Origin of the sequence: Actinomadura luteofluorescens (assembly GCF_013409365.1) — a bacterium.
GTDB classification, from domain to species: Bacteria; Actinomycetota; Actinomycetes; order Streptosporangiales; family Streptosporangiaceae; genus Spirillospora; species Spirillospora luteofluorescens.
Window position 1 is genome coordinate 1373786 of record NZ_JACCBA010000001.1, and the last position, 115343, is coordinate 1489128.

102 protein-coding genes, 1 tRNA gene and 1 pseudogene (2 of these 104 running past the window's edge) are annotated in these 115343 nt (G+C 73.1%); 34 read left to right on the forward strand and 70 right to left on the reverse strand.

All coding sequences use genetic code 11. The features are described 5' to 3' along the window. The 4 genes from BJY14_RS06085 to BJY14_RS06100 form a co-directional block, all read right to left on the reverse strand. On the reverse strand, positions 1-389 hold the 5' portion of the coding sequence (locus BJY14_RS06085) for a GNAT family N-acetyltransferase (protein ID WP_179842710.1). It extends 103 nt beyond the left edge of the window; the window shows 389 of its 492 coding nt (coding positions 1-389); its start codon is at positions 387-389; its stop codon lies off the left edge, out of view. A 34-nt stretch (positions 390-423) separates the two neighbouring features. Continuing rightward, on the reverse strand, positions 424-2376 hold the full coding sequence (locus BJY14_RS06090) for an endonuclease/exonuclease/phosphatase family protein (RefSeq protein WP_179842711.1): 1953 nt from the start codon (positions 2374-2376) through the stop codon (positions 424-426). Between the two features lie 216 nt (positions 2377-2592). After that, on the reverse strand, positions 2593-4068 hold the full coding sequence (gene rpsA / locus BJY14_RS06095) for a 30S ribosomal protein S1 (RefSeq protein WP_179842712.1): 1476 nt from the start codon (positions 4066-4068) through the stop codon (positions 2593-2595). Between the two features lie 236 nt (positions 4069-4304). Next, entirely contained in the window at positions 4305-5339 is a 1035-nt protein-coding gene (locus tag BJY14_RS06100) for a polysaccharide deacetylase family protein (protein WP_312879012.1), read from the reverse strand. 601 nt (positions 5340-5940) lie between these two features. Between BJY14_RS06100 and BJY14_RS06105 the strand changes: the two genes are divergently transcribed. From BJY14_RS06105 to BJY14_RS06130, 6 genes are all read left to right on the forward strand, one after another. After that, positions 5941-7008 carry a FecCD family ABC transporter permease gene (locus BJY14_RS06105; RefSeq protein ID WP_179842714.1) on the forward strand — a complete coding sequence of 356 codons (1068 nt, stop codon included), beginning with the start codon at positions 5941-5943 and terminating at the stop codon, positions 7006-7008. Further along, positions 7005-8075 (forward strand): FecCD family ABC transporter permease, encoded by a 1071-nt coding sequence (locus BJY14_RS06110; RefSeq protein WP_179842715.1) that lies wholly within the window; start codon positions 7005-7007, stop codon positions 8073-8075. The genes BJY14_RS06105 and BJY14_RS06110 overlap by 4 nt, the downstream gene beginning before the upstream one ends. After that, positions 8075-8962, forward strand: coding sequence for an ABC transporter ATP-binding protein (locus BJY14_RS06115; protein WP_179842716.1), 888 nt, complete (start codon positions 8075-8077; stop codon positions 8960-8962). Before BJY14_RS06110 ends, BJY14_RS06115 begins: the two co-directional genes overlap by 1 nt. Before the next feature lie 104 nt (positions 8963-9066). Then, a complete protein-coding gene (locus BJY14_RS06120) occupies positions 9067-10092 on the forward strand; it encodes an iron-siderophore ABC transporter substrate-binding protein (RefSeq protein ID WP_376769995.1) in 1026 nt (341 codons plus the stop codon). 4 nt (positions 10093-10096) lie between these two features. Continuing rightward, positions 10097-11881, forward strand: coding sequence for an ABC transporter ATP-binding protein (locus BJY14_RS06125; protein WP_179842718.1), 1785 nt, complete (start codon positions 10097-10099; stop codon positions 11879-11881). Between the two features lie 7 nt (positions 11882-11888). Continuing rightward, complete coding sequence (locus tag BJY14_RS06130; protein ID WP_179842719.1) at positions 11889-13589, forward strand: ABC transporter ATP-binding protein; 1701 nt, start codon at positions 11889-11891, stop codon at positions 13587-13589. A 320-nt stretch (positions 13590-13909) separates the two neighbouring features. Here the strand turns inward: BJY14_RS06130 and polA are convergent, their stop codons facing one another. Next, positions 13910-16600 (reverse strand): DNA polymerase I, encoded by a 2691-nt coding sequence (gene polA / locus BJY14_RS06135; protein WP_179842720.1) that lies wholly within the window; start codon positions 16598-16600, stop codon positions 13910-13912. 78 nt (positions 16601-16678) lie between these two features. Between polA and BJY14_RS06140 the strand changes: the two genes are divergently transcribed. After that, complete coding sequence (locus BJY14_RS06140; RefSeq protein WP_179849198.1) at positions 16679-17095, forward strand: PaaI family thioesterase; 417 nt, start codon at positions 16679-16681, stop codon at positions 17093-17095. 259 nt (positions 17096-17354) lie between these two features. Continuing rightward, positions 17355-17939: a DUF4352 domain-containing protein gene (locus tag BJY14_RS06145; protein ID WP_179842721.1), complete on the forward strand. Its 585-nt coding sequence runs from the start codon at positions 17355-17357 to the stop codon at positions 17937-17939. Positions 17940-18012: 73 nt separating this feature from the next. On the opposite strand, the gene BJY14_RS06150 is transcribed toward BJY14_RS06145, so the two are convergent. The 5 genes from BJY14_RS06150 to BJY14_RS06170 form a co-directional block, all read right to left on the reverse strand. Continuing rightward, a complete protein-coding gene (locus BJY14_RS06150; RefSeq protein ID WP_179842722.1) occupies positions 18013-18846 on the reverse strand; it encodes an ABC transporter ATP-binding protein in 834 nt (277 codons plus the stop codon). Beyond that, positions 18836-19576 carry an ABC transporter ATP-binding protein gene (locus BJY14_RS06155; protein ID WP_179849199.1) on the reverse strand — a complete coding sequence of 247 codons (741 nt, stop codon included), beginning with the start codon at positions 19574-19576 and terminating at the stop codon, positions 18836-18838. The genes BJY14_RS06150 and BJY14_RS06155 overlap by 11 nt, the downstream gene beginning before the upstream one ends. Before the next feature lie 47 nt (positions 19577-19623). Beyond that, positions 19624-20799 carry a branched-chain amino acid ABC transporter permease gene (locus BJY14_RS06160; RefSeq protein WP_179842723.1) on the reverse strand — a complete coding sequence of 392 codons (1176 nt, stop codon included), beginning with the start codon at positions 20797-20799 and terminating at the stop codon, positions 19624-19626. Beyond that, entirely contained in the window at positions 20796-21761 is a 966-nt protein-coding gene (locus tag BJY14_RS06165; protein WP_179842724.1) for a branched-chain amino acid ABC transporter permease, read from the reverse strand. The genes BJY14_RS06160 and BJY14_RS06165 overlap by 4 nt, the downstream gene beginning before the upstream one ends. Before the next feature lie 105 nt (positions 21762-21866). After that, positions 21867-22913 (reverse strand): branched-chain amino acid ABC transporter substrate-binding protein, encoded by a 1047-nt coding sequence (locus tag BJY14_RS06170; RefSeq protein WP_246395818.1) that lies wholly within the window; start codon positions 22911-22913, stop codon positions 21867-21869. Here BJY14_RS06170 and BJY14_RS44945 point away from each other — a divergent pair. Continuing rightward, positions 22912-23088, forward strand: coding sequence for a hypothetical protein (locus BJY14_RS44945; protein WP_246395819.1), 177 nt, complete (start codon positions 22912-22914; stop codon positions 23086-23088). The two genes, BJY14_RS06170 and BJY14_RS44945, sit on opposite strands and share 2 nt — an antisense overlap. Positions 23089-23326: 238 nt before the next feature. Here BJY14_RS44945 and BJY14_RS06175 read toward each other — a convergent pair whose 3' ends face one another. Continuing rightward, positions 23327-23929 carry an ANTAR domain-containing response regulator gene (locus tag BJY14_RS06175; RefSeq protein ID WP_258939052.1) on the reverse strand — a complete coding sequence of 201 codons (603 nt, stop codon included), beginning with the start codon at positions 23927-23929 and terminating at the stop codon, positions 23327-23329. 102 nt (positions 23930-24031) lie between these two features. Here BJY14_RS06175 and BJY14_RS06180 point away from each other — a divergent pair. Together BJY14_RS06180 and BJY14_RS47990 are read left to right on the forward strand one after the other, a co-directional pair. Then, positions 24032-24104, forward strand: a tRNA-Leu gene (locus BJY14_RS06180). Between the two features lie 100 nt (positions 24105-24204). After that, positions 24205-24987: a helix-turn-helix domain-containing protein gene (locus BJY14_RS47990; protein ID WP_179842725.1), complete on the forward strand. Its 783-nt coding sequence runs from the start codon at positions 24205-24207 to the stop codon at positions 24985-24987. Between the two features lie 130 nt (positions 24988-25117). Here BJY14_RS47990 and pyk read toward each other — a convergent pair whose 3' ends face one another. Together pyk and BJY14_RS06195 are read right to left on the reverse strand one after the other, a co-directional pair. Beyond that, entirely contained in the window at positions 25118-26548 is a 1431-nt protein-coding gene (gene pyk, locus BJY14_RS06190; RefSeq protein ID WP_179842726.1) for a pyruvate kinase, read from the reverse strand. 109 nt (positions 26549-26657) lie between these two features. Then, a complete protein-coding gene (locus BJY14_RS06195) occupies positions 26658-27215 on the reverse strand; it encodes a type 1 glutamine amidotransferase domain-containing protein (protein WP_179842727.1) in 558 nt (185 codons plus the stop codon). 66 nt (positions 27216-27281) lie between these two features. Here BJY14_RS06195 and BJY14_RS06200 point away from each other — a divergent pair, with 66 nt between their 5' ends. Next, positions 27282-27965, forward strand: coding sequence for a helix-turn-helix transcriptional regulator (locus BJY14_RS06200; RefSeq protein WP_179842728.1), 684 nt, complete (start codon positions 27282-27284; stop codon positions 27963-27965). Positions 27966-27981: 16 nt separating this feature from the next. On the opposite strand, the gene BJY14_RS06205 is transcribed toward BJY14_RS06200, so the two are convergent. Further along, entirely contained in the window at positions 27982-28842 is an 861-nt protein-coding gene (locus tag BJY14_RS06205; protein WP_179842729.1) for a hypothetical protein, read from the reverse strand. Positions 28843-29072: 230 nt separating this feature from the next. On the opposite strand from BJY14_RS06205, the gene BJY14_RS06210 reads away from it, so the two are divergent. Further along, positions 29073-30500: a pyridoxal phosphate-dependent decarboxylase family protein gene (locus BJY14_RS06210; RefSeq protein ID WP_179842730.1), complete on the forward strand. Its 1428-nt coding sequence runs from the start codon at positions 29073-29075 to the stop codon at positions 30498-30500. A gap of 9 nt (positions 30501-30509) precedes the next feature. On the opposite strand, the gene BJY14_RS06215 is transcribed toward BJY14_RS06210, so the two are convergent. From BJY14_RS06215 to BJY14_RS06305, 19 genes are all read right to left on the reverse strand, one after another. Next, positions 30510-30962 (reverse strand): VOC family protein, encoded by a 453-nt coding sequence (locus tag BJY14_RS06215; RefSeq protein WP_179842731.1) that lies wholly within the window; start codon positions 30960-30962, stop codon positions 30510-30512. Between the two features lie 34 nt (positions 30963-30996). Beyond that, a complete protein-coding gene (locus tag BJY14_RS06220; protein ID WP_218905145.1) occupies positions 30997-31557 on the reverse strand; it encodes a helix-turn-helix transcriptional regulator in 561 nt (186 codons plus the stop codon). A gap of 118 nt (positions 31558-31675) precedes the next feature. Continuing rightward, positions 31676-33139, reverse strand: coding sequence for a glutamate synthase subunit beta (locus tag BJY14_RS06225; RefSeq protein ID WP_179842732.1), 1464 nt, complete (start codon positions 33137-33139; stop codon positions 31676-31678). 18 nt (positions 33140-33157) lie between these two features. Beyond that, positions 33158-37729, reverse strand: a complete 4572-nt coding sequence (gene gltB / locus BJY14_RS06230; protein WP_179842733.1) for a glutamate synthase large subunit — start codon at positions 37727-37729, stop codon at positions 33158-33160. A 343-nt stretch (positions 37730-38072) separates the two neighbouring features. Next, complete coding sequence (locus BJY14_RS06235) at positions 38073-39356, reverse strand: hypothetical protein (protein ID WP_179842734.1); 1284 nt, start codon at positions 39354-39356, stop codon at positions 38073-38075. Positions 39357-39408: 52 nt separating this feature from the next. Continuing rightward, entirely contained in the window at positions 39409-40200 is a 792-nt protein-coding gene (locus tag BJY14_RS06240) for a hypothetical protein (protein WP_179842735.1), read from the reverse strand. A 69-nt stretch (positions 40201-40269) separates the two neighbouring features. Continuing rightward, positions 40270-40995, reverse strand: coding sequence for a VIT1/CCC1 transporter family protein (locus BJY14_RS06245; RefSeq protein WP_312879019.1), 726 nt, complete (start codon positions 40993-40995; stop codon positions 40270-40272). 12 nt (positions 40996-41007) lie between these two features. Beyond that, positions 41008-42339, reverse strand: a complete 1332-nt coding sequence (gene lgt / locus BJY14_RS06250) for a prolipoprotein diacylglyceryl transferase (RefSeq protein ID WP_179842736.1) — start codon at positions 42337-42339, stop codon at positions 41008-41010. A 43-nt stretch (positions 42340-42382) separates the two neighbouring features. Continuing rightward, positions 42383-43231 (reverse strand): DsbA family protein, encoded by an 849-nt coding sequence (locus BJY14_RS06255; protein ID WP_179842737.1) that lies wholly within the window; start codon positions 43229-43231, stop codon positions 42383-42385. Between the two features lie 155 nt (positions 43232-43386). Continuing rightward, positions 43387-44160, reverse strand: coding sequence for a DsbA family protein (locus BJY14_RS06260; protein WP_179842738.1), 774 nt, complete (start codon positions 44158-44160; stop codon positions 43387-43389). Between the two features lie 59 nt (positions 44161-44219). After that, positions 44220-44711, reverse strand: coding sequence for a vitamin K epoxide reductase family protein (locus BJY14_RS06265; protein ID WP_179842739.1), 492 nt, complete (start codon positions 44709-44711; stop codon positions 44220-44222). 172 nt (positions 44712-44883) lie between these two features. Beyond that, on the reverse strand, positions 44884-45696 hold the full coding sequence (gene trpA, locus BJY14_RS06270; RefSeq protein ID WP_179842740.1) for a tryptophan synthase subunit alpha: 813 nt from the start codon (positions 45694-45696) through the stop codon (positions 44884-44886). After that, a complete protein-coding gene (gene trpB / locus BJY14_RS06275) occupies positions 45693-46925 on the reverse strand; it encodes a tryptophan synthase subunit beta (protein WP_179842741.1) in 1233 nt (410 codons plus the stop codon). Before trpB ends, trpA begins: the two co-directional genes overlap by 4 nt. A 129-nt stretch (positions 46926-47054) precedes the next feature. Beyond that, complete coding sequence (gene trpC / locus BJY14_RS06280; protein WP_179842742.1) at positions 47055-47861, reverse strand: indole-3-glycerol phosphate synthase TrpC; 807 nt, start codon at positions 47859-47861, stop codon at positions 47055-47057. A gap of 113 nt (positions 47862-47974) precedes the next feature. After that, entirely contained in the window at positions 47975-48382 is a 408-nt protein-coding gene (locus BJY14_RS06285) for a DUF2752 domain-containing protein (RefSeq protein ID WP_258939033.1), read from the reverse strand. Between the two features lie 10 nt (positions 48383-48392). Further along, positions 48393-49058 carry a response regulator transcription factor gene (locus BJY14_RS06290; RefSeq protein WP_179842744.1) on the reverse strand — a complete coding sequence of 222 codons (666 nt, stop codon included), beginning with the start codon at positions 49056-49058 and terminating at the stop codon, positions 48393-48395. Next, complete coding sequence (locus BJY14_RS06295; protein WP_179842745.1) at positions 49055-49630, reverse strand: Trp biosynthesis-associated membrane protein; 576 nt, start codon at positions 49628-49630, stop codon at positions 49055-49057. The genes BJY14_RS06290 and BJY14_RS06295 overlap by 4 nt, the downstream gene beginning before the upstream one ends. Positions 49631-50169: 539 nt before the next feature. Next, a complete protein-coding gene (locus tag BJY14_RS06300; RefSeq protein ID WP_030144886.1) occupies positions 50170-50376 on the reverse strand; it encodes a cold-shock protein in 207 nt (68 codons plus the stop codon). Between the two features lie 249 nt (positions 50377-50625). Further along, entirely contained in the window at positions 50626-51324 is a 699-nt protein-coding gene (locus tag BJY14_RS06305; protein ID WP_179842746.1) for a TIGR03085 family metal-binding protein, read from the reverse strand. Positions 51325-51375: 51 nt separating this feature from the next. Here BJY14_RS06305 and BJY14_RS06310 point away from each other — a divergent pair, with 51 nt between their 5' ends. The 4 genes from BJY14_RS06310 (at position 51376) to BJY14_RS06325 (ending at position 57003) form a co-directional block, all read left to right on the forward strand. After that, positions 51376-53310: an ABC transporter ATP-binding protein gene (locus BJY14_RS06310; protein ID WP_179842747.1), complete on the forward strand. Its 1935-nt coding sequence runs from the start codon at positions 51376-51378 to the stop codon at positions 53308-53310. Further along, positions 53307-55127 carry an ABC transporter ATP-binding protein gene (locus BJY14_RS06315; RefSeq protein WP_179842748.1) on the forward strand — a complete coding sequence of 607 codons (1821 nt, stop codon included), beginning with the start codon at positions 53307-53309 and terminating at the stop codon, positions 55125-55127. Before BJY14_RS06310 ends, BJY14_RS06315 begins: the two co-directional genes overlap by 4 nt. An 81-nt stretch (positions 55128-55208) precedes the next feature. Continuing rightward, entirely contained in the window at positions 55209-56465 is a 1257-nt protein-coding gene (locus BJY14_RS06320) for a hypothetical protein (protein ID WP_312879023.1), read from the forward strand. A gap of 91 nt (positions 56466-56556) precedes the next feature. Next, positions 56557-57003: a hypothetical protein gene (locus BJY14_RS06325; protein ID WP_246395821.1), complete on the forward strand. Its 447-nt coding sequence runs from the start codon at positions 56557-56559 to the stop codon at positions 57001-57003. 7 nt (positions 57004-57010) lie between these two features. Here the strand turns inward: BJY14_RS06325 and BJY14_RS06330 are convergent, their stop codons facing one another. Next, a complete protein-coding gene (locus tag BJY14_RS06330) occupies positions 57011-57688 on the reverse strand; it encodes a phosphorylase family protein (protein WP_218905149.1) in 678 nt (225 codons plus the stop codon). A 195-nt stretch (positions 57689-57883) separates the two neighbouring features. Here BJY14_RS06330 and BJY14_RS06335 point away from each other — a divergent pair, with 195 nt between their 5' ends. Together BJY14_RS06335 and BJY14_RS06340 are read left to right on the forward strand one after the other, a co-directional pair. Beyond that, positions 57884-58225 (forward strand): hypothetical protein, encoded by a 342-nt coding sequence (locus BJY14_RS06335; protein WP_179842750.1) that lies wholly within the window; start codon positions 57884-57886, stop codon positions 58223-58225. A gap of 19 nt (positions 58226-58244) precedes the next feature. Next, on the forward strand, positions 58245-59423 hold the full coding sequence (locus BJY14_RS06340; protein ID WP_179842751.1) for a winged helix DNA-binding domain-containing protein: 1179 nt from the start codon (positions 58245-58247) through the stop codon (positions 59421-59423). Between the two features lie 42 nt (positions 59424-59465). Here BJY14_RS06340 and BJY14_RS06345 read toward each other — a convergent pair whose 3' ends face one another. Beyond that, complete coding sequence (locus BJY14_RS06345) at positions 59466-60062, reverse strand: hypothetical protein (RefSeq protein WP_179842752.1); 597 nt, start codon at positions 60060-60062, stop codon at positions 59466-59468. A 167-nt stretch (positions 60063-60229) separates the two neighbouring features. Between BJY14_RS06345 and BJY14_RS06350 the strand changes: the two genes are divergently transcribed. The 3 genes from BJY14_RS06350 to BJY14_RS06360 all read left to right on the forward strand — a co-directional run bounded on the left by BJY14_RS06350 (position 60230) and on the right by BJY14_RS06360 (position 64108). Then, positions 60230-61363 carry an acyl-CoA dehydrogenase family protein gene (locus tag BJY14_RS06350; protein WP_218905151.1) on the forward strand — a complete coding sequence of 378 codons (1134 nt, stop codon included), beginning with the start codon at positions 60230-60232 and terminating at the stop codon, positions 61361-61363. Further along, complete coding sequence (locus BJY14_RS06355; RefSeq protein WP_179842754.1) at positions 61363-62316, forward strand: acyl-CoA dehydrogenase family protein; 954 nt, start codon at positions 61363-61365, stop codon at positions 62314-62316. Before BJY14_RS06350 ends, BJY14_RS06355 begins: the two co-directional genes overlap by 1 nt. A 64-nt stretch (positions 62317-62380) precedes the next feature. After that, a complete protein-coding gene (locus BJY14_RS06360; RefSeq protein WP_179842755.1) occupies positions 62381-64108 on the forward strand; it encodes a CocE/NonD family hydrolase in 1728 nt (575 codons plus the stop codon). Between the two features lie 18 nt (positions 64109-64126). On the opposite strand, the gene BJY14_RS06365 is transcribed toward BJY14_RS06360, so the two are convergent. The 9 genes from BJY14_RS06365 to BJY14_RS06405 form a co-directional block, all read right to left on the reverse strand. After that, positions 64127-64975 (reverse strand): ATP-grasp domain-containing protein, encoded by an 849-nt coding sequence (locus BJY14_RS06365; RefSeq protein WP_179842756.1) that lies wholly within the window; start codon positions 64973-64975, stop codon positions 64127-64129. Positions 64976-64991: 16 nt separating this feature from the next. After that, on the reverse strand, positions 64992-65753 hold the full coding sequence (gene hisF / locus BJY14_RS06370; RefSeq protein WP_179842757.1) for an imidazole glycerol phosphate synthase subunit HisF: 762 nt from the start codon (positions 65751-65753) through the stop codon (positions 64992-64994). Then, the gene (gene priA / locus BJY14_RS06375; protein WP_179842758.1) at positions 65750-66469 is read right to left on the reverse strand and encodes a bifunctional 1-(5-phosphoribosyl)-5-((5-phosphoribosylamino)methylideneamino)imidazole-4-carboxamide isomerase/phosphoribosylanthranilate isomerase PriA; all 720 of its coding nucleotides are present in this window, start codon (positions 66467-66469) and stop codon (positions 65750-65752) included. Before priA ends, hisF begins: the two co-directional genes overlap by 4 nt. A gap of 34 nt (positions 66470-66503) precedes the next feature. After that, positions 66504-67139, reverse strand: a complete 636-nt coding sequence (gene hisH / locus BJY14_RS06380; protein WP_376769996.1) for an imidazole glycerol phosphate synthase subunit HisH — start codon at positions 67137-67139, stop codon at positions 66504-66506. Beyond that, a complete protein-coding gene (locus BJY14_RS06385) occupies positions 67136-67306 on the reverse strand; it encodes a CG2302 family histidine operon protein (RefSeq protein WP_179842760.1) in 171 nt (56 codons plus the stop codon). The genes hisH and BJY14_RS06385 overlap by 4 nt, the downstream gene beginning before the upstream one ends. A gap of 2 nt (positions 67307-67308) precedes the next feature. Further along, the gene (hisB, locus tag BJY14_RS06390) at positions 67309-67902 is read right to left on the reverse strand and encodes an imidazoleglycerol-phosphate dehydratase HisB (protein WP_179842761.1); all 594 of its coding nucleotides are present in this window, start codon (positions 67900-67902) and stop codon (positions 67309-67311) included. Further along, positions 67899-69020, reverse strand: coding sequence for a histidinol-phosphate transaminase (locus BJY14_RS06395; protein ID WP_179842762.1), 1122 nt, complete (start codon positions 69018-69020; stop codon positions 67899-67901). The genes hisB and BJY14_RS06395 overlap by 4 nt, the downstream gene beginning before the upstream one ends. After that, positions 69017-70324: a histidinol dehydrogenase gene (hisD, locus tag BJY14_RS06400; RefSeq protein WP_179842763.1), complete on the reverse strand. Its 1308-nt coding sequence runs from the start codon at positions 70322-70324 to the stop codon at positions 69017-69019. The genes BJY14_RS06395 and hisD overlap by 4 nt, the downstream gene beginning before the upstream one ends. A 113-nt stretch (positions 70325-70437) precedes the next feature. Beyond that, on the reverse strand, positions 70438-71250 hold the full coding sequence (locus tag BJY14_RS06405; RefSeq protein ID WP_179842764.1) for a PhzF family protein: 813 nt from the start codon (positions 71248-71250) through the stop codon (positions 70438-70440). Positions 71251-71371: 121 nt separating this feature from the next. On the opposite strand from BJY14_RS06405, the gene BJY14_RS06410 reads away from it, so the two are divergent. Together BJY14_RS06410 and ybaK are read left to right on the forward strand one after the other, a co-directional pair. Further along, complete coding sequence (locus tag BJY14_RS06410; RefSeq protein ID WP_179842765.1) at positions 71372-72034, forward strand: LON peptidase substrate-binding domain-containing protein; 663 nt, start codon at positions 71372-71374, stop codon at positions 72032-72034. Between the two features lie 22 nt (positions 72035-72056). Next, positions 72057-72554 (forward strand): Cys-tRNA(Pro) deacylase, encoded by a 498-nt coding sequence (gene ybaK / locus BJY14_RS06415; protein ID WP_179842766.1) that lies wholly within the window; start codon positions 72057-72059, stop codon positions 72552-72554. Here ybaK and BJY14_RS06420 read toward each other — a convergent pair. Beyond that, complete coding sequence (locus tag BJY14_RS06420) at positions 72438-73040, reverse strand: hypothetical protein (protein ID WP_258939009.1); 603 nt, start codon at positions 73038-73040, stop codon at positions 72438-72440. The genes ybaK and BJY14_RS06420 overlap by 117 nt on opposite strands. Before the next feature lie 128 nt (positions 73041-73168). On the opposite strand from BJY14_RS06420, the gene BJY14_RS06425 reads away from it, so the two are divergent. Next, complete coding sequence (locus tag BJY14_RS06425; RefSeq protein WP_179842767.1) at positions 73169-73864, forward strand: DUF6882 domain-containing protein; 696 nt, start codon at positions 73169-73171, stop codon at positions 73862-73864. A gap of 374 nt (positions 73865-74238) precedes the next feature. Here BJY14_RS06425 and dnaE read toward each other — a convergent pair whose 3' ends face one another. Continuing rightward, entirely contained in the window at positions 74239-77769 is a 3531-nt protein-coding gene (gene dnaE / locus BJY14_RS06430) for a DNA polymerase III subunit alpha (protein WP_179842768.1), read from the reverse strand. 456 nt (positions 77770-78225) lie between these two features. Between dnaE and BJY14_RS06435 the strand changes: the two genes are divergently transcribed. Genes BJY14_RS06435 through BJY14_RS06445 form a run of 3 tightly spaced genes read left to right on the forward strand, consistent with a single transcriptional unit; the run spans position 78226 to position 79654 of the window. Then, positions 78226-78588 carry a chorismate mutase gene (locus BJY14_RS06435; RefSeq protein WP_179842769.1) on the forward strand — a complete coding sequence of 121 codons (363 nt, stop codon included), beginning with the start codon at positions 78226-78228 and terminating at the stop codon, positions 78586-78588. Then, entirely contained in the window at positions 78585-79346 is a 762-nt protein-coding gene (locus BJY14_RS06440) for an AzlC family ABC transporter permease (RefSeq protein ID WP_179842770.1), read from the forward strand. The genes BJY14_RS06435 and BJY14_RS06440 overlap by 4 nt, the downstream gene beginning before the upstream one ends. Continuing rightward, positions 79343-79654, forward strand: coding sequence for a branched-chain amino acid transport AzlD family protein (locus BJY14_RS06445; RefSeq protein WP_179842771.1), 312 nt, complete (start codon positions 79343-79345; stop codon positions 79652-79654). The genes BJY14_RS06440 and BJY14_RS06445 overlap by 4 nt, the downstream gene beginning before the upstream one ends. Positions 79655-79668: 14 nt before the next feature. Here BJY14_RS06445 and BJY14_RS06450 read toward each other — a convergent pair whose 3' ends face one another. From BJY14_RS06450 to BJY14_RS44355, 3 genes are read right to left on the reverse strand one after another with little or no spacing between them, the layout of a single operon-like run. Further along, positions 79669-80601 carry an RluA family pseudouridine synthase gene (locus BJY14_RS06450; protein ID WP_179842772.1) on the reverse strand — a complete coding sequence of 311 codons (933 nt, stop codon included), beginning with the start codon at positions 80599-80601 and terminating at the stop codon, positions 79669-79671. Continuing rightward, on the reverse strand, positions 80601-81257 hold the full coding sequence (lspA, locus tag BJY14_RS06455) for a signal peptidase II (protein WP_312879028.1): 657 nt from the start codon (positions 81255-81257) through the stop codon (positions 80601-80603). Before lspA ends, BJY14_RS06450 begins: the two co-directional genes overlap by 1 nt. A 38-nt stretch (positions 81258-81295) precedes the next feature. Next, a complete protein-coding gene (locus BJY14_RS44355) occupies positions 81296-81676 on the reverse strand; it encodes a TraR/DksA family transcriptional regulator (RefSeq protein WP_218906031.1) in 381 nt (126 codons plus the stop codon). An 899-nt stretch (positions 81677-82575) separates the two neighbouring features. Here BJY14_RS44355 and ileS point away from each other — a divergent pair. Beyond that, positions 82576-85749: an isoleucine--tRNA ligase gene (gene ileS / locus BJY14_RS06465; RefSeq protein WP_179842774.1), complete on the forward strand. Its 3174-nt coding sequence runs from the start codon at positions 82576-82578 to the stop codon at positions 85747-85749. A 135-nt stretch (positions 85750-85884) separates the two neighbouring features. Continuing rightward, positions 85885-86709 (forward strand): DUF1707 SHOCT-like domain-containing protein, encoded by an 825-nt coding sequence (locus tag BJY14_RS06470; RefSeq protein WP_312879029.1) that lies wholly within the window; start codon positions 85885-85887, stop codon positions 86707-86709. Between the two features lie 68 nt (positions 86710-86777). Here BJY14_RS06470 and BJY14_RS06475 read toward each other — a convergent pair whose 3' ends face one another. From BJY14_RS06475 to ftsL, 17 genes are all read right to left on the reverse strand, one after another. After that, on the reverse strand, positions 86778-88169 hold the full coding sequence (locus tag BJY14_RS06475) for a hypothetical protein (protein WP_179842775.1): 1392 nt from the start codon (positions 88167-88169) through the stop codon (positions 86778-86780). A gap of 153 nt (positions 88170-88322) precedes the next feature. Beyond that, positions 88323-89246, reverse strand: coding sequence for a DivIVA domain-containing protein (locus BJY14_RS06480; protein ID WP_179842776.1), 924 nt, complete (start codon positions 89244-89246; stop codon positions 88323-88325). A 57-nt stretch (positions 89247-89303) separates the two neighbouring features. Then, positions 89304-89600 (reverse strand): YggT family protein, encoded by a 297-nt coding sequence (locus BJY14_RS06485; RefSeq protein ID WP_179849209.1) that lies wholly within the window; start codon positions 89598-89600, stop codon positions 89304-89306. 21 nt (positions 89601-89621) lie between these two features. After that, positions 89622-90158, reverse strand: a complete 537-nt coding sequence (locus tag BJY14_RS06490; protein WP_089312294.1) for a cell division protein SepF — start codon at positions 90156-90158, stop codon at positions 89622-89624. A gap of 105 nt (positions 90159-90263) precedes the next feature. After that, positions 90264-91022 carry a YggS family pyridoxal phosphate-dependent enzyme gene (locus BJY14_RS06495; protein ID WP_179842777.1) on the reverse strand — a complete coding sequence of 253 codons (759 nt, stop codon included), beginning with the start codon at positions 91020-91022 and terminating at the stop codon, positions 90264-90266. After that, positions 91019-91747 (reverse strand): peptidoglycan editing factor PgeF, encoded by a 729-nt coding sequence (pgeF, locus tag BJY14_RS06500; protein WP_179842778.1) that lies wholly within the window; start codon positions 91745-91747, stop codon positions 91019-91021. Before pgeF ends, BJY14_RS06495 begins: the two co-directional genes overlap by 4 nt. After that, entirely contained in the window at positions 91744-93180 is a 1437-nt protein-coding gene (gene ftsZ, locus BJY14_RS46395) for a cell division protein FtsZ (protein WP_179842779.1), read from the reverse strand. Before ftsZ ends, pgeF begins: the two co-directional genes overlap by 4 nt. A gap of 331 nt (positions 93181-93511) precedes the next feature. Then, complete coding sequence (locus tag BJY14_RS06510) at positions 93512-94279, reverse strand: cell division protein FtsQ/DivIB (RefSeq protein ID WP_218905156.1); 768 nt, start codon at positions 94277-94279, stop codon at positions 93512-93514. A gap of 133 nt (positions 94280-94412) precedes the next feature. Beyond that, on the reverse strand, positions 94413-95852 hold the full coding sequence (gene murC, locus BJY14_RS06515; protein WP_179842780.1) for a UDP-N-acetylmuramate--L-alanine ligase: 1440 nt from the start codon (positions 95850-95852) through the stop codon (positions 94413-94415). Next, positions 95849-96943: an undecaprenyldiphospho-muramoylpentapeptide beta-N-acetylglucosaminyltransferase gene (gene murG, locus BJY14_RS06520; protein WP_089312300.1), complete on the reverse strand. Its 1095-nt coding sequence runs from the start codon at positions 96941-96943 to the stop codon at positions 95849-95851. Before murG ends, murC begins: the two co-directional genes overlap by 4 nt. A gap of 40 nt (positions 96944-96983) precedes the next feature. After that, positions 96984-98240 (reverse strand): putative lipid II flippase FtsW, encoded by a 1257-nt coding sequence (gene ftsW, locus BJY14_RS06525; RefSeq protein WP_179842781.1) that lies wholly within the window; start codon positions 98238-98240, stop codon positions 96984-96986. A 2-nt stretch (positions 98241-98242) separates the two neighbouring features. Continuing rightward, a complete protein-coding gene (murD, locus tag BJY14_RS06530; RefSeq protein WP_179842782.1) occupies positions 98243-99706 on the reverse strand; it encodes a UDP-N-acetylmuramoyl-L-alanine--D-glutamate ligase in 1464 nt (487 codons plus the stop codon). Then, the gene (mraY, locus tag BJY14_RS06535) at positions 99688-100746 is read right to left on the reverse strand and encodes a phospho-N-acetylmuramoyl-pentapeptide-transferase (RefSeq protein ID WP_179842783.1); all 1059 of its coding nucleotides are present in this window, start codon (positions 100744-100746) and stop codon (positions 99688-99690) included. The genes murD and mraY overlap by 19 nt, the downstream gene beginning before the upstream one ends. After that, entirely contained in the window at positions 100743-102140 is a 1398-nt protein-coding gene (locus BJY14_RS06540) for a UDP-N-acetylmuramoyl-tripeptide--D-alanyl-D-alanine ligase (protein WP_179842784.1), read from the reverse strand. The genes mraY and BJY14_RS06540 overlap by 4 nt, the downstream gene beginning before the upstream one ends. After that, positions 102137-103711 carry a UDP-N-acetylmuramoyl-L-alanyl-D-glutamate--2,6-diaminopimelate ligase gene (locus tag BJY14_RS06545; protein WP_179842785.1) on the reverse strand — a complete coding sequence of 525 codons (1575 nt, stop codon included), beginning with the start codon at positions 103709-103711 and terminating at the stop codon, positions 102137-102139. The genes BJY14_RS06540 and BJY14_RS06545 overlap by 4 nt, the downstream gene beginning before the upstream one ends. Before the next feature lie 81 nt (positions 103712-103792). Then, positions 103793-106102 (reverse strand): penicillin-binding transpeptidase domain-containing protein, encoded by a 2310-nt coding sequence (locus tag BJY14_RS06550; RefSeq protein WP_179842786.1) that lies wholly within the window; start codon positions 106100-106102, stop codon positions 103793-103795. A 34-nt stretch (positions 106103-106136) separates the two neighbouring features. Continuing rightward, positions 106137-106646, reverse strand: a complete 510-nt coding sequence (ftsL, locus tag BJY14_RS47995; RefSeq protein ID WP_512771084.1) for a cell division protein FtsL — start codon at positions 106644-106646, stop codon at positions 106137-106139. Between ftsL and BJY14_RS47680 the strand changes: the two are divergent. Next, positions 106639-106773, forward strand: a pseudogene (locus BJY14_RS47680) (hypothetical protein); the annotation flags it as partial. The gene ftsL and the pseudogene BJY14_RS47680 sit on opposite strands and share 8 nt — an antisense overlap. 220 nt (positions 106774-106993) lie before the next feature. Here the strand turns inward: BJY14_RS47680 and rsmH are convergent. Together rsmH and mraZ are read right to left on the reverse strand one after the other, a co-directional pair. Then, a complete protein-coding gene (gene rsmH, locus BJY14_RS06560; protein WP_179842787.1) occupies positions 106994-108016 on the reverse strand; it encodes a 16S rRNA (cytosine(1402)-N(4))-methyltransferase RsmH in 1023 nt (340 codons plus the stop codon). A gap of 245 nt (positions 108017-108261) precedes the next feature. After that, a complete protein-coding gene (gene mraZ / locus BJY14_RS06565; RefSeq protein ID WP_179842788.1) occupies positions 108262-108693 on the reverse strand; it encodes a division/cell wall cluster transcriptional repressor MraZ in 432 nt (143 codons plus the stop codon). Positions 108694-109067: 374 nt separating this feature from the next. Between mraZ and BJY14_RS06570 the strand changes: the two genes are divergently transcribed. From BJY14_RS06570 to BJY14_RS06580, 3 genes are read left to right on the forward strand one after another with little or no spacing between them, the layout of a single operon-like run. Beyond that, complete coding sequence (locus tag BJY14_RS06570) at positions 109068-110147, forward strand: AAA family ATPase (RefSeq protein WP_312879030.1); 1080 nt, start codon at positions 109068-109070, stop codon at positions 110145-110147. A 3-nt stretch (positions 110148-110150) separates the two neighbouring features. Next, entirely contained in the window at positions 110151-111419 is a 1269-nt protein-coding gene (locus tag BJY14_RS06575) for a DUF58 domain-containing protein (RefSeq protein ID WP_179842789.1), read from the forward strand. Positions 111420-111440: 21 nt separating this feature from the next. Continuing rightward, positions 111441-113978 (forward strand): transglutaminase TgpA family protein, encoded by a 2538-nt coding sequence (locus tag BJY14_RS06580; protein WP_179849212.1) that lies wholly within the window; start codon positions 111441-111443, stop codon positions 113976-113978. 93 nt (positions 113979-114071) lie between these two features. Here the strand turns inward: BJY14_RS06580 and BJY14_RS06585 are convergent, their stop codons facing one another. Further along, the gene (locus BJY14_RS06585) at positions 114072-114464 is read right to left on the reverse strand and encodes an SCO2097 family morphological protein (RefSeq protein ID WP_179842790.1); all 393 of its coding nucleotides are present in this window, start codon (positions 114462-114464) and stop codon (positions 114072-114074) included. A gap of 147 nt (positions 114465-114611) precedes the next feature. Then, positions 114612-115343, reverse strand: the 3' portion of a protein-coding gene (locus BJY14_RS06590; RefSeq protein WP_179842791.1) for a DNA polymerase IV. Its footprint extends 534 nt past the window's final position; only the last 732 of its 1266 coding nucleotides appear in the window; the start codon falls outside the window, past its right edge; it ends in the stop codon at positions 114612-114614.

Consider the following 115343-nt stretch of genomic DNA (forward strand, 5'->3'; position numbering starts at 1 on the left):
AGGCGCAGGTTCGCCTCGCTCAGGTGGCCGGTGAACAGCACGCACGCGTCGACGCGCCCGGCGATCTCGCTCTCCAGCTCCGTCATCAGGCGCCGCCCGATGCCCCGGCCCTGCAGGTCGGGGACGACGACGAGCCGCCCGACCAGGCACGTCCGATCGCTGAACTGGGCGCGGACGGCGCCGACGAGGCGGCCGTCCATGACCGCCTTCAACGCCACGGCGTCGCCGGACAGCACCCTGCGCAGCTGCTCGATCGACTCCACCAGTGGGGGGATGAACGGGTCGCCGTACAGCTGGGCCTCCGACACGTAGGCGGCCCGCTGGACGGTCATCATCTCCCCCGCGTCCCCGGGGGCCGCCCGCTCGATCGCGACCGTCTCGGCGCTCATGCGCACGACCCTAGCGGGCGCCCCCGGCGGCCGCTCACCGCCCGATCCGGACGGTGACCGCGACGGGGTAGTGGTCGGAGGCGTCGGACTCGGGCACGTCGTAGTCGGTGACGAGCACCCCGTCCGACCCGAACACCCAGTCGGTGCTGGTGCCGTCGGACCTGGTCGGGTACTGCTCGCCGCCGATCGCGGTGTTGCGCAGGTCGGTGCCGTCGGTCATCGCGGTCAGCTCCGGGCTGCCCGGGCCCGCGTTGAAGTCGCCGCCGATGATCGTGCGGGGGGCGCCGCCCCAGGCCCGCAGCAGCGCCGCGATCTCCCGGGCCCGCTCGCGGCCCTGGTCGTCGCCGCCCTCCAGGTGCGTCGACCACACGTCCACCGTGGTCCGGCCGACGGCGAGCCGCGCCCACACGTAGCCGCGGATCTGCGACCAGTCGCCCTTCGGCATCCGGCCCGTCCCGGAGCTGCGCACCGGCAGCGACGTCAGGATCGCGTTGCCGAACTGGCCGTCGGCGGCGGGCCCCCAGATCAGCTTCATGCCGAGCCGCCGCGACAGCCACACGGCGACGTCGGTGGTCCCGGACAGCAGCGACCCGCGCCCGGCCTCCTGCAGCAGGACGACCTGCGCGCGCTGCCCCTCGATGACGCGGGCGACGCCCTCGGGGTCGAGGCGCCCGGACTGGTTGACCGCGTCGTGGATGTTGTAGCTGAGCACCCGCACCTGGCCCCCGGCGGGCGCCGCCGGGGCCTCGCCGTCCGGCGCGGCCACGGTGAACACGAGGGTGCCGGCCAGCAGCACCAGCGCGGCGGCGCCGGCGGTGAGGGCCCGCAGCGGGGCGCGGGCGGGCAGCGGGCCGCCGCGCGCCGCGGCGATCGCCGCGAGCGCGCCGAGCGCGATGCCGGCGAGCCCGGGCAGCAGGTTGTTGGGGACCGGCAGCGGCGAGACCGCGCTGACCTGGTACGGGATGAGGATCGCGGCGACGAGCAGGCCGCCGAGCGCGGCGCCGGCGTCCACCCGCCAGACAGGCCCGCCGGTCCCGGCGCGGCGCAGCGGCGCGCGGCACGCCACGGCCAGCAGCCACGCCGACACCACCTGGCCGACGATCACGACGGGGACGACCTCGATGCCGGAGACGGCGTACGTCCCGGCGACGGCGCCAGCGCCGACGCCGAGGAGCGTCCCGCCGAGCACGCACACGCCGCCCGGCACGGCCCGCACCGCGAGCCCGGACGCGAGGAACGCCAGCGCCAGGCCCTGCCCGATGACGATCGCGACGTGCGCGCCGGTCAGCGACTGCCACCCGGACGAGGCGACGAACGCGGGGCTGGCGAGGACGAGGATCTGCAGCGCGAGGAACGGCCCGAACGCCGCGGCGCCGAGCGCGTCCCGCCAGGACACGCCGGGTGCGCTGACGGGCCCGGAGGCCAGCTCGCGGTAGAGCGCGGCGGCGCCGACGCCGACGAACGCCAGGCAGGCCAGCCAGGGGCCGATGCCGTCGCGCCACACCGGGTCCCAGGTGGCGAAGCACATCCGCACGGCGCCGTCGATGGACAGGCCCGCGACGGTGGCGGTGGCGAAGCCGACCCCCGACAGGCCGCGGGCGCCCTCGTACAGCGCCGCGACGGCGATCATGCCGATGGCGGTTCCGGCGAACGCGAGCCAGGTGCGCGGGTCGAGCGCCTGCGCGAGGAGCCGGACGGCGAACAGCCCGCCGACGCCGGCGAGCAGCAGCCCGCGTGGGCCGGCGAAGCGGCGGATCAGGGGGGAGGCGAACCCGGCGAGGTAGACCACGAGCACCGCTCCGGCGGCGGCCGCGGTCCCGGCCTCGTCGGCGAAGTGGTCGAGTTGCGGCAGCGAGAACCGCAGTGTCTGCGCCAGCACCGCGACGGTGACGGCGATCAGCGCGAGTCTGGCGGGGCCCTGCGGGACGATCGGGGGGCCGGCCGCGGCCGGGCCGCCGGTCCTGGTGCCTACGTCTGTGCTGGCCAATTGAACGACTGCTCCCGGGGGACGAGCGGACCTTCGGGACGTGCGGATGCTGCGGAGCGCCGCGGACCGGCGCGTGCCTGCACGGTCATGGTGGCGCAACCGCAGCACGGCCGGAGGCCGATCTCGAAAGATCGTTCTCCGGCCGTGTTCAGGGTCTCACCGGCCGCCGCGCGGGCCGCCGGAGCGGCCGCGCGCGGACGGCGCGTCGGCTGGGCGTCACTGCCCGCCGGAGAGCTTCTCCCGCAGTGCGGCGAGCGCCTCGTCGGTGGCCAGGGCGCCACCGCCGGACTCGCTCTCGCCGCCGCCGGAGTAGGAGGTCTCGCCGCTGCTCGCGGGCTCGGCGCCGGCCTCCGCCTCGGCCTTGCGGGCCTCCTCGATCTGCTTGCGGTGGGCGTCGAAGCGGCCGCGGGCCTCGGCGTACTGCCGCTCCCACGTCTCGCGCTGCTCGTCGAAGCCCTCCAGCCACTCGCCGGTGTCGGCGTCGAAGCCCTCGGGGTACTTGTAGTTGCCCTGGTCGTCGTACTCGGCCGGCATGCCGTACAGGGTCGGGTCGAAGTCCTCTTCCTCGATCCCCGCGGCGCCCTCGTTGGCCTGCTTGAGCGACAGGCTGATCCGGCGCCGGTCGAGGTCGATGTCGATGATCTTCACGAAGATCTCGTCGCCGACCTGGACGACCTGCTCGGGGATCTCCACGTGCCGCTCGGCCAGCTCGGAGATGTGCACCAGGCCCTCGATGCCCTCCTCGACGCGGACGAACGCGCCGAACGGCACCAGCTTGGTGACGCGGCCCGGGACGACCTGCCCGATCTGGTGGGTGCGGGCGAACTGCTGCCACGGGTCTTCCTGGGTCGCCTTGAGCGACAGGGAGACGCGCTCGCGCTCCATGTCGACGTCCAGGACCTCGACCGTGACCTCCTGGCCGACCTCGACGACCTCGGAGGGGTGGTCGATGTGCTTCCAGGACAGCTCGGAGACGTGCACCAGACCGTCGACGCCGCCGAGGTCGACGAACGCGCCGAAGTTGACGATCGAGGACACGACGCCCTTGCGGACCTGGCCCTTCTGCAGGGTGTTGAGGAAGGTCTGGCGGACCTCGCTCTGCGTCTGCTCCAGCCAGGCACGGCGGGACAGGACCACGTTGTTGCGGTTCTTGTCCAGCTCGATGATCTTGGCCTCGAGCTCGCGCCCGACGTAGGGCTGAAGGTCGCGGACCCGGCGCATCTCGACCAGCGACGCCGGCAGGAAGCCGCGCAGCCCGATGTCGAGGATGAGACCGCCCTTGACGACCTCGATGACCGTGCCGGTGACGATGCCGTCCTCGTCCTTGATCTTCTCGATCGTGCCCCAGGCGCGCTCGTACTGGGCGCGCTTCTTGGACAGGATCAGACGCCCCTCCTTGTCCTCCTTCTGGAGGACGAGGGCCTCGACGTGGTCTCCGGTGGAGACGACCTCGTTGGGGTCGACGTCGTGCTTGATGGACAGCTCGCGCGAGGGAATGACGCCCTCGGTCTTGTAGCCGATGTCGAGGAGGACCTCGTCACGATCGACCTTGACGACAGTGCCTTCGACAATGTCGCCGTCGTTGAAGTACTTGATGGTCTCGTCGATCGCGGCGAGGAAGGCTTCCTCGGACCCGATGTCGTTGACCGCTACCTGCGGGGTGGTCGAGGTGGCCTCGGTGCTGCTCGTCATGTGTCGGCTGGCTCCGGTACGGACATGGAAGTCGTGATGGGCATTGCGCGGAGGGCCGTTATCCGCCCTGCCGAAGACCGGAAGGGAACGCGGGCAACCGCGTAAGTGAACCGAACCGATGTCGCCGACCTGACCGAGCGCGAGCCTGCTCCGTCCGAAGCGCGCGCAGGCCCACAGCGCAGCGATCAGGATATGGGACCGAACTCCCGGGGTCAATCCGCCACCGGCGCCCGGCCTCAGTACGTCCGCGCGAAACCCCTGTACTGCTTGGCGAGCCGGTCCTCGGCCGCCTTGGGAAACGTCACCGTGTTCGGGTCCCCGTCCGATGTGTACCGCTCGCCGGGGTTCTTGTCGAGGTACTCGAGCCACGCCGTGGAGCAGTACTTGGTGCAGTCGTTCTCCTTGATCTTGCCTTCGGAGCGCACCCGGTCGATGTTCCACCGGTCGAAGTCGGCGTCGAACGGCGAGATCGACGGCCGCCACCCGGCCAGGAAGATCCCCTGGAAGGCGTACCGGCCGTCCTGCTTCTCGGCCCAGGCCTTCTTCTTCGGGACGGCCCCGAACGGGTACGCGAACGTGGTCGCGTGCGCCCCGGTGAGCCGGACGATCCGGTCCTCCATGTCGCCGATCTCCTTGTGCACGCCCTTCTCGGACATGCCCGACAGGCTCGGGTGGGACACGGTGTGGTTGCCGAGCTCGAACCCGTGCTGCTGGAGCCACCTCAGCCCTGCGGCGGCCTGCGTGTCGTCCATCCCGAACAGCTCCTTGTTCAGGTAGAACGTCGCGACCGGCCGGAACCCCGGGTTCTCCCGCGCGACCTGCTCGATGACCGCCACCGCCGTGTCGGGCGCCGGGTTGCCCTGCGGGTCCAGCCCGAAGTGCCCGGGCGTGCTGTCGTCGAACGTCAGCACCACGGGATGCCGCCCCGCCGGCACGTCGATCCGCCCGCTGACGAACTCGGCCGCGGTGATCGGGTAGTAGCCGTCCTTGGCGAGCCCGGTCAGCTCGTCGTACAGCTCCTTGCTCGAGCGGTCCAGCGACAGCTCGGGCTTCTTCATGATCCGGTGGTACATCAGCACCGGGATCTGCCCCAGCTCGTTCGCCTTGGCCGCGACCGCCGCGGCCGCCGCCGCGGGAATGGGCGTGGACACCGTCACGGAAGGCGTAGCGCTCCCCGATGCCCCCGGCGCCCCGGGCCCCGGCGTGATCCCCGCCTTGGCCGCCTGCGCGGTGGGCGTCACCTGGGACGCGGCTCCAGCGCGCTGCGCCACGTTCTCCTTGCCGCGCTCTTTCCGCCCCCCGGGAAGTGTCAGCCCCAGGATCACGGCGCAGACGACCACAACTCCAGCGATCTTGTGAAGGAGAGGCACATTACCCCCGCCGGTAGACCCGAACAGGACCAGGAGGACAGCGTACGACCCCCCGGACATCTAAGGACACCAACCGACGTACCCATATGACCCTTGCCCACCACCCCCGCCCCACCTCACATCAACCAAAGTCCGAAAACCCCCGGTAAAACGCGCCCACCCCCGAAAACAACACCCCCCATCACCAAGCCCCGTCTCACACAAGAAAGCGACGAATAACCACTAAAAGAACAAAAAGCCCAAATTGCCATCCACTCCTCCCGTCATGACGACCAACGCCGAGCCGAAGAACCGGCACCTCCGCGCAGCGGCGCCGGTCTCGCGGATGGCGCGACGTGGGCCGCGCCGGCCTGCCCACAGGCGCGGGCCGCTCGTCCGTCCCACCTGACCGGGCGCCACGGCGGAGGGCGGGGCGCCCGATCGGATCGCGTTAGGTTAGGCTTCCCTTATTTGGCGGCCGAAGTCGGAGGAGAGCAGTGCTGACCGGGCTCGACAGGCGCGGATGAGCGCGGTCACGGAGAACCCGCCCGCGTCCCGTCCCGAGGCGCGAACCTCGGCGGCGCGGAGAAGGCGCCTGGCGGGGCTGGGCCTGCTCGTCGCGGTGCTCGCGGCGGCGGGCGCGGCGTCGCTGGCCGTCGGAGCGCGGGCCCTGAGCCCCGGCGAGGTCTGGGACGGGCTGTTCGCGGCGCCGGACTCCGATCAGCGGCTCAGCGAGATCAGGCTCATCGTGCGGACGGTGCGGGCGCCCCGGACGGTGCTCGCGGTCGTGGCGGGCGCGGCCCTCGGTGTCGCCGGGGCGCTGATCCAGGGGTGCACGCGCAACCCGATCGCCGACACGGGCCTGCTGGGGGTGAACTCCGGGGCCTCGTTCGCCGTGGTGTCGGCGGTGTCGGTCTTCGGGTTCACCAGCCCGTTCCAGTACGTCTGGTTCGCGTTCCTGGGGGCGGGACTCGCCGGAGGCGTGGTGTTCGGGCTGGCGAGCATCGGCCGAGGAGCAGGCAGCCCGCTGACGCTCGCACTCGCCGGGCAGGGGGTCACGGTGTTCCTGGCGGCGATGACGACGGCGGTCGCGCTGTCGGACCGGCAGTCGCTGAACGCGCTGCGCTTCTGGAACGCGGGGTCGGTGGCCGGGGTGAAGTTCCCCGTCATATGGCCGGTGGCGGGGTTCGTCGCCGTCGGGCTCGTCCTGGCGCTCACCACGCTGCCCGCCCTGAATCTTCTCAGCCTGGGCGACGACGTCGCGCAGGCGGCGGGGGTGAACACCACGGTGAGCCGGACGGTCGGAATCGTCGCCGTGACCCTGCTGGCAGGCGCGGCGACCGCCGCGTGCGGCCCCATCGCGTTCCTGGGGCTCATGGTGGCCCATGTGGCGCGGTACCTGACCGGCCCGGACTACCGCTGGCTCGTTCCGTACGCGGGACTGCTCGGCGCAGCCGTCCTGATGGCCTGCGACATCGCGGGCCGCCTGGTCGCGCGGCCGGGCGAGCTGGACGCGGGCATCGTCGTCGCACTGCTCGGCGCCCCGTTCCTCGCGGCCCTGGTGTGGCGCGGAAAGCTCAGGAACGCATGAGCGGGACCGATCTGAAGCGGCCCGTGGCGCCAGGCGTGCGGCTCGGCCCGGTGTCGTTCGTCTGGCGGCCCTGGCCGGCCCTGGTCACGGTGCTGCTGGCGGCGGCGGCCTTCTTGACGCTCTGCCTGTCCATCGGCGCCGGCGACTTCCCCATCGCCCTCCCCCGGGTCCTCGCCACGCTCCTCGGCCGCGGCGAACGGTTCGACACCTTTGTGATCATGGATCTGCGGCTGCCCCGCGCTCTGGCCGGGCTCACCGCGGGCGTCGCGCTCGGGGTCTCGGGGGCGATCACCCAGTCCCTCGCGCGCAACCCGCTGGCCAGCCCGGACGTCCTCGGAATCACCCAGGGCGCCGGCGCTGTCGCGGTGGCGCTGCTGACGGTGTCGGGCGGAGCCACCGCGGCGGTCACCGGATCCGTCGGGCTCCCCGCGGCGGCGCTCACGGGAGGACTCGGGACCGGCCTTGTGGTGTACGCGCTGGCGTGGCGCCGCGGGATCGACGGTTTCCGGCTCGTCCTCATCGGCGTCTCGGTGAGCGCGGCGATGCAGGCGGTCACGACCTGGCTGCTGGTCACGGCCGACATCACCGACGTGGCCCGGGCTCAGGTGTGGCTGGTCGGCTCGCTGGACGGCCGGTCGCCGGGCCATGCCTGGACCGCGCTCGGCTGCACGCTCGTCCTCCTGGCCGTCGTGGCGGGGGCCGCTTTCCAGTTCGGGCCGCTGCACTTCGGCGACGAGGTGGCCGCGGGACTGGGCGTCAGGTTCCCGGTGGTGCGGGCGGTCATGCTGCTGTGCGCGGTGCTGCTGGCGGGGGTGGCGGTCAGCGTCGCGGGCCCGGTCCCGTTCGTGGCGCTGGTGGCGCCGCAGGTGGCGATGCGGCTGGCGAGGTGCCCGACGCCGCCGCTGGCGGCTTCGGGCCTGGCGGGGGCGTCGCTGCTGACCGGAGCCGACCTGGCGGCGCGCACCGCGCTGCCGGTGGCGCTGCCGGTCGGGGTGGTGACCGCCGCGGTCGGCGGCCCCTTCCTGGTCTATCTGCTGGTGCGGGCGAACGTGAGGAAGGCGGCGTGATGGCGCGGCGGAGAAGAGCCGGAACGGACCCGTCGGCCGCCCCGGCCGGGCGCGGCGACGGCGGGGCGCGGCTCGCCGCCAGGGACGTCGCCGTCGGGTACGGCGGGCGGACGGTCCTCGACGGGCTCGACGTGCGGATCCCGTCCGGTGTGATCACCACGATCATCGGGCCCAACGGCTGCGGGAAGTCGACGCTGCTGCGCACCCTGGCGCGGCTCCTCAGGCCCGACAGCGGCTCGGTCGTGCTGGACGGCGCCGACATCGCCGGGCTCCGGACGAGGGACGTGGCCAGGAAGCTGGGTCTGCTCCCGCAGGCGCCGGTCGCGCCGGAGGGGCTGACGGTGGCCGACCTGGTCGCCAGGGGCCGCCATCCGCATCAGAGCTGGCTGCGGCAGTGGTCGTCCGATGACGCCGACGTCGTGGAACGCGCGCTGGCCATGACCGGGGTGTCGGATCTGGCGGGCCGTCCGGTCGACACCCTGTCGGGCGGGCAGCGCCAGCGCGTCTGGATCTCGATGATCCTGGCGCAGGGCACCGACCTGCTGCTGCTGGACGAGCCGACCACGTACCTGGACCTGGCGTACGCGGTCGACGTCCTGGACCTGGTGGACGACCTGCACGAGGCGGGGCGCACCGTGGTCATGGTCCTCCACGATCTCAACCTGGCCGCGCGCTACAGCGACAACCTCGTCGTGATGCGGGCGGGGAGGATCCTGGCGCAGGGGCATCCGAGGGACGTGATCACCGCCGAGCTGCTGGACGAGGCGTTCGGGCTGCGTGCCGAGGTGATCGGCGACCCGGTGGGAGACCGGCCGCTCATCGTTCCGATCGGTCGCGCGCACACCCGGCCGGGACGCGGCGGCACCCCGGATCCGACGATGAGTTAGGTTAGCCTTTCCTAACTTAACCCCCGTTGCGGATGGCCCGTAGGCGCCGCATCGGACAGTGCACAGAGCGAGGATCCTGCATGGCCCCCCATCGAATGACACCCGTGATCTCCTGGCGCCGGTTGGCCGCGGCACTGTCCGCCGCGCTCCTCGGCGCCGGCCTCCTCGCGGGGTGCGGTTCCGGCTCGGCCGGCGAGCCGGGCGGCGAAGCCCCCGCGGCCGCGGGCGGCGTGTTCCCCGTCACCGTGGAGCACGCCTTCGGATCCACGGAGATCACCGAGGCCCCGCGGCGGGTCGTCTCCGTCGGCTACACCGACGACCAGACCATCCTGGAACTCGGCGTCAAGCCGGTCGGCATGGTCGACCAGTACCCGAACCCGCCCGGGCGGACTCCCGACATCAACACCCAGTGGCCCTGGGTGAAGGACAAGTGGGGCGGCACCCGTCCCGAGGTCGTCATGAGCAACGGCGGCTCCGGGCCGAACTTCGAGAAGATCGCCGCGCTGCGGCCGGACCTGATCATCGCGGTCTACTCCGAGATCGACAGGGCCGGCTACGACAAGCTCTCCAAGATCGCCCCGACGGTGGGCCGCACCAAGGCCGAGAAGGAGCCGTTCAGCGCGCCGTGGCAGGACAACGCGGTGCACATCGCCAAGGCCCTGGGCAAGGAGGCCGAAGGCAGGCAGAAGGTCGCCGCCGTCCAGGCCAAGCTCGACGCCGCCCGCAAGGCGCACCCGGAGTTCGGGAGCCAGACCGCCGTCGTGCTGTCCTGGTACAAGAACTCGGTCGCGCCCTTCACCACCACCGACGTGCGCGGGCGGCTGGTGTCCGGCATCGGCTTCAAGGGCGCCACGGAGATCGACAAGATCGCGGGCGGCAAGTTCTTCACCGTGCTGTCCCCCGAGCGCATCGACCTCGTCGACGTCGACCGCATCTTCGTCATCAACGACAAGGCGGACCAGGAGGCGCTGAAGAAGTTCGCGTTGTTCGCCAACCTCTCCGCAGTCAAGGGCGGCAAGGTGTCCTACCTGCTGGACAGCGAGGGGCCGGCGGTCGGCGCCGCCATCTCCCAGGGCACGCTGCCGTCCCTGCCGTACGCGATCGACGCGATCGCCGAGTCGGCCGCCTAGCCGCGTGAGCGCCACCGGCACGCGCCCCGCCCCGGCCGCCCTGCGCACGGCGACCGGGCGCGAGGCCGCACGATGGGTCACGGCGCGCTGCCGTCGGACGCCGTGGACGACCACCGCCGCCGCTCTCACCACGTTGGCCGGCGCGGCGCTCCAGGTACTGCCCGTACTCCTGCTCGGAAGGGTGGTCGACAAGGTCGCCCGCGGCGGACCCGAATCGACCCTGCTCACGATCGGGATGCTCATGGCGGTCGGCGCGCCGCTCGCCGCGGCGGCCTCCGCGGCGTCGACCCACCTCATCGGACGGCTGGGCGCGGACCTGCTCGCGCGGCTGCGCGAGGGAGCCGTCCGGGCGGTGCTCGCAATGCCGATCACGAGCGTGGAGCGGGCCGGCAGGGGAGACGTGCTCTCCCGGGTCGGCGACGACGTCGCCGTCCTGTCCAAGGGCATCCGCACGGCCGTGCCCACGGTCCTGTCGGCGGGAGTGCTGGTCGCCGTCGCCACAGCCGGAATGTTCGGCCTCGACTGGCGGCTCGGTCTGGCGGGCCTCGGCGCGCTGCCCGCGTACGCGCTGGCACTGCGCTGGTACCTGCCGAGGTCGGCCCCGCTCTACGCCGAGCAGCGGACGGCCCAGGCCGACCGGGCACAGGAGCTGATCAGCGGCCTGGACGGGATCGGGACGGTCCGGGCGTACCGGCTCGAAGACGCCTTCCAGCAGCGGGTCACCCGCGAGTCGTGGCGGGTGCGCGAGATCGGCGTCGAGGTGTTCCGCCTCTTCGGCCGGTTCGTCGGCAGGGAGAACCGCGCCGAGTTCATCGGGCTGGTCCTGATCATTTCGGTGGGGTACGCCCTGCTGGAGGCCGGCTCCGCGAGCCTCGGAGAGGTGGCCGCGGCCCCGCTACTGTTCCACCGCCTGTTCAACCCCCTGGGCGCCATCATGTTCACCTTCGACGAGGCCCAGAAATCGGGCGCGAGCCTGGCCCGGCTCGTCGGGGTGCTGGCGGAGGCCCCGGACGAGCGGCTGGTGGGCAGCGCCGCCGCGCCGGAGGGCGCTGCGGCCTACCCGGTGACGGTCGCGGGGCTGACGTTCACCTATCCCGGAACCACCGAACCGGTCCTGCGCGATGTCGACCTGACGATCCCGGCGGGCGGCTCGCTGGCGCTGGTGGGCGCGACCGGCGCGGGCAAGTCGACCCTGGCCGCACTCATCGCGGGCATCGGGACCCCACAGGCCGGATCGGTGCGCATCGGCCGCACCGACCTGGCCGGACTGGACGAGGCAGGAGCGCGCGCACTGGTGAGCATCCTGACGCAGGAGACGCACGTCTTCTCCGGCCCGCTCTCCGCCGACCTCCGGCTGGCCGCGCCGGAGGCGACCGATGCCGCCCTCGCGGACGCGCTCCGCACGGTCGGCGCGGACGGATGGGTCGACGCGCTGCCCGACGGGCTGGACACCCTCGTCGGCGAGGGCGGCCAACGCCTCGACGCCGCACAGGCCACTCAGATCGCCCTGGCCCGCCTGGTGCTGAACCGGTCCCCGGTCGTGGTCCTGGACGAGTCCACCGCGGAGGCGGGCAGTCAGGGCGCCACCGAACTGGAGCGGGCCGTCCTCGCGGCGTGCCGGAACCGCACGACGCTGCTCGTGGCGCACCGCCTGACCCAGGCGAGGACGGCCGACCGGATCGCCGTCCTGGACGGCGGCCGCGTCGTCGAACAGGGCACACACGACGAACTGGTGGCACTGGACGGCGCGTACGCGCGGCTGTGGCAAGCATGGCGGACGGGGCGCTGAACCTGCGATGACGACCCCGGACAGCCCGGCCCGCATCACGGGGGCCCACATCCTGCGGACCGCGCTGCGCCGCAACGCCCGCGCCATGGCCGCGGGCACCGTCCTCATGGGCCTGTACCAGGCCGCCGAGACCGCCTTCCCCATCGCGCTCGGCCTGATCGTCGAGCACGCGCTCGGGGACCGGAGCCTCGGTGCCCTCGCCCTGTCGTTCGCCGCACTCGCCGCGATCATCACGACCGTGTCGTTCTCGTGGCGGTTCGGGATGCGCATCCTGCAGAGGGCCAACACGACCGAGGCGCACCGCCGGCGGGTGAGTGTCGCGGCCTGCGGGCTCCAGCCGGTGGCCCGGGACGTCGATCTGAAGTCCGGCGAGGTGCTGACGATCGCCACCGAGGACGCCGACCAGACCGCCGACATCATCGAGGTGGTCCCGCTGCTGGTCAGCTCACTGGTCGCGGTGCTGATCACGGCGGTCGCGCTCGGCACGGCCGACCTCGGGCTCGGTCTGCTGGTGATCGCGGGAACCGTCGCGATCCTGTCGGTCCTGAGCGTGATGTCGAGGCGCATCGGCTCCCGCACCGGCGAGCAGCAGGCCCGGGTGGCGCGTGCGGGCGCGAAGGTCGCCGACCTGATCGCCGGCCTGCGCCCGCTGCACGGCTTCGGCGGCAACCACGCGGCGCTGCGCTCCTACCGCGGGGCCAGCGGCGAGGCGAGGGACCAGGCGATCGCCGTCGCCCGGGCGAACGGCGCCTACATGGGGACGGCGGTGGCCCTCAACATGGCCCTCGCCACCGCCGTGACCCTGGTGGCCGGCCGGCTGGCGTTCCGCGACCAGATCACCACCGGAGAACTCGTCATGGCCGTCGGGCTGGCGCAGTTCATCATGGAGCCGCTCAAGCTCTTCTCGGAGATGCCGAAGTACATCATGGTCGCTCGCGCGTCCGCGGAGCGGATGGCCCTGGTGCTGGCCGCGCCGCCGGTGGCGACGCCGGGCACGGACCGTCCCGCCGCGGACGCGGGCCTGGAGGTCGACTGCGTCCAGTACGGGTCCCTGCGGAAACTGGGGTTCGACGTGCCCGCCGGCCGCTTCGTCGCCATCGCCGCCTACGGGCAGCGCTCGGCGGCCGACCTGGTGGCGGTCCTGTCCGGCGAGGTTCCGCCGGCTGCGGTCGAGGGCGCGGTGCGGGTCGGCGGGCGGGAGACCGCGCACCTGGAGGTCGGCGCGCTCCGCGAGCACCTGCTCGTGAACCCCTCGCACGCCGAGATCTTCGCGGGCACGCTGCGCACGAACATCGACCCCTCGGGGACCGCACGGAAGGTCTCCGAGGCGGTCGAGGCGTCCATGCTGACCGACGTCGTCGCCCTCCACCGCGCCGGACTCGACCACCCCGTCCGCGACCGCGGCGCGAACCTCTCCGGCGGCCAGCGCCAGCGCCTGTCCCTGGGCCGTGCCCTGGCCGCCGACGCCCCCGTCCTCGTCCTGCACGACCCCACCACCGCCGTGGACGCCGTCACCGAACAGCTCATCGCCCGCAACATCGCCGTACTGCGCCGGGGCCGCACCACCCTCGTGGTCACCACCAGCCCCGCCCTCCTCGACGTGGCCGACCGCGTCCTGGTCCTGGACGACGGCGTCATCGCCAAGGAAGGCACCCACCGCGACCTCCTGGCCACCGACGACACCTACCGCCAAGCAGTGGCCCGCTGACCAACCCCCAACAACGGCCAGCGTCCGAAAGCAGGTGAACCTGACCGCGCAGCGAGCCGCCAGACGAGCCGAAGCCGCACCAACGCCACAGAAGGCCACAACGAAGCGGCCACCCGCACCTACTACTGCAACGACACCAGCCGCCACCGCACCACGCAACAGCCTCAATGGTCGCGATCGCGTCCGAAGGCAGATTCGAGCGAAGCAAGAATCTGATCGCGCAGCGAGCCGCAAGGCGAGTCGAAGCGATGCCAGCGATCGCAAGCGTTTATCGACGATGGAGGGCCGCCAGGCCCGAAGGAGGAGAAAAACGCAAAAAACTAGTGAGCAGCGTCTTGCCAGGTGCGGCCGGTGCCCATGGAGACGCTCAGGGGTGCGCGGAGTTCGTAGGCGGCGGCCATCTGGTTGCTGACGAGGGTTTTCAGGTCGTCGAGCTCGCCTGGGGCGACTTCGAAGACGAGTTCGTCGTGGACCTGGAGGAGCATGCGGGAGGTGAGGCGGGCGTCGCGGAGGGCGCGGTCGACGTTGAGGCTGGCGACCTTGATGATGTCGGCGGCCGAGCCCTGGATGGGGGCGTTGAGGGCCATGCGTTCGGCCATTTCGCGGCGCTGGCGGTTGTCGGAGTTGAGGTCGGGCAGGTAGCGGCGGCGGCCGAGGATGGTCTCGGTGTAGCCCTCCTGGCGGGCTTTGGCGACGATGTCGCGCAGGTAGTCGCGGACGCCGCCGAACTGCTCGAAGTACTCCTCCATGAGGCCGCGGGCCTCGTCGGGGGAGATCCGGAGCTGCTGGGAGAGGCCGTAGGCGGACAGGCCGTAGGCGAGGCCGTAGTTCATGGCCTTGATGCGGGCGCGGAGTTCGGAGTCGATCTGTTCGGGGGGCAGGCCGAAGACGCGGGAGGCGGTGATGGTGTGGAAGTCGGCGCCGGAGCCGAACGCCTCCAGCAGGGCCTCGTCCTCCGACAGGTGCGCCATGATGCGCAGCTCGATCTGGGAGTAGTCGGCGGTGAGGAGTGTCTCGTAGCCGTCGCCGACGACGAAGGCCTCGCGGATCTGGCGGCCTTCGGCGGTGCGGATCGGGATGTTCTGCAGGTTGGGGTCGGTGGAGGAGAGCCGGCCGGTGGCGGCGATCATCTGGTTGAACGTGGTGTGGATGCGGCCGGCGTCGTCGGCCATGGGGATGAGGGAGTCGACGATGCTCTTGAGCTTGGCGACCTCGCGCCACCGCAGGATGTGCTCCAGGACGGGGTGGCCGTCCTTCTCCAGGAGGGTGGTGAGGGCCTCGGAGTCGGTGGTGTAGCCGGTCTTGGTGCGCTTGGTCTTGGGCAGGTTCAGCTCGTCGAACAGGACCTGCTGGACCTGCTTGGGCGAGCCGAGGTTGAACTCGCGGCCGACGGCGGCGTGGGCCAGCTGCTCCTGTTCCTTGACCTGGCCGCCCAGGGACGCCGACAGGCCGGCGAGGTGGTCGGCGTCGACGGCGATGCCCGCGCGTTCCATGCCGGCGAGGACGCCGACGAGGGGCAGTTCGACCTCGTGCAGGAGGCGGGTGGCGCCGCGCTTGTCGAGGTCCTTGTCGAGAACGTCGGCGAGTTCGGTGACGGCGCGCGCGCGGACGGCGAGGGCTTCGGCGGCCTCCTCCTCGCCGGAGCCGTCCAGGGTGAGCTGGCCGGAGTCCTCGGTCTCGCTGCGCAGTTCGCGGTGCAGGTAGCGCAGGACGAGGTCGGCGAGGTCGAAGGTGCGCTGGCCGGGGAGCGCGAGGTAGGCGGCGAGCGCGGTGTCGCTGGTGACGCCCTCCAGCCGCATGCCGCGCGCGGCGAGCGCCAGCATCGGGCCCTTGGCCTCGTGGATCGCCTTGGGGCGGGCGGGGTCGGCGAGGTAGGCGGCGAGGGCGCGCTCGTCGTCCTCGATCAGCTCGACGGGGTCGAGGTGGACGGCGGGGCCCTTCGTGGACGCCAGCGCCAGCGCGGTGATCTCGCCGGTGCCGCGGCCCCAGGTGCCGGTGACGGCGACGCCGATCCGCCCGGCGGTGTTGGCGTCGAGCCAGGCGCCGAGCGCGCCGGGTTCGAGCGCCTCGACCTCGACGTCGAAGCCCTCCTCGGCCTCGGGCTCGGCGGCCGAGATCGAGGAGTACAGCCGTTCGCGCAGGACGCGGAACTGCAGAGAGTCGAACAGGGTGTGGATCTCCTCGCGGTCCCACTGGCCCATCGACAGCTGCGGCGGCGCCAGCTCCAGGCCGACCTCGGTGTCGAGCTTGTTGATCTGCTGGTTGCGCAGGACGCCGGACAGGTGCTCGCGCAGGTTGTCGCCGGCCTTGCCCTTGATCTCGTCGACCCGGTTGACGAGGGTGTCGAGGTCGCCGTACTTGGTGAGCCACTTGGCGGCGGTCTTCGGGCCGACGCCGGGCACGCCGGGCAGGTTGTCGCTGCTCTCCCCGACGAGGGCGGCGAGTTCGCGGTACCGCTCGGGCGGGACGCCGTACTTGGCCTCGACGGCGGCCGGGTCCATCCGGGCCAGTTCCGACACGCCGCGGACCGGGTACAGGATCGTCACCGAGTCGTCGACGAGCTGGAACGCGTCGCGGTCGCCGGTGACGACGAGGGTCTGCATCCCGGCGCGGGTGGCCTGGACGGACAGCGTGGCGATGATGTCGTCGGCCTCGAACCCGGCGACCGACAGCCGCGGGATGCGCAGGGCGTCCAGCACCTCGAAGATCAGGCTGACCTGGCTCCGGAACTCGTCGGGCGTCTTCTGCCGGCCGGCCTTGTACTCCACGTACTGCTCGTGCCGGAACGTCGGCTCGGAGCGGTCGAACGCCACCGCGATGTGGGTCGGCTGCTCGTCGCGCAGGACGTTGATGAGCATCGAGGTGAAGCCGTACACGGCGTTGGTCGGCTGCCCGTCGGTCGTGGAGAAGTTCTCCACGGGCAATGCGAAGAACGCCCGGTAGGCCAGGGAATGGCCGTCGAGCAGGAGAAGCCGGTCGCGCTTGTCAGGGGTCGTCGGTGAGGTCGCCACACCAGGACTCTAGTCTGCGCGTAGGACAGTTTTGTGGAGGCGTAAGTGACTGACACCGGCGGCGCGAGCCCGGAGGACCTGGGCGCGAAGATCCTCGCGGGGGAGGAGTTCGACGCGCACGGCGACCTGGCGAAGAACATGGGCGTCGAGTACCTGGAGGCCTCGGCCGAGCGCGTCGTGGGGCGCATGCCGGTCAAGGGCAACACCCAGCCCTACGGGCTGCTGCACGGCGGCGCCTCCTGCGTCCTCGCGGAGTCCCTCGGCTCCGTCGGCTCGGCTCTGCACGCGGGCCCGGACCGCATCGCGGTCGGGATCGAGATCAACGCCACCCACCACCGGTCCGCGACCGAGGGGTACGTCACGGGCGTGGCGACCCGCGCGCACGGGGGCCGCACCCTCGCCACCTACGACATCGTCATCACCGACGACCAGGACCGGCGGGTCTGCACCGCGCGCCTCACCTGCATGCTGCGCGACGCGCCGCCCGGCCGCTGACACGGCGTGATCCGCGCTTTCTTTGCGATGCGGCGCCCCGGGTCTGTAGCGTGGATCGGACCGGCCCGGGGTCACCGAGTAGACAACGTACGCGCCCGGGGAAGGTTCGTACGGCCCCAAAGGTGACCCCGGGTCAACGCATGTCCGGGGACGGCCCCCGCCGGCCGACACCGGTGTAGGTTCATCACCGGTTGCGGTTGCGTTGCGAAACGATCCCGCCCGTTCACCCGCCCCCGGCACCGGACGTACCTTCCGAGGCATGCGCCACCCTGACACGCGCACCCGGCACCTTGCGGGCACCCGTGCGGGCGCCGCCCTCGCGGGCGCCGCGCTCGTCCTCGCCGCGGCCCTTCCGCTCGCGGGATGCTCCGGCTCCGAAGGCACCGCCTCGCTCCCCGACTACAAGATCCCCGCCGAGAAGGCGCGGGAGGACGAGGCCGTCCCCGAGGGCAAGACCGGCAAGAGCGCCGACATGCGGTTCACCGTCGTCGGCTTCCGCGAGGCCATGACGGACGTCATGGGCACCCACGCCTCCATGAACGCCAAGGGCGCCTTCACCCGCGTGCGCGTCCTCGCCGTCAACACCGGGCGCGACATCCAGGTCTTCGACACCTGGCGGCAGCGGCTCGTCACCACCGACGGCCGGACCCACTCCCCCGACGTCAACGCCACCATGATCAAGCGGCAGCCGGAGCGGCTGTCGGTCGGGGCGAGCATGCGCGTCGAGTTCGACCTGTGGTTCGACGTGCCCCGCGGCGCGAAGACCAGGGCCGTCCGGTTGTACGGCTCGCCGCCGGTCGGCGCCACGACCGACCCAGCCCCGGCCGAGATCAGGCTCCCCTGACCCCGGGGACGCGCGAGGCCCGCCCGACCCGGACGAACCGGGCCGAGCGGGCCTGACACGCTCGGACGCGCCGCTACTTCGCGGTCTCCTCGCCGGACCCGTCCGCCGAGCCCTCGTCCGCCGGAGCGCCGTCCTCCGCCGCCGGAGCGGCATCCCGGGCCGCCGGAGCGGCGTTCCCGGCCGCGGGAGCGGCCGCATCGCCCATCTCACCGCCCAGGTAGGCGGCCCGGACCTCCGGATCGTCCAGCAGCTCCGCCGCCGGGGCCGACTTGACCACCCGGCCGGTCTCCAGCACGTACGCCCGGTGCGCGATCTGCAGCGCCTGCTGCGCGTTCTGCTCCACCAGCAGCACCGTCGTGCCGCGCCGGTTGATCTCCTGGATGATCGAGAAGATCTGCTGGACGAGCATGGGCGCCAGGCCCATCGACGGCTCGTCCAGCAGCAGCACCTTCGGCTTGGCCATCAGCGCCCGCCCGATCGCGAGCATCTGCTGCTCGCCGCCGGACATCGTGCCGCCCATCTGCTTGCGGCGCTCGGCCAGCCGCGGGAACAGCTCGTACGCCTCGGCCAGCTCCTTGGCGGGGTCGTCCTTGCGGGCGTAGGCGCCCATCAGCAGGTTCTCCTCCACCGTCATGCCGGGGAAGATCCCCCGGCCCTCCGGCGCCTGCCCGATCCCCACCAGCACCCGCTTGTGCCCGGGCATCTTGCTGATGTCCCGGCCGTCGAACCGGATCGCGCCCGACGACAGCCCGCGCAGCCCCGAGACGGTCTTCAGGGTCGTCGTCTTCCCGGCGCCGTTCGCGCCGATCAGCGTGACGATCTCCCCCTGGCCGACCTCCGCGGTGATGCCCTTCAGCGCGGCGATCTTCCCGTAGTGGACGTGGATGTCACTGATCTCAAGAAGCATCGGCCGGAGCCCCCAGATACGCCTCGATGACCCGCGGGTCGTTCTGCACCTCGGCCGGCAGGCCGTCCGCGATCTTCTGACCGAAGTCCAGCACCGCGACCCGGTCGCTGATGCCCATGACCAGGCTCATGTCGTGCTCGATCAGCAGCACCGTCACCCCGGTGTCCCGGATGTCGCGGATCAGCTGCTGAAGCGCCACCTTCTCGGCCGGGTTCATGCCCGCCGCGGGCTCGTCCAGCAGCAGCAGCTTCGGCTCGGTGGCCAGCGCCCGCGCGATCTCCAACCGCCGCTGGTCGCCGTACGGCAGGTTCTTCGCCGCCTCCTCGCCGCGGTGCGGGATCCCCACCAGCTCCAGCAGCTCCCGCGCACGCTCGCGCCCGCGGCGCTCCTCGCGGTGATGCCACGGCAGCCCGAGCGCCGCCCCGACGAAACCCGTCCGGTGGTGCGCGTCCGCGCCCACCATGACGTTCTCCATCGCCGTCATGTTGTGGAACAGCCGCACGTTCTGGAACGTGCGCGCCACACCCAGCTTCGTCACGGCGTAACGCTTCTTGCCGTCGATGCGCTTGCCGCGGAACACCACCTCGCCCTCGGTCGGCCGGTAGACGCCGGTGGTCACGTTGAACACCGTCGTCTTCCCCGCCCCGTTCGGGCCGATCAGCGCGAAGATCTCGCCCTCGCGGATCGTGATGTCCACCTTGTTGAGCGCGACCACGCCGCCGAACCGCATGACGACGTCCCGCAGCTCCAGGACGGGCGACGCGCCCTTCGCCTCGCTCACTTGCCCTCCTCCACGGCGGCCGCGCCGGACTGGCCCGGACCGGCCACCTCGGCGCCCATGCTGCCCATGCCGCCGGTGCCCTCGGCCAGCTCCGCCTTCCGCTGCCGCGACGGCCACAGACCCTCCGGACGGAAGATCATCATCATGACGAGCGCGGCACCGAAGATCAGCATCCGGTAGTCGTGCAGGAACCGGAACCGCTCGGGCAGCCACGCCAGCACCGCCGCGCCCAGCATCACGCCCGGGAGGTTGCCCGAACCGCCGAGCACCACCCCGGCCAGGATCAGCGCCGAGACCAGGAACTCGAAGTTCTGCGGGTTGATCGAGGTGATCTGGCCGGCGAACACCACGCCGCCGCTGCCGCCGATCGCCGCGCCGATCGCGAACGCCGCCAGCTTGAACTTGAACGTCGGCACGCCCATCAGCTCCGCCGCGTCCTCGTCCTCACGGATCGACGCCCACGCGCGGCCCACCCGCGACCGCTCCAGCCGCTTCACGAAGACGATCGCGATGATGATGAACAGCACCAGCAGGTAGTAGTACGGCCGCGCGTCCAGCAGCCCGTACTTCAGCGGCTGCACGCCCAGGATCTCGAACTCCGACAGCGACGGCGGGTGCGGGATCCCCTGCACGCCGCGCGGGCCGTTGACGTACGAGCTGTTGTTCGCCGTCCGCTTGACGATCTCACCGAAGCCGAGCGTCACGATCGCCAGGTAGTCGCCGCGCAACCGCAGCGTCGGCGCGCCGAGGATGACCCCCGCGAGCGCCGAGAACCCGATCGCGAGCCCCAGCGACTCCCAGAAGTTCCACTCGTAGCGCGTCGCGAAGATGGCCATCGTGTAGCCGCCGACCGCGTAGAACGCCACGTACCCGAGGTCGAGGAGGCCGGCCATCCCGACCACCACGTTCAACCCGATCGCCAGCAGCACGTAGATCGCGATCTGGCTGCTCAGCATCGACGGCCAGTCGCTGCCGCTCGGCGCCATGAACGAGCCGATCGCCTCGCTCGGCAGCAGCAGCGCGCCGACGATCAGCAGCAGGTAGACCCCCCACCGCACCGCGCCGGGAGCCGCCGCCCACCAGTCGCGCAGCGGGTCCAGGGAAAGCCTGTCGCGCGCCGAGCGGACACCGCCCGCGCCGCCGTTGCCGTTTCCGTTCTTCGTGAGGTTCATGCGCGCGCCTTCTGGAGCGACTCACCGAGGATGCCGGTGGGACGGAACATCAGGACCAAGATCAGCACGGAGAACGCGACCACGTCGCGCCACTGGGAACCGAAGAAGCTCGAACCGTACATCTCCAGCAACCCGAGGGTGAAGCCGCCGACCAGGGCGCCCCGGATGTTGCCGATGCCGCCGAGCACCGCCGCCGTGAACGCCTTGATCCCGAGCAGGAAGCCGACGAAGTAGTTCGTGCTCTCGAAGCGCAGGAAGTACAGCGCGGCGGCCACGCCGGCCATCACCCCGCCGACCAGGAACGTCACCTGCACGACCCGGTCGATGTTCACGCCCATCAGCACGGCCGTCTCCGGGTCCTGCGCCGTCGAGCGGATACCGCGGCCGAGCTTCGTGCGGTTCACGAACTGGTCCAGCGCGACCATCATGAGCACCGCGCCCAGGAAGACGATCAGCTGGTCGTTGCGGATGAGGATCGGCCCGACGTCCACGACGTCCGACAGCTTCTTGAAGTGCTCGTTGACGTCGAGCTTGCCGCCCTCCTTGGACGTCCCGAACACCCGGTGGATGAGCACCGTGCCCATCAGCTGCTGGATGAAGATCGACGCGCCGATCGCCGAGATCAGCGCCGCGAGTCTCGACGCCCCCCGTTTGCGCAGCGGCCGGTAGGCGGCCACTTCCAGCAGCATCGCGCCGCCGCCCGCGACCGCGCCGCCGACGACGGCCATGAGCGCCACCACGCCGATCAGCGCGACGCCGCCCACCGCGGACACGTCCAGGGTCCGCACCGTCCACAGCGCCGCGAACGTGCCGACCATGAAGATGTCGGCATGCGCGAAGTTGATCAGCCGGAGCACGCCGTAGACCATCGTGTAGCCCAGCGCCAGCAGCGCGTAGATCGCGCCCAGCGCCAGGCCGTCGACGGTCGACGGCCAGAATTGATTGATGAAGTCGTCGAGCACCTTCGGTCGCCTTCGTCAAAAGGAGCGGGAGCGCTGTAGCGCTCCCGCTCCCGCGCCATCAGGGGCCCCCGGGGCCGGGGGCGGTCGGTCCGGGCGTGGTGACGCCTACGAGACCTTCGCTTCGTTGCTGTTGCCGAGCAGCGGCAGCTTGTTGTCCTTCACCTCGTAGATGAAGATGTCCTTGGCCGCCAGCTCGCCGTTCTCGGCGAACTTGATCTGCTTTCCGACGCCCTGGATGTCCTCGGTCTTGAGGAAGCTGTTGATGTCCTCCGGCTCGGTCTTGCCGGCCTTGACCGCCTCGATGAACGCCGTCGCGGCGTCGAAGCCCTCGGTCGAGTAGATGGCGACCTCGGAGTTGAACTTCGCCTTGTAGTCGTCGGCGAACTTCTTGGCCTTCGGGTTCGTCTTGCCCTCGGCGTCGATCAGGCAGCCGCAGCTCAGCAGCGCGCCCTGCGCGTTCTCCTGGCCGGCGCCCTCGATCAGGCCGGTCGCCAGCGAGCCGTCGCCGGACATCATCTTGCCCTTGTAGCCGGCCTCGCGCAGCTGCTTGAACAGCCGGCCCGCCACCGCGTAGTAGCCACCGAAGTAGACCGCGTCCGGCTTGAACTGGTTGATCTTGTTGACGGTCGAGGAGTAGTCCGTCGCCTTGTCGTCGACCGCGTCGGTCTGGGTCTGCACGCCCTTGGCGCCGGCGGCCTTGCCGATGGCGTCGGCGAGGCCCTTGCCGTAGTCCTGGTTGTCCGACACCGTGAAGATCTTCTTCGCCTTCACCGAGTTCACCAGGAAGTTCGCGGCGCCGTCGCTCTGCACGGCGTCGTCGGCCACGACCCGGTGCCAGAACTTCCAGCCCTTCTCGCCGAGCGTGATGTTGGTCGCCGACGGCGACACGCTCGGGACCTTGGCCTCTTCGAGGATCGGGGCGACGCTCTGCGACTCACCGGAGAACGCCGGGCCGATCAGACCGGCGATCTTGTCGTTCTTGATCGCACCCTGCGCCAGCGTCGTCGCCTGCTCCGGCTTGCCCTGGCTGTCGTAGGTCTTGAACTTGATCTTGACCTTGGGGTTCGTGGCGTTGTACTGCTCGATGGCCAGCTGCGCGCCCTGCTTGGGCGGGATCACCAGGCCCGAGTTCTCACCGGTCAGGTCACCCATGAACCCGATCGTGACCTCGTTGCCGCCGCCGGAACCGCTATCGCCGTCACCGCACGCCACGGCGCTGAGCGCGAGCGCCGCGCCCACCGCAACCGCGCCGGTGATCCTCATCTTGTTGCGCCGCAAGGTGCCCAACCTTTCCATCCGGATCCGGGAGGGGATCGGGTACGAGTGAAGCCCCGACGCCGACGCCTCACAGGAGGAAACCGGTCACTCGGGGACCAGGTATGTCGTACACCGTCGACCCACCCCAGAACAGGACCCCCGGATCGAAGGGTTACTCGTTCGTTACGCCCCTGTGCCCATCCGATACAGGGCATTGCCTGGGACGATTACGAAACGTGACGCCTGCGGCCCGGTCCGGGACCTGCGCTTTGGACCTTGACAACCAGGGGTTGGACCACGCTGAGGAGTCAGCCCGCGGCGGACTCGTCCCGGCCTCCGGAGGCGCCGGCCACGACCGCCTCGGCGACGGCCCGCATCGTGAGCCGCCGGTCCATCGAGGTCTTCTGGATCCACCGGAACGCCTCGGGCTCGGACCAGCCGTGGGCCTGCTGGAGCAGCCCCTTGGCGCGGTCGACCACCTTGCGCGTCTCCAGCCGCTCCTGCAGCCCCGCGACCTCGGCCTCCAGCGCGCGCAGCTCGGTGTACCGGCTCACCGCCATCTCGATCGCCGGCGTGAGGTCGGTCTTGGAGAACGGCTTGACGAGGTAGGCCATCGCGCCCGCGTCCGTCGCCCGCTGGACGAGCTCGCGCTGGGAGAACGCGGTGAGGATCACCACCGGCGCGATCCGCTCCGCGGAGATCCGCTCGGCCGCCGAGATGCCGTCCAGCACCGGCATCTTCACGTCGAGGATCACGAGGTCGGGTCTCAGCTCCCCGGCCAGCCGGACGGCCGTCTCACCGTCACCGGCCTCCCCGACCACCTCGTAGCCGTCCTCCTGAAGCATCTCCTTCAGGTCCAGCCGGATCAGGGCCTCGTCTTCCGCGATCACAACTCGCCGAGCGCTCTCCACGCCCACGACCCTACCGAAACCCGCTACCCTGGTCCCCGTCAGGGCCGCCCGGAGAGCCCTGCTCTCACGGACAACCTAGATGTCCGAATTATCAGGACATTAGCCCCGATAGTCCAATGGCAGAGACAATGTGCTCAAACCACATCCAGTGTGGGTTCGAATCCCACTCGGGGCACCTCTCCACAAAGCTCCCCCAGTTCGCTTTTCATCCCCGGCCGTAGCCCCCTCCTCTACGTGGGCGCGGTTCTGTCATAGCCCACCGCGACACTGTGCGCATGTATGACATCACCGCGCGCCGCCACGCTCTCGCATTGCTGGAACAGGGCCTCACGATCAGCGACGTGAGCCGCCGGACCGGTATTTCGCGTGGCGCGCTCCGCGAATGGCTCCTGCGGACGGAGCAAGGACGCGAACTTTATGTGCACCCCCACCGAGTATGTCCACGGTGCACCGCATTACCGAGGTCGCCCGAACCGGAGGACTCCTATGCCTACCTCCTCGGCCTTTACCTGGGCGACGGCTACATCAGTCCCGTGGGTGACCGCACAAAGATGATCTGGGCTCTCCGGATCGCCTGCGCCGACGCCTGGCCCGGACTGATCGAGGAGTGCGTGAAGGCCGTCAGGGCCATCCGGCCGGGGAACAAGGTGCGGACCGTCCAGCGTGTCGGCTGCGTCGAGGTCAACAGCCACTCCAGGCACTGGCCCTGCTTCTTCCCCCAGCACGGACCGGGCAAGAAGCACGAGAGGAAGATCGAGTTACTTCCCTGGCAGAAGAAGATCGTGGACGAGTTCGCCGAGGAGTTCGTCCGCGGACTGCTCCACTCCGACGGGTGCCGATTCGTCAACCGCGTACGGCGCCCTCTCAAGGACGGGGACCGCTGGTACGAGTACCCGCGCTACAACTTCACGAACGTCTCGCTGGACATCCAGGGGATGTTCACCGGTGCGCTGGATCGGCTCGGGGTGGCGTGGACGCAGATGAACACGACGAACATCTCGGTCGCCAAGAGGGAGGCGGTGGCGCGGTTGGACGCGTTCGTCGGGCCGAAGTTCTGAGGGCGCGGCGGGTTTCCGGAGCGTCGTGGAACTGAGACCGGGCGGTGATTGGCGCGCGGGTCCGCGGGGGTGGAGGAAGCCGGGCACCGCGCGGGGTGCGGGTCGCGCGGTGCCCGGCAGGGGTGGTTGGTCAGTGGGGAATGGCGATGGCCTCGCCGAGGCTGTGCACGCGGAGGGCGTTGGTCGAGCCGGCGGTGCCGGGGGGCGAGCCGGCGACGACGACGACCTTGTCGCCCTTCTGGCACCGGCCGAGTTCGAGGAGGGCCTGCTCGACCTGGCGGAACATGGCGTCGGTGTGGTCGACCTGGGGGACGATGAAGGTCTCGACGCCCCAGACGTGGGCGAGCCTGCCGCGGACGGCGGGCACGGAGGTGAAGGCCAGGAGCGGGATCGGCGAGCGGTAGCGGGACAGGCGCCGGGCGGTCTCGCCGGACATGGTGAAGGCGGCGAGGGCCTCGGCGCCGACGATCGCGCCGACCTCGGCGGCGGCGCGGGCGATGGCGCCGCCGACGGTCTCGGGCATCCGCTCCAGGGTGTGGGTGGCCTGGAGGGCGGCCTGCTCGGCGGTCTGCACGATGCGGCTCATCGTGAGGACGGACTCGATGGGGTACTGGCCGACGCTGGTCTCGCCGGAGAGCATGACGGCGTCGGCGCCCTCGAAGACGGCGTTGGCGACGTCGGAGGTCTCGGCGCGGGTGGGGCGGGGCGCGGAGATCATGGATTCGAGCATCTGGGTGGCGACGATGACCGGGCGGGCCTTCTCGCGGCACAGCTCGATGGCGCGCTTCTGGACGATCGGCACCTGCTCGAGGGGCAGTTCGACGCCGAGGTCGCCGCGGGCCACCATGATGCCGTCGAAGGCGGCGACGATCTCGGGGAGCCGCTCGACGGCCTGCGGCTTCTCGATCTTGCCGATGAGGGGGACGCGGACGCCCTCCTCCTCCATGATCTGGTAGCAGATGTCGGCGTCGGCGGGGGTGCGCACGAAGGACAGGGCGACGAGGTCGACGCCGAGGCGCAGGGCCCAGCGCAGGTCGCGCTCGTCCTTCTCGGTGAGGGCGGGCACGCTGACGGGGACGCCGGGCAGGTTGAGGCCCTTGTTGTCGGACACCATGCCGCCGACGGTGACCGTGGTGTGAACGCGGGTGCCCTCGACGGAGGTGACCTTGAGGGCGACGCGGCCGTCGTCGATGAGGACGGTGTCACCGGGGCTGACGTCGCCCGGCAGCCCCTGGTAGGTGGTGGACACCTCGCGGCGGGTGCCGGGGACGTCGTCGGTGGTGATGGTGAACTCGTCGCCGAGGGTGAGCCGTACGGGGCCGTCGGGGAAGCGCCCGATGCGGATCTTGGGGCCCTGCAGGTCCGCGAGGATGCCGACGCCGCGCCCGGTGGCGTCGGCGGCGGCGCGGATCCGGTGGTAGACCTCCTCGTGGACGCCGTAGTCGCCGTGGCTCATGTTGAGGCGGGCGACGTCGATGCCGGCATCGACGAGGGCGTGGATCTGCTCGCTGCTGGAGCAGGCCGGACCGATGGTGCTGACGATCTTCGCTCGACGGGTCACGTGCACAACCGTACTTAGTTACCAGCCGGTACGGATATTCGTGCAGGATATGGTCGCCCGGGGTTCACCGAGTGGTCTAGGTCAGAGGTCTAGACCACATGTGGCCGCGTCACCGTTTGAACGCCTCCACGGCGGCCTGGCAGAACGCCTTGAGGTCGTCGGGCTTGCGGCTGCTGACCAGGACGTTGGGGCCGTCCTCGCAGATCTTGACCTCCTCGTCCACCCAGGTCGCCCCCGCGTTGCGCAGGTCCGTCCGGAGGCTCGGCCAGGACGTCATGGTCCGCCCCCGGACGACGTCGGCCTCGATCAGGGTCCACGGGCCGTGGCAGATGACGGCGACGGGCTTGCCCGCGTCGAAGAACGACCGGACGAACGCGACGGCGCCGGCATCGGTGCGCAGGAAGTCGGGGTTGGCGACGCCGCCGGGAAGGACGAGGCCGTCGAACTCACTGTGGTCGGTGGCGTCGACGGTGATGTCGACGGGGAAGGTGTCGCCCTTGTCCAGGTGGTTGAACGCCTGGAGCCGGCCGGACTGTGTGGACACCAGGCGCGGGGTGGCGCCGGCCTGCTCCACGGCCCTCCACGGCTCGGTCAGCTCGACCTGCTCGGTGCCCTCGGGGGCGCACAGGAAGGCGACGGTCCCGCCCTGAAGATCGTTGTTCGGCATGGTCTCCTCCGGTGGTCGGTGTGTACTGGGGCCCCTGCCCGTGAACGCGGGTGGTATGCAGGAAGGATGAACCCCACGGGCTACCGCGAGTACCGGACGCCGGGGCTGGCCTGCTCGTGGACGGCGGCGCTGCCTCCGGACGCCGGGCCGTTCGTCCAGCGCGTGCTCCCGGACGGCTGCGTCGACCTCCTCTGGACGGCCGGCGGGATCGTGGTGGCGGGGCCGGACACGGGCCCGATGCCGGCGGTGATGCGGCCGGGCGAGGAGATCGCGGCGGTGCGGTTCGCGCCGGGGACGGCGCCGCCGGTGCTGGGCGTGCCGGCGGACGCTCTGCGGGACGGGCGGGTGCCGCTGCGGGAGCTGTGGGGCGGGGAGGCCGATCGGCTGGCGGCGGCCGTGGCGGCGGCGGGCGATCGCCGCGCGGCGCTGGTGGCGGCGGTGCGGGGGCGGATGGGCCCGGCTGATCCGCTCGTCGGCCCGGTGGTCGCGGGCCTGGCCGAGGGATCGGTCCGCGATGTGGCGGACGCGCTCGGGATCGGCGAGCGGCAGTTGCGGCGCCGGTCGCTGGCGGCGTTCGGTTACGGGCCGAAGACGCTGCAGCGGGTGCTGCGGTTCCAGCGGGCGCTGGGCCTGGCGCGGGCGGGCGGGCCGCTGGCGGAGGTCGCGTTCGCGGCGGGCTACGCCGACCAGGCCCATTTCGCGCACGAGGTGAGGGACCTGGCGGGCGAGCCCGTCCGGAACCTGCTGTGAGCGCCTCCGGGCCCGCTCAGGGCTTGAGGCGCCCGTAGGCGCGCAGGGTCCTGAGGCGTTCGACGGTGACGTTGCCGCGCCATTCGGGGCCGGTGACGGGCGTCCAGATGGGGAAGTCGACGTCCCATCCGCCGTCGTCGCCCTGCTCGTCGATGAGGGCGTCGAGGCCGGCGTCGATCTCGCGGGCGGCGAAGAGCCGGCGCCCGTAACCGCCGGGGGCGGGCGCGAAGTCGAGCGGTCCCTGGTGGTCGCTGGTGGCGTGGGCGGCGAGGACGTCGCGGACGCGGGTGAAGGCGGCCTCCGCGCGGTCGCGGTCGGGGACGTGGTCGAGGAAGGTCAGGACGGCGAGGACGTCGTAGCCGCCGGGTTCGGCGCCGGGGGCCTCCAGGTAGCGCCAGCAGAAGCCGGTGGCGGGTCCGAGCCAGGGGTGGTCGGCGCGGGCCCTGTGGAGCAGGCCGGCGAGGGTCGCGGTGGGGTTGATGGCGCCGGGCGGGTCGTCGGGTGTCCGCCACCAGGGGCCGTGGGGTGCGTCGCGGACGGTCGGCAGGACGAACGGCACTCCCCCGCCGTCGGTGGTGATGGAGGCCAGGTAGCGGGCGATGCGAGTGACGGCGGGGTCGTCGTCGGCGCCGGCCTCGTGCAGGATCTCCAAGGCGTGCTGGGCGGGGACGGGCTGGCTGGCCTCGCCGCGCAGGTCCGGTTCGAGGGCGTGGCCGTAGCCGCCGTCGGGGTTCTCGTAGGCCCTGAGGGCGGCGAGGACGGGCGCGGCGGGGCCGCCGCGGAAGTGGAGGGCGAAGCGGTGCCGGTCGATGAGGCGGCCGTTGAGGCGCATGAACTCCGCGGCGCGCGCGAGGCCGGTTTCGTGCAGGACTTTCATGCTGGTGACGTTAGGGCGTGGGGCGGCCGGGCGTCTTGTAGGAAACGGACGCCGTCCGCGGGGCGGGCGGTGGGCCCGGCCACCCCAGCGGTGGGTGGCCGGGCCCCTGCGGTCCCGCGGGGGCGAACCCAGGCGGGACCGTAGCCGACCAGCACGAAGACCACAAGTCGCCCTTTTCCTCATGTTTCTCGACATTCCCGATGGCACCGTCTCTGTGATCTCCTTGCGTCATGACCGATCCGCTTGACGAACGTGACATCGCCGGTGCCCCGCTCGCGGTGGTGGCGCGGGCCGCGGAGCCGTACCTGGCGAGCCTGCCGGACCGCCCCGTCCACGACCGGGCGCAGGACCCCCTCCTGGACGAGCTGGACGGGCCGCTTCCGGACACGGGGGACGGCGCGGTGGCCGCCGTCGAGCGGCTGGTGCGGATCGGCACCCGGGCGGCGACGCACTCGTCCGGGCCGCGGTTCTTCCACTTCGTGGTGGGCGGGTCGACGCCCGCGGCGATGGCGGGCGACTGGGCGGCGTCGCTGCTCGACCAGGCGGCCGGGCTGTGGCTGACGTCGCCGCTGGCGGCGCGGGCGGAGACGGTGGTCCTGCGCTGGCTGAAGGAGCTGTTCGGGCTGCCCCCGGGGTTCGGCGGCGTGCTGACGCCGAGCGCCACGCTCGCGCACGTCGCGGGCCTGGCGGCCGCGCGGCACTGGTGGGCGGCCGGGCACGGCGTGGACGTCGCGTCGCAGGGCCTCGCGGGGCTGCCGGCGATGCCGGTGCTCACCAGCGGCCTCGTGCACGTCAGCACCCGCAAGGCGCTGCAGATCCTCGGCTGCGGCCGGGACACCCTGCGGACGTTCGCCCGCGACGACGCGGGGCGGGTCGATCTGGAGGCGATGGACGCCGCGCTCGCCGGGGCGGGCGGGCCCGCGGTGATCGTGGCGAACCTCGGCGAGGTGAACACGGGCGACAGCGACCCGATCACCGAGCTGGCGGACCTCGCGGAGCGGCACGGGGCCTGGCTGCACGTGGACGGCGCGTTCGGGCTGTTCGCGGCCCTCAGCCCCCGGACGGCCCATCTCGCGCAGGGCGTCGAGCGGGCGGACTCGGTGACGGCGGACGGCCACAAGTGGCTGAACGTGCCCTACGAGAGCGGGTTCTCCTTCGTGCGGGACCCGGCGTCGCTGAGCCGCGCGTTCGGGGCGTGGGGCGCGGCGTACCTGCCGGACGCCGACGAGGAGCGGATCAACTACAACATGCTCGGCCCGGAGTCGTCCCGCCGCGCGCGGGCGCTGCCGATCTGGGCGACCTTGCGGGCGTACGGGCGGGACGGGTACCGGGAGATGGTGGAGCGTCACCTCGACGTGGCCGCCCATCTGGGCGGGCTCGTCGAGGCGGCGCCCGACCTGGAGCTGCTCGCCCCGGTGCGGCTCTGCATCGCGTGCTTCCGGTACCGGCCCGAGGGCGTCCCGGAGGAGCGGCTGGACGAGCTGAACGCGCGCCTGGGCGAGGCGCTGCTCGCGGACGGCCGCGTCTACGCGGGCACCAGCACCTACCGCGGCATGACGGTGTTCCGTCCGGCGCCGCTCAACTGGCGGACGACGAAGTCCGACGTGGAGCGGCTGGTGGACGTGCTCCGCGAGCTCGGCGCCCGCCTGACGGGCTGAGGCGTCCGTTCAGCCCACGCAGTCGTTCCAGGGGACGGTCTCGTCGAGCTCGTCGAACGGCTGGGTGAGGCTGTACCAGCAGCCCGAGTCGTCCCGGAAGACCGCCTCGATCCCGTAGGGGCGCTTCTCGGGCGGGTGGACGAACTCGACGCCCAGGGCCGAGAGCCGCTCGTACTCGGCCTGGCAGTCGTCGGTGTTGAAGGCACCGGCACCGAGGACGCCCTTGGCGATGAGCGCCTTCATCTGGGTGGCGGAGCCGGGGTCCATGGTGGGCGGGCCTGGCACCATGAGGGCGAGGCTCAGCTCGGGCTGGCCCTTGGCGCCGACGGTGACCCAGCGCATTCCGCCCTCGCCCAGCGTCATGTCGTCGCGAACCTCCAGACCGAGTTTCTCGGTGAAGAACGCCTTCGCCGAGTCCTGGTCGAGTACCCAGACGGTGGCCAGCCCGAGTTTGGTGATCATGCCGGTGTCTCCTTGGTGAACTGGGATGATGCGCTCACGCTAGGACACCCCGGGCCGCCCGGCCTTCTCGATTCTTGCTGACCGCCGGCGTCTCGCCGCTCCCGGACGTCTCGCCGCTCCCCGACGTCTCGCCGCTCCCGGGAGCCTCACCGCTTCCGGGAGCCGGCCGCTCGCGGAAGCCGCCGGCCCAGAGCAGCACGAAGCATCCGGGGATGGCCGCGGCATCCCCGCTGCGGGCGCGCCTGCGGAACTCGGTGGGCGTCGCCCCGGTCTGCTGCTTGAACCGGGTGCAGAACGTGCCGAGACTGGTGAAGCCGACCTGCATGCAGATCTCGGTGACGGTCAGGTTGGCGGTGCGCAGCAGGTCCTGCGCGCGCTCGATGCGGCGGCGGGTGAGGTAGGCGCCGGGTGTCTCGCCGTAGACCTCGTGGAACAGCCGGACGAAGTGGTAGCGCGAGTACCCGGCGCGGGCGGCGACGGCGGAGACGTCCAGCGGCTCCGCCCACTCGCGGTCCATGGCGTCGCGGGCGAGCCTCATCCGGCGCAGGACGCCGGTGTCCAGGGTGGGCGGCGCGCCCGTCCGAACGTTTCCCATGGGCCGATGCTGGCACACCGCACCGACACGAGACCGGCCCGCCGACCGGTGAACACCCCGTTCAGCGGTCGGGCCCTGGAGGATCGCTCCTCCAGGGCCCCATCGCTCGCTGTGCGGGTCAGGCGAGCGGGCGCGCCGTCGGCGGGATCGGGTACGGCAGGTCGGTCCGTCCGCCGAGGAAGGCGTCGACGCCGTGCGCGGCGGCGCGGCCCTCGGCGATGGCCCAGACGATCAGCGACTGGCCGCGGCCCATGTCGCCCGCGGCGAACACGCCGTCCACGGACGTCCGGTAGTCGCCGTCGCGGACCACGTTGCCGCGCTGGTCCAGCTCGACTCCGAGCTGCTCCAGCAGGCCCTCGCGCTCCGGGCCGAGGAAGCCCATGGCGAGCGTGACCAGCTCGGCGGGGATTTCCCGCTCGCTGCCCTCGACGGGCGCGAACCCGGTCTGCGGGCCGCCGACCTCCACCAGCCTCAACGCGCGGACGTTGCCGTCCACGTCGCCCAGGAACTCGGTGGTGGACACGGCGTACACGCGGTCGCCGCCCATGCCGGCGAGCTCCTCGTGGGCGCTCTCCACCTTGAACAGCATCGGGTACGTCGGCCACGGCTGGCCGTCGGGGCGCGCCTCCGGCGGCCGCGGCATGATCTCCAGCTGGGTGACCGACGCGGCGCCCTGCCGGATCGCGGTGCCGATGCAGTCGGCGCCGGTGTCGCCGCCGCCGATGACGACGACGTGCTTGCCCTCCGCGGAGATGGGCGACTCGTCGTAGTCGCCCTCCTGCGCCCTGTTGGAGGGCGGCAGGTACTCCATCGCCTGGTAGACGCCCTTGAGCTCGCGTCCCGGGACGGGCAGGTCGCGCCACGCGGTGGCGCCGCCCGCCAGGACGACGGCGTCGTTCGACGCGCGCAGGTCGTCGGCGGTGACGTCGACGCCCACGTTCACCGAGGTCCGGAAGGCGGTGCCCTCGGCGCGCATCTGGGCGAGGCGCCGGTCGAGGTGCCGCTTCTCCATCTTGAACTCGGGGATGCCGTAGCGCAGCAGGCCGCCGATCCGGTCGGCGCGCTCGTACACCGTGACGTCGTGTCCGGCGCGGGTGAGCTGCTGGGCGGCGGCGAGGCCCGCGGGCCCCGAGCCGACCACCGCGACCCGCCTGCCGGTCTGGACGGCCGGCGGCTGCGGGCGCACCCAGCCCTCCGCGAACGCCCGGTCGATGATCTCGACCTCGACCCGCTTGATGGTCACCGGGTCCTGGTTGATGCCGAGGACGCAGGCGCTCTCGCACGGGGCCGGGCACAGCCTCCCGGTGAACTCCGGGAAGTTGTTGGTGGCGTGGAGCCGCTCCACGGCCTCCTGCCAGTCCTTGCGGTAGACGAGGTCGTTCCACTCGGGGATGAGGTTGCCGAGCGGGCAGCCCTGGTGGCAGAACGGGATGCCGCAGTCCATGCAGCGGCTCGCCTGCTTCTCCAGCCGGTCCTTGCCGAAGTCCTCGTAGACCTCGGACCAGCTCCTGATCCGCACGTCGACCGGGCGGCGCCGCGGGAGCTCCCGCCGGACGGTGAGGAAACCCTTCGGGTCAGCCATGTTGGAAGTCCCCCTCTCTCAGCTCTGCGCCGCGGCCATGACGGCCTCGTCGACGTCGCGCCCCTCGGCCTCGGCCTTGGCCATCGCGTCCAGGACCCGCCGGTAGTCGCGCGGCATGATCTTGGTGAAGCGGGCGGCGGCGCCGTCCCAGTCGTCCAGCAGCCGCCGGGCCACCGCCGAGCCGGTCTCGGCCAGGTGCCGCTCGGTGAGCGCCCGGACGAAGTCCGTGTCGGCGGCGTCCAGCGGCTCCAGGTCGACCATCTCGCCGTTGACCCGCTCGGGCACGAGGTCCAGGACGTAGGCGATGCCGCCGGACATGCCGGCCGCGAGGTTGCGCCCCGTCCGGCCGAGGATCACCGCGCGGCCCCCGGTCATGTACTCGCAGGCGTGGTCGCCGACGCCCTCGACGACGGCGGTGGCGCCGGAGTTGCGGACGCAGAACCGCTCACCGACGACCCCGCGGGCGAACAGCTCGCCGGACGTGGCGCCGTACAGGATCACGTTGCCGCCGATGATCTGCTCCTCGGCGGCGAACCCGGCGTCCCGCGGGGGACGCAGCGTGACCCGCCCGCCGGACAGCCCCTTGCCGACGTAGTCGTTGGCGTCGCCGACCAGCCGCAGCGTGACGCCGCGCGGCGCGAACGCGCCGAAGGAGTTGCCCGCCGAACCGGTGAAGGTGACGTCGATGGTGTCGTCGGGCAGCCCGCCGCCGCCCCACTTCTTCGTCACCTCGTGGCCGAGCATCGTCCCGACCGTCCGGTTGACGTTGCGGATCGGCAGCTCCAGCCGCACCGGGTCGCCGAACGAGATCGCGCCCTCGGCGAGCTGGATCAGCGTGTTGTCCAGGGCCTTCTCCAGCCCGTGGTCCTGCTCGGTCATCCGGTGCAGGGCCGCGCCCTCCGCCCGCGCCGGGACGTGCAGGATCGGGGCAAGGTCCAGGCCGGCGGCCTTCCAGTGCTCGACCGCCTCCCGGGTGTCGATCATCTCGACGTGGCCGATGGCCTCGTCCAGCGACCGGAACCCGAGGGCCGCCAGGTACTCGCGGACCTCCTCGGCGACGAACTCGAAGAAGTTCACCACGAACTCGGGCTTGCCGGAGAACCGCTGCCGCAGCACCGGGTTCTGGGTGGCGACGCCGACCGGGCAGGTGTCCAGGTGGCAGACCCGCATCATGATGCAGCCCGACACCACCAGCGGCGCGGTCGCGAAGCCGTACTCCTCGGCGCCGAGCAGCGCGGCGACGACGACGTCGCGGCCGGTCTTCATCTGCCCGTCGGTCTGCACGACGATGCGGTCGCGCAGCCCGTTCAGCAGCAGCGTCTGCTGCGTCTCGGCGAGGCCGAGCTCCCACGGCGCGCCGGCGTGCTTGAGCGAGGTCAGCGGGGACGCGCCCGTGCCGCCGTCGTGCCCGGAGATGAGCACCACGTCGGCGTGCGCCTTGGACACCCCGGCCGCGACCGTGCCGACCCCGACCTCGGCGACGAGCTTGACGTGCACGCGCGCCGCCGGGTTGGCGTTCTTCAGGTCGTGGATGAGCTGCGCCAGGTCCTCGATCGAGTAGATGTCGTGGTGCGGCGGCGGCGAGATGAGGCCGACGCCCGGGGTGGAGTGCCGCGTCTTGGCGATCCACGGGTAGACCTTGTGGCCGGGCAGCTGGCCGCCCTCGCCGGGCTTGGCGCCCTGCGCCATCTTGATCTGGATGTCGTCGGCGTTGGTGAGGTACTCCGAGGTCACGCCGAACCGGCCGGAGGCCACCTGCTTGATCGCGCTGCGCCGCAGGTCGCCGTTCTCGTCCGGGGTGAAGCGCGCCGGGTCCTCGCCGCCCTCGCCGGTGTTGGACTTGCCGCCGAGGCGGTTCATCGCGATCGCGAGGGTCTCGTGCGCCTCCGCCGAGATGGAGCCGTAGGACATCGCGCCGGTGGAGAACCGCTTGACGATCTCCGATACCGGCTCGACCTCCTCGATCGGCACCGGCTCCCGGTCGCCCTCGCGGAGCCGGAACAGCCCGCGGAGCGTCATCAGCTTCTCGGCCTGCGAGTCGACCTTGGAGGTGTACTCCTTGAAGATCTCGTAGCGGCGGGTGCGGGTGGCGTGCTGGAGCTTGAACACCGTGTCCGGGTTGAACAGGTGCGGCTCGCCCTCGCGGCGCCACTGGTACTCGCCGCCGACCTCCAGGGTGCGGTGCGCCAGGTCGTTGCCGCCCGGCGGGTAGGCGCGCGCGTGCCGCTCGGCGACCTCGCGGGCCAGCACGTCGAAGCCGACGCCGCCGAGCCGGGAGGTGGTGCCGGTGAAGCAGCGCGCCACCACGTCCTCGCCGAGCCCGATCGCCTCGAAGATCTGCGCGCCGGTGTAGGACGCGACCGTGGACACGCCCATCTTCGACATGACCTTCAGGACGCCCTTGCCGTAGGCCTTCACCAGGTTCCGGACGGCCTTGGCCGGGTCCGGCCCCTCGATCGCGCCGCCGCGCACGAGGTCCTCGACGGTCTCGATCGCCAGGTACGGGTTGATCGCGGACGCGCCGTACCCGATGAGCAGCGCCATGTGGTGGCACTCGCGGGCCTCGCCCGTCTCGATCACCAGGCCGACCTGGGTGCGGGTCTTCTCCCGGATCAGGTGGTGGTGCACGGCGCCGGTCAGCAGCAGCGACGGGATCGCGGCGCGGGCGGAGTCGGCGCCGCGGTCCGACAGCACGATGATCCGCGCACCGGCCTCGATGGCCCGGCCGACCTCGGAGTTGATCTCCTCCAGGCGGGACCGCAGGGCCTCTCCCCCGCCGGCGACCTCGTACAGGCCGTGCACGACGTGCGCGGCCAGGTGCGGCAGCGAACCCTCGTCGTCGATGTGGATGATCTTGGACAGCTCGTCGTTGTCCAGGATCGGGGTCGGCAGCACCAGGCGCCGGCACGAGTCCGGGCCGGGGGCCAGCAGGTTGCCCTCCGGGCCGAGCGTGGACTGCAGCGAGGTGACGAGCTCCTCGCGGATCGCGTCCAGCGGCGGGTTCGTGACCTGCGCGAACAGCTGCTTGAAGTAGTCGAACAGCAGCCGCGGGCGCTCGGAGAGCACCGCGATCGGGGTGTCGGTGCCCATCGACCCGATCGGCTCCGCGCCCGTCCGCGCCATCGGCGTCAGGATGATCCGCTGCTCTTCGAGGGTGTAGCCGAACGTCTGCTGCCGCCGGACGAGCGTCTCGTGGGTCGGGATCTCCCGCTCGCGCTGCGGCAGCTCCTCGAACCGGACCAGGCCCTCGTGCAGCCACTCCCCGTACGGGTGTTCGGCGGCCAGCTCGGCCTTGACCTCGTCGTCCTCGACGATCCGCCCCGCGGCGGTGTCGACGAGGAAGATCTTGCCGGGCTGCAGGCGGCCCTTGCGGACGACCTTGGCGGCGGGGATGTCCAGCACGCCGGCCTCGCTGGCCAGCACGACCAGGCCGTCGTCGGTCACCCAGTACCGGCCCGGGCGCAGCCCGTTGCGGTCCAGGACCGCGCCGACGACGGTGCCGTCGGTGAAGCTGACGCTGGCGGGGCCGTCCCACGCCTCCATCAGCGTGGAGTGGAACTCGTAGAACGCCCGGCGCTCGGCGTCCATCTCGGTGTGGTTCTCCCACGCCTCCGGGATCATCATCAGCACCGCGTGCGGCAGCGACCGGCCGCCGAGGTGCAGCAGCTCCAGGCACTCGTCGAACGACGCGGTGTCGGACGCCTCGATGTCGATCACCGGGAAGATCCGGGAGATGTCGCCGGGCAGCAGGTCGGACCTCAGCAGCGCCTCGCGGGCCCGCATCCAGTTCCGGTTGCCCTTCACGGTGTTGATCTCGCCGTTGTGGGCGATGAACCGGTACGGGTGCGCCAGCTCCCAGGCCGGGAACGTGTTGGTCGAGAACCGCGAGTGGACCAGCGCGATCGCGCTGGTGAACCGGCGGTCCGACAGGTCGGGGAAGAACGGCTCCAGCTGCGGGGTCGTCAGCATCCCCTTGTAGACGATCGTGCGGCTGGACAGGCTCGGGAAGTAGACCCGCACGTCCTGCTCGGCGCGCTCGCGCATGCAGAAGACGGCGCGGTCCAGCTCCAGGCCGGTCCTGCCGTCGTGCGGGCCGCCGGCCGCGGGGGCGACGAACATCTGCGCGAAGTGCGGCATGACCCGGCGGGCGGCCGGGCCCGTGAAGTCGGGGTCGTGCGGGAGCTCGCGCCAGCCGAGGACCGTCAGGCCCTCCTCCACGCACAGCGTCTCCACGTGGGCGACCGCCGCGGCGCGCTCGTCGCCGTCCGCGGGAAGGAACGCGATGCCGGCCGCGTAGCCGCCGGCCTCCGGGAGCGGGAAGTCGCAGACCTCGCGGAAGAACGCGTCCGGGATCTGGACGAGGATGCCGACGCCGTCGCCGTCGTCCGGCTCCGCGCCGACGGCTCCCCGGTGGTCCAGGTTCTTCAGGACGTCCAGGGCGTTCTGGACGATGTCGTGGCTCTTGCGTCCGTGCAGGTCGGCGACCATGCCGACGCCGCAGGCGTCGTGCTCGTTGGCCGGGTCGTACAAGCCCTGCGGCTGGGGGCGGCCCGGTGCACGGCCATCAGGTGTGAGGGCAGCAGCAGCCATCAACCCTCCCGTCGTCGTGTCACTGCTTCGATGTCAGTGCGGCACGGGACGGCGTTGGCCCTGCTGCGGTGAGATGACATTACATCACTGCCGGGATCATGCCCGACTGCACCAGATCGCGAAACTTCTTCGGCGCGATCGGACGTGCGTCATCTGCAAGTGGTCTAAACCAGGTTACCGGCTGACCCGGGCCGCGTAACGCCCTGACCTCGGTGAGGATCATCACCGGTACGCGATGTTTACGGCAACGCGCCGAAAACCTACCGAAATATGCCCTGCCGCAGACGCGGGGCGGACCGTGGAGGCACCGGGCCCGACCGGACCGGTTCCGGCCGGACGGGGGTCAGCCGGTCCCGCGGGCCGCGCGGCCGAGCACCGCCGGCGCCTTGCCGCCCTCGATCAGCAGCGACAGCAGGTTCTCGTCCTTCTCGTCGCCCTTGCCGTCCAGGCGCTGCGCCCACGACACCACCGCGAAGTGCCCCATCGCGAGGCCCCGGGCCATGCCGAAGCCGCGCCCGAAACGGTCCAGCGGGGCGGGCGCCTCCAGGGGCCGGACGAAGCCCGCGCCGATCGTGGTCTCCAGCCTCGCGACGAACCGGTCGGCGTCCGCGGACCCGGCGAGGTTGAACACGGCCACGGACAGCGCGTACCCGTGCCCGGTGTCGGAGTAGATCGCGCGCGCCGCCTGCGTGCAGCCGCCCTTGCCGAGCTCCTCGCCGACGGATCCGCCCCACACGGCGGCGGCGCAGTCGCCGTCCAGCCGCTTGGCGCGCAGCTTTACCGAGACCTTCCCGTCGGGAAGAGGCATTTTCGCCGCCGAGGACGGGAACGCCTCGCCCTCCGTGAGGGGTTTCGGGTCCGCGCTTCGGTTCGCGATCCCCGCGTAGGCGGAGCTGGACGGCGAACTGGAGTAGGACGTCGGCGACGGGCCGGTCCCGGCGGGACGCCCGATCGCCGCACCGGGGGCGCCGCCGGGCTTCGGCGCGGAGTCGCCGCCGCCGGTCAGGGCGACGACGCCGAGGCCGAGCAGGACCAGCACGCCCAGGACGGCAGCCGCACCGAAGTAGAGCTTCGGGCCCGGCCCTCCGGCGCGGCGCGCCGCGGCCTGCCCGGGTTCCGCCGCGCCGGAACGTTCCGAGGGCCTGCCCGCGTTCTTGGCCTTCCCGCGCTGGGCCTTCCCGCGTGGTGCCCTCTCGCGCTGAGGCTTGCCGCGCTGGGCCTTCTCACGCTGAGCCTGCTCGCGCTGGGCCTTCTCACGCTGGGGCTTGCCGCGCTGGGCTTTGCCGCGCTTCTCCGGGCGCCTGGGGCGGGTCTGGCCGGCGGCGGGCCCCTCGGGCGGAAGGGCGCCGCGGGCGTCCTCGCCGGACGCGAACGGGCCGTCCTGGCCGCCGTCCTCGTAGGGGGCGTCCCCGTACGGGACGCCCTCGTACGGATCGTCGTCGTAAGGCGTCCGCGGTGGCGGCGGGGCCGGGCGTTCCCGGCGCGCCGCAGTGCGGCGGGGCGGCGGCGTCCGGCGCGGGCCGCCCGACCGGGGCTGCGCCGTCCGGCGCCCGGCGGGCTGCCGGCGGCCCGGACGGTTCACCGGCGGCCGCCCCGAGCCGCCGCGGCGGTGCTCATCGGGATCCACGACGGCGCAGACTACTCGCCGCGGGCGCAGGACGCGCCCGCGCCCGGCCGGCTCACTGCCCGGCCTTCCCGCCGGAGACCAGGTCGAGGCGCCCGTACAGGAAGTCGGCGGCGTTCTCGATGACCAGGCTCACATCGATCATCTCGTTCAGCGAGGCGGGCTGCGCGCCGCCGGCCCGCTCCACCCAGGTGACCACGGCGTAGTGGCCGTAGGTCTTGGTGTAGGCGGCGGAGAACCCGGGCCCGAACGCGGGGGTGCCCTTCGGCTGCAGCGGGGACACCCAGCCGGCGCCGGTCGCCGGATCCAGGTCGCGCAGGACCTGCTTGACGCCCTCCTCGCTCACGAGGTTGATCACGGCGAACTGGCCGACGTGCTTCTTGTCGGCGCTGACGTACGCGGCGCGGGCGACCTGGCTGCACTGGTACTTGGCGAGGTCGCCCTGCAGCCGGCCGCCCCAGGTGGCGGCCTTGCAGTCGGAGCTCAGCTTGGACTCGGCCAGCGTGAAGGTGTACTTGCCCGACTTCAGCGTCTTGGTGGAGAACGCCTCGCCCTCGGTGATCGGGCGGGAGTCGTTCGAACGCGAGGCGAGCTTGGCGAAGCCCTCGCCGAGGTAGTCCGGCGCGTAGGCGGTCGGCACCGCCCGCTGCTGCGGCTTCGCCTCGTCGCCCCCGCCGGTCAGCAGGAGCACCGCGACCACCGCGACGACCACCGCGACCAGCGCGGCGGCCGCGCCGAGCAGCAGCTTCGGACTGGGGAGCCTGCGGCCGGACTTGTCCTCCGGCCAGAAGTCCCGCCGGCGGCCCTCGGCGGCCTCGGCGGAACCGGTGTCAGAAGCCTCGATCACAGCCCCGGAGCTTAGCGGTCCGGGTCCCCCTCGCGCGCCCAAAAGGGTGTTTCGCCCAGATTCCTTGGGCTACAGCCCGTTACTGCCGATCAGCGCGCCGAAGCCATAGGTGATCAACGCCGCGGCGGCGCCGAACAGCAGCTGCCGCGAACCGCCGAACCACCACGCGCGGGCCGTGATCCGCGACACCAGTGCCCCGGCGCTGAAGAGCCCGAGCGCCGCGATGCCCGCCGCGGGCCACAGGCTGGTCGCGCCCAGCAGGTACGGCAGCACCGGCAGCAGCGCGCCGACCGCGAACGACAGGAACGACGAGCCCGCCGCCAGGAGCGGCGAGGGCAGGTCGCCGAGCGTCACCCCGAGCTCCTCCCGGGTGTGGACCTCCAGGGCCTCGTCGGGGTCGCGGGACAGCTGCCGCGCGACCTCGGCGGCCGTCTCGGGGTCGACGCCGCGCGCCTCGAAGACCTCGGCCAGCTCCCGCTGCTCGGCCACCGGGTGGCGGGCCAGCTCCAGCCGCTCCACCTCGATCTCCGCCTGCGCCAGCTCCGACTGCGAGGCGACCGAGATGTACTCCCCCGCCGCCATCGAGAACGCGCCCGCCGCCAGGCCCGCGAGGCCCGCCAGCAGCACGACCTTCTGGGTCGCCTGGCCGCCCGCGACCCCGGCGATCAGAGCGAAGTTGGAGACCAGCCCGTCCATCGCGCCGAACACCGCCGGCCGCAGCCAGCCGCCGGTGACGTCCCGGTGCTGGTGGTGCTGCTCCGGCCGCACGCCGTGCTTCTCGCCTGTTTCGGACACCGTCGCCGTTTCCTACTTCCCGTCCTTGACGGGCTCCCCCTTCTCCACCCGGTCGTGGTCGGCGGCACCGTCGGCCTCATTCTCCCCGGCCTCGTCCGCCGCCTCCCCGGCGGGGGCCTCGCTGCGGGCCTCCGACTCGGGCTCCGCATCGGCCCCGGCCACCGGCTCGGGCTCGCCCTCCGGCTCGGCCGCCTCACCGGCCTTCGCCTCCGGCTCCGGATCCTCTTCCGCGGTCTCAGGGGCGGGCTCGGGCTCCTCGACGGCCGTCGCCTCCGGCTCCCCGCCGTCCGGCTCGGGCGCCGCCTCCGGCTCCCCGGCCTCCGGGGCCCGGGCCTCGTCCTCCGCGGCCTCGGGCTTCGCCGCCTCGTCCTTCGCCGCGGGCTCCACGACCGGTGCCTCGTCCGCGGGCTCCGCGGCCGTTTCGGCGGTGCCGTCGTCCGGCGTCCCGGGCTTCGCCGCGGACTCCTCCGCTACGGGGACGTCGCCGGGCGCCGCGACCGGGGCGCCGACGTTCTCGGGGCCGGTGCGGCCTCGGGCCATGTACAGGTAGGCGACCGCGCAGACGAAGACGACGATGGACGTCCAGTCGTTGAGCCGCAGCCCGAGGACGTGGTGGGCGTCGTCGATGCGCAGCGCCTCGATCCAGCCGCGCCCGACCGTGTAGGCGGCGACGTAGAGGGCGAACGCGCGGCCGTGCGTGAGCTTGTAGCGGCGGTCGGCCCAGATCACCAGGATCGCGACGCCGACGCACCACAGCGACTCGTACAGGAACGTCGGGTGGTAGGTCGCGACGTCGGCGTACTTGGGGTCGAGACCGGGCCCGCCGTCCAGCATCGGCCGGTGGTTCTCGTCGATCTTCAATGCCCAGAAGGTGTCCAGCGGGCGGCCGTACAGCTCCTGGTTCCAGTAGTTGCCCCAGCGGCCGATCCCCTGCGCGAGCGCGATGCCCGGGGCCACCGCGTCGCCGAGCGCCAGCACCGAGATCCCGCGCCGCCGGCAGCCGATGATCGCGCCGACCGCGCCGAGCGCGACGGCGCCCCAGATGCCGAGGCCGCCCTTCCAGATCTCCAGGGCCCGGACCGGGTCGCCGCCCTCCCCGAAGTAGCGCTGGTAGTCGGTGACGACGTGGTAGAGCCGCCCGCCGACCAGGCCGAACGGCACCGCCCACACGGCCACGTCGATGATCACGCCGGGGGTGCCGCCCTTGGCGGCCCAGCGGCGCTCGCCGAGCCAGACCGCGGCGACGATGCCGAGGATGATCATGATGGCGTAGGCGCGCAGCGGCACGGGGCCGAGGTGCCAGACGCCCTGCGAGGGACTCGGTATGTAGGCGACCGGGTGCATGACCGTTGACGTTACCGCCTCCGGGGCACAGCGCGCGCCCCCTCTAGGACCGCGACGAGATCGTCATCTTCGCCGCCCCGGCGCCCGCGCCGCCCGCCGTGCCGCTGGACTGCGTGCTCCCCGGGACGGGCGCGCCGCCCCCGGCCTCCGCGACGGCCTTCCTGAGCTCGCTCGGCGAGGCCAGGGCGTCATTTCCAACCTTTTTACCGTTCAGCGCGAGGTACGGGGTCGCGTCGACGCCCGCCCGGCCGGCCTGGGCGCTCGCCTGGTTCACGGTCTTGATCTTCTGGTCGCCGCGGACGCAGCCGGCGAAGGACGGGTCGGCGACCCCCAGCCGCTCGCCCCACGCGACGAGGTCACGGGTGGAGAAGCCCGTGTCGCCCTCGGGCGGCTGCTCGGCGTACAGCTTGTCGTGGTAGGCGACCCAGTGGTCGGCGGGCATGCAGGCGGCGGCGTTCGCGGCGCGCCGCGAGTTGGACATCAGAGGGTCCTGCTGGAAGAGCTGGAACGGCCGGTAGACGACCTTGACCTTGCCCTGCGCGGCGAGCTCCTTCATCGTCGCGCCGACCCGCTCCTCCATCGCCTTGCAGGCGGGGCACTGGAAGTCCTCCCACACGTCCAGGACCGGCGAGGCGACGCCCGGCTGCGCCATGGCGACCGACCCGTCCTGCTGGCGGGTGGCGGGCGCCAGCGCGCCCTTGTAGGAGTTGCGCAGCGGCTCCTCGCCGCTGCGGGAGAGCGCGACGACGACCACCACGACCGCGACCGCCGCCACGGCGAGGGCGCCGAGGACGACGAGCAGCGCCCGCCGGCGCCGCACCCGGGCCGCGGCCCGCGCCCGATCCTCCGCGAGCCGGTCGCGCGCGGACGGTTCCCTGCCCTGCTCGCTCATCCGATCCCCCGATCGCCACTCTGCGTGTTGGTGAGCGTCTACGAGAGTAGCGGGCAGGGGCCTCGCGGGCGATGGGAAAACGCCACGCCGCGCCGTCCCGGGCGGGGGCGGCGCGGCGTGGCGCTTCGGCGTTCAGGCGTCCCGGACGCGGCCGGTCACTTGCTGGCGGCCGCGGACTCGATCTGCGCGCGCAGGGCGGCGGGGTTCATGAGCGCCGACTGGTCGAGCGACTTGCCGTTCAGGAAGACGCTCGGGGTGCCCTGGACGCCGCGGTCCTGCAGGGCGTACTTGGTCATCGCGTCGACCGTGGACTTCTTCTGCTCGTCCCGCACGCACTTCTCGAAGTTCGGGTCGGTGACGCCGACGTCCTTGCCCCACTTGACGAGGTCGTCGGGCGAGAAGCCCTTCTCGCCCTCGGGCGGCTGGAACTTGAAGAGCGCGTCGTGGTAGGAGACCCACTGGCCGGCCGGCACGCACAGCGCCGCCTCGGCCGAGCGCAGGGAGTTGGTGCGGACGGGGTCCTTCTGCTGCCCGAACAGGTGGAACGGCCGGTAGACGACCTTGACCTTGCCCTGCTGGGCGAGCTGCTGGACGGTCTTGCCGGTGGCCTCCTCGAACTGCTTGCAGATCGGGCACTGGAAGTCCTCGAAGATCTCCAGTTCCGGCTTGCTCACCCCGGACTGCGCCATGAGGATGGAGCCGTCGGCCTGGCGGCTGACGGGGGCGAGCGCGCCCTGGTGCACCTCGGCCCGGCCGTTCTTGTTCTTCTGGTCGATGATGAGGACGGTCGCGACCACGATCACCGCCACGACCACCACCGACCCGAGGACGATGGCGAGCAGCCGCCGCTGCTTCTCCCGCGCCGCCTGCCGCTTGCGCTCTTCGGCCAGGCGCTCTCTCGCGGACCGCTCTCGTGCGGCCTTGCTCATTGGTTCTCCTAAGCGTGCGGACGCGCGCCGGCACCGTGCGGCGCGCTACGACGGCGAGACTAGTCGACCTGGCCGACCCGCCGGAATTCGTCGGCCAGAACGAGGAGGAACAGCAGGACGGTGATGGCGTGGACGCCGGTGCACCACAGGCAGATCTTGTGCAGGAGCGCCAGCTCCACGGTGACCAGGTAGACCACGAACAGCACGCCCACCGCGGTGGACGCGACCCGGCCCCACCGCAGCGGCGACCAGGTCGACCGCAGCGCCCACGGCGTCATCAGCGCGCCGAAGGCCACGAAGAACGCGAGGCCGAACAGCGGCATCGGGATGCCCGCCAGGGTGGAGTACTCGCTGGTCGTGACGGCGTGGCAGTCCACCGTCTTGGACGCCGAGCACACCAGGGCGCCCTCGTCGTAGTGCGAGATCGTGAGGTAGACGGAGATGGCGAGCCCGCCGAGGGTCAGCACCCACGCCGCGATCTGGAGCCACGCGGGGGGCGGCGGCTGCTCCGCAGCCTCCGCCCGGCTCTTCACCGTCATCTCTTGCGCCATCGTGATCCTCCCGGGACCGCCTGTGCCGGCGACCACACCCTATTGGCTGCCGGCGGCCCCACAAGCCTTCAACTCGGGCGGGGGCGCGGCGAGTTCCCGCGACCTGCCGGGACGTCCGCGCGGAGCCGGGTTTCGCCGGTCCCGCGCGGACGCCCGGGGCTGTCCGGAACGATCAGCGGCCGTGCCGGACGCCCGCGGCGAGCTCCTCGGTGAGCGCCCGGACCCCGGCGAGGCCGGCGGCGAGGTCGGGGGCGTCCAGCAGGCGGCGGATGAACGCCGACCCGACGATCACGCCGTCGGCGAACCCGGCGACCTCGGCGGCCTGGGCGCCGGTGCCGACGCCGAGGCCGAGGCCGACCGGCAGGGCCGAGCCGGCCTTGTCCAGGACGGCGCGGGTCCGCTCGACCAGGCGCGGGGCGCCGGTGTCGAGGGCGGAGCGGGCGCCGGTGACGCCCATCAGCGAGGCCGCGTAGACGAAGCCGCGGCACGCCCGGGTGATCGCCTCGATGCGCTCGTCGGTGGAGCTGAGCGCGACGAGGAACACGCGGTCGAGGCCGTGGGCGTCGGACGCCTCCAGCCACGGCCCGCCCTCCTCGGGCGTGAGGTCGGGCGTGATCAGGCCGGATCCGCCGGCGGAGGCGAGGTCGCGGGCGAACCGGTCGACGCCGTAGTGGTCGACGGGGTTCCAGTACGTCATGACGAGGACGGGGACGCCGGTGGCGGCCACGGCCTCGACCGTGCGGAACACGTCGGCGACGCGGACGCCGCCGACGAGCGCCCGGTGGACGGCGTCCTGGATGGTGGGGCCGTCCATCATCGGGTCGGTGTAGGGCAGGCCGATCTCGATGACGTCGCAGCCCGCGTCCACCATCGTCTTGGCGGCCTGCACGGCCCCCTCGTAGCTGGGGAACCCGGCGGGCAGGTACCCGACGAGCGCGGCGCGCCCGTCGGCCTTGGCCTTGTCGTAGGCGGTCTGGGCGCTCACGCGTTCTCTCCCTCGGGCATAAGGCCGAAGAAGGTGGCGGCCGTGTGCATGTCCTTGTCGCCACGTCCGGACAGGCACACGACGATCGTGGCGTCCGGGCCGAGTTCCTTGCCGACCTTGAGGGCGCCGGCGAGCGCGTGCGCGGACTCGATCGCCGGGATGATGCCCTCGGTGCGGCACAGCAGCGCGAACGCCTCCATCGCCTCCGCGTCGGTGATCTCGCGGTACTCGGCGCGGCCGGTGTCGTGCAGCCACGAGTGCTCGGGGCCGACGCCGGGGTAGTCGAGCCCGGCGGAGATCGAGTGGGTTTCGAGGGTCTGGCCGTCGTCGTCCTGCAGCAGGTAGGTCCGCATGCCGTGGATGACGCCGAGGGAGCCGCCGACCAGGGTCGCGGCGTGCCTGCCGGTGGCGACGCCGTCGCCGCCCGCCTCGAAACCGATCAGCCGGACGGACTCGTCGCCGACGAACGCGTGGAAGGTGCCGATCGCGTTGGAGCCGCCGCCGACGCAGGCGACCACGGCGTCCGGGAGGGCACCGGTCATCTCCACGCACTGCCGCCTGGCCTCGACGCCGATGACGCGCTGGAAGTCGCGGACCATCACCGGGAACGGGTGCGGGCCCATGACCGAGCCGATGCAGTAGTGGGTGTCGTCGACGCTGGCGACCCAGTCGCGGAACGCCTCGTTGCAGGCGTCCTTGAGGGTGCGGCTGCCGGTCCGGACGGGGATCACCTCGGCGCCGAGCATCCGCATCCGGGCGACGTTGAGGGCCTGCCGCTCGGTGTCGACCTCGCCCATGTAGACGGTGCAGGTCAGGCCGAGCAGGGCGGCGGCGGTGGCGGTGGCGACGCCGTGCTGGCCGGCGCCGGTCTCGGCGATCACACGGGTCTTGCCCATCCGCCGGGTGAGCAGCGCCTGGCCGAGCACGTTGTTGATCTTGTGGGACCCGGTGTGGTTGAGGTCCTCGCGCTTGAGCAGCACCCGCGCGCCGGCGTGCTCGGAGAAGCGCGCGGCCTCGGTCAGCAGGCTGGGACGGCCCGCGTAGTTGGCGAGCAGGTCCTCCAGCTCGGCGGTGAAGGCGGGGTCGTTCTTGGCGGTCTCGAACTCGCGGGCGAGCTCGTCCAGGGCCGCCATGAGGGCCTCGGGGGCGAACCGTCCGCCGAAACGGCCGAAGTGGCCCGTGGCGTCGGGCAGGGGTCCAGCACCGCGCGCGGCGGTGTCCATGGTCATGAGAAAACGCGTCCTGTCGTGGGAGAAGCGGCTGATCCGGTCACTGGGGTCCTGGACTAGCCCCGCCATCGCTCCCGGAGCGGTTCGACCTGCATGCCCGTAACCCTATCCACTCGTCGCGGGAGTGTCTCAGCCGCTCTGCCGCAGCGCCGGGTGGGCGCCGGCGGCGACGAGGTCGGCGACCGCGGCCCGCGGGTCCTTGCCGATCACGAGGCTCTCGCCGACCAGCACCGCGTCGGCGCCGCTGGAGGCGTAGGCGAGCAGGTCGTGCGGGCCCCGCACCCCGGACTCGGCGACCTTCACGACGTCCTTGGGGATGAGGGGCGCGACCCGGGCGAACACGCCGCGGTCGACCTGCAGCGTGCGCAGGTCGCGGGCGTTCACGCCGATGACCTTGGCGCCCGCGTCGACCGCGCGGGCCGCCTCCTCCTCGGTGTGCACCTCGACGAGCGGGAGGAGCCCGATCGACTCGGCGCGCTCGACCAGCGAGACCAGGGCGTCCTGCTCCAGGGCGGCGACGATCAGCAGCGCCATGTCGGCGCCCGCGGCCCGCGCCTCCCACAGCTGGTAGGAGGTGACGATGAAGTCCTTGCGCAGCAGGGCGATGTCGACGTTGGCGCGGACCTCGGCGAGGTCCTCCAGGCTGCCGCCGAACCGGCGCCGCTCGGTCAGCACGCTGATCACCTTGGCGCCGCCGGCCTCGTAGTCGCGGGCGAGCGCGGCGGGGTCGGCGATGGCGGCGAGCGCGCCCTTGGACGGGCTGCTGCGCTTGACCTCGGCGATGACCGAGACGCCCTGCCCGCGCAGCGCGCCGAGCGCGTCCCTGGGGGCCGGGGCCTTCGCCGCCCGCTCCTTGAGGGCGTCGAGCGGGACCTCGCGCTGCCTGTCGGCGAGATCGGCCCGGACGCCTTCGATGATCTCGTCCAAAACGCTCAAGGTCGCAGGCCCCCTATTTCAGGTCGTTCCGTGCACCGATCGTAGCCGCCCCCTCCGACGCGTCCCGCACCCGGGAGGTCCGTCGGGGCTCCCCGCCGGCCGGGCCGCGCGTGTCAGGGCGCGAGCACGTGCGCGAACGGCAGGTTGCGCACGATCCAGTAGACGATGAGAAGGCCGACGAACGAATACGCGACGGCCGGCGTGAACAGGGCGGACCGCATGGGCAGCCCCTGCGCGGTCCTGAGCGTCCACCGCGCGTACAGGTACCCGAAGACCGGGAGCAGGACGAAGAGCAGCGGGTTGAGGCCGAACGCGGTGCCCACGTGCCCGTGCGCCAGCGCGTAGACGAGCCGCGTCATCCCGCACCCGGGGCAGTAGTAGCCGGTCAGCGCCAGGAAGGGGCAGCCCGGGTAGTGCCCCGGCTCGTTGGGATCCGCCCGGAACGCGATCACCAGGACGCCGCCGGCGACCCCGGCCAGCACCGCCGCGTGCGGAGCGAACGCCCGCGATACGCGAGTCACATCGTCCACCCTAGGCGTCCAGGACGTAGCCGACGCCGCGCACCGTCCTGATGGGGTTGCCGTCACCGAGTTTGGCCCGCAACTGGGCCACGTGGACGTCGACGGTGCGGCTCCCGGCGCCGGCTCCGGGCCCCCACGCGGCGTCGAGGAGCTGCTCGCGGGTGAAGACGCGGCCCGGGTTGCCCATCAGGAATTCGAGGAGGTCGAACTCGGTGACGGTGAGGGCGACGCGCCGGTCGCCGACGACGGCCGCCCGGTCGTGGGTTTCGAGTGCGATGCGGCCGGCGCGCAGGGGGCCGGGCGCCTGGGCGGGGCCGCCGTCGCGCAGGGCCTCCGCGACGGCGGCGACGAGGACGCGGGGCCCGAAGGGCCGCTCGACGCGGTGGTCGCCGAGAGCGCGCGCGATCATCGGGTCGAGGGGGCCGGTCACGGCGATGACGGGCGCGGGCCGGGCGGCGTCGGCGACGCGCCGGTACAGGTCGACGGGCAGCGCCGAGGTGGACAGGTCCAGCACGACGACGTCGGGGCGCAGGCGCCGCGCCGCGGCGGGCGCCCGCGCGGGATCGGCCTCGATCTCGACGTCGAAGCCCTCCCGGGCGAGGTAGCGGCGTTCCAGCTCGGCGACGGCGGGGTCGTGCTCGATCACGAGGACGGCCCCGCCCCCGTCGATGCTCACGACCGCTCGTGCGCGGTCGGGTCCTCACCACGATCGAGCGACTTCCACAGGGCGGACGGATCGTCCTCCGCCGCCTTGCGCGGCGCGCTGCGCTCGTAACGGGCCGACATGCCAGGCCAACGCGCCCCCCGCACGGCGGTGAGGATCCCGCCCACGGCCAGAACGACCCCACCCGTGACCGACACAAGCCACCACAGATTGACGTCCAGCACAGGGTCCGCGCCGAGCCGCAACAGAGCGCTCTTGTCACCAGCGGCCGCCAGCACACTCGACCGCTGCACACTCACGGTGGACGCATAGGCGATGCCCACACCGAACAGGGCAATCAAGACACCCACCCCCGCGCGAACCCGCCCCCGGGTCGCCAGCAGAGCGGCAAGCCCGGCAAGCCCTGCCCACCCGAGCGCACCGGCCGCACCACCAAGGTCGCCCCCGGTCAGCTGCTGGGAGAACGGCGTGATGGCGTCCTGCGCCCTGACAGTGGCCCAGGTACGCCCGGCAGCAAGCAGCGCAAGCCCAGCTCCCGCAGCACACACCAGGGCAGTAAGCCCACGTTCACGCCCAGGCGTCATGACACGCGCCTCTCCCCGACCACCACAGCGATCGAGAAGACCAATGACGTTCCCAGGGACATGCGCCCAAGTTTATTGCAGCCCCCAGAACCCCCGCCCCCACCCCACCCAGTCACCGAAGCACCCCCGCAACACCCAAGAGACGTCGTCGCGCCCAGCGCCGGGTTCGAGGTTGCGAGAACCCCAGCGCGAGCGAGCCGCCAGGCGAGCAACGCGCAACAGCACCCTTCACCAACACAAGCCCCAGGGCCGCCAGGCCCAAAGGGCGACCCGCACCACCACGGCCGCGCCGACCTCAGCCGACGGCGCAACCACGCAACAAGCGAAGGGACGGCGATCGCGTCCAACGGCAGGTTCGAGCGAAGCGAGAACCTGATCGCGCAGCGAGCCGCAAGGCGAGCCGGAGCGATGCCAGCGATCGCAAGCGTTTATCGACGATGGAGGGCCGCCAGGCCCGAAGGAGGAGAAAAACGCAATAAACAGAGCCCGCCTCCCCCTGGCGGTGGGGGGCGGGCTCTGCCACGTACGGCTGGCGGGCCTTACAGGGGGACGACCTGGTCGGCCTGCGGGCCCCGGTTACCCTGCGTCACTTCGAACTGGACGCGCTGGTTCTCGTCCAGGCTGCGGTAGCCGGAACTCTGGATGGCCGAGTAGTGCACGAAGACGTCCGGCCCGCCGCCGTCCACGGCGATGAAGCCGAAGCCCTTCTCGGCGTTGAACCACTTCACGGTGCCCTGCTGGGGCATGTCTTTCTCCTTGCGGCAAAACCTGGGCCCACACCTCGCGGGCCCGTGCGGTCGCTGCGGAACGCTCTCGCCCCCGGTACGGTCCCGGAAAAGCCAAAACGCCCGCTGCCATCAGTTCGCGGGCGTCTTTGAACGATCGAGAACCACGACTGCAACCGACCGCCCCACCGTATCACCGGTTCCGCGTAAAGCGGAGGAGCCGCAAGACTTGCGATTCTCCTCTCGGCGAACCGTGCCGTTACCTGCCCGTTAAAGACTCCAACCGGTCTCGGTCAGGGTCTTGACAGCGTCCGTGGCGCCGGTGAGGCTCACCTTCGCGACGTCCCGGCGGCCCAGTGCCCACAGGACGAGTTCGCCTACCGGGCCGTGCACGCGGACGGCTCCGCGACCGCCGCCGGAGACGCGGGCGGCCCGGCCGTCGGGCCGGACGAAGGTTACCTCGACCTGAACTTTCCTTAGGACAAAGCGGGCAATTTTTATCCTTCGCCAGAGTAGTTCCTCTAGTTCCGGCGAGAGGGCGCGGGGCTCCCAGTCGGGACGTGCACGCCGGACGTCCTCGTGGTGAACAAAGAACTCGACGGCGTTCGCGTTTTTGTCGACTCCGGGAAGGGCGTAGGGGGAGAACTTCGGCGGCCCCTGCGCGAACCGTTCCACGAGCCGTTCGAACGGAACGGCGCGGGCCGTCCGGCGCCGCACCCGCTCGGTGTAGAAGGCCAGCGGGGGAAGCAGGATCCCGGGGGCCGCGTCGGGGCGTCCTTCGCGGACGACCAGATGGGCGGCCAGGTCGCGGGCGTTCCAGCCGGCGCACTCGGTGGCGGCCTCCGGTCCCGCCTCCGCCAGTGCCGCTGCCAGCAGCAGCCGTTCGCGGCGGACCGGGCCGGGGTCCGCCGGGCCGGATCCGTCCTGCTTCGGGGCGGACGGCGCGGGGCCGTCGTCGGGCGTGCTCATCGGCCGATCGTAGGCCGCGGGCGGGCGGCCGGGAATAAGCGCCCCGGCTGGATGGTAGGGAATATCCGGCCCCACAAACCCCCCGCCGCGGCCGCAAGGGGGCATATTCCGGGGCGCCGCCGTCATCGAGGAGTCGCCGTGCCACCTGCGTCCAGACGCGTCAGCCCGCCCGTCCTGAGAGAGGGCTTGGGCGTCCTGTGGGTGGCGGTGAAGGCGGAGCCGCGGGTGTTCGCGCTGTCGGTGCTGGCGAGCGCCCTGTACGCGGCGATGACGGTGGGGACGGCGCAGGTGCTGGGCTGGGCGACCGGCCACGTGGTGCTGCCGGCGTTCGAGTCCGGGCACACGACCGCCGGGGCGCTGGCGGGGGCCGCCGCCCTGATCATGGCGGTGGCGCTGCTGAAGGCGCTCGGCGTCGCGGGCCGCCGGTTCTACGCGGGCCTGATGCAGTACCGGCTCCAGGCGTCCTACCGCCGCGCGGTGACCAGGCAGTACCTGCGGCTCCCGCTGGCCTGGCACCACCGGCACCCGACCGGGCAGCTGCTGTCGAACGCCAACGCCGACGTCGAGGCGGTGTGGGCGCCGATCGCGCCGCTGCCGATGGCGGTAGGCGTCGTGTTCATGCTGCTGATCGCCGCGGTGTCGATCCTGGTCACCGACGTGGTCGTGGCCGCGGTCGGGTTCCTGGTGTTCCCCGCCGTCGCCCTCATCAACGTGGTGTACCAGCGGCGGCTGTCGCCGGTGGCGACGCGGGCGCAGCAGCTGCGCGCGGAGGTCAGCGAGGTCGCGCACGAGAGCTTCGAGGGCGGCCTGGTGGTCAAGACCCTCGGCCGGGAGGCGGCGGAGACCGAGCGGTTCGGCGAGCGGGCGCGGGAGCTGCGGGACGCCAACATCGCGGTCGGCCGCATCCGGGGGCTGTTCGACCCGGTGCTGGAGGCGCTGCCGAACCTCGGGGTGCTGGCGGTCCTGCTGATCGGGTCGGTGCGGCTGGACTCGGGCGCGATGTCGCCGGGCGACCTGGTGAACGTCGCCTACCTGTTCACGCTGCTGTCGTGGCCGATCCGGGCGCTGGGCTGGGTGCTGGGCGAGGTGCCGCGCAGCGTCGTCGGATGGAAGCGGGTCCGCGGGGTTCTGGACGCGACGGGGTCGCTGCCGTTCGGGGACGGTTCGCTGGACGGGTCCGGCGGCGCGGCGACCGAGCTCCGGGTCCGGGAGGTCAGGTTCGCCTACGAGGCGGCCGGCGAGGGGACGCGGCGCCGCGTCCTGCACGACGTGTCGTTCGCGGCGGAGCCCGGCAGGACGATCGCGGTCGTCGGCCCGACGGGGTCGGGCAAGTCCACGCTCACCTCATTGCTCGTCCGGCTGGTCGACCCGGCGGACGGGTCCGTCCTGCTGGACGGCGTCGACCTGCGCGACGTGCGGCGCGGCGGGGTCGCGGCGACGGCGGCCCTGGTCCCGCAGCAGACGTTCCTGTTCGACGACACCGTGCGCGGCAACGTGACGCTCGGTCTCGACGTCCCCGACGAGCGGGTCTGGGAGGCGCTGAGGCTCGCCCAGGCGGAGGGGTTCGTCGCGGCCCTCGCCGACGGGCTCGACACGAAGGTGGGCGAGCGCGGGGCGACGCTGTCGGGCGGCCAGCGCCAGCGGCTGGCGCTGGCGCGGGCGCTGGTGCGGAGGCCCCGGCTGCTGGTCCTGGACGACGCGACGTCCAGCGTCGACCCGCAGGTCGAGGCGCGCATCCTGCAGAGCCTGCGGGAGTCGCAGGCGGAGGAGTCCGGGGGCGCGACCGTCGTGGTCGTCGCCTACCGCAAGGCCACGATCGCGCTCGCCGACGAGGTCGTCTACATGGAGCACGGCCGCGTGATCGCGCGCGGCACCCACGCGGAGCTGCTGGACGGCTCGGAGGGCTACCGCAACCTCGTCAACGCCTACGAGCGGGCCGAGGCGGAACAGGAAGCGGTCGAGGGCGGCGAGGAGGCCCTGGCATGACGACGGTGACCGACACGGCGGCATCGAAGCCGCGGAGCGCGCCGGGACTGAGCGACAGCGCGGCGGAGGGCGCGATCAGCACGCTGCGGCGCGGGCTGCGGCTGAGCCCGGAGTTCCGGGCCGGCCTGGCCGGAACGCTGGCGCTCGCGCTGGTGTCGACGGCCGGGCGGGTGGTGGTGCCCGTGGCCGTCCAGCAGACGATCGACAAGGGCCTCGGCCGTCCGGACGGCCCCGACCTGGCCTTCATCCAGACCGCGGTGCTGCTGTGCGCGGCGGCCGTCCTGGTGACGGCCGTGTGCGCCTACCTGATGAACGTGCGGCTGTACCGGACGTCCGAGGGCGGTCTGGCGACGCTGCGGGTGCGGGCGTTCCGGCACGTCCACGACCTGTCGATGCTCACCCAGAGCGGGGAGCGGCGGGGCTCGCTGGTGTCGCGGGTGACCGGCGACGTCGACCAGATCAGCCAGTTCATGCAGTCGGGCGGGCTGATGTTCATCGTGTCGATCGGGCAGCTGGTCGTGGCGAGCGTGCTGATGGTCGTCTACTCGTGGCCGCTGGCGCTGCTGGTGTGGGCGGCGTTCGTGCCGCTGGCGTTCGCGCTGCGCCGCTTCCAGCGGATCCTGTCGAGGGCGTACATGCGGGTGCGGGAGCGGATGGGCGACCTGCTGGCGGCGGTCAGCGAGTCGGTCGTGGGCGCCCCGGTGATCCGCGCCTACGCCTCGGAGGAGCGCACCGGCCGGCGGGTGGACGAGACGGTGGAGTCCTACCGGTCGGCGCAGACGCGGGCGCAGGCGATGGTGGCGCTCACGTTCCCGGTCAGCGAGCTGGTGGCGGCGCTCGCCACCGCCGCCGTCGTCATCGCCGGGACGCTGCTCGGCATCGCCGGGGAGCTGTCGGCCGGGCGGCTGGTGGCGTTCCTGTTCCTGGTCACGCTGTTCGTCAGCCCGATGCAGACGGCCACGGAGGTCCTGAACGACGCGCAGAACGCGATCGCGGGGTGGCGGCGGGTGCTCGGCGTGCTGGACACCGCCCCGGACGTCGCCGACCCGGGCGAGGCGGGCGAGACGCTGCCGCGCGGCCCCATCGATCTGCGGTTCGAGTCGGTGGGGTTCGCCTACCCGGGCGGGCCGCCCGTGCTGCACGACGTCAGCGTCGGCATCGCGCCGCGCAGCCGCGTCGCGATCGTCGGGCAGACCGGATCGGGCAAGACGACGTTCGCCAAGCTCCTCACCCGGCTCATGGACCCGGTGTCGGGCCGCGTGCTCGTGGACGGCGTGCCTCTGGACCGCGTCCGGTTCTCGTCGCTGCGCGAGCGGATCGTCATGGTGCCCCAGGACGGGTTCCTGTTCGACGCCTCGCTCGCCGACAACATCCGGTACGGGCGCCCGGACGCCTCCGACCAGGACCTCGTCCTCGCGCTGACCGAGCTTGGCCTCGCCGACTGGCTGGACGGCCTCCCCGAGGGGCTCGCGACACCGGTCGGGCAGCGGGGCGAGTCGCTGTCGGCGGGCGAGCGCCAGCTCGTCGCGCTGGCCCGCGCCTACATCGCCGACCCGGACCTGCTCGTGCTGGACGAGGCGACCTCCGCCGTGGACCCGGCCACGGAGGTGCGGATCCAGCGGGCGCTGGACGGCGTGACGCGGGGCCGCACGGCGATCTCGATCGCGCACCGGCTGTCCACGGCCGAGGCGGCGGACGAGGTGATCGTCTTCGAGGCGGGGCGGATCGTGCAGCGCGGCCCGCACGCGGAGCTCGTCGCCGAGCCGGGGGTGTACGCCGATCTGCACGCGTCCTGGATCGCCCAGCGGAGCCTGTGACGGGTTCCACGGGGCTACTTCCTGGGTAAACGCAAGCTAAAGCACTTGCCCGATATCTGGTCCAGTGCGCATTCTGCTGGGGTGAGCAACGAAGTCGTGTTGGAATCGGCGGCCACGCTGCACGGTCAACTGCAGCGTGGACTCGGGAGGGCCGCGCGCCGCGCGGCGGACAAGCCCGGCGCGGGCGAGTACGTGTACGCCTGCGTCCGGCGGGATCCGCGCTGGGATCGGCAGTGCGAGTCGCGGCGGCTGTACTACGCCCGGTTGATGGTGGATCTGGAGCTGCCGGTGGGGCCGGTGGCGGAGCATCTGTTCGCTCCGTCCGACCACACCGACCCCGACGAGTGGCGGGTGGACCTGGCGCTGGGCGTGCTGGCCGATCTGGTGCGGCTGAGCCGGCGGGAGGCCGCCGGGCCGCTGCGCCGGTACGCCGAGGAGGGCGCGCAGTGGTTCGACGCGGTCGCCGAGCTCATCGATCTTGAGGATCCCTCGCTGGCGGTCGGCCTGGACGCCCTGGTCGCCGCGCGGTGCGACGACGCGGACCTGGCGCTGCTGGTCCCGGGCCGGTACAACCCGGTGATCGAGGCGTGGGCGGCGCGGCAGCCGCGGGTGGCCGACGCCCTGGCGCGGCAGCGGGAGGCGGGCCGGGCGGCGCGCCGCGCGATGGTGCCCGCTCCAGGGAAGGACGCGCAGAGCGAGGCCGAGTTGCTGGATCTCGCGCGGCGCCGCGGGGAGGGCTCCATAGCGGCGATATTCGAGCTGGGCCGCCGCCGGACGCTGGCCCTGCTGGACCTCGCGGAGGAGCTGCTGCCCCAGCGGCCGAGCAGGTTCGGCGGCGCGGTGTGCCGGGCTCTGCGCGAGTACGGGCCGGAGACGCTGCCGCGGGCGCGGATGTGGGCGGCGCAGCGCGGCGGCTGCGCGGACATGGGGCTGCGCATCCTCGCCCGCTACGGCACCCGCCAGGACATCCCCCTGCTGATGGACGAGTTGAACGCCGCCGTCGCCCGGCGCGACTGGGCCGACGCCGCCAGCCCGATCGAGGGGCTGGGACGGCTGCGCGCGGGCGAGGCCGTCCCGCTGTTGAAGACCGCTTGGACCGAATCCACCTATGCCTATCTGAGACCCCGCATCCTGACCGCGTTGACGAGAACCGCCCCGCACACCGCCGAGTCCTACACCGTCGAGGGTCTGTGGGACTGCGAGGAGGGCGTCCGTGCCGAGGCCGCCCGGACCGCGCCCCTGACCGACGAGACGTCGCTGCGGCTACGCAGGCTCCACAACGACGACGCCGAGGACCCCGGCGTCCGCGCCGCCGCGGGCGCCCGCATGATGACCTGAGCCGCCGGTTTCCCGAACTGGATGAACCCCTCCGGGGCGGGGCGCGTATTCGTCTCTCGAATCGCGCGTCTCACCCCGGAGAGGAAGAGCGATGGGTTCCCGACACCATCTCGGCTTGTTGAGGCTCGGCTCGTGGAGGACGGTGCCGCTGTGCGCCGCCGCGCTGGCGATGCCGCTGGCGGCCGGCTGTTCCGCCGCGTCGGACGCGTCCGATGGCAAGGCCGCCCAGCCGGCCAGCCTGGCCGAGCTGGCGCAGCAGACCGACTGCTCCCTCACCGGGAAGCGCAAAGTGCAGGATCTGGAGCAGGGGAACTGCAAGACCGCGCGGGGACGCTACGTCCTGCTCAGCTTCACCTCCGACAACGGCATGAACGCCTGGTTGGAGGAGGCCAAGCCGTGGGGCGGGACGTATCTGGTCGGGGCGCGCTGGGTGGCGGTCAGCCAGCAGAAGACCCTGGAGTCGCTGCGCGAGGATCTCGGCGGGAAGATCGTCCAGGGTGACGACCACGGCCCGGAGCACGGTTCGGGGCACGGCTGAGCGGCGCTCAGGCCCGGCCGGCCGGGCTCCCCTCGCTCGTGCCCTCCTCGCCCCGCACGAGCAGGGCGCTCCAGCGCTCCAGGGCGGGGCCGAGGCGGGTCAGGACGCGCCGCCCCGCCAGCCCGCGGCGGACGATGCCCGGATGCCACAGCGCGTGCCGCGGCCCGTCGACGACCACCCGGACCGCCGCGACCGGCAGCGGTCCGGCGCGCTCGGCGACGAGCGCCGACTCCATGTCCGCGAGCCGCGCCCCCTGCGCCGCCAGCAGGCCGCGCTCGGCGCCCCGGACGACGCGGTCGGTGGTGACCAGCGGGCCGACCTGGACGCTCAGGCCGTCCCGGATCATCTCCTCGGCGAGCAGCCGCGGCGCCGCGCACGGCACCGCCTTCCCGCCCCCGCAGGCGGCGCGGATCTCGTCGGCGACGAGGACGTCGCCGGGCCTCAGCCGCTCGTCGAGCGCGCCGCCGAACCCGGCGACGACGAGGGCGGCGCAGGCGGCCGGCAGCCGGTCGGCGCGCCGCGCCCGGTAGCCGACGACCACGACCGGCGTCCGGGTGAGGCCGCGCCGGATCGCGCGCGCCTCCGTGCCGAGGGCGGCGCACACCACCGGGCCGAGCATCGGCGCGTCCTCGGCGTCGGACCAGAACCGCCCTCCGGCGGCGTCCGCCCCTTCGGTGAAGTCCACCCGCCCAGCGAAACACGAGGTCATCCCGAGATCCAGCGCCATCACCGCGCGGTGCGACATTCGCTCACCACCCAGGGCGAGGTCAGCTCACCGCGCAGGGCGACACCGGCTCGCCGCCAGGTGCCGGATCCGGGCGGCGCGGATCCGCCTCGCGGAGGGCGCGGACGGCCGCCCCGGCCGCCTAGACTCCCCGGCATGACCTCGACCTCCTTTCCCCTTCGGCGGAAGCTGGCCGTACTCCCGTTCGTCCTGCTGCCCCTCGGCGCCGCGGCCGCGTGCGGCGGCGAGAACAGCAAGACCTCCTGCGACGTCAACTCCTGCACGGTGACCTTCGACCGCGGTGTCGAAGCGAGCGCGTCCATCCTCGGAGTGAAGGCCGAGCTGGTGAGGGTGCAGGGCCAGATGGTCACCCTCAAGATCGGCGGGCAGACGGTGACGGTGCCGGCCGGGGACGGGCAGCAGGCCGAGGGCTTCGACGTCTCGGTGCAGTCCGTCACCCAGGACCAGGTGGTGGTGAAGATCTCCAACAACGGCTGACCGGGTCTACCATTCGCTCATGCGTTCGATGAACACGGCGGAGCGCCGGGCCCGGCTCGCGCTCCGCCACCGGCTCTGCCCTCCGGCCCGGACCGACGACGTCCTCGACGTCGTCCGGTCCATGGTGGTGCTGCACGCGACCGACCCGGCGACCGTCCACCTGTCGGTCGCGGCCCGCAGCGTCCACGCCGTCCCGGCGGCGGTGGAGAAGGCCCTGTACGACGACCGCACGCTGCTGCGGATGCTCGCGATGCGCCGGACGATGTTCGTCGCGCCGACCGAGCTGGTCCCGGTGCTGCAGGCGTCCACCGCGAACGGGCTGGCGGCCAAGCAGCGCGCCAGGTACACCAAGATGATCGAGCGCGGCGGCGACGTCACCGACGCGCCGGCCCTGTTCGCCCGGGCCGAGGAGGCCGCGCACGAGGCGCTGCTGGCACGCGGCATGGCGACGGGGGCCCAGCTCAGCGCCGACGTGCCCCTGCTGCGGACCCAGGTCGAGATGGCGCCCGGCAAGTCCTACTCGCGGGTCACGGGCATCACCACCTGGATCCTGGTCACGCTCGGCTGCGAGGGCCGCATCGTGCGCGGGCGGCCGAACGGGTCGTGGACGAGCAGCCAGTACGTGTGGTCGCCCGTCGAGACGTGGCTGCCCGGCGGCATCGAGCCGCTCCCGGCCGGCGAGGCCCGCGCCGGCCTCGTCCGCCGCTGGCTGCGCGCGTTCGGGCCGGCGCCGGTCACCGACCTGAAGTGGTGGACGGGCTGGAGCGCCGGCGACGTCGGGAAGGCCCTCGCGCTCCTGGACGTCACCGAGGTCGACCTCGGCGGCGGCGCCACCGGCCTCGTCCTGTCCGACGATCTGGAGCCGACGCCCGCGCCGGAGCCGTGGGCTGCGCTGCTGCCCGCGCTCGACCCGACCCCGATGGGCTGGCAGGAGCGGGGCTGGTTCCTCGGCCCCCACGGCCCGCTGCTGTTCGACCGCAACGGCAACGCCGGGCCGTCGGTCTGGTGGGACGGCCGCGTCGTCGGCGGGTGGGCGCAGCGCAGGGACGGCGAGATCGTCTTCCGCCTCCTGGAGGACGTCGGCGCCGACGCGGAGGCCGCCGTCGAGCGGGAGGCGGCGCGCATGGCGGCGTGGTACGGCGACGTCCGCGCGATCCCCCGGTTCCGCACCCCGCTGGAGCGCGAGCTGACGGCATGAGCCGGGGCCCGCTCCCGGCGGGCCCGATGCGGGCTCAGGCCGTCAGAAGTGGGGGCCCGCGATCGTCACGGCGCGGCGCCGGGCTCCGCTGCGCCTGAGGATCGTCACGATGAACGCGACGGCGGCGAGGCCGCCGAGGCCGAGCGCGGCCAGCAGGGCCAGGCCGAGGTAGCCGTCGGCGGTGTCGTCGGGCGTCACCAGGATCGGCCCGTCGGCGCCCCGGCATGTCAGCCGGGCCTCGCCCGACACCGGCGCCCTGAACGTGGCGGTGTAGCGGTAGGACGCGTGGTCGGAGGCGCTCCAGGAGTTCTTCCGCGTGAGCTGGACGGGCCCGGACCGCTCCCCCGCCTCGACGCGGCACGCGTACGGGGACGGGCCGCCCTCCCGGACGTAGACGAAGTAGCCGTAGCCCTCCGTGAGGCGGACGGTCACCCCGGCCGCCGGGTCGCCCGCGGCCGACGGGCCTCCGGCGACCTCCGAGTCGTCCCACAGGAGCGCGAGCAGCGTGAGGAACCCGATGGCGGCGACCAGGACCAGGACGACCGGCAGCGCGTACCATCCGGCGCTCGGGCTGATGCGCTGCGGCTGCGGCGTCCAGCCCGGTCCCGGCCGGCCGGGTTCCACGGGCGGCGGTCCCATCGGTGGGTTGGACCCGGGCCACATGTCTTCTCCCCCTGCGGAACGCCTGTGCCGGACGACAACGATCCCAGACAACGCTCCGCCCCGCCAGGCGGCCTCCGGTAAGGGGCCGCTGACCGAAAGATTGGGGCATGTCTGTAACGTCCCCTTGGACAGAGGAGGTGCGTGTGGCGGCACTGCCCGGCCTGACCCCCGGCACGCTCCCGCCCGGGACCGCCGAGCTGCGGGCCCGGGTGCGGGAGTTCCTGGCCGGGACACCCTTCACGGCCCGCTGCGACAGCTGGCTCACCGGCGCCGACCCCGCCTTCAGCCGCCTGCTGGGCGAGCGCGGCTGGCTGGGCATGACGCTCCCCGAACGCTACGGCGGGCACGGGCGCTCACCGCTGGAACGGTTCGTGGTGGTCGAGGAGCTGCTGGCCGCCGGGGCCCCGGTCGGCGCGCACTGGATCGCCGACCGGCAGACCGGGCCGTCCATCCTGGCCCATGGCACCGAGGAGCAGAAGGCGCGGTTCCTGCCCGCGATCGCGCGCGGCGAGTGCTTCTTCGCGATCGGGATGAGCGAGCCCGACTCCGGCTCCGACCTGGCCTCGGTGCGGACCCGCGCCGAACGCGACGGCGGAGGGTGGCGGCTGCACGGCGCCAAGGTGTGGACAAGCGGCGCCCACCTCGCGCACGCGATCCTCGTCCTGGCCCGCAGCGCGCCGCGCTCGCAGGACCGGCACGCGGGCCTCAGCCAGTTCATCGTGCCCCTGCCGGACGACCGCGTGACGGTCAGGCCGATCCGGGGACTGTCCGGCGAGCACCACTTCAACGAGGTCGTGCTCGACGGCGTGTTCGTGCCGGACGCGCTCGTCCTCGGCCGGGCCGGGGACGGGTGGCGGCAGGTCACGGCCGAGCTGGCCCACGAGCGCAGCGGCCCCGAACGGCTGCTCAGCACGTTCATGCTCATCCGGCTCCTGCACGGCCGCGCCGAGGGTCCGGCGGCCCGCCGGGCCCTCGGCGGGCTCATCGCACGACTGTGGGCGCTGCGGCAGGCGTCGCTCGGGGTCGCGGGCGCGCTCGCCCGGGGCGAGACGCCCGAACTGGCCGCGGCCCTCGTCAAGGATCTCGGGACGCGGTTCGAGCGCGAGGTCATCGAGGTGGCGCGCGAGCACGCGGGCGTGGAACCCGACCCCGGCTCCGCCGACCCGCTGGCCCGCGCGCTGGCGGAGTCGGTCGTCCAGGCGCCCGGGTTCACGCTGCGGGGCGGCACCAACGAGATCCTGCGCGGCATCGTCGCCCGCGGTCTGGGAGTGCGCTGATGGGGCTTCTGGAAGACACCGCGAACGAGATCCTGGCCGGCGAGGACCCGTGGCGGGCGCTGGAGGATTCCGGTCTGACGCTGGCCGGAGTGCCGGAGGAGGCGGGCGGCAGTGGCGGGGACCTCGCCGACGCCGCCACCCTCCTGTGCGCGGCCGGATACCACGCCGCCGGCGTGCCGCTGGCGGAGACCCTGCTGGCCGGGCGGCTGCTCGCCGATGCCGGGCTGCGGGCCGCTCCGGGCCCTCTCACCGTCATGTCCGGCGCGGTCGAGGCGGCGGAGAGCCGCGGCGTCCCCGTCCTGAGCGGGACGTTCCGCCGGGTCCCCTGGGCGCGCTCGGCACGGTCCCTGGTCGTCCTCGGCGACGGGATCGCCGCCGTCGTCGATCCGGCGCGGGCGCGGATCGCCGAGGGCGCGAACGTGGCGGGCGAGCCGCGCGACGACGTCGTCCTGTCCGGCGTCCCGGCGGAGCGGGCGGCGCCGTGCGCGGTGGACGCGGCCGAGCTGCGGCGGCGCGCCGCGCTGGCGCGGGCCGTCCAGCTGACGGGGGCGATGTCGCGGGCACTGGAGCTGTCCGTCCGGTACGCGGGCGAGCGGGAGCAGTTCGGGCGGCCGATCGGGCGGTTCCAGGCCGTCCAGCAGATGCTGGCGGAGCTGGCCGGGGAGGCGACGGTCGCGGACGTCGCGGTGCGCGCCGCCGTCCGCACCCCCGGCGACCCGGTCGCGGTGGCGGCCGCCAAGGCGAACGCGTCGCGGGCCGCGGGCGCGGTCGCCGCGATCGCCCACCAGGTGCACGGCGCGCTCGGCGTCACCGAGGAGCACCCCCTGCGCCGGGTCACCCTGCGGCTGTGGTCGTGGCGGGACGAGTACGGCGACGAGACCGCCTGGGCCGACGACCTCGGCGCCGTGCTCGCCGCCGCGCCCGACCCGTGGGCGCTCGTCACCGGCACCTGAACGCGCCGCCGTCGGAGCGGGTCGGTAATCTCGCTAGGAGTAGCCGACCGCGTTCGGAGACAGCATGGCGCCCTGGGACCGACTGCCCGTGCCGCCGATCAGGCTGCCCCGGCCGAAAGGCCTGCCATGGCCGGCGGGGCTGCCGCGGCCGCGAGGCCTGGCCCCCTACACCGTCGAGCGCGACCTGCCGGTGACCATGCCGGACGGGGTCGTCCTCCTCGCCGACCGGTACGTCCCGGCCGGTGTCGAGCGGCCCCCGACCATCCTCGTCCGCACCCCCTACGGGCGGCGCGGCCCCGCTGCCCTCGCCAACGGCCTGCTGTTCGTCCCGTTCGGCTTCCAGCTGGTCGTGCAGAGCGCCCGCGGGACCTCCGGGTCCGGCGGCGAGTTCGACCCCCTCGGAAGCGAGCGCGCCGACGGGCTCGCGACCGTCGAGTGGCTGAAGCGGCAGCCCTGGTTCCACGGCTCGTTCGCCACGTTCGGGCCGAGCTACCTCGGCTACGCGGCCTGGGCGATCGCCGCCGAGGCCGGGCCCGAGCTGAAGGCGATGTCCCTGCAGATCACCGCGTCCACGTTCCGGGACGCCGCCTACGTGGGCGGATCGTTCGCCCTGGAGTCCACGCTCACCTGGACCGACCTCACGCACCGGCAGCAGCGGCGGCTCGGCATGCTGACCGCGCCCCTGACGTCGCGGCGCCGCGTCCAGCGCGCCGCCCGCTCCGGCCGCCCGCTGGCCGAGCTGGACGTGGTGGCGGGCGGCGAGCCCATGCGCTTCTACCAGGACCTGCTCGCCGGCCACGGGACCGCCGACGGCTACTGGGACACCCGCGACTTCAGCGGCACCGTCGGCGAGGTCGCCGCGCCCGCCACCCTCCTCGGCGGCTGGTACGACATCTTCCTGCCCTGGATGATCAAGGACTATCTGGCGCTGCGCGCCGCCGGGCGCGTCCCGTACCTGACGATCGGCCCCTGGTGGCACACCGACGCGCGCCACGGCCTGCCGGCGATCCGCGAGTCGCTCGCCTGGTTCCGCGCCCACCTGCAGGGCGACCCGTCCGGGCTGCGGCGCGACCCCGTCCGCGTCTACGTCACCGGCGCCCGCGAGTGGCGGCACTACCGCGACTGGCCCCCGCCGGGCACGCGGTGGACGCGCTGGCACCTGCACGCCGGCGGCGGCCTCGGCGAGGACGGCCCGCGCGGCGCCGCGCCCAGCGCCTACCGCTTCGACCCCGCCCGCCCGACGCCGGCCCTCGGCGGCCCCACCCTGCTCGGCAGCTCCCGCCCCGTCGACAACCGCCCCCTGGAGCGGCGGCCGGACGTGCTGGTGTTCACCTCCTCGCCCCTCGGCGCCGACCTGGACGTGATCGGCCCGGTCGAGGCCGACCTGTTCGTCCGCTCCGACCGCGAGCACACCGACTTCGTCGTCCGGCTCTGCGACGTCTCCCCGGACGGGACGTCCCGCAACGTCTGCGAGGGCGGCCTGCGCCTGCCCGCTGCCGCGGCGAGACCCGTCGGGACCGGTGGGGTGTTCCGCCTCGCCGTCGACCTGTGGCCCACGGGTCACCGCTTCCAGCGCGGGCACCGCGTCCGGGTCCACGTCACCAGCGGCGCGCACCCCAAGGTCGCCGCCAACCCCGGCACCGGCGAGCCCCTCGCCACCGCGGCGACGAGGATGGTCACCGCCCGGCAGCAGGTCCTCCACGACCCCGACCACCCGTCCGCGATCATCCTCCCGGTCTCGGCGCGCTCCCCCGAGACCGCGGCTCCGGCCCCGGACGAGGACGCGCCCTGACCGCGGCCGGGAGACGGCTCAGCGCAGCCGGGAGATGATCGCCTTCGCCAGTCTCCCGGCGCTGCCGGGGGCGTGGTGGAGGTAGAGGGCGGGTTCGGTCAGTTCGAGCTCGATGAGCATCGGGGCGCCGTCCGGGCCGGGGATCATGTCGACGCGGGCGTAGAGGAGATCGTCGCCGTGCGGGACGGCGGCCAGGGCGCGGCGGGCGACCTCCAGCTCGCCGTCGGTCGCCGTGGACGCGGTGACCTGGCCGCGCGCCGGGTCGTCCCGGACGTGGCCCTGGACGCCCGCACCGGCGGTGAGGATCTGCGCCTTCCGGCAGGCGTGGCTGAACTCTCCGTCGCAGAAGATCAGCGCCGTCTCCCCGACCGTGTCGACCGCCGGCAGGTACGGCTGGACCATCACCGTCCGGCCCGCCTCGCGCAGCGAGCGCAGGTGCGCGCGGGCCGCGTCCTCCTCGCCGGGACCCCAGCGGGCGGTGTCGCCCGCGCCGATCGACACGGCCGGCTTGATGACGTACTCGGGCCAGTCGGAGGGGACGTCGTCGGGGTCCCACCGGGTCGGGACGACGGGGACCCCCGCGCCGGCGAGCTCGCGCAGGTAGCGCTTGTCGGTGTTCCACCGCACGACCTCGGCGGGGTTGAGGACGCGGGGCAGGCTCCGCGCCCATGCCGTGAACTCGTCCCGCCGGGCGGTGTAGTCCCAGGTGGAGCGGATGACGACCAGGTCGTAGCGGGTCCAGTCGATGCCGGCGTCCCAGATGACGGGCTCGGCGCCGGCGCCCTCGGCGGCCAGGGCGCCGATCAGGTCCTGGACGTCGTCGCTTCCGTCGGGCAGCAGGGAGCAGGTCGCGAGAGCGATGGTCATGCGGGGGGTTTCCTCTTCAGCGAACGGGGTTGCCGGCGGCGCGCAGCGCGTCCTTGACGTCGGAGATCTTCAGCTCCCCGAAGTGGAAGACGCTGGCGGCCAGGACGGCGTCCGCGCCCGCCGCCACGGCGGGCGCGAAGTGCTCGACGGCGCCCGCGCCGCCGCTGGCGATCACCGGGACGGTGACGGCCTCCCGGACGCGGCGCAGCATCTCCAGGTCGAAGCCGGCCTTGGTGCCGTCGGCGTCCATCGAGTTCAGCAGGATCTCGCCGACGCCGAGCTCCGCGCCGCGGCGGGCCCACTCGACGGCGTCGATGCCGGTGCCCTTGCGGCCGCCGTGCGTGGTGACCTCGAAGCCGGACGGCGTCCCCCCGGCGCGCCGGGCGTCCACCGACAGCACGACGCACTGCGACCCGAACCGGTGCGCGGCCTCCCGCAGGAACTCCGGCCGCGCGATCGCCGCGGTGTTGATCGAGACCTTGTCGGCGCCCTCGCGCAGCAGCCGGTCGACGTCGTCGACCGTGCGGATGCCGCCGCCGACGGTCAGCGGGATGAACACCTGCTCGGCGGTGCGCCGCACCACGTCGTAGGTCGTGGAGCGGTCGGCGCTGGAGGCGGTGATGTCCAGGAACGTCAGCTCGTCGGCGCCCTCGGCGTCGTAGCGGCGGGCCAGCTCCACGGGGTCGCCCGCGTCCCGCAGGTTCTGGAAGTTGACGCCCTTGACCACGCGCCCGGCGTCGACGTCCAGGCACGGGATCACCCGCACGGCGACGCTCACTTCACGGCCTCCAGGGCCTCTTCCAGCGTGAACGCCCCCGCGTAGAGGGCCTTGCCGACGATCGCGCCCTCGACGCCGTCGGGGACGAGCCCGGCCAGCTGCCGCAGGTCGTCCAGCGACGAGACGCCGCCGGAGGCGACGACGGGCTTGTCCGTCCGGGTGCAGACCTCGCGCAGCAGCTCGGTGTTGGGGCCGCGCAGCGTCCCGTCCTTGGTGACGTCGGTGACCACGTACCGGGGGCAGCCGTCGTCCTCCAGCCGCGCGAGGACCTCCCACAGGTCGCCGCCCTCGCGCGTCCACCCGCGCGCGGCCAGCGTCGTGCCCCGCACGTCCAGCCCCACCGCGATCCGGTCGCCGTGCGAAGCGATGATCTTGCGGCACCAGGCGGGGTCCTCCAGCGCGGCGGTGCCGATGTTGACCCGGGCGCACCCGGTGGCGAGGGCCGCCTCCAGCGACGCGTCGTCGCGGATGCCGCCCGACAGCTCCACCTTCACGTCCAGCTTCCCGGTCACCTCGGCGAGCAGCTCCCGGTTGGAGCCGCGCCCGAACGCCGCGTCCAGGTCCACCAGATGGATCCACTCCGCCCCCGCCTTCTGCCAGGCGAGCGCCGCCTCCAGCGGAGCGCCGTAGGAGGTCTCGGTGCCGGCCTCGCCCTGCACCAGCCGGACGGCCCGGCCGTCGGCGACGTCAACGGCGGGAAGGAGCGTCAAAGTCATGCGGAAACCCTATCGATGCAGATGGGACGGGGGCCTAGGCCAGGGTGGCGAGCCAGTTGCGCAGGAGCCGGGCGCCGGCGTCGCCGGACTTCTCCGGATGGAACTGGGTGGCGCACAGGGGGCCGTTCTCGACCGCGGCGACGAAGCGGTCGCCGTGCTCGGACCAGGTGACCAGCGGCGCCGGGATGGTGCCGGTCGGGTCGGACTCCAGGTCCCAGCTGCGGGCGGCGTAGGAGTGGACGAAGTAGAAGCGCTCGTCGCGCAGGCCCTCGAAGAGCGCGGAGCCTTCGGGGACGTCCACGGTGTTCCAGCCCATGTGCGGGACGACCGGGGCGTTCAGGCGGTCGACCGTGCCCGGCCACTCGTCGCAGCCCTGGGTGGTGACGCCGTGCTCGATGCCCTTGGAGAACAGGATCTGCATGCCGACGCAGATGCCGAGGACGGGGCGGCCGCCCGCCAGGCGGCGGCCGATGATCTGGTCGCCGCGCACCGAGCGCAGGCCCGCCATGCAGGCGGCGAACGCGCCGACGCCCGGGACGACCAGGCCGTCGGCGCCGAGCGCGGCGTCCCGGTCGGCGGTGACGGTCACCTCCGCGCCGGCGCGGGCGACGGCGCGCTCGGCGGAGCGCAGGTTCCCCGAGCCGTAGTCCAGGATGACGATCTTCTTCACGACCACATCACTCCACCGGCGACCGCGAACCCGGCGAGCACCAGCAGGAGCAGCGCGGCGATCTTGAGGCCCTGCTTGACGAAGCTGTACACGCCCGCCAGCAGGAACACGGCCACCGCGAAGATCGCCACGGTGCCGTAGGTGAGGTGCAGGCCCCCGACGTCCACGGCTACAGGGCCCCCTTGGTGGAGGGGATGCCGTGCACCTTCGGGTCGAACGCCACGGCGTCGCGCAGCGCGCGGGCGAGGGCCTTGAACTGCGCCTCGACGATGTGGTGGGCGTTGCGGCCGTAGGGGACGTGGACGTGCAGCGCGACCCGCGCGTTCGACACGAACGACTCGAAGACGTGCCGGGTCATCGTGGTGTCGTACTCGGGACCGATCATCGGCGCCATGCCGTCCGGCTCCACGTGCACCAGGTAGGGGCGCCCGGAGACGTCCACGGTGACCTGGGCGAGGGCCTCGTCGAGCGGGATGGAGGCGTCGGCGAAGCGCCGGATGCCGGACTTGTCGCCGAGCGCCTCGCGGAACGCCGCGCCGAGCGCGATCGCGGTGTCCTCGATGGTGTGGTGGCTGTCGATGTGCAGGTCGCCGGTGGTCTTGACGGTCAGGTCGAACGACCCGTGCTTGCCGAGCTGCGCCAGCATGTGGTCGAAGAACCCCACGCCGGTCGCGACGTCGACCCGCCCGGTGCCGTCGAGGTCGATCTCGACGAGGACCTGGGTCTCCCCGGTCCCGCGCTCGACTCGTCCCTTGCGCGTCACGGACTCTCCTCACTGTTCTCGGTGCCCGCTCCGCGCGCCTCGCGGAGCGCGGTGCGAAAGGCGGCCATCTCCGCGGGGGTGCCGACGCTGACCCGCAGCCACTCGGGCGGGCCCACCTCACGGATCAGCACGCCGCGTCCGAGCAGGTCCTCCCAGACGCGGCGGCGGTCGGGGAACGTCCCGAACAGGACGAAGTTGGCGTCGGAGTCGGCGACCCGCAGCCCCTCGGCGCGCAGCCACGCCACGAGGTCGTCGCGCTCGCGGCGCAGCGCCTCGACGCCGCCGAGCAGCTCCTCGCCGTGGGCGAGGGCGGTGCGCGCGACGGCCTGGGTGACGGCCGACAGGTGGTAGGGCAGCCGGACGAGCAGCAGCGCGTCGATCACGGCGGGGTCGGCGGCCAGGTAGCCGAGCCGGGCCCCGGCCATCGCGAACGCCTTGGACATCGTCCGGGTGACGATCAGCCGCGGGTGGCCGTCCAGCAGCGTCAGCGCCGACGGGGTGCCCGCCCGGCGGAACTCGGCGTAGGCCTCGTCGACGACGACCATGCCGGGCGCGGCGGCGAGGACGGCCTCGATCGCGTCGAGCGGCAGCGCCGTGCCGGTCGGGTTGTTGGGCGAGGTCAGGAACACCACGTCGGGCCGGTGCTCCACGACGGCCGCGACGGCCCGCTCGGGTTCGAGGCCGAAGTCCTCGTCACGGAAGGCGTTGACCCAGCGGGTCCCCGACACCCCGGTGATGATCGGGTGCATCGAGTAGGACGGCTCGAAGCCGAGCGCGGTGCGGCCCGCGCCGCCGAACGCCTGCAGGATCTGCTGGATGATCTCGTTGGAGCCGTTCGCGGCCCACACCCGGGCCGTGGTGAGGCCGGCGCCGGGCGTGTCGGCGTTCAGGAACGCGGCGAGGTCCCCGCGGAGCGCGACCGCGTCCCTGTCGGGGTACCGATTCAGCGACCCGGCGACGTCCATGACGGCCTCGCCGAGGGCCTTCACGAGCCGCTCGGACGGCGGGTAGGGGTTCTCGTTGGTGTTGAGCGCGTACGGGACGTCCAGCTGGGGCGCGCCGTAGGGCTCCCTGCCGCGCAGGTCGTCCCGCAGCGGCAGGTCGTTGAGCGAGGTCACGAAGGGATCTCCCAGTCGAAGCGGGCCTTGAGGGCGGCGCCGTGGGCGGGCAGGTCCTCGGCCTCGGCGAGCGCGACGACGCGCGCGGTGGCGTCGGCGAGGGCGTCGCGGTCGTACTCGACGACGTGCACGCCGCGCAGGAACGACTGGACCGACAGCCCCGAGGAGTGGCAGGCGCACCCGCCGGTCGGCAGGACGTGGTTGGACCCCGCCAGGTAGTCGCCGAGCGACACCGGCGCGTACCGGCCCACGAAGACCGCCCCGGCGTTGCGGACGCGCGCGGCGACCGCGGCGGCGTCGGCGGTCTGGATCTCCAGGTGCTCGGCTGCGTAGGCGTCCACGACCTTCAGGCCGTCGTCGACGCCGTCGACCAGGACGATGCCGGACTGCCGCCCGGCCAGCGCCTCGGTGACCCGCTCGACGTGCCAGGTCCGGGCGACCTGCGCCTTCAGCTCGGCCTCGACCTCGTCGGCGAGCCGCGCCGAGTCGGTGACCAGGACTGAGGCGGCGAGCGTGTCGTGCTCGGCCTGGCTGATCAGGTCGGCGGCGACCTCCACCGGGTCGGCGGTGCCGTCGGCGAGGATCGCGATCTCCGTCGGGCCGGCCTCGGCGTCGATGCCGATCACGCCCTTGAGCAGCCGCTTCGCGGCGGCGACGTAGACGTTGCCGGGGCCGGTCACGAGGTCGGCGCGGGGGCACTCGTCGGTGCCGTAGGCGAACATCGCGACGGCCTGCGCGCCGCCCGCGGCGTACACCTCGTCGACGCCGAGCAGCGCGCACGCGGCGAGGATCGAGGGGTGCGGCAGGCCGCCGAAGTCCTTCTGCGCGGGCGAGGTGACGGCGAGGGAGCCGACGCCCGCCTCCTGCGCGGGGACGACGTTCATGACAACGCTGGACGGGTAGACGGCGCGGCCGCCCGGCACGTACAGGCCCACGCGGCCGACCGGGATCCACCGCTCGGTGACGGTGCCGCCGGGCACGACCTGCGTGGTGACGTCGGTGCGGCGCTGGACTCGGTGCACGGCCCGGGCGCGGCGGATGCTCTCCTCCAGCGCGTCCCGGACGGCCGGGTCGAGCTCGGCGAGCGCGCGGTGCACGGTCTCGACCGGGACCCGGACGCGCTCCAGCTCGACCCCGTCGAACCGGGCGGTGTACTCCCGTACCGCCGCCGAGCCGCGATGGCGCACGTCCTCGCAGATGGGCCGCACCTTGTCCAGGGCGGCCTCGACGTCGAGTTCGGCGCGGGGCAGCACGGAGCGCAGATCGCCGGGCAGCGAGCCGCGCAGGTCGATACGGGAAATCACCCGTCCAGTCTACGGAGTGCCCTCCGTCCCTCGCGCACCGTCTCACGTCCCGAGACGCCGTGTCGTCGCGGGCGCGGCGGCGTTCTCCGGGACGAGCGCCCCGGGGCGGCGCGTCAGACGCGCAGGGCGCCGTCCAGGACGGTGACGGCCCGGCCGGCGAGGGTCACCCGGTCGCCGTGCAGCGCCACGCGGACGTGCCCGCCGCGCGGCGACGCCTGGTAGCCGGTGAGGGCGTCGCGGCCGAGGCGCTCGGCCCAGTAGGGCGCGAGGGCGCAGTGGGCGGAGCCGGTCACCGGGTCCTCGGCGTCGCCCGGCAGGACGCGCGGGGCGAAGAACCGGGACACGAAGTCGTGCTCCCCGCCGGGGGCGGCGGCCGCCGTGACGATCACGCCGCGGGCGTCGATCGCGGCGAGCGCCCGGACGTCCGGGGCGAGCTCCCGCACGGAGGTCTCGTCCGGGACCTCCGTGAGCAGGTCGTTCTGGGCGTTGCGCCCGGTGCGCAGCACCTTGGCGCCGAGCGCCTCCGCGAGCCCCTCGGGCACCTCGACCGGGTCGGCGCGCATCACCGGGAAGTCCATCGCCAGCGCGCCGTCCCCCTCCGGGGTGACGGTGAGGACGCCGCTCCTGAGCGTGCGGAACCTGATCGGGCGGCCCCTCGCGGCCGTCCCCGTCTCGTAGAGGGCGTGCGCGGAACCGAGGGTGGCGTGCCCGCAGAGCGCGACCTCCGTCTTCGGGGTGAACCACCGCAGCTCGAAGTCGGCGTCCCCGTCCTGGAGCGGACGGACGAACGCCGTCTCGGAATGCCTCATCTCCGCGGCGACGCGCTGCATCCACTCCGCGTCGGCGGCACCGGTGAGCAGGCACACCCCGGCGGGGTTGCCGGCGAACGCGCGGCCGGTGAAGGCGTCCACGACGAGCATCCTCATGGCGCCGACGCTACACCTGCTTCACACTGTGAAAAATCACCCCTTACCAAGATCATCATTTGCGACGTACCCTGGCGGCACGGGCGTTTCCGGTAGCGCCCAGGAGCGCGGGAGAGAAGATGTGACCGAGCGCCTCGCCCTGTTCCCCCTCGGCACCGTGCTGTTCCCCGGCCTGGTGCTCCCCCTGCACCTGTTCGAGGACCGCTACCGCCGGCTCGTCGCCGACCTCCTCGAACAGCCCGAGCCCCGCGGCTTCGGCGTCGTCGGCATCGAACTCGGCCACGAGGTCGGCGAGAACGCGGCGCACCGCCTCGCCGAGGTCGGCTGCGTCGCGGAGCTGCGCGAGGTCACGCCGCACCCCGACGGGCGGTACGACATCGTCGCCGTCGGCACCCGGCGGTTCCGGGTGAAGGAGCTGGACCGGTCCCGGCCCTACCTGCGAGGCGAGGTCGAGTTCCTGCCCGAGGAGCCCGGCGCCGACCCGGCGCCCGCCGCGGCGCGGGTCCGGCGGCTGTTCCGGCGCTACCGGCAGCGCCTCGGCGCGGCCGGCGCCGGACCGCTGGAGGAGATCGAGCCGCCCGGCGACCCGGTCGCGCTGTCGTACGCGATCGCGGCGTCCCTCGTCCTGGACGGGCACGAGAAGCAGCGCCTGCTGGAGCACGAGGACGCGGCGCTGCGGCTGGAGGCGGAGAGCGACCTGCTGGCCAGGGAGAACCGCATCCTGGACGTGCTCCCGATGATCCCCGCCGGGCAGTTCCTGGACGGGTCGTTCACGCCGAACTGAACGCCCACGGCAGACTGCCCCCATGAGCACTGCCAAGGCCAAGGGCGGCAAGGGCACCCCCGCGACCATCGCCGCGGCGAAGGCCGGCGCCGACTTCACGCTGCACGCCTACGAGGTGGACCCGAACGCCGAGTCCTACGGGGAGGCCGCCGCCGACGCCCTCGGCGTCCCGCACGACCGGCTCTTCAAGACGCTGCTCGCCGAGGTCGACGGGAACCTCACCGTCGGCGTCGTCCCGGTGTCGTCCACCCTCGACCTGAAGGCGCTCGCGGCCGCCGCGGGCGGCAAGAAGGCGCGGATGGCCGACCCCCGGGACGCCGAGCGCGCCACCGGGTACGTCGTCGGCGGCATCAGCCCGCTCGGGCAGCGCAGGAGGCTGCCCACCGTGATCGACGCGTCGGTGTCAGGGCTCACGACCGTCTACGTCTCGGCCGGCCGGCGCGGCCTCCAGATCGAGCTCGTCCCCGCCGACCTCGTCCGCCTCACCGGCGCCCGCGTCGCCGCCATCGCCCGCGGGTAGCCGCCGCACGACCAGCTCCAGCAGCCCGTAGGCGGCGACCGCCGGCAGCGCCCAGAACACCAGCACGCCCTTGGCGCGCAGGTCGGCGACGCCGGTGACGGTGGTGCCGTCGCGCCCGTGGCGGACCACGTCCTCGTAGTGCCCGAGCCCGATCAGGTGCCCGGTCTGCCACGCGAGGACGGCCGCCGCGGCGCCGCCCACGGCCAGCCCGAGCAGCAGCGCGGAATCGTTGCCGCGCCCGCCCGCCAGGTAGGCGCCGACACCGCAGACGATCCCGGCGACGAGCGCGATCAGCGCGAAGCGGGCGTCGATGCCGATCGGGCCCTGGCCTTCCGGGTCGGCCAGAAGAGCCTCACCCTGCACGACGACGTACGTCACCTTGGGAACGACCGCCGCCCACAGCAGGCCGGCGAGCGGCCCCAGCAACGTGACGACGGCGCTGGTGACCGCCCAGATCGCCAAGAGCCTCCCGGTGGGTCGCCGCACCTCGTACGCTCCTAGTTGCAAGTCGTCCGACAGCGAAAGCCTAGCCTGCCCAGGTCAGCCGATCGACTCTCGAAGGGTGTCCGATTCCCGCCCACGGCAGCCCCGATAACTGGGATAATGTGCCCGACATGTCCGGATTCAGCCCCGCGTTCGAACGCCTCGGCGCCGCCCTGGCGGCCGTCGTCCTGCAGCAGCAGGAGACGCTCGCCGAGTTCCTGCCGCGCGAGGACTGGAGCGCCGACCTGACCGCCCGCACCTACACCAGCGGCGGCGTCACGGTCCGCGTCTCGCTGCTCGGCAGCTACGCCGCCCGCGAGCGCACCTGGCTGTGGGGCTGGGCCAACCCCCAGTTCGGCGACGCCCACCCCGCCGTCGCCCCCACCCTGATCCTCCGGGCCATCGGCGAACGCCTCGGCATCACCGAGTTCACCACCCCCGAAGTCGACCTGTCCTGGTACGAAGGCCCCGCGGGCCACGGCGGCGAACTGATCGCGATGGCCGCCGGCGGCGTCCTCGGCGGCTCCGGCTACATCGGCGCCGGCTACGACGGCGGCTCCGCCTACCTGCACGTCGACGACCCCCAGGCGCCGCCCGCCCAGTGGGACCCCGTCCCACTCCCCCGCCTCGTCGCCAACGCCGCCAGCCTCTTCCCCCACGAGCCGCGCCTCACCCTCGCCGGGCTCCTGTCACACCACCGCGTCCCCTACCGGCAGAGCGACGACCTCACCGAAGTCACCCTCCCCGGCGGCGGCACCGCCCGCGCCCACTTCGACGGAACCGGCCGCTTCGTCGACTGGAGAGCTGAACTTATTGCGGTTTCTTAGGTTTCGGGCCTTGGGGGCCCGAAACCCTAAGAAACCGCGGTGCGATCGCTGGCATCGCTCCGACTCGCTGTTCTTATTGCAGTGCTCTCCTCCTTCGGGCCTGGCGGCCCTCCATCGTCGAGCACTGCGTGCGATCGCTGGCATCGCTCCGACTCGCCTAAAGGCTCGCTGCGCGATCAGTTTCTTGCTTCGCTCGAAACCGCCTTCGGACGCGATCGCGATCCCCAGGGTCCCCGGTGGCTGAGGTGCCGGTTGCGGCCGTCGGGGGTGTTGGTTGCGGTCTGCGGCCTCGTACGGCGCGGGTACCCCCGGGTGGGGCTCGATGGCGGCCACTCACCCGCCAGCCGCGTCCCCAACCTCACGGGGCAGAACAGCTAGCCCAGGCAGGAGGGGCCTAGGAGTTGTTTCAGGTCGCCCATTAGGGCGGGGGACGGGGCCACGCGGAGGCGGTCGTCCAGGCGGACGACTGTTGTGCGCGGGCCGTTCTGGAGGTGGAGGTGCACCTCGGCGGTGCCGGGGTGGGTGATCAGCACTTCCTTGAGGCGGGAGACCGTGGGGGGCGTGCAGCGGCCCAGCGGGAGCGTGACCGAGAGCGGGCCGGTCGCGTCGGTGACGCTGAGGTCGGGCTGGACGACCTCCATCGCGATGATCTTCGCGACGTCCTCGCGGCGGTCGAGGCGGCCCTTGACGACGAGGATGGCGTCCTCGGCCAGCAGGGTCGAGCACAGCTGGTAGGACGACGGGAAGCACATCACCTCGATGGAGCCGCCGAGGTCCTCCAGCTGGAACATGGCCCAGGAGTTGCCCTGCTTGGTGACCTTGCGCTGGAGGCCCGAGAGCAGGCCGGCGACGATGACCACCTGGCCGTCGGGGCGCTCGCCGCCGTTCAGGACGGCGATCGTGCAGTCGGCCTCCCGTTCGAGGATGTGCTCGACGCCGAGGAGCGGGTGGTCCGAAACGTACAGGCCGAGCATCTCCCGCTCGAAGGCGAGCAGGGTGGTCTTGTCCCACTCCTCGGCCTCGGGGATCGCGACGGCGAACGCGTCCTCGCCGCCGTCGTCCTCCAGGGCGCCGAACAGGGAGTCCTGGCCGACGGCCTCCTTGCGCTTGATGTCGATGACCGAGTCGATGGCCTGCTCGTGCACCATCAGCAGCGCCTTGCGCTGGTGGCCGAGCTCGTCGAACGCGCCCGCCTTGATCAGCGACTCCACCACCCGCTTGTTGCACACCGGCGGCGGGACCTTGTTGAGGAAGTCGTTGAAGTCGGTGTAGGCGCCCTTCTCGCGGCGGGCCGCGACGATGCCGTCCACGACGTTGGTGCCGACGTTGCGGACGGCCGACAGACCGAAGCGGATCTCGGTGTCGCCGAGCGGGGTGAAGTCGGCCTCGGAGGTGTTGACGTCGGGCGGCAGCACCTTCAGGCCCATCCGGCGGCACTCCGACAGGTACAGGGCGCTCTTGTCCTTGTCGTCGCCGACGGAGGTGAGCACGCCCGCCATGTACTCGGCCGGGTAGTTCGCCTTGAGGTAGGCCGTCCAGTAGGAGACGAGGCCGTACGCCGCGGAGTGCGCCTTGTTGAAGGCGTAGTCGGAGAACGGGACGAGGATGTCCCACAGCGTCTTCACGGCCTCCTTGGAGAAGCCGTTGTCGATCATGCCCTGCTCGAACCCGACGAACTGGGCGTCCAGCTCGGCCTTCTTCTTCTTGCCCATCACGCGGCGCAGCAGGTCCGCCTTGCCGAGCGTGTAGCCCGCCACCTTCTGCGCGATCGCCATGACCTGCTCCTGGTAGACGATCAGGCCGTAGGTGGTGTCGAGGATCTCCTTGAGCGGCTCCTCCAGCTCCGGGTGGATCGGGGTGATCTCCTGCGCGCCGTTCTTGCGCAGCGCGTAGTTGGTGTGGGAGTTCGCGCCCATCGGGCCCGGCCGGTACAGGGCGCCCACGGCGGAGATGTCCTCGAAGTTGTCCGGCTTCATCAGCCGGAGCAAGGAGCGCATGGGGCCGCCGTCGAACTGGAAGACGCCGAGGGTGTCGCCGCGGGCGAGCAGGTCGTAGGTCTTCTGGTCGTCCAGCGGGAGGGCGAGCAGGTCGACGTCGACGCCCTTGTTCTTCTGGATGCCCTTGAGCGCGTCGTCGATGATCGTCAGGTTGCGCAGGCCGAGGAAGTCCATCTTGAGCAGGCCGAGCGACTCGCAGGTCGGGTAGTCGAACTGCGTGATGATCGCCCCGTCGGCGTCCCGGCGCATGATCGGGATGTGGTCGGTGATCGTCTCGCCGGACATGATGACGCCGGCGGCGTGCACGCCGGTCTGGCGGATCAGGCCCTCCAGGCCCTGCGCCAGGTCCATGATCTGCTTGACGTCGGTCTCTTCCTCGTACAGCCTGCGCAGCTCGCCCGCCTCGCCGTAGCGCGGGTGCTTGTCGTCGAAGATGCCCGACAGCGGGATGTCCTTGCCCATGACGGCGGGCGGGAACGCCTTGGAGATCCGGTCGCCGAGCGCGTACGGGAAGCCGAGGACGCGGCCCGCGTCCTTGATGGCGGCCTTCGCCTTGATGGTGCCGAACGTGGCGATGAAGGAGACCTTGTCGGCGCCCCACTTCTCGGTCGTGTACTTGATGACCTCGGCCCGCCGGTCTTCAGGGAAGTCGATGTCGATGTCGGGCATGGACGCGCGCTCGGGGTTCAGGAACCGCTCGAAGATCAGTCCGTGCGGGATGGGGTCGAGGTCGGTGATGCCCATCGCGTAGGCGATCAGCGAGCCCGCGGCGCTGCCGCGCCCCGGGCCGACCAGGATGCCGTTCTCCTTAGCCCACATGATGAAGTCGGCGACGACGAGGAAGTAGGACGGGTACCCCTTGCCGAGGATGACGCCCATCTCGTACTCGGCCTGCTCCTTGTAGCCCTCCGGGAGGCCGTCCGGGAAGCGGCGCTCCAGGCCCTTCCAGACCTCCTTGCGGAACCAGCTCTCCTCGGTCTCGCCCTCCGGGACGGGGAAGCGGGGGCTGAGGTCGCGGTACTCGAACATCCCGGCGGGGTCGACGCGCTCGGCGATCAGCAGGGTGTTCCGGCAGCCCTCGGCCCAGATGTCGGAGGAGTCGATGGCGCGCATCTCGTCGGCGGTCTTGAGGTAGTAGCCGCTGCCGTCGAACCGGAACCGGTCGGGGTCGGCGAGCTGCTTGCCCACCTGCACGCACAGGAGCGCGTCGTGCGCGGTGGCCTCGGACTCGTGCGTGTAGTGGGAGTCGTTGGTGACGACCGGCGGGATGTTCAGCCGCTTGCTGATCTCGATGAGGCCGTCGCGGACGCGGCGCTCGATGTCGAGGCCGTGGTCCATCAGCTCCAGGAAGTAGTTCTCCTTGCCGAGGATGTCCTGGAAGTTCGCGGCGGCCTTCAGCGCCTCGTCGAACTGGCCGAGCCGCAGCCGGGTCTGGACCTTGCCGGACGGGCAGCCGGTCGTGGCCATCAGGCCGTCGGCGTGCTCGGCGAGCAGCTCCTCGTCCATGCGGGCGTACTTGAAGACGAAGCCCTCGGTGTAGGCGCGGCTGGAGAGCTTGAAGAGGTTGTGCAGGCCGGACCTGTTGCGCGCCCACAGCGTCATGTGGTTGATCAGGCCGCCGCCGGAGACGTCGTCGCGCTTCTGGCTCGGCTCGCCCCACTGGATCTTCTTCTTGTGGAACCGGGACTCCGGCGCCATGTAGGCCTCGATGCCGATGATCGGGGTGATGCCGGCCGCGGTCGCCTGCTTGTGGAAGTCGTAGGCGCCGTGCATGTTGCCGTGGTCGGTCATGGCGATCGCCGGCATCTTCTGCCGCCCGACCTCCTCGAACATCTGCTTCAACCGGGCGGCTCCGTCGAGCATGGAGTACTCGGTGTGAACGTGCAGGTGAACGAAAGAGTCGGCCATGCGTGCTGCGCCTCCTGCTCGTCGCATGCGACCGCCCACGTGCGGGTTCGGCACGTGGTCGCGGCATCGGTACCGGGGGAAGGTCGTCGGGCCGGCGGGCGCCGGAACGACGCGGCTCTGAGAGCCTAACCCGCATCCCTGGTCACTCGCGCCCCGACGCGCCCAATCCCCGGGGACCCCTTCCGGTCGTCTCGAAACCCGGGACGGGATGTCCGGAGTTTGGCCCGCCGGGCGGCACGGCATACGATCGGCTCCGTGGAACGTCGCCATTTCAGGTTTACGCGGCCGGCTCCGGGTGAGCCGGTCGCCCCCGCGACCTAGCGACGACCCCGGAGCCGGCGAGGCGGAGTCCCAGAGGGGCTCCGCCCTTCTGCTGAAACGCCTTTTCGCTGATCAGGCGCGGCCCGGGGCACCTGCTCCCCTCGCCCGGACGGGCCGCGCGAGAGGGGACCCGAGATGAACGACCAGGTGATCGATCCCGTCGGCGCGGACGCGGACTGCCCGGCCCGCGGGCCGTCCGGGGAGATGCGCGTCGCGCTGCCGTCGGCCGACGCCGTCACCACGCTCGCCGAGGCCCGCGAGGCGATCGACGGCCTCGACGCCGCCCTCGCGACGCTGCTGGAGCACCGCACCGCGGTCGCCGCCGTCGTCCAGCGGCTCAAGCCGGTCGGCGGCTTCGCCGGCCGCGACCCCGAGCGCGAGCGGCGGATCGTCGAGGCCATGGCGGCCCGCGCCCCCTCGCTCGGTCCGGAGCGGCTCGCCCCCATCGTTAACGCGATCATCGAGGCGGGGCTGGACGCGGCCGAGTCCGGCCGATGAGCGCGGCCGGGTCCGCGCGGGCGGCCGGAGAGGACGTCCCGGACGAGGAGGCTCCGGACGGGATCGCCCGGCAGGAGAGCGCCGAGGACGAGGCCGCGCGTGCCGCGGCGGTCCGCGACGGGCTCGGCGTGGGCGTCGCCGTGGGGGTGTCCGGCCTGGCGTTCGGCGCGGCGGCGGTCACGGCGGGGCTCACGGTCGCGCAGGCGTGCGCGCTGAGCCTGCTGGCGTTCACGGGCGCGTCCCAGTTCGCGCTGGCCGGGGTGGTCGGCGGGGGCGGCGGGCTGGTCGCCGGGACGCTCGGCGCGGTCCTGCTCGGCGGGCGCAACGCCCTGTACGGGATGCGGCTCGCCGCGACGCTCGGCGTGCGCGGCCGGCGCAGGCTGGCGACCGCGCACGTCGTCATCGACGAGACGGCGGCCGTGGCGACCGCGCAGCGCGGCCGGGCCGCCGCCCGCGCCGGGTTCTACACGACGGCGATCACCCTCTACCTGGCGTGGAACCTCACCACGCTGCTGGGCGCGGTGGGCGCGGCGCGGCTGGGCGACCCTGACGCCGTGGGCCTGGACGTCCTCGGCCCGGCGGCGTTCCTCGCCCTGCTCTGGCCGCGGCTCACAAGCGGGCGGACCGCGGTCCGCGTCGCCGTCGCCGCGGCGGTGATCGCGGTGGCGGCGACGCCGGTGCTGCCGCCGGGCGTGCCGGTCATGCTGGCCGCCGTCGCCGCGCTGCCCGCCCTCCTCGGACGGAGGGCGGCGCCGTGAGCGTCTGGATCGCGGTGATCGCCACCGGGCTCGGCTGCTACGCGCTGAAGCTCGGCGGGCTCGTCACCCCGCGCCGGATGCTCGACGACCCGCGGGTGCGCCGGTTCACCGACCTCGTCCCGGTGGCCCTGCTCACCGCGCTGATCGCCGTCCAGGCGCTCAGCGACGGCCGGACCCTGGAGTTCGACGCCGCGCGGCTGTCGGGCCTGGGCGCCGCCGTGGCCGCGCTCCTGCTGCGCGCGCCGTTCCTGGTGGTGCTGGTCGTCGCGGCCGGGGTCGCGGCGGGGTTGCGCCTGCTCGGTCTCTGACGGCCTGCTCGGGCTCAGGACTCCTCCGCGACGATCTCCAGGGCGCGGGCCAGGTCGTCCGGGTAGGGGCTCTCGAACTCCACCCACTCGCCCCTCGTGGGGTGCTCGAAGCCCAGCCGGACGGCGTGCAGCCACTGCCGTCTGAGGCCGAGGCGCTCCGCCAGGGTCGGGTCGGCGCCGTAGGCCATGTCGCCCACGCACGGATGCCGGATCGCGGACATGTGGACGCGGATCTGGTGCGTGCGGCCCGTCTCCAGGTCGATGTCGAGCAGCGACGCCGCCCGGAACGCCTCGACGGTGTCGTAGTGGGTGACGGACGGCTTCCCGCCCGCGACGACCGCGAACCGGCCGTCGCCGGAGGGGTGCCGGTCGATGGGGGCGTCGACCGTCCCGCGGAACGGGTCGGGATGGCCCTGCACGAGCGCCTGGTAACGCTTGTCGATGCGGCGCTCCTTGAACGCCCGCTTGAGCCGCGAGTAGGCGACCTCGCTCTTCGCGACGACCATGGCGCCGGTGGTGTTGGCGTCCAGCCGGTGCACGATCCCCTGCCGCTCGGACGCGCCGCTGGTGGCGATCGTGTGCCCGGCCCCGAGGAGCCCGCCGAGGACGGTCGGGCCCGTCCAGCCGGTGGTCGGGTGGGCGGCGACGCCGACCGGCTTGTTCACCACGACGATGTCGTCGTCCTCGAACAGCACGCCCATGCCGGGGACGGGCTCGGCGACCGGGGCGGGCGGCGCGGGCGGCGGCGGGAGCATGACCTCCAGCCAGGCGCCGGCGTGCAGCCGCTCGGACTTGGTGGCCACGGGCGCGCCGTCCAGCACGACGTCGCCCGCGGCGATGATGTCGGCGGCGCTGCCGCGCGACAGCCCGAACAGCCGCGCCAGGGCCGCGTCGATCCGCTCGCCCTCCAGGCCGTCCGGGACGTGGAGGCTCCGCACGTCGCCCATCACGACTTCTCCTCCGGCGCCGCGACCTCGGAGCCGTTCTCCGTCTCACCGGTGGCCGCGCCCTTGGCAGGGTCACTTTCGGCCGCGCCACCCTTACCAGGGGTGACCTTCTCGTCCGGACTCCCACCCGTGTTCGGGGTCTCGTCCGTGCCGGAGCCCTCGTCCTTGAGGCGCGTCCCGTCCACCTGGAGGCCGCGCGCCGCCAGCAGGACGGCCAGCACGCCGCCGCAGACGATCGCGGAGTCGGCCAGGTTGAACACCGGCCAGTGCGGCAGCTGGATCCAGTCGACGACGTGGCCCTTCAGCGGGGCCGGGGCCCGCAGCAGCCGGTCGATGAGGTTGCCGACCGCGCCGCCGAGCAGCAGCCCGAGGCAGACCGCCCACGGCACGCTGCGCAGGTTCCGGGCGGTCCGCAGGATCGCCACGACCACCCCGCAGGCGATCAGCGTGAACACGATGGTGTAGCCGGTGCCGATCGAGAACGCGGCCCCGCTGTTGCGGGTCTCGCGCAGCGTCAGCAGCCCGCCGAGCAGCCGGACCGGCGCGCGGTCCTGCAGCGACGACACCACAATGATCTTGGACACGATGTCGGCGGCGAGCGCGGCCAGGGCCACGGCGACCAGCACGCCGACGCGGCGCGGCCGGGGAGATCCCACGGTCTCCCCGGCCTGCCGCTCTGGGTTCGTTGAGTCGCTCAGCGACGTTCCTCGCGTTGTTTGCATGTCACACACAGGGTCGCACGCGGGAAGGCCTGGAGGCGCGCCTTGCCGATCGGCCTGGCGCAGGACTCGCAGATCCCGTATGTGCCGGCGTCCATCCGCTGGACGGCCCGCTCGATCTGGGCGAGCAGGTCCTGTGAATTGTAGGCCAGTGCGAGCTCGTGCTCGCGCTCGTAGGTCTTGGCGCCCGCGTCGGCCTGGTCGTCGCCGGCCCCGTCGCTGGAGTCGCCCTCGGCGATCTGGCTGGCGGAGGCGGCGATCTCCCCGCGCAGCGCCACGATCTGCTCCTCCAGGCCCGCCCGCACCTCGGCCAGCTCACCCGGCGTCCACTGGTGCTCCCCCTCGCGGACCGGCAGCTCCGCGGCCGCCGTCCTCGCCGGCTCCCGCGCGTCCGGCGCCTCGCCGTTCCCCGCGGCCGCGGCGCCCCTGCCCGGCTTCGCGGGTCCGCGCCCGGCCGCCGCCCTGCCCGGCTTCACGGCCGCGCCCTTCGCGGGGTTCTTCGCGGCGCCCGGCTTGGCGGCGCCCGGCTTGGCGGCGCCCGGCTTGGCCGGGCCCTTTCTCGCCGTGCCCTTTCCGGCGGCGCCCTTTTCACGATCGGCGACGACCGCGGTGTCATTCTCGGCCGTCCCTTTTTCCGCCACGCCTTTCCCCGCTCCCGTTCTCGTGCCCGTTCCCGCGGCGGGCGTCCTCGTCTGGGACGGCCGCGCCGTGCCCCGGCTCTTGCTTGCGGCGGGCGTCGCGCCCTTGATCGCGCCGGCCATGTCGGCCTCCCTCGCGCTGGTCGCCTCGACGGGCAGTGCGGGCAGCATTGGTCCCCTCTCTCGGGCACGGTAAACAACCTGGGCCGTGTTACCGACCGCTTATGCCCGGTCGCCGAACGCATGGAAACTCCAGCGCGGCGTACGAGATCGCAAAGGAACCGTGTCGCCGGGGCGCGAAAAGGGGAAGAGCCGGGGCCCGGCGTGCGTTAAAGTCGGGACGAGCAGTCGCATGGCAGGCACTGATGGGGACACCTGCCGCCGCACGCAGCCATGAGCGACCCGGGGACGGTGCGAGCCCGGGGGCGAGCCCGGCGGTCTGATCACCCCGGAGCCGCCGGAAGAACCGCCCCGCCGAGGGGCCCAGTAGACCCGGCCGACCAGACTGGAACGAAGCGGACCGCGCCGTTCGGGCACGGTCAAGGAGGGTGGTACCGCGGGGCAGCCGCCTCGTCCCTCCGGTCAACGTGTTCGCGTCGATCCGGAGGTCCGCCATCGTGAGCCGAGCTTTTCGGCCGCTGCCCGCGCAGGTCGATCTGCCCGCCCTGGAGCGGGACATGCTGCGCCGCTGGCAGGAGAACAAGGTCTTCGAGCGGTCGCTGGAGCGCACCGCGTCCGGGACCCCGTGGGTGTTCTACGAGGGCCCCCCGACCGCCAACGGGATGCCCGGCGTCCACCACGTCGAGGCCCGCGTCTTCAAGGACGTCTTCCCGCGCTTCAAGACCATGAAGGGCCACCACGTCCCCCGCAAGGCCGGCTGGGACTGCCACGGGCTGCCCGTCGAGGTCGCCGTGGAGAAGGAACTCGGCCTCACCGGCAAGAAGGACATCGAGGAGTACGGCGTCGCGGAGTTCAACGCCCGCTGCCGCGAATCGGTCCTGCGCCATGTGGACGCCTTCGAAGAGATGACCGAGCGGATGGGCTACTGGGTCAACACCGACCAGGCCTACCGCACGATGGACCCCGAGTACGTCGAGGCCGTCTGGTGGTCCCTGAAGCAGGTGTTCGACAAGGGCCTGCTGTTCCGCGACTTCCGCATCACGCCGTACTGCCCGCGCTGCGGGACCGGCCTCTCCGACCACGAGCTGGGTCAGCCGGGCGGGTACGAGACCGTGTCCAGCCCGTCGGTGTTCGTGCGGATGCCCGTCACGTCCGGGCCGCTGGCCGAGATGGGCGCCGCGCTCCTGATCTGGACGACGACCCCCTGGACGCTGGTGTCGAACACCGCCGTGGCCGTCCACCCGGACGTCACGTACGTGGCGGCCCGGCCGCAGGGGTCCGACGAGGTGCTCGTGGTGGCCGAGCCCCTGGTCGACCAGGTCCTCGGCGAGGGCGCCGAGCGGCTCGCCACGTTCCAGGGCACCGAGCTGGAGCGGACCCCCTACCGGCGGCCGTTCGACCTCGTCGACATCCCCGACGCCCACTACGTCGTCCTGGGCGACTACGTCACCGTGGAGGACGGCACCGGGCTCGTCCACCAGGCGCCCGCGTTCGGCGGCGACGACATGACCGTCTGCAAGCGCTACGGCATGCCGATCGTCAACCCGATCGGGCCCGACGGGCGGTTCCTGCGCGAGGTGCCCCTGGTCGGCAACAAGTTCTTCAAGGACGCCGACGAGCCGCTCACCGACGACCTGCGCGCCCGCGGGCTGCTGTTCCGCGGCGGGCACTTCGACCACAGCTACCCCCACTGCTGGCGCTGCCACACGCCGCTGCTCTACTACGCGCTCCCGGCCTGGTACATCCGCACCACGCAGATCAAGGACCGGCTGCTGGAGGAGAACGAGAAGACCAACTGGTACCCCGAGACCGTCAAGCACGGCCGGTACGGGGAGTGGCTGCGCAACAACGTCGACTGGTCGCTGTCGCGCAGCCGCTACTGGGGCACGCCGCTCCCCCTGTGGGTCTGCGGCGAGGACGAGGAGCACGTCACCTGCGTCGGGTCGCTCAAGGAACTGGGCGAGCTGGCGGGCCGCGACCTGTCCGCGCTCGACCCGCACCGCCCCTACGTGGACGACGTCACGTTCCCCTGCCCGCACTGTGGGGAGGAGGCGCGGCGCGTCCCGGACGTCATCGACGCCTGGTACGACTCCGGGTCCATGCCGTTCGCGCAGTGGGGCGCCCCATACCGCAACAACGAGGTCTTCGAGGACGCCTACCCGGCCCAGTACATCTGCGAGGCCCAAGACCAGACCCGCGGATGGTTCTACTCGCTCATGGCCATCGGGACCCTGGTGTTCGACCGGTCGTCCTACGAGAACGTCGTGTGCCTCGGCCTGATCCTGGCCGAAGACGGCCGCAAGATGAGCAAGCACCTCGGCAACGTGCTGCGCCCCATCCCGCTGATGGACCAGCACGGCGCCGACGCGGTGCGCTGGTTCATGGCCGCGAGCGGGCTGCCCTGGGCGTCCCGCCGAGTCGGGCACGGCGCCCTTGAGGAGATCGTCCGCAAGGTCCTCCTCACCTACTGGAACACCGCGTCCTTCTTCGTCCTGTACGCGAACGCGGCGCAGGCGCAGGGGCGCGCGTGGACGCCCGACCGGCTCTCCGAGGCCCCGGCCCCCGCCGACCGGCCGCTTCTGGACCGCTGGGCGCTCGCCGAGCTGCACCGCACCGTCCGCGAGGTCGACGCCGCGCTGGAGGAGTTCGACACCGCCCGCGCGGGACGCCGGCTCTCGCAGTTCGTGGACGACCTGTCCAACTGGTACGTGCGGCGCTCCCGGCGGCGCTTCTGGGAGGGCCCGGAGACGCCCGAGGGCTCGGCCGCGTTCGCGACGCTGTACGAATGCCTGGAGACCCTCACCCGGCTGATGGCGCCGATCGTCCCGTTCGTCACCGACCACGTCTGGGACGTGATCCGCCCCGAGGACGGCCCCGAGTCGGTGCACCTCACCGACTGGCCCGCCGTCGACGAGGGCCTCCTCGACGAGGAGCTCACCGAGCGGATGGCGCTCGTCCGCCGGCTGGTCGAGCTCGGCCGGTCCGCGCGCGCCGCCAGCGGCGTGCGGACCCGGCAGCCCCTCGGCCGCGCCCTCGTCGGCGCCCCCGGCTGGTCCGCGCTGCCCGAGCAGCTGCGCGCGCAGATCTCCGAGGAGCTGAACGTGCTCGGCTTCGAGGAGCTGTCCTCGATCGGGGGCGACCTGGTCGAGTACGAGGTCAAGCCCAACTTCCGCGAGCTGGGCAAGCGGTACGCCAAGGACACTCCGAAGGTCGCCAAGGCGATCACCTCCGCCGACCCGGCCGCCCTCGTCCAGGCGCTGCGGGCGGGCGAGGCGCGGGTCGAGGCCGACGGCGTCGGCGCGGTGCCGCTCGGCTCCGACGACGTCATCGTCACCGAGCGCCCGCGCAGCGGCTGGGCGGTCGAGAGCGCCGCCGGCGAGACGGTCGCGCTCGACCTCACCGTCACGCCCGAGCTGCGCCGCGCGGGACTGGTGCGGGAGGCCGTCCGGCTCGTCCAGGAGGGCCGCAAGGCCGCCGGGCTGGAGGTGACCGACCGCATCGACCTGTGGTGGGAGGCCACCGGCACCGACCTCGCCGAGGCGCTGCGCGCCCACGGCGACGAGGTCGCCGCCGAGGTCCTCGCCGCCACGGTGTCCGAGGGCCGCCCGGAGGACCTCGCCGCCACCCGCGACGAGGACCTCGGCCTCACGTACTACCTCCGCAAGGCGTGAACCGCCCGCGCACGGCGTGATCCCCTCCGCCGCGGCCGCCCCGTCCGGGACCGGTCGCGGCGGAGTTCTTCGCGGTATCGGAGAAATTTCGCGATGGGGTTCTTCGCGACACATCGCGTTTGCGATGATGGACCCGTGAACCTTCCCGAGCAGCCGTCCGGTTCCGAGCCGCCCGCGCGTCCGTCCCCCGCGAGCATGCGCGCGTCGGACGCCGACCGCGACGAGGTCGCCGACCGCCTGCGCGAGGCCCTGGCCGAGGGACGCCTCACGCCGGAGGAGCACGCCGAGCGGATCGACGTCGTCTACAACGCCAAGACCTACGCCGAGCTGGAGCCCGTGCTCAGCGACCTGCCCTCGCAGCACGCGCCGCAGCCGCGGGTCGACCTGCGCAAGGAGCAGGTGCCCGCCCCGCCGTCGCCGCAGTCGCCGCACCTCGTCGCGGTGTTCAGCGGCGTGGAGCGCAAGGGGCGCTGGCTGGTCGAGCCGACCACCACCGTCACCTGCGTCTTCGGCGGCGTGGAGCTGGACTTCCGGCAGGCGGTCCTCAGCAGGGGCGAGGTGACCCTCTCCGTGACCTGCGTCTTCGGTGGCGTGGACATCGTGGTTCCGCCGGGCGTGCGGGTCGTCGGGTCCAACTTCGCGGTCTTCGGCGGCACCGACCTGCCCGAGGACGACACCACCGATCCGGACGCCCCGGTCATCAAGCTGACCGGGATGCTGCTGTTCGGCGGCATCTCGGTCGCGCGCAGGGCCGTGGGCGAGAAGCGCGGCCGCTCCCGGAACCGTGAGCGCCACCAGCTCCACCGCGAACACCAGGAACTGCACAGCCAGCACCAGGAGCTGCGCCGCGAGCACCACGAGGAGATGCGGCGGCTGCACCGCGAGCGGCGCGGGGAGCGGCGCGACGCGCGCCGGGACCGCCTCCGCGAGCTGCGCGACGAGCGGCACCACGGCCGCTGACCCCGGACGGCTCCGGCCGCCCGGGGCTCGGTCGGATACCGGCCGGACCCGTAACGGCCGGGCCGGAGTCAGTCGCGGGCGTGCTCGCGGTCGGGCTGGCAGACCAGGCAGGGCGTGCAGCCCCGGGCCTTGGCGTCCGCGCGTGACAGCGACTCCAGGTCGTCGGCCTCGTCGCCGATGTCCTCGATGAGGGCGCAGTCGACGCGGTGGTAGCGCTTGGTGCCGCTCAGGATGCGGACCTGCGGGCCGTCGTCGCCGGCGTCGTCCAGGGCGGACGGCTCGGGCTCGGGCTCACCGGCGGGCTCGGCGTCGGACGACTCATGCTCCGGCGCGGGGACGTCCTCTGCGTCGGAGCCGCCGAACGGAGCGGTACCGAGATCGGCGGTGACGTCCGGCGGCGCGGATTCGGTCGCAGCGCCCTGTTCCGCACTGCGCCGGTCTTCGGCCTCCGCGTCGGCGGGTTCGGCCTTCTGCGGCGCCTTGGGCGCCTTCCCGGCGGTGTCTCCGGACGCGAACAGGCCCGCGACGGGCATGTCGGTGCGGGTGGGGCCGGCCGTGGGCCGCTTCGGGGCGCTCGCGTCGCCGGCTTTCCCGTCCTCGGTCTCGTCGGCGGCGTGGTCGCCGGCCCGCGGAATCTCGGCCGTCGTGTCGAAGGCGCCGGGCTTGTCGAACGCACTGGGCTTGTCGAACGCACTGGGCTTGTCGAACGCGCGCGGCTTCTCGAACGCACCGGGCTTGTCAGAGGAGGCGGGCTTGTCGAACGGGGTGGGCGCGGGCTTGGCGAGCCCCGCGAGGCCGCTCTCGGATCGCTCGGCGCCGGGCTTGCGGGGCGCGGGTGCGTCCCCTTCCGCCTTGCTCGCGTCGGAGGACGCGGGTGCCGACACCGCGGCGCGCGCCGCCAGTGCGGTGTCGGGCATGCAGGCGGTGCAGGGGCTGAACCCCTCCTCCTTGGCCTCGGCGTAGGTGAGCTCCTCGGTGTCCCGCCCGGCGAGCTGCCGGCAGGTGTCGAGGTGGTAGCGCTTGCGGCCGCGGACGACGAACACCAGCGCGTCGTCGGGGACGTCGACGGCGGGGGCGGGGATCTCGGCCTCGTCGCCGGCCGGTTCGATCGGGGCGGTCGGGGACTCGGCCTTCGCGGCGCCCTGCGCGTCCGTGGCCGGAGTGGTCGCGGCCGGGGCGCTCTCCTGGCGCTTGGACCGCTTGTCCTTCCTGACCTTCTGCGCCTTCTTGCTCGGGCGGGCCGGGCCCGGCGACGCACCCGGGCCGAACAGCTCCTTGCGCCGCAGGAACACCCCGATGGCCAGGCACACCGCGGAGACGATGCTGACAGCGATCGAGATGTAGATGACCACCAGGGCGTCCAGGCCGAAGACCTGGGCGCTGTCTCCGTTGCCCGCGACGATTCCCGCTACCAGCAGGGCGATCGCCACCACCACGAGAACGCCACTCAGGATGATCACAGGGTCACTCCCACTCGTTCAGACCGCTAGGCTCCGGACCGCGCGAGATGGCCGGCGGCCGGCCCAGGGCACGACCGCCCGGCGCCGCGGGGATGGCGGCGCGCCATCCCCGGCGCGGCGATCGAAACGACACTATCGCCTGAGGCGTCCGTGTCAGCGCCTGTCGTGCGGCGGGTTGTCACCGCCGGAGTGGAAAGCGCCCGTCGCCGAGTGCTGGACCTGCTGGGCGTGCTCGGGCGCGGGGAACGTGCCCGGTGCCGGCGCGCCGCCGCCGTTGCGGTTGTCGGCGTGCGGCAGAGCGTTCTGCGGGCCCGTCTGCGGACCGGTCTGCGGCGTGTTCTGCTGCGTCTGCATGGGGGCCGCGCCCGGGACGGCGGCGAACGCGCCGGTCTCGGTGCTGCCCGCCTCCAGGTCGCGCAGCTGGCCCTCGAGGTAGACCTTCAGGCGGCTGCGGTACTCGCGCTCGAAGGCGCGCAGGTTGTCGACCTCGCGCTCCAACTCCTCGCGCTGCTGCACGAGCGAGCCCATGACCTGGCGGTGCCGCTCCTGGGCGTCGCGGTCGAGGGCCTCGGCGCGGGAGCGGGCCTCGCTGACGATCTGGTCGGCCTGCCGGCGGGCCTTGCCGAGGATCTCCTCGGCCTCGCGGCGGGCGCGGCCGAGCGTCTCGTCGGCCTCGCGCCGGGCGTCGGCGATCGCCTGGTCGGCCGTCTGCTGCGCGAGCGCGAGCACGCGGGCCGCGGTGTCCATGTTGTCCTCGCCGCTGGGGGCGGGGGAGGACATGCCGAGACCGCCGAGGACGGGCTCCGGCTCGGGCTGCGGCTGCGGCTCGGGCCGGGGAGGCTCGGGGATCTTCTGGATGTCCGGCTTGGGCTCCACGATGGGAGCGGCCATGGCGGGAACCTTGCCGCGCAGGCACTCGGCCAGTTTGGCCCGCAGCTCCTCGTTCTCCTGGATGAGGCGGTCGAGCTCCGCCTCGACCTCGTCGAGGAAGGCGTCCACCTCCTCCTCGTCGTACCCCGGCCTCAGCCTGGTGGTACTGAACTGCTTGTTCCGCACATCGGCGGGTGTCAGCGGCATGTTCTCGTCTCCTTGGCGCGCTTGGAGTCTGTCCCCGAAGGACGGTATCCGATCGACCTAACCTCCGCCGAATATGGAACCGACGAAGACGATCAAGACCCAGACCACAAGGATGAGGACCGTGAAGCTGAGGTCCAGGGCAACGTTACCCAGCCGGATGGGCGGGATGAAACGCCTGAGGAGTTTCAGCGGAGGATCGGTGACCGTGTAGGTCGCTTCAGCGATCACCAGCACCACCCCGGTCGGCTTCCATTGCCGGGCGAACGACTGCAGCACCTCCAGGACCAGCCTGCCGATCAGGAACAGCAGGAAGAGGTACAGGATGCCCTGCAGGACGGATCCAACGATGTTCACGGACACTCTCGCATGCGACTCTCAGCTCTGGTTGAAGAACCCACGTTCTGCCATCCGGGCCTTGTCCTCCGCCGTCACCTCGACGTTGACGGGCGACAGCAGGAACACCTTGTTGGTAACACGCTCGATGCTGCCGTGCAGCCCGAACACGAGACCCGCCGCGAAGTCGACCAGGCGCTTGGCGTCGCTGTCGACCATCTCGGTCAGATTCATGATCACCGGCGTGCCCTCCCGGAAGTGCTCCCCGATCGTCCTCGCCTCGTTGTAGGTCCTCGGATGCAGCGTAGTGATACGCGCAAGGTCGGTGGTACCGGACTCGTAGAGCGCCACGGACCGTCGCTCGATGGTCGACGTGGAGTGATGGTCGCGATCGCGGTCCGACGCCTCTTCGGCTCGGGTAAGCTGACCGCCGGATTCGTCATCGCGACGGCGGCCTTGCCCGGTGTCGGTCTCCTCGTCGTAGACCTCGTACTCGTCGTATTCGCCGTACTTGTCGTCGTAGCGATCGTCCTCCACAAGGCCGAGGTAGACCGCCATCTTGCGCATCGCGCTGGCCATGCGTCCCTCCGTGTCCTGTGGCCTCGGCGCCGGGCGCGTCCGGCCCCGCCGTTGGACTGATCCGTTGTGGCGCCCCGCGTTCAGGCAGGTACCACTGGGGGGACATTACCTGACGATTGCCCGTCGGCCGCCGAGCAACGCCGTACCGATCCGCAGGTGTGTCGCGCCGCACGCGATCGCCTGCTCCAGATCGCCGCTCATACCCGCACTGACGATCCGCGCGTCCGGATGGTTCCGCCTCATTCGCTCCGCCGTCTCCGCGAGCCGGGCGAAGGCGGGCAGCGGGTCGGCTCCGAGGGGCGCCACGGCCATCACGCCGCCGAGCTCCAGGCCGGGGGCGGCGGCGATCTCGTCCGCCAGGCCGGGGACGTCGCCGGGCACGGCCCCGCCCCGCTCCCCCACCTCGCCCCGCTTCCCCGCCTCGTCGAGGGAGACCTGCACGAGGCAGCGGAGCGTGCGGCCGGTGCGGGCGGCGCCATCGGCGAGGGCCGTGACCAGCCGCGAGCGGTCCACGGAGTGCACGACGTCGGAGTAGCCGGCCACGGCTCGCGCCTTGTTGGTCTGGAGCCGGCCGACGAAGTGCCAGGTGAGCGGGAGGTCGGCGCAGTCGGCGGCCTTCGGGCGGGCCTCCTGGTCGCGGTTCTCCCCGACCTCGGTGACGCCCAGCCCGGCCAGCAGCCGCACGTCGGACGCCGGGAACGTCTTGGTCACCGCGATCAGGGTGATCTCGTCCTCGCCGCGGCCGGCGGCCGCGCACGCCGCGGCGATGCGCTCCCGGACGGCGGCCAGGCCCTCGGCGATCTCGGCGCGCCGCTCGGCGGCGGCGCCGTCCGCGGCGGCGCCGGTGTGGTCCTGGTCGGTCACGTGCCTTCCTTCAACCAGACATATCCGGCGAATCGGCCGGTGCGTCCCTCGCGGCGGTAGGAGTAGAGGCCCGGGTCCTCGATCGTGCAGCGGCCGTCGGCGGTCACGCGGGCCACCCCCGCGGACGCGAGCTGCTCGGCGACGCCGGCGCGGATGTCGAGGCCGGGAGTGCCCTTGGACGTGGTGGCGTACGCGGCGGGGACGGCGGCGGCCACCTCGTCCCGCATCCGAGAGGGGACCTCGTAGCAGCGGCCGCAGGCGGCGGGCCCGATGGCCGCGACCATCCGGGCGGGGTCGGCGCCCCGCTCGCACATCGCCTCGACCAGGGCCGGGACGACCCCGGCGGCCGTCCCGGGACGGCCGGAGTGAGCGGCGCCGACGACCCCGGCGGCCGGGTCGGCCAGCAGGACGGGCGCGCAGTCGGCGACGAGGACGGCGAGGGCGAGCCCCGGCACGGTCGTGACGACGGCGTCGACCGGGCCGGGCAGGTCGGTCGAGGTGACGAACGCGACGTCGGCGCCGTGCACCTGCCGCATGAAGACGGTGCGCTCGGGGTCGGCGCCGAGCGCGGCGGCGGCGCGCCGCCGGTTGTCCAGGACGGCGGCCGGGTCGTCGCCGACCGCGCCGCCGAGGTTCAGGGAGTCGAAGGGGGGCCCGCTCACGCCGCCGGCGCGGCCGGTGAAGCCGGCGCCGACGCCGTCGCCCAGGGCGACGGCGGAGATCACTTCAGGAAGTCGGGGACGTCGAGGTCGTCGTCCTCGTCGAACACGACGGGACGGCGGCGCTGCCCGGAGGCGGGGCCGCCGTCGTTCTCCCCCGCGTGCACGCGGGGGGAGGGCTGCTCGGAGGGCGGGCGGGGCGCGGGGGCGCGCGAACCGCCGGACTCGCCGGCGTCCCGGTCGGCCGGCGGCCCCGGCTGCCCGGACGCCGGCCCCTCGGGCCGGGACTGCTCGCCGCGCCCGGCGGACCGGTCGTCCTGGGCGCGCGCGGGCGCCTGCGCCCGGTCGCCTTCCGGCCGCTGCTGCACGGGGGCCGGAGGCGGCGGCGCGGCGGCGGCCTGCGCCACCGACTGCTGCGCGGTCGGCTGCGGGCCCGGGGGCTCGGACCGCCCGACCCTGCTGGGGATCGGGTTGGCCGGCGCGGGCGGCGGGACGGGACGCGGGGGCGGGGGCAGCCGCTTGCTCTCCGGCTCAGGGACCGGCTTGGCCGGACGCCCCTCGTCGAAACCCGCCGCGATCACCGTGACCCGGACCTCGTCGCCGAGCGCGTCGTCGATGACCGCGCCGAAGATGATGTTGGCGTCGGGGGCGGCCGCGTTGGACACCAGCTGCGCCGCCTCGTTGATCTCGAACAGCCCGAGGTCGGAGCCGCCGGAGATGGACAGCAGCACGCCGTGCGCGCCGTCGATGCTGGCCTCCAGCAGCGGGCTGGAGATCGCCATCTCGGCGGCCGCGACCGAGCGGTCGTCGCCGCGCGCCGAGCCGATGCCCATCAGCGCCGAGCCGGCGCCGGACATCACGGACTTGACGTCGGCGAAGTCCAGGTTGATCAGACCCGGGGTGGTGATCAGGTCGGTGATGCCCTGGACACCGGACAGCAGCACCTGGTCGGCGGCCTTGAAGGCGTCCAGCACGCTGACCTGCCGGTCGGAGATCGACAGCAGCCGGTCGTTCGGGATGACGATGAGGGTGTCGACCTCGTCGCGCAGCGTCTCGATGCCTGCCTCGGCCTGCATCGCGCGGCGCTTGCCCTCGAAGCTGAACGGGCGGGTGACCACGCCGATCGTCAGGGCGCCGAGCGAGCGGGCGATGTTGGCGACCACGGGCGCGCCGCCGGTGCCGGTGCCGCCGCCTTCGCCGGCGGTGACGAACACCATGTCGGCGCCCTTGAGGACCTCCTCGATCTCCTCCCGGTGGTCCTCGGCGGCCTTGCGGCCGACGTCGGGGTTCGCCCCGGCGCCCAGGCCCCGGGTGAGCTCGCGGCCCACGTCGAGTTTCACGTCGGCGTCACTCATCAGCAGCGCCTGGGCGTCCGTGTTGATCGCGATGAACTCGACGCCCTTGAGTCCCTCTTCGATCATCCGGTTGACGGCGTTGACGCCGCCGCCGCCGATGCCGACGACCTTGATGACCGCGAGGTAATTCTGCGGTGCTGCCACGACGAGGGGCCTTTCCGCTCTCTCCGACCGCCCTGCCCGGTCTGCCGACCGTGCCGCCGCGGTGTTCCCGACCTGTATTTCCGGACTGTTCTTCGAGTCTGTCTTCGAACTGGTTTGTGTAGCAGTGCCGTGCGGTCGTGCTGTGAAGCCGTTCGGCGGGCGAGGTAAACCCTCACCCTCAACTTGAGGCTTACAGTTATGTCAACCTGAGGACTGATACGGACAGTAGGGCGGCCTTACCGCCAGGGTCAACTAACCTCCCCCGAACTCCCCCGGCGTGTCGCGGACCGTCCGCCTCCGCAGGTCCCCGCCCCGGTCCGGCGGACGGGCCTCATTTCGTCCTGAGGACCTCCGGCGAGCTCACGTCGACGGTGCGGACGGCGCGCCCGGCCGCGGTCCGCCGCACGGCGTCCAGCAACCTGATCTTCTCGTCCGCCCGTTCGGCGGCGCCCCACACCACCGTCTGCCCGCCCGCCAGGTAGAGGGTCACCGCCTCCGGACCGCTCGCCTCCACCTCGGTGAGCTTGCCGCTGAGGCGCTCGGGCAGTGCCGACAGCACGGTGAGCGCCGCCAGGGTCGCCCGGTCGGACGGCCCGGGCGAGGCGACGGTGAGCACGGGCAGCCCCGCCGGGCGGGACTCCTCGTCGGCGACGGTGACGCCGTGCCGGTCGAGCAGGTGGTAGCCGCCTCCGTTGCGGAAGACCGCGACCGGCCGGCGCTCCCGCACGACGATGCGGACCGTCCCCGGCCAGCGCCGCTCGATCGCCGCCGACTCGACCTCGCGGAGCCGCTCGACGCGGTCGCGGACCGCGCCGGTCCTGAGCCGCACCAACGGCGTGCCGAGATCGATCCCGGCCGCGGCCGACACCTGGTCGGAGGACGCGAGGCGGGTACCGGTCACCTCGACGTGCCGCACCACCAGCAGTCTCGACCCGAGCAGGACCCAGGACACCGCGCCGAGCGCGCCGACCACCAGGAGGGTGACGAACACCACCTTCCAACGGTTCGCGCGGGCGCGCCCGTCCGGCGCCGCGGCCTCCGGGGCCGGATCGTGCTCCGGCTCCGGCGACGCGCGGCGGCCCGTCTGCGCCTCGGTCATGCCCCAAGCCTGACAGTGATCCCCGCGTCCGCGGCCGACCGCGCGAGCGGCGGCGTGTCACGTCCCGTCCCCCGGCAAGCCGTATGCCCCGACAAGCCCGACCCCCTCGGCAAGCCCGATCCCCCGGCGGGCCCTAGCGGCCCGACGGGCCCCGCGCCCCGGCGAGGCGTTCCAGGACGAGCGGGCCGAGCTGCGTCACGTCCCCGGCGCCCAGCGTGATGACGACGTCGCCGGGGCGGGCGAGCGACGCCGCGATACCGGGCACATCGTCCCGTTCGGGCGCGTAGACGGTCTCGGTGCCCGCCGGGACGGCGTCGGCGACCAGCGCGCCCGTGACGCCGGGCTCGGGGTCCTCGCGGGCGCCGTAGACGTCGAGGACGACCGCGACGTCGGCGAGGCCGAGCGCGGCGCCGAACTCGGCGGCGAAGAACCGGGTGCGGCTGTACAGGTGCGGCTGGAAGACCGCGACGATGCGGCCCAGGCCGTCCGGCCCCGCGCCCTTCTCCCCCAGGTAGTCGCGCGTGGCGTCCAGGTCGGCGGTCAGCTCGGTCGGGTGGTGGGCGTAGCTGTCGAACACCTCGACGCCGCCCGCCTCGCCCTTGCGCTCCAGCCGCCGCATCGCCCCGCCGAACGCGGCGAGGCCGTCGCGCACCGGCGCGTCGTCGAGGCCGAGGGACCGCGCGACCGCGATGACGGCGGCGGCGTTGAGCGCGTTGTGGCGCCCCGGCACCGCGAGCGTGAACTCCCCGTCGCCCTCGATCTCGAAGCGGGAGCCGAGGCCGCGCGGCGTGAACCCGGTCACCCGCAGGTCGGCGCCCTCGGCCTCCCCGTAGGTCAGCACGGTCAGGCCGCGGGCCCGCGCCCGCTCGGCCATCTCCATCGCGACCGGGTCGTCGGCCCCGGCGACGAGGGTGCCGCCCGGCTCGACGCGGTCGACGAAGCGGGCGAAGTTCTCCTTGACCTTCTCGAAGCCGCCGTAGTTGTCGAGGTGGTCGGCCTCGACGTTGGTGATGACCGCGATGCGCGGGGTGTACATGAGGAACGAGCCGTCGCTCTCGTCGGCCTCCGCGACGAACACGTCGCCGGTGCCCTCGTCGGCGCCGAGGCCGGTGGTGACGAGCTGCCCGCCGATGCAGTAGGACGGGTCGGCGCCCGCGTGCTGGAGCGCCACCGTCATCATCGAGGTGGTGGTGGTCTTGCCGTGCGTGCCGGCGACCGCGACGGCCCGGCGGCCGGCCATCAGCGAGGCGAGCGCGGCCGAGCGGTGCAGGACGCGCAGGCCCCGCGACCGGGCGGCGACCAGCTCGGGGTTGGTGTCGCGGATCGCCGTGGACACCACGACGGTGTCGGCGTCGCCCACGTGCGCGGCATCGTGCCCGACGAAGACCTTGGCGCCGAGGTCGCCGAGCTGGGTGAGCAGCTCGGAGTCGCGTGCGTCGCTGCCGGACACGGCGATGCCGCGCCGCAGCATGATGCGGGCGACGCCGGACATCCCGGCGCCCCCGATCGCGATGAAGTGGACCCGGCCGAGCTCGGCGGCCGGAACCACCTCCCCCGGGTCGATCAGGCTCATCGGGCGGCGCCCGCGGAGCGGACCACTTCGTAGACCATCTGGGCGAGCGCGACGTCGGCGTCGCGGCGGCCCATCCGTCCGGCGGCCTCCGACATGTGCGCGACGCGGGCCGGGTCGGCCAGCACCGGCAGCAGGTGCCGGGCGATCCAGTCAGGCGACAGCTCGGCGTTGTCGACCAGCATGCCGCCGCCCGCCGCGACGATCGGCTCGGCGTTCAGCCGCTGCTCGCCGTTGCCGATCGGCAGCGGGACGTACACCGCCGGGAGCGCGACCGCGGCCAGCTCGGCGCAGGTCATCGCGCCCGCGCGGCACATCGCCATGTCGGCGGCGGCGTAGGCGAGGTCCATGCGGTCGCAGTAGGGGATCGTGACGTACTGCGGGCCGCCGGCCGCGGGCTCGGGCTCCTCGGTGTTCTTCGGCCCGACGATGTGCAGCACCTGGATGCCCGCCTGCCGGAAGTACGGCGCGGAGGCCACGGCGGCCTGGTTCAGCGACCGGGCGCCCTGCGAGCCGCCGAAGATCAGCAGCGTGGGCAGGTCGGGGAGCAGCCCGAAGTAGGAGCGCGCCTTGTCCCCCATCGCGAGCCGGTCCAGGGTCGCGATCTCGCGGCGCAGCGGGATCCCCACGAACCGGGCGTTCGGCAGCGGCGAGTCGGCGTGCGAGACCGCGACGTGCTCGGTGAAGCGGGCGCCGAGCTTGTTGGCCAGGCCGGGCTTCGGGTTCGCCTCGTGCACGATGATCGGCACCTTGCGCTTGCGCGCCGCGAGGTAGCCCGGGGTGGCGACGTAGCCGCCGAAGCCGACGAGGATGTCGGCCTGGGCCTGGTCGAGGACGGAGGCGGCCGCGTTGATCGCCCCGCGCAGCCGGCCGGGCACCGACAGCAGCTGCGGGGTGAGCGTGCGCGGCAGCGGCACCGGCGGGATCAGGGCGAGCTCGTAGCCCCGCTGCGGGACCAGACGGGTCTCCAGGCCCCGTTCGGTCCCGAGGCAGACGACCCCGGTGTTCGGGTCGTTGCGGCGCAGCGCGTCGGCGAGCGCCAGGGCGGGCTCGATGTGTCCGGCGGTGCCGCCGCCGGCCAGGACAACCCTCATGTCCGTTGACAACTCCTCAGCGTGGTTCGAAGGGGGGATTTCAACGCCGTGCCAGACCCAGCCAGCTTAGAGCCCTCACGACCGGTCCGGGACCCCGTGCGGAGAGTGCTTGCCGCGCCCCGGGCTCGCGCTTGGCGAACGCGAGCAGCATGCCGAGCGCGAACAGGGTCGGGATGAGCGCCGAGCCCCCGTAGGACACCAGCGGGAGGGGGATGCCCGTGATGGGCAGGACGCGGATGACGGCGCCGATGTTCACGATCGCCTGCACCACCACCCACGCCGTGGCGCCCGCGGCGGCGAGCCTGGTGAACGGGTCCTTCACGCGCTTGGCGATCCGCAGTCCCGCGTAGGCGAGCAGGCCGAACAGGCCGAGCACGACGAGGGTCCCGACGAGGCCGAACTCCTCCCCCACGATCGCGAAGATGAAGTCGGTCTCGGCGTGCGGCAGGTAGTCCCACTTGGCGCGGCCCTCGCCGAGGCCCGTGCCGAACAGGCCTCCCGAGGCGAGCGCGAACAGGCCCTGCGTGCCCTGGTAGTTGGTGGTGAGCTGGTTGCCGGACGGGTCGAGGAACCCGGTGAGCCGCTGCATCCGGTACGGCTCGACGATGACGAGGATCGACACGAGCAGGCACACGAGCCCCGCGATGCCGACGAACAGCCGCCCGGGCGCGCCGACGGCCCACAGAAGCGCCAGGAAGATCGTGAGGAGCACCAGGGTGGTGCCGAGGTCGCTGCCCAGCATCACCAGCAGGACGAGCACCCCGGCGCCCGGCATCAGCGGCACCAGCAGCGGCCGCCACTCGGTGAGCTGGCCGAGCCGGTCCTTGCGGGCCAGCAGGTCGGCGCCCCACAGCACCAGGGCGAGCTTGGCCAGCTCCGACGGCTGGATCTGCACCGGGCCCAGGGCGACCCACCGGGTCGCGCCGCCCGCACTGCGCCCGAGCCCGGGGATCAGCACCATCGCCAGCGCGACGACCGACAGCAGCAGCAGCGGGTAGGCGAGCGCGCGGAACGTCTTCACCGGCAGCCGCGACGCCAGCCACATGCCGGGCAGCCCGATCGCCACCCACACGGCCTGCTTCTGGAACAGCGTGTACGCCGAGCCCGTCGCCTGGAGCTGCTTCACGCTGGAGGCCGACAGCACCATCGTCAGGCCGAGCGCGAGCAGCATCACCGAGCAGCCCAGCACCAGGTAGTAGGAGGTGAGGGGGCGGTCGAGCAGCCCGACGGCGGCGACCACCTGCTCCCGTGGCCCCGGACGCCGGGCGGCGCCGTCCTCCCCGGCCGCGGTGGTCATCGTTACCGGGCGTCCCGGGAGAGGCGCTCGACCGCCGCGATGAAGGCGTCCCCGCGGGCCGGATAGTTGGCGAACATGTCGAAGGAGGCGCCGACGGGCGCGAGCAGCACGGTGTCCCCGGGCCGGGCGAGGCCGGAGGCGTGGGCGACGACGCGGTCCATGGCCCCAGTGTCGGTGTCGGGGACGTCCACCACGGGGACATCCGGGGCGTGTCGCGCGAGTGCCTCGGCGATCCGGTGCCGGTCGCGTCCCATCAGCACGGCGCCGCGCAGCCGCCCGGCGCACGAGCGCACCAGGTCGTCGACGTCCAGGCCCTTGAGGAGGCCGCCGGCGATCCACACGACGCTGTCGTAGGCGGCGAGGGACGCGGCGGCGGCGTGCGGCTGGGTCGCCTTGGAGTCGTTGACGTAGGCGACGCCCGCGACGTCGGCGACGTGCTGGATGCGGTGCGGGTCGGGGACGAACGCCCGCAGCCCCTCCCGGACGGCCTCGGGCGGCACGCCGAACGCGCGGGCCAGCCCGGCGGCGGCGAGCGCGTTCGCGACGTTGTGCGGCGCGAACGGCCGCACGTCCGTGAGCGCGGCCAGTTCGGCGGCCTGGCTCGCGGGGTCGTCGGTGAAGGCCCGGTCGACCAGCAGCTCCTCCACGACGCCGAGCTCCCCGGGGCGCGGCACCTGGAGGGTGAAGCCGATCCGCCGGGACACGCCCTCGGCGCGTTCGGCGAGCGCCGCGGAGGTGTCGTCGTCGGCGTTGTAGACGGCGACGCAGCCCGGAGCGAAGATCTTGGCCTTGGCGCCGACGTAGGCGTCCATGGAGCCGTGCCAGTCGAGGTGGTCGGGCGCGACGTTCAGCACCGCGGCCGCGTACGGGGCGAGCGAGCCGGACCAGTGCAGCTGGTAGCTCGACAGCTCCACCGCCAGCACGTCGTAGGGCTCCTGCTCCTCCCGGGGCGAGGATTCCCCGGGCTCCCCGGGGACACCCGCGACGGCCTCCACGATCGGCGTCCCGACGTTCCCGACGGCGAGGGCCCTGTGGCCGGCGGCGGTGAGCATGCAGGCCAGCATCCGCACGGCGGTGGTCTTGCCGTCCGTCCCGGTGATGGCCAGCCAGGGCGCCGCGCCCTCGGGGCGGAGCCGCCACGCCAGCTCCACCTCCCCGATGATCTCGATGCCGGCCGCGGCGGCCGCGGCGAGCAGCGGCGCGTCCGGCCGCCAGCCCGGCGAGGTCACGACGAGGCCGGTGCCCGCCGGGAGGGACTCGCCGTCGCCGAGCCGGACCGCGACCCCGCGGGCCTCCAGCTCGGCGGCGTGCCCTCGCTGCTCCTCGCCGTCGCGGGCGTCCACGATGGTGACGCGGGCGCCGCGCGCGGCCAGGACGCGGGCGGCGGCGCGACCGGACACGCCGAGCCCGGCCACGCACACGCTCAGGCCGTCCCAGGGGCGCTCAGTCACTTCTTGGGCATCCATTCCAGGTAGAAGAGGCCGATGCCGATCGCCACGAACGTCGCGGACATCAGCCAGAAGCGCACGACGATCGTGGTCTCGGCCCAGCCCGACAGCTCGAAGTGGTGCTGCAGCGGCGCCATCTTGAACACGCGTTTGCGGGTCATCTTGAACCCGCCGACCTGGATGATCACCGACAGCGTGATCATCACGATCAGCCCGCACAGGATGGCCAGCAGCAGCTGGGTGCGGGTGAGGATCGCCAGGCCGACCAGCACGCCGCCGAGGGCCAGCGAGCCGGTGTCGCCCATGAAGATCTTCGCGGGCGGGGCGTTCCACCACAGGAACCCGAACACGCCGCCGAGCACGGCCGCGGCGACCACCGCGAGGTCGAGGGGGTCGCGGACGCTGTAGCAGTTGGGGGCGAGGGCGGCGGCGCAGCTGTTGCGCAGCTGCCAGTTGCCGATGATGACGTAGGCGGCCAGCACCATGCCGGCCGGGCCCGCCGCGAGGCCGTCCAGCCCGTCGGTGAGGTTCACGCCGTTGGACATGGCCGCGATGAGCAGCAGCGCCCACACCACGAACAGGTACGGGCCGATCGAGGGGCCGAAGTCGCGCAGGAAGGAGATGTGGGGGTCGGCGGGGGTGACGTCGTAGCCGTTGGGGAAGTTCAGCGATCCGACCGCGAACACGACGCCGACGAGGACGATGCCGATCATCTTGGCGCCGCTGCGCAGGCCGAGGCTGCGCTGCTTGAACACCTTGATGTAGTCGTCCACGAACCCGACGAGGCCGAGGCCCGTCATCAGGAACAGCACCAGGATCCCCGAGATGGTGGGGACCTCCCCGGTGAACAGGTGCGCGGCCGCGTAGCCGACGAGCGAGCCGACGATGAAGACCGTCCCGCCCATCGTGGGGGTGCCGCGCTTGTTCAGGTGGGCCTCGGGGCCCTCGTCGCGGATCATCTGGCCGTAGCCGAGCCGGTTGACGATGCGGATCCACACCGGCGTGCCGACCATCACGAAGACCAGCGCGATGCCCGCGGCGATGATGATGTTGGTCATCGGCCGTCCTCCGCGAGGATCGCCTCGGCCACCCGTTCCAGGCCGGCCACGCGGGAGCCCTTCACCAGCACGACGTCCCGCGGCGCGAGCCGCTCCCTGAGCACGGTCACCGCCGCGCCGACGTCATCCACCTGTACGCACTCTCCCGTCCATGACGCCACCTGCCCGGCCCCTTCGGCCATCGCCGCCGCGTTCGAGCCGACCACCACGAACCCGGCGATCCCGCTGCGCGCGACATGCTGTCCGATCCTGGCATGTTCCGCCATGGAAGAGTCACCTAGTTCGGCCATCTCGCCCAGCACCGCGTAGGCGCGGCGGCCGCGGGCCATGTGGACGAGCACGTCGATCGCGGCGCGGGTCGAGTCGGGGTTGGCGTTGTAGGCGTCGTTCACCACGGTCACCCCGTCGGCCCGCTCGGTGACCTCCATCCGCCACCGGCTGACCGGCACGGCCGCCGAGAGCGCCTCGGCGACCGCCCCGGTCGCGAGCCCCGCCGCGCGCGCGGCGGCGGCCGCGGCCAGCGCGTTCGGGACGGCGTGCGCGCCGTGCAGGCGCAGCGCGACCGGCGCCGCGCCCTCCGGCGTGACGAGGGTGAAGCGCGCCCGGCCCCGCTCGTCGAGGGTCTCGTCCTCGGCGCGGACCGCGGCGCCCGGCGACCGGCCGAACATGACGACCTCGCCCCGGGTCCGGGACGCCATCGCGCTGACCAGCGGGTCGTCGGCGTTGAGGACGGCGGTGCCGCCCGGCGGGACCGCCTCCACGATCTCGCCCTTGGCCCGCGCGATGTTCTCCCGGCCGCCGAACTCCCCGACGTGCGCCGTGCCGACGTTCAGCACGACGCCGACGTCCGGGCGCGCGATGCCGGTCAGGTAGGCGATGTGGCCGATGCCGCGGGCGCCCATCTCCAGCACCAGGTGCCGGGTGGCGGCGTCCGCGCGCAGCACGGTGAGCGGCAGCCCGATCTCGTTGTTGAACGACCCGGGCGGGTAGACCGTCGGGCCCGCGCCGCTCAGGACCTGCCCGATGAGGTCCTTGGTGGAGGTCTTGCCGGCCGAGCCGGTGACCGCGACGACCGTCACGTCCGGCAGCCGCTCCAGGACGGCCCTCGCGAGCCGTCCGAGCGCCTCCTGCACGTCGTCGACGACCACGCACGGCCCGTCCACCGGGCGCTGGGCGAGCACGCCCGCCGCCCCGGCGGCGAGGGCCCCGGCCGCGAAGTCGTGCCCGTCCGCGCGGTCGCCCTTCAGCGCCGCGAACAGCGCCCCGGGCTCCACCGCGCGGGAGTCGATCACCACGGGGCCGTCCACCACCGGGTCGTCCACCACCGGGTCCGGCGGCCCGTGCCGGACCCCTCCCGTGATCTCCGCGATCGTCGACAGCGGAAGTGGGATCACGCCTGCGTCCCGTCCCCTCTTGTCCCTTGTCCCTGGCGCCGGAGCGCGTCCGCACGGCGCCGGAGCGCGGCGCGCACGACCTCACGGTCGTCGAACGGATGTACCTCGCCCGCCACGTTCTGGCCCTGCTCGTGCCCCTTGCCCGCGACGACGACGACGTCGCCGCGGCGGGCGCGGCCGACGGCCAGGTCGATCGCGGCGGCGCGGTCGGGCTCCACGACGATGTGCGCGCGCTCCGGCTGCGGCACCTTGAGCCCGCCCTCGACCATAGCGGCAAGGATGGCCAGTGGATCTTCCGACCTCGGATTGTCGTTGGTGAGGTACGCCATGTCGGCCAGCCGCGCGGCGGCCTCGCCCATGAGCGGCCGCTTGCCGCGGTCGCGGTCGCCGCCGCAGCCGATCACCACCGCGAGGTCGCCCCCGGTGACGGGCCGCAGGGCGTTCAGGACGGCCTCGACCGCGCCCGGCTTGTGCGAGTAGTCGACGAGGGTCGTGAAGTCCTGCCCCTCGTCGACCCGCTCCAGCCGCCCGGGGACGCCCGGCAGCGACGCCACCCCCCGCACCGCCGCCTGCAGCGGGATCCCCGCCTCCACCAGCGCGACGATCGCGGCCAGGGCGTTGGCGACGTTGAACGGCCCGGCGAGGCGGACCTCGCCGTCGGCCTCGATGCCGAGGGGCCCGACGACGCGGAACACGCTGCCGTCGGCGCCGACGCGCACGTCCTCGGCCCGCCAGTCGGCCGCCGGGTCCCCGGTCGGGGAGAACGTCGTCGCCGGCACCGTGGCGATCTCCAGCAACTCGCGGCCGTAGTGGTCGTCGAGGTTGATCACGCCGACCCGCGAGTACTCGGGCGTGAACAGCCGCGCCTTCGCGAGGAAGTAGTCCTGCATGGTCGGGTGGTAGTCGAGGTGGTCCTGGGACAGGTTCGTGAACACCGCCACCTCGAAGCGGGCCCCGCCGACCCGGCCCTGCACGAGCGCGTGGCTGGACACCTCCATCGCGGCGGCGCCGACGCCGCGCTCGCGCATCATCGCCAGCAGCGCGTGCAGGTCGGTCGCCTCCGGCGTGGTGAGCGCGCTCGGCACCCGGTCGCCGCCCACCCGGATCTCGACGCCGCCGACCAGGCCCGTCTCGATCCCGGCGGCGCGCAGGCCCGCCTCCAGCAGGAACACCGTGGTGGTCTTGCCGCTGGTGCCCGTCACGCCGATGAGAGTGATGTCACGCCCGGGCTCGCCGTACACCCACGCCGCCGCGTCGCCGAGCCGCGCCCGGACGTCGCCCGTCACCAGGACGGGAAGGCCCGTCGCCGCGGCCCGGTCGTACCCGTCGGGGTCGGTGAGGATCGCCACGGCGCCCGCCTCGGCGGCCTGGGACGAGAACTGGGCGCCGTGCGCGCGGGCGCCGGGCAGCGCCGCGTAGATGTCGCCGGGCGCCACCGCGCGCGAGTCGTGCGTGATCCCCGTGGCGGACACCGCGTCCCATGCGCTCCGCCCGTCCTGCCCGTCATGTCCGATTCCGAGGAGCGCCGCGAGTCCGCTCAGCGGACGAGCCGGGTTGGTGGTGGGACGCATGGCGTTTCTTTCGTTGCGGACGGTACGGGACTGGTGGGACACGGGTGGTGGACTCACAGGCGAGGAGGGTACTCGCTGCGATCAGTCGCGGGCGCGGATCTCGATGATCGGCGGCCTGCTCCCCGTCGGCGGGATCTTCTCGGACTGAAGCGCGAAGCTCATCACGTCCTTGAAGACCGGTGCCGCCGCATCGCCACCATAGTGGCTCCCGCGCTTCGGATCCCGCAGGACGACCTGCACCACCAGGCGCGGGTCGTCCGCGGGCGCGAACCCGGCGAACGAGGCGGTGTAGCCGCCGCCGTCGTAGCAGCCGCAGCGCGGGTTGACGATCTCCGCGGTGCCGGTCTTGCCCGCGACGCGGTACCCCTTGATCTGCGCCTTCGGAGCGGTGCCCTCCTTCGTCGTGACGCCCTCCAGCATGTCGCTGATCTGCCGGGCCGTCTTCGCGCTGATGACCTGCTTGCGCTCCGGCTCGGGCGCCGGGGTGAACTTGTCGTGCTCCCCGACGGTCCCCGCGACCAGGCTCGGCGCGACGCGGACGCCCCCGTTGGCGATCGTCGCGTAGACGCTCGCCATCTGCACCGCGTTCACCGAGACCGTCTGCCCGAACGCGATCGGGTACCGGTCGGTGCCCGACCACTTGGCCGGCGGCTCCAGGAGGCCCGCCGTCTCGCCGGGCAGCGGCAGGCCGGTCCGCCGGCCGAACCCGAAGTCGCGCAGCGTCTGGTAGAGCCGCTCCTGGCCGATGCTCTCGCTGGCCATGATCGTGCCGACGTTGCTCGACTTGGCGAGGACGCCCGCGAACGTCAGCCGCTCGGGCTGGTGGGGGTGCGAGTCGTGGAACACCACGTCGTACTTTTTGATCTTGTCGGGAACGGTGTAGGGCGTCTGCGGGGTGACGCCGCCGTGCTCCATGACGGCCGCGGCGGTGACGACCTTGCCGGTGCTGCCCGGCTCGTAGGCGTCCTGCACCAGGGGGCTGCCCCAGCGGGACCGGTCGGAGTCGGCGTAGTCGTTCGGGTCGAATCCCGGCGCGGAGGCCATCGCGAGGAGCCGGCCGGTGCGCGGGTCCATGACGATCACGGTGCCGCTCTTGGCCCGGCTCGCCTTGACCTGCTGCTCGATCGCCTGCTGCGCCTTGAACTGCAGGTCGCGCTGCAGTGTCAGGCGGACCCCGCTGCCGGGCACCGACGGGCGCTTCTGGTCCTCGCCCATGGGGATGTGCTGGCCCTCGGGGCTGATCTCGACCCGCTGCCAGCCCGCCTTGCCGGCGAGCACGCCGTTCAGCGAGCTCTCCAGGCCGGCGGCCCCGCTCCCCGTGTCGTTCACGAAACCTATGACGCTGGCGGCCAGCGAATCGTTGGGGTATTCCCGGCGATATTCCGGCAAAGTACCGATGCCGAGGAAGTTCCACGAGCTGACCAGCCGCGCCTGGTCGGGGCGGACCCCGTGCGCGAGGTACACGAACCTCGTCTCGGGCTTGCTGATCTGCTTCAGCAGCGTCGCGGGGTTCAGCCCGAGCGTCGGGGCCAGCGCGTTGACGATCGACTGCCGCTTGTCCGCCTTGATGAGCGAGGGGTCCGCGAAGATCGCGCGGGCCTCCACCGTCATGGCGAGCGGGTTGCCCTGCGCGTCGGTGATGTCGCCGCGGACGGCGGGCAGCGTGAGCTCCCGCATCCGCTGGAGCATCGCCTGCTCGGTGTACTGCTCCGAGTCGATCGTCTGGAGCTGGACGAGCCGGCCGGCGAACAGCGACAGCACGAACGCGACGACGAGCAGCCCGACGTTGAGCCGCTTGAGCGGGTCGCGCCGATGGAAGGGGACCCGGGCCCGCGGGGGGCGGCCGGGAGGCGGGCGCCGGCCGGAGCCGCCGCCGGGGCGCGGGCCTCGGGGGCCCGCGGCGTCCTTCTTCGGCGGCGCGCTCTGGGCGTTGCGGACCGTGCGGCTCTCCGCGGCCGAGGCCCTGGCGGGCGACTTCTTCCGCGCGGAGCGCTTCGTGGCCGTGGCGGCGCCCGTCTGCCCGCTCGGCTTCTCCTTGCGCGCGGCGGTCTTGCGCGCAGCGTCCTTGTGCGCGGTGTCCTTACGGGCAGCGTTCTTGCGCGCCGTGTCCTTAGCGGGGGTCTCCTTGCGCGGGGTCTCCTTGCGGGGGGTGGGGGCCATGCCGCTGCGCGCGGGACGGCGGGCGCCGCCCTTCGCGCCCGGCCGTCCCGCGCCGTCCGCCCGTCCTGCGGGCGGGCGCGGCGCACTCCCTGTCTGACGCCCGGACGCGCGCGCCGCGCCCGGGCCGCTCTTGTCGTCACGCCCGGCCGCGCCGCGGGGGCCGCGCCCGTCCGAGCCGCGCCTGCGGCCGGGGGGCGGGCCGGCGGAACCGCGTCCCGGGCCCTTCGTCACCGTGCCACCCGCTCCCCGCCGTACCCGCGCCCGCTCACGGTGCCCCGTGCCCGGGCTGTGCTCCCGCGCCGTTCCGTGCTCCCGCGCCGTTCCCTGTTCCCGCGCCGTTCCGTGTTCCCGCGCCGTTCCCTGTTCCGGCGCCCTGCCCGTTGCGGGACCCCGCGCCGGTGCCGTTCGTCCGGGCGTCGGCGGGCGGGACGCCGTCGCCGGGGATCACGGTGCCGGGAACGCCGAGGACGCCCGCCGCGCCGGCCGACGCCGCGGCCGACTGCGGGACGGGGCGGATGGTGCCGCCGGGGCGGCCGGGCTCGGTGGAGAAGAAGGCCGGGTCCTTGGCCTGCTTCATGCCGAGCCCCTCGGCCTTCTTCGACAGCTGCTGCGGGGCCCCCTCGCGGGCGATCTCCTCCTCGTAGGCCTGGCGCTGCTGCTCCAGCTGCTTGTTGCTCTGCTGGAGCCGCGTCAGCGTGAACGCGTCCTTGGCGAGGACGGTGTTGAGCAGCAGCAGGCTGACCAGCGCGCCGCCGAGCAGCCCGACGATGAGCAGGACGAACGGGGCGCGCGGCGCGGCCTGCCCGGTGCGCCGCGACGCGGTCGCGCCCTTCGCGGCCTTCGTGCTCTTGGCCGGCGCGGCCTTCACGGGCGCCGCCTTGACCGGTGCGGCCTTCACGGGCGCGGCCTTCACGGGCGCCGCCTTCACGGACGCTGCCTTGACGGGCGTCGGCTTCGCGGGCGTCGGCTTCGCGGGCGTCGGCTTCGCGGGCGTCGGCTTGGCGGGCGCCGTCCCGGCGGAGCGGCCCTTCGCCGGCGCGGGCCTGACCGCGGCGGAACCGTCCGGACGCTCGGGAGCCCTCTTCTTCGGCGCCTTGGTCGGCGGCCGCCTGCTCGTCGTGGTCATGTCGCCTCCCGGACGCGCTCCGCGGCGCGCATCCGCACCGATCCGGCCCGTGGGTTGGTCGTGGTCTCCTCGTCGGACGCCGTTTCGGCCCCGCGTGTCAGGAGCCGGAACCTCGGCTCGTGCTCGGGCAGCGGGACCGGCAGCTCCGGCGGGGTCGTGTCGGCCGCCTGGGCGGCGAGGACCTGCTTGGTGATGCGGTCTTCGAGCGAGTGGTACGACAGGACGACGACCCGGCCGCCGACCGGGAGCGCGTCCAGAGCGGCGGGCAGCGCCCGGCGCCAGGTGTCGAGCTCGGCGTTCACCTCGATGCGCAGCGCCTGGAAGGTGCGCTTGGCCGGGTTGCCGCCGGTGCGGCGGGTCGCGGCGGGGATGGAGGTGCGCACCAGGTCGGCGAGCCGCCGGGTGGACTCCAGCGGGGCGCGCTCGCGCTCCCGGACGATCGCGGCGGCGATGCGCTGGGCGAACCGCTCCTCGCCGTACTCGCGCAGGATGCGGGCGAGCTCGGCGGGCGGGTAGCCGTTGACGACCTCGGCGGCGGTGAGGCTCTGGGTGCGGTCCATCCGCATGTCGAGGGGGGCGTCGTAGGAGTAGGCGAAGCCGCGGTCGGCCTCGTCGAGCTGCGGGGAGGACACACCGAGGTCGAACAGGACGGCGTCGACCGCCCGGACGCCGAGCCGGCGCAGCACGGAGGGGATCTCGTCGTAGACGGCGTGCTCCAGCGTCACCCGGTCGCCGAACGGGGCGAGCCTGCGCGCGGAGCGCTCCAGCGCCGTGGTGTCGCGGTCGAGGCCGATCAGGCGCAGCGCCGGGACGGCCCGCAGCATCGCCTCGGCGTGACCGCCCATGCCGAGCGTGGCGTCGAGGTACACGGGAGCGCGGCCCGAGACGGACTCGGCCGCGGGGACGAGAAGTTCGAGTACGCGGCCGAGCATGACCGGGACGTGCCCGCTGCCGGGCCCCTGGTCGTGCGCCGCGTGGTTCCTTGCGCCGTTCCCCGCTCCGTTCTCCACGCCGTCCATGCCTCACCCCCTGTACTGCCACCTCGCTCGCGGACTGTGTGGCATCGCCGGACCGGACCGTCCCGCGCCCCCGGCGGCGGCCTCGCCCGGCCAGGTCCCCATCCGCTGCCCTGGAGGAAGATCACCGCGTTGCCCGCGGGGGGTCGCCGTCTGGCACCGGGGAAGCTGCGCCAGCTGACTGGAGAGCGGCTGGAGACCTGGCCGAACGTGGGCCAGTGCCGGTCAACGGACCGACGAGTCGTATCTCAGAGAATCCCTGGCAACACCTCCTCCGAGACGTCGGAGAAGGTCTGCTCCTCCTGCTCCAGGTAGGTCTCCCAGGCCTGGGTGTCCCAGATCTCCAGACGCGTGTTGGCCCCGATGACCGTGCAGTCGCGGGTGAGACCCGCGTACTTGCGCAGCGGCGGGGGAATCGTGACGCGGCCCTGCTTGTCGGGCACCTCGTCGGAGGCGCTGGCGAAGAAGACCCGGCTGTAGCTCCGGACCGTCTTCTCGGTGACCGGCGCGGCACGCAGAGCCTCGGTAATCCGCTGGAACTCCGCCATAGGGAAGACGTACAGGCAGCGTTCCTGGCCCTTCGTGATCACCAATCCCCCCGACAGCTCCTCGCGGTACTTCGCCGGCAGGAACAGTCGTCCCTTGTCGTCGAGGCGCGGCGAGTGGGTGCCGAGAAACACCGGGCCCCACCTCCCGCGCCGCATGGGGCGCTACCGCCCCCCACGGCGCCCCACTCTACTCCACTCTTCCCCACCGTCAACAAGAAAAACACCGTCCACGCGCCGTTTTCTGCGACGAAATCGCAGGTCAACGGGGGTGGTGTGGAGTGGGGCCCAGCGGCGCCCCTCAGCGCGCCGCACCGGCACGAGCCGGTCCGCAACGCCCCCGCGCGAGGGCACGGCACGGTCCTGAGGGACGGGGTGGAGTGAAGTGGTGCGTTGCGCGCGTCGTTTGTCGTCGTCCCTGTGGAGCACAATTGGCTCGCGTTCCACATGAACATCGCAGGGGGCGTTCCAACGACGTACTGTCGTTTGGAACGGCTGAGGAGGGTTTGGTGGCAGTAGGCACGCACGGCGAGTCGTTCATGGAGACCGACCCCCCGGCATCCCACCCGGCCCGGCGCGGCGGCCGTGACGCCGGGGGCGACGCCGGGGGCCGTGACGCGGGCCGTGGCGGCGCGGGCGGCGGGCTCGACGGGCTCGCCCACGTCGCGAACAAGATCCGCGACGCCGTGGAGTCGGTGATCGAGGGCAAGCCCTCGGCGGTGCGGCTCGCGCTGACGGTGCTGCTCGCGGAGGGGCACCTGCTCATCGAGGACGTGCCCGGCGTCGGCAAGACGATGCTCGCCAAGGCGCTCGCGCGCTCGGTCGACTGCTCGGTGCGGCGCGTCCAGTTCACGCCCGACCTGCTGCCGAGCGACATCACCGGGGTCAGCGCCTACAACCAGGAGCGGCGCGAGTTCGAGTTCAAGCCGGGCCCGGTGTTCGCCAACATCGTGGTCGGCGACGAGATCAACCGGGCGTCCCCGAAGACGCAGTCCGCGCTGCTGGAGTGCATGGAGGAGCGCCAGGTCACCGTCGACGGCACCACCTACGCCCTGGAGCCGCCCTTCATGGTCATCTCCACGCAGAACCCGGTGGAGATGGAGGGGACCTATCCGCTGCCCGAGGCGCAGCGCGACCGGTTCACCGCCCGCATCTCGATGGGCTACCCCGACCCCGCCGCCGAACTGGAGATGCTCGAGACGCACGGCGAGACGTCCCCGCTCGACCGGCTCACCCCCGTCGCCCACGCCGCCGACGTCCGCGACCTCATCGAGGTGGTGCGGGCCCAGCACGTCGCGCCGGCGGTGCGGCAGTACGCCATCGACCTCGTCTCCGCCACCCGCAGGCATCCGGATCTGCGGCTCGGCGCGTCCCCCCGGGCGACCCTGCACCTGGTGCGGGCCGCGCGGGCCTACGCCGCGCTCGACGACCGCGACTACGTCGTCCCCGACGACGTCCAGGACCTCGCCGTCCCCGTCCTCGCGCACCGGCTGCTGCCGACCGCCGAGGCGCAGGTGCAGCGCCGCCTCCCCGAGCAGGTGGTCGCCGATCTGGTGAAGCGCCTGCCGGTGCCCTCCCCCGGCAGGTGAGGGGTGCGACGGGCGCTGGCCGGCCTCACCACGCGCGGGCGGTCGTTCGTGGCCGCCGGGGCGACCGCGATCGTCTGCGCGGTGGCGCTCGGGGAGCGCGACCTGCTCCGCGCCGGCGTGCTCGTGCTGGCGCTGCCCCTGCTGTGCACGATCGCGGTGGCGCGGACGCGGTACCGGCTGGCCTGCGCGCGGCGGCTGGAGCCGGCGCGGCTGCCGGTCGGCCACGAGTCCCGCGTCGACCTGCGGCTGGAGAACGTGTCGCGGCTGCCGAGCGGGCTGCTGATGGTGGAGGACCGGGTCCCCTACGCGCTCGGCGGGCGGGCCCGGTTCGTGCTGGAGCGGATCGAGCCGCACGCGTTCCGTGAGCTCGGCTACCGGATCCGCTCGGACGTGCGCGGGCGCTACCGGGTGGGGCCGCTGACCGTCCGGCTCGCCGACCCGTTCGGGATGGTGGAGCTGGTCCGCTCGTTCAGCCTGTCCGACACGCTCACGGTGACGCCGACGATCGTGCCGCTGCCGCCGGGCCGGCTGTCGGGCGCGTGGACGGGCGGCGGCGACAGCGTGGCCCGCGCGGTCTCCGCGGCGGGCGAGGACGACGTGGCCCCGCGCGAGTACCGGCACGGCGACGACCTGCGCCGCGTGCACTGGCGGTCCACCGCCCGGCACGGGGAGCTGATGGTGCGGCGCGAGGAGCAGCACTTCCAGAGCAGCGGCACCCTCTTCCTCGACACCCGCCGCTCCGCGCACTGGGGCGACGGGCCGGCCGGCTCCTTCGAGCAGGCCGTGTCGGCGGCCGCGTCGATCGGCGTCCACCTCGTCCGGACGGGGATGGGCCTGCGGTACGTCACCGACGGCGGGGAGACGCTGCCGTCCGGGCCCTCCGAGGGCGCCTTCGAGGGGCTCCTGCTCGACGCGCTGGCCGTCGCCCGCCGGTCCAAGGGCGGCTCGCTGTCGGCGGGGCTGGCCGCGCTGCGCGGCCGCGGCGCGGGCCGGGAGGGCGACGGCCTGGTCGTCGGGGTGTTCGGCGTGCTGTCGGACGAGGAGGCCCGCGCGGTCGCCGCGGCCCGGCGCGGCACCGGCACGTGCGTCGCGGTGCTCCTGCGGGGCGGGCCCGAAGACGTCACACCGCAGGACGGCGGGACGGCCGCGGGTCTGCTGCGCGCGGGCGGCTGGCGGGTGCTGGCCGTCCGATCCGCGGCGGAGCTCGCCGGGGCGTGGGCGCGGGCAGGCAAGGCGGGCGAGGATTTCGTGTCAGGGGCAGCGCGTGAGTAAGGGCAGTGCATGAGGGTCCGGATGACGGTGATGGCCGGGCTGGCGACGCTCGCCGGTTCGCTCGGGCTGTACCCGCTGTTCGAGAACGCGGGCTGGTTCTGGGCGGGGTTCGGCGCGGTGCTGGCCGTGTCCGGCGGCGGTCTGCTGGCGCGGCGCCTGCGCATGCCCGCTCCGATCGGCCTGCTGTTCGGGCTGGCGGCGCTCCTGCTGTACCTCAACCTCGCGTTCGCCGGCGGCGAGGCGTGGCTCGGAGTCGTCCCGTCCCCGGAGTCGCTGCGGCGCCTCGGCGAGCTCGCGGACGAGGGCTGGCGGGCCGCCAACCGGTACGCGGCGCCCGTCCCGCTCGTCCCCGGCATCTCGATGCTGGCCGCCGCGGGCATCGGCCTGGTCGCCGTCCTGGTGGACCTGCTGGCCGTGCGGCTGCGCCGCGCCGCGCCCGCCGGGCTGCCGCTGCTGGCCATGTACAGCGTGCCCGCGGCGATCCGCGAGGACGGTGTCGGCTGGCTCGCCTTCGGCGTCGGCGCGTTCGCCTTCCTCGCCCTGCTCATGGCCGACTCCCGCGAGCAGGTCGGCGGCTGGGGCCGGACGGTGACGACGCGCCGCCGACCCCGGGAGGTGCCGCTGGCGGGATCACAGCCGCCGCCCGGGGACCCCGCCGACCGGCCCGACTCCTCGGCCCTGGCGGCCAGCGGCCGCCGGATCGCGGCCGGCACGGTCGCCGTCGCGGTGCTGCTGCCGGCGGCGGTGCCGGGCCTGCACCCGCGCGGCGTGTTCGGCGTCGGCGGCGGCTCCGGCCGGGGCACGCAGACCGTGACGACGCCCGACCCGCTGGTCAGCCTGAAGCGGGAGCTGACCCGGCTGGACGACTCGACCGTCCTGACCTACCGCAGCGACGCCCCCGAGAGCCCCGGCTACCTGCGCCTCTACGCCCTCGACCGGTTCGACGGGGACCGGTGGACCTACAGCCCGCTGAAGAGCAGCGCCAAGGACCGGCTGAGCGGCGACCGCGCCCTGCCCGCCCCGCCGGGGCTGACGGTCGCGCCCTCGCGCGAGGTGACGACCGAGGTGCGGGTGCGGCCGGAGGTCAGGAACATGACGTTCCTGCCGGTGCCGTACGCCCCGGCCAAAGTGTCGATCAAGGGCGACTGGCGGGTGCACGGCCCGTCGCTGATGATCTACTCGCTGCGCGACTCGGCGGGCGGTCGCTCCTACACCGTCAAGAGCCTGCTCCCGCAGCCGACCCCGGGCCAGCTCGCGGGCGCCGGGCCCTACCCGCCCGAGGTCGTCGCCCACTACACGGCGGTGCCCAAGAACGTCCCGCCGCAGGTCCGGAAGCTCGCCGCGGACGTCACCGCCGGGTCGGCGACCGCGTTCACCCAGGCCGTGCGGCTGCAGCGCTGGTTCACCATGTCCGGCGGGTTCAGCTACGACCTGACCGCGCCCGCGCCCCAGCACGGCAGCGACCTCGTCGACTTCCTGCTGCACAGCAAGCGCGGCTACTGCGAGCAGTTCGCCGCCGCGATGGCGCTGATGGCGCGGATCCTCGGCATCCCGTCGCGGGTCGCGATGGGCTACACGCCGGGCAGCGAGGAGAAGCCCGGCGAGTGGGTGGTGCGGTCGCGCGACGCGCACGCGTGGCCCGAACTGTACTTCGAGGGCTCGGGATGGGTGCGCTTCGAACCCACGCCGAGCGGCGCCGCCGGGCAGGGCACCGCCCTCGCCCCCGCCTACAGCCAGCCCGAGGTCAGCACCGGCGGCGGGCCGGAGGACGAGGCCACGCGGGCGCCGGACCCCTCGTCCCCGGACGCGGGCTCGACCGCCGCGCCCGCCGGCCCCCGGCACCGCAACGACGAGGGCGCGGGCGACGCGACCGGCGCCCAGGAGGACGACGGCAGCGGGTTCTCCACGGCGGGGTGGCTCGCCGGAGTCCTGCTGGTGCTGCTGCTGACGGCCGTGCCGATGACGCTGCGGATCCTCACCCGGTGGCGCCGCTGGGCGGCCCTTGCGCCGTCGCCCACCGGGACGACGATGCCCGCACGGCGGACGCCCGCCCCCGATCAGGCCTGGAAGGTGAAACCCGCGCGGCGAGGGCGGGAACCCGACCCGGCCGGGACTTCGGGGCCCGCGCTCGGGACGCGGGGGCCGGATCCGGCCGGGGTGGCGCACGCCGCCTGGCAGGAGATGCGCGAGGACACGCTCGACTACGGCCTGGAATGGCGGGCCAGCGACTCCCCGCGCGCCACCGCCCGCCGGCTCGGCGAGCTGCTGGAGTTGGACGCGCCGAGCCTGCAGGCCCTCAACCGGATCGCTCGCGCCGAGGAACTGGCGCGCTACTCGCGGACCCGCCCCGCGGAACCCGCCGAGCAGCTGCGCGCCGACGTGCGGACCGTCCGGGAGGCGTTCGCCGCGTCCGTGGGGCGCCGGACCCGGTGGCGCGCCCGTCTGCTGCCGCCTTCGACGATGGCGCAGACCCGCACCGCGCTCCGGACCGCCACCAACCGCGCCCTCGACGTCACCGCCCGCGTGAACGACCTACCGTCGCGCCTCCGCCGCAGGTAGGCGCCACACCCGCCCCCGGACACACGTTCGTCCCGGCCTCGCGGTCAGATCCCGCATACGGCCGGGACGAGTCGTCTCGTCACGACGACGGCGTCAGTCACCCTCGGTGCGGCGTCGCCAGCGTTCCTCCATGCGCTCCATGAAGCCGGCCTTGGCGGGACGCGCCTGCCGGCCGCCTCCGCGCGCGGGCTCGTTGCCGATGCCCGCCATCCGCTTCCAACTCGTCAGCGCCCACACGCAGCACACGACCATCAGCAGGAATCCCGTCACGCTGATGGCGATCGTGACCGTGCCCTTGTTGATCACGAGACCGGCCATCAGGGCGCACACGCCCACCACGAAGCCGAGGGCCGCCTTGACGATCCGGCGCTTGTAATGGACCTGGGGGTTGGTCGAGCGAACCGCGTGAGCGAACTTGGGATCCTCGGCGTACAACGCCGATTCGATCTGTTCGAGCATGCGCTGCTCGTGCTCAGAGAGCGGCACGGCACCTCCCAGCGACAGCTCCGCGACGGAGTATCCGATGCGGGACGCGAACGTCAACGGTGATATGCCCAGAATACGAGGACTCTCGAGCGTACGAAAGCGAACGGCCCGCCGAGGGCCCGGCGCCGGTCACCTCACAGCCTTCTTTCATTGTCTTCCGTCCCTGCCGTCCCGTGCGTCACCCTCCGCCGCACGCCGAACCAGCGCGGCGGGGCGCACCGCGCCGCGCCCGAACCGGTGCGCGACCTGATCCATGGCTCGCTCGGCCTCACGCCAGCCGCTGTCCGGCTCGTCGAAGGCGAGCTGACGGGGGGCCTCGCCGGCGGGGCCCAGGTTCTCCACCCGCACCCCGACCAGTCGGAGTCGTACCCGTTCCAGGCCCGACGCCTCGTACAGCTCGCGGGCTGTGACATAGATCACACGAGCCAGGTCGGTCGGCTCGGCCAGCGTGCGCGCCCGCGTGATCGTCTTGAAGTCGGCCATCCGCAGTTTGACGCTGACCGTCCGGCCGGCGTTCCCGCTCTCGCGCAGCCGCGCGCCGACCCTCTCCGCGAGCCGCAGCAGCTCACGCCGGATGACCTCGGGGTCGTCGACGTCGGTGTCGAAGGTCTCCTCGGCGCCGATGCTCTTGTCGGGCGTGTGCGGGACGACCTCCCGCGGGTCGCGCCCCCACGCCAGCTCGTGCAGGTGCCCGCCGAGCGCGTTGCCGAGTTCGCGCTGCAGCGTGGAGAGGGGCACCTGGGCGAGTTGCCCGACGGTGCGCAGGCCGAGGCGGGTGAGGTTCTGCTCCGTCCGCTCACCGACGCCCCACAGGGCCGCGACGGGCAGCGGGTGCAGGAAGTCGACGACGCCGTCGGCGGGCACCACGAGCAGCCCGTC

Bases quoted from the DNA above. Each gene is read 5' to 3' on its own strand.
- BJY14_RS06365 (WP_179842756.1), bottom strand. From the start codon at position 64,975: ATGACCATCGCTCTCGCGACCTGCTCCCTGCTGCCCGACGGAAGCGAC.
- BJY14_RS06335 (WP_179842750.1), top strand. From the start codon at position 57,884: ATGACCTCGACCTCCTTTCCCCTTCGGCGGAAGCTGGCCGTACTCCCG.
- BJY14_RS06170 (WP_246395818.1), bottom strand. From the start codon at position 22,913: ATGGGTGACCTGACCGGTGAGAACTCGGGCCTGGTGATCCCGCCCAAG.
- BJY14_RS06425 (WP_179842767.1), top strand. From the start codon at position 73,169: ATGTCCGGATTCAGCCCCGCGTTCGAACGCCTCGGCGCCGCCCTGGCG.
- BJY14_RS06510 (WP_218905156.1), bottom strand. From the start codon at position 94,279: ATGACCGAGGCGCAGACGGGCCGCCGCGCGTCGCCGGAGCCGGAGCAC.
- BJY14_RS06210 (WP_179842730.1), top strand. From the start codon at position 29,073: ATGACCGATCCGCTTGACGAACGTGACATCGCCGGTGCCCCGCTCGCG.
- BJY14_RS06340 (WP_179842751.1), top strand. From the start codon at position 58,245: ATGCGTTCGATGAACACGGCGGAGCGCCGGGCCCGGCTCGCGCTCCGC.
- BJY14_RS06110 (WP_179842715.1), top strand. From the start codon at position 7,005: ATGAGCGGGACCGATCTGAAGCGGCCCGTGGCGCCAGGCGTGCGGCTC.
- BJY14_RS06130 (WP_179842719.1), top strand. From the start codon at position 11,889: ATGACGACCCCGGACAGCCCGGCCCGCATCACGGGGGCCCACATCCTG.
- BJY14_RS06405 (WP_179842764.1), bottom strand. From the start codon at position 71,250: ATGAGGATGCTCGTCGTGGACGCCTTCACCGGCCGCGCGTTCGCCGGC.
- BJY14_RS06355 (WP_179842754.1), top strand. From the start codon at position 61,363: ATGGGGCTTCTGGAAGACACCGCGAACGAGATCCTGGCCGGCGAGGAC.
- BJY14_RS06220 (WP_218905145.1), bottom strand. From the start codon at position 31,557: ATGGGAAACGTTCGGACGGGCGCGCCGCCCACCCTGGACACCGGCGTC.
- BJY14_RS06255 (WP_179842737.1), bottom strand. From the start codon at position 43,231: ATGAGCGAGCAGGGCAGGGAACCGTCCGCGCGCGACCGGCTCGCGGAG.
- BJY14_RS06115 (WP_179842716.1), top strand. From the start codon at position 8,075: ATGGCGCGGCGGAGAAGAGCCGGAACGGACCCGTCGGCCGCCCCGGCC.
- murC (WP_179842780.1), bottom strand. From the start codon at position 95,852: ATGAGCCTGATCGACCCGGGGGAGGTGGTTCCGGCCGCCGAGCTCGGC.
- BJY14_RS06545 (WP_179842785.1), bottom strand. From the start codon at position 103,711: ATGCGTCCCACCACCAACCCGGCTCGTCCGCTGAGCGGACTCGCGGCG.
- trpB (WP_179842741.1), bottom strand. From the start codon at position 46,925: ATGACCATGGACACCGCCGCGCGCGGTGCTGGACCCCTGCCCGACGCC.
- BJY14_RS06580 (WP_179849212.1), top strand. From the start codon at position 111,441: ATGACGGTGATGGCCGGGCTGGCGACGCTCGCCGGTTCGCTCGGGCTG.
- BJY14_RS06435 (WP_179842769.1), top strand. From the start codon at position 78,226: ATGAACGACCAGGTGATCGATCCCGTCGGCGCGGACGCGGACTGCCCG.
- BJY14_RS06315 (WP_179842748.1), top strand. From the start codon at position 53,307: ATGACGACGGTGACCGACACGGCGGCATCGAAGCCGCGGAGCGCGCCG.
- gltB (WP_179842733.1), bottom strand. From the start codon at position 37,729: ATGGCTGCTGCTGCCCTCACACCTGATGGCCGTGCACCGGGCCGCCCC.
- BJY14_RS06490 (WP_089312294.1), bottom strand. From the start codon at position 90,158: ATGGCCAGCGCGATGCGCAAGATGGCGGTCTACCTCGGCCTTGTGGAG.
- lgt (WP_179842736.1), bottom strand. From the start codon at position 42,339: ATGCACCCGGTCGCCTACATACCGAGTCCCTCGCAGGGCGTCTGGCAC.
- BJY14_RS06145 (WP_179842721.1), top strand. From the start codon at position 17,355: ATGCGCCACCCTGACACGCGCACCCGGCACCTTGCGGGCACCCGTGCG.
- BJY14_RS06105 (WP_179842714.1), top strand. From the start codon at position 5,941: ATGAGCGCGGTCACGGAGAACCCGCCCGCGTCCCGTCCCGAGGCGCGA.
- BJY14_RS06265 (WP_179842739.1), bottom strand. From the start codon at position 44,711: ATGGCGCAAGAGATGACGGTGAAGAGCCGGGCGGAGGCTGCGGAGCAG.
- mraY (WP_179842783.1), bottom strand. From the start codon at position 100,746: ATGACCAACATCATCATCGCCGCGGGCATCGCGCTGGTCTTCGTGATG.
- ybaK (WP_179842766.1), top strand. From the start codon at position 72,057: ATGAGCACTGCCAAGGCCAAGGGCGGCAAGGGCACCCCCGCGACCATC.
- BJY14_RS06480 (WP_179842776.1), bottom strand. From the start codon at position 89,246: ATGCCGCTGACACCCGCCGATGTGCGGAACAAGCAGTTCAGTACCACC.
- rpsA (WP_179842712.1), bottom strand. From the start codon at position 4,068: ATGACGAGCAGCACCGAGGCCACCTCGACCACCCCGCAGGTAGCGGTC.
- BJY14_RS06200 (WP_179842728.1), top strand. From the start codon at position 27,282: ATGAACCCCACGGGCTACCGCGAGTACCGGACGCCGGGGCTGGCCTGC.
- BJY14_RS06295 (WP_179842745.1), bottom strand. From the start codon at position 49,630: ATGACGCCTGGGCGTGAACGTGGGCTTACTGCCCTGGTGTGTGCTGCG.
- dnaE (WP_179842768.1), bottom strand. From the start codon at position 77,769: ATGGCCGACTCTTTCGTTCACCTGCACGTTCACACCGAGTACTCCATG.
- BJY14_RS06325 (WP_246395821.1), top strand. From the start codon at position 56,557: ATGGGTTCCCGACACCATCTCGGCTTGTTGAGGCTCGGCTCGTGGAGG.
- BJY14_RS06450 (WP_179842772.1), bottom strand. From the start codon at position 80,601: ATGGGCGACGTGCGGAGCCTCCACGTCCCGGACGGCCTGGAGGGCGAG.
- BJY14_RS47990 (WP_179842725.1), top strand. From the start codon at position 24,205: ATGTATGACATCACCGCGCGCCGCCACGCTCTCGCATTGCTGGAACAG.
- rsmH (WP_179842787.1), bottom strand. From the start codon at position 108,016: ATGGACGGCGTGGAGAACGGAGCGGGGAACGGCGCAAGGAACCACGCG.
- murG (WP_089312300.1), bottom strand. From the start codon at position 96,943: ATGAGGGTTGTCCTGGCCGGCGGCGGCACCGCCGGACACATCGAGCCC.
- BJY14_RS06310 (WP_179842747.1), top strand. From the start codon at position 51,376: ATGGTAGGGAATATCCGGCCCCACAAACCCCCCGCCGCGGCCGCAAGG.
- BJY14_RS06440 (WP_179842770.1), top strand. From the start codon at position 78,585: ATGAGCGCGGCCGGGTCCGCGCGGGCGGCCGGAGAGGACGTCCCGGAC.
- BJY14_RS44945 (WP_246395819.1), top strand. From the start codon at position 22,912: ATGAACCCGATCGTGACCTCGTTGCCGCCGCCGGAACCGCTATCGCCG.
- BJY14_RS06160 (WP_179842723.1), bottom strand. From the start codon at position 20,799: ATGAACCTCACGAAGAACGGAAACGGCAACGGCGGCGCGGGCGGTGTC.
- BJY14_RS06260 (WP_179842738.1), bottom strand. From the start codon at position 44,160: ATGAGCAAGGCCGCACGAGAGCGGTCCGCGAGAGAGCGCCTGGCCGAA.
- BJY14_RS06345 (WP_179842752.1), bottom strand. From the start codon at position 60,062: ATGGGACCGCCGCCCGTGGAACCCGGCCGGCCGGGACCGGGCTGGACG.
- murD (WP_179842782.1), bottom strand. From the start codon at position 99,706: ATGGATGCCCAAGAAGTGACTGAGCGCCCCTGGGACGGCCTGAGCGTG.
- BJY14_RS06205 (WP_179842729.1), bottom strand. From the start codon at position 28,842: ATGAAAGTCCTGCACGAAACCGGCCTCGCGCGCGCCGCGGAGTTCATG.
- BJY14_RS06225 (WP_179842732.1), bottom strand. From the start codon at position 33,139: ATGGCTGACCCGAAGGGTTTCCTCACCGTCCGGCGGGAGCTCCCGCGG.
- BJY14_RS06305 (WP_179842746.1), bottom strand. From the start codon at position 51,324: ATGAGCACGCCCGACGACGGCCCCGCGCCGTCCGCCCCGAAGCAGGAC.
- BJY14_RS06195 (WP_179842727.1), bottom strand. From the start codon at position 27,215: ATGCCGAACAACGATCTTCAGGGCGGGACCGTCGCCTTCCTGTGCGCC.
- BJY14_RS06155 (WP_179849199.1), bottom strand. From the start codon at position 19,576: ATGCGGTTCGGCGGCGTGGTCGCGCTCAACAAGGTGGACATCACGATC.
- BJY14_RS06215 (WP_179842731.1), bottom strand. From the start codon at position 30,962: ATGATCACCAAACTCGGGCTGGCCACCGTCTGGGTACTCGACCAGGAC.
- BJY14_RS06300 (WP_030144886.1), bottom strand. From the start codon at position 50,376: ATGCCCCAGCAGGGCACCGTGAAGTGGTTCAACGCCGAGAAGGGCTTC.
- BJY14_RS06150 (WP_179842722.1), bottom strand. From the start codon at position 18,846: ATGCTTCTTGAGATCAGTGACATCCACGTCCACTACGGGAAGATCGCC.
- ftsW (WP_179842781.1), bottom strand. From the start codon at position 98,240: ATGACCACCGCGGCCGGGGAGGACGGCGCCGCCCGGCGTCCGGGGCCA.
- priA (WP_179842758.1), bottom strand. From the start codon at position 66,469: ATGACTTTGACGCTCCTTCCCGCCGTTGACGTCGCCGACGGCCGGGCC.
- BJY14_RS06360 (WP_179842755.1), top strand. From the start codon at position 62,381: ATGGCGCCCTGGGACCGACTGCCCGTGCCGCCGATCAGGCTGCCCCGG.